This is a genomic window from Vagococcus hydrophili (assembly GCF_011304195.1).
Lineage (GTDB): Bacteria > Bacillota > Bacilli > Lactobacillales > Vagococcaceae > Vagococcus > Vagococcus hydrophili.
The window spans coordinates 1,439,333-1,554,675 of sequence record NZ_CP049887.1; the positions used below are offsets into that span (position 1 = coordinate 1,439,333).

A 115,343-nucleotide genomic window follows, 5' to 3' on the forward strand; every position below is an offset into this window, starting at 1 on the left:
CAGAATTAGCAACAGTTATTAAAGTCGACCAAACAAGGCTGATTGCACAAGTTATAAGTGGCATTGGTTTTTTAGGCGCAGGAACAATTATTGTAACTAAACGTTCTGTTGCTGGACTTACAACAGCCGCTTCTCTTTGGACAGTGGCATGTCTTGGGTTAGTGATTGGGATGGGTCATTATACCTTGAGTATTATCGGTTTTATCATTATTCAACTGACACTTTCTTTGTTGAATAAGATAATTGTTGTACCATCCGTGAAGAATTTAGAAGTAAGGTATCGTCATAAGGCAGAAACACAGGAGTTTATTGCTAACCACTTTCTAGAAAATAAAGTGGTTGTTAAAGGAACCAACGTTTATGTGGAAATAGAGAATAATCATCGAATTTATACGACTACTTATACGATTGAGATGCCAAAAGGTTACAATGTATATGAGCTAATTGAAGATTTAGCGACACATGAGAATATGTTGAAGATACGGTTGGTGGATTTGTAGTGGAAAATGAGATGAAACTAGTCATAGATATCGGCGGCACAAGTATCAAGTATGCGTTGTGTGAAAATGGTAAACTATCAAAGATAAAGCAAGTTAAATCACCATCTAAATGGGAAGAAATGACGCTAATCTTCAAAAATATGATAGACGAGTATGCATCAGAATTTCCAAAAATAAAGTCAGTTAATCTAAGTGTCCCAGGGGTTCCAAATGAAGAAACGGGACGGATTGACGGAGCGAGTTCTCTTCATTATCTTCATGAAGCAGACTTTATATCAGAGTTATCAACAATTTTTAAGCGTCCGATTTATTTTGAAAATGATGCTAATTGTGCGAGTCTTGCTGAGATGCATTTTGGTGCTGGTCAAACTTGCCAAGACATGCTCTTTTTAGTCATTGGCACGGGAATTGGTGGTACGGTGATTTATGATCGCACGATTCAAAAAGGTAAACATCATTTTGCAGGGGAATTTGGTATGATGTTAGTAGATGGTCGGCGTGAATGGGCAGAACTTGGCTCGGCAGTTCATATGGCAAGAAAAGTTTCCAAAGAACTAGGTTATGAAGTGTCAGGGGAAGAAGTTTTTGAACTAGCTAAAAATGGAAATCAAATTGCACAAAACAAGGTGGATGAGCTTTATTTTTATTTGGCACTAGGTATTTATAATTTACAATATATCTTAGATCCAGAAGTGATTATTATTGGTGGTGGCATTTCTGCTCAATCTGAGTTAGTGGCTAAAGTAGAGGAACAATTACAAAAAATCATGGATTTCGGGCAACGTGCGCCGTTATTTCCTAAATTAGCTGTTTGTCAATTTGGGAATGATGCTAATTTAATTGGGGCGTCTATGATAGAAAATAGTTAGAGGAGGAGTAATATGAGTCGCAAAATATATACTGGGGAAGGTGTATCAGTTTCAGGACCTTATTCTCACGCAGTGGATGCAGGCAATACCATCTTTTTTTCCGGACAAGTCGCTAAAAATGCCCCAGATTATCAAGAAGTCACAGGAAGTATTGAAGAGCAAACCAAACAATGTTTCAAAAATTTAGAGCAAGTGTTAAAATCAGCAAATGTTACTTTTGATGATGTGGTTAAAGTAAATGTTTATCTAACAACAATGAAAAATTTTCAAGGAATGAATGCTGTATATGAAACAATCTTTAGTGCGCCATATCCAGCTAGAACATGTGTCGCAGTTAAAGAATTACCATTAGAAGCGGATATCGAAATCGAAATGGTTGTTTATCAGAGTGGTGAAAAAGGCGTTTAGTTCTGAGTAACTGGAGCTGACTTAAAACAATCCGCTTTTTGGATTGATTTAAGTTAGTGAAGTTACCGAAGAACTGCCTTTTGAACCCGGACTATAAAGAGTGATGAAAAAGGCGTTTAGCTCTGAGTAACTGGAAAACATTAGAAAAAGAGCAACTGACAAAATTGGCAGTTGCTCTTTTTTAGATTTTCTTCTCAATACCTTCCATTGGTGCTAGCTGATTCTGATAATTAACATACTCATCAGGATCAGTTGTAAAATGCATCACTGAACGGAATGCTACTTTTAAATACTCTTGTGTCACTTTTGGAATTCGTAATTCGTCTAAATCAAGTGGACTAATTTGCGTTCTGATACTACCTTCATCCTGTGCCATTACCTTTTGTACCCATTTAGGTTCACGAAGAAATTCACGACCAATCGCCACTAAATCAGTACCGAGTTCTAAAACTTCATCTGCTTGCTCTGGACGTTCCACAGAACCGATGCCGATTAAGGGGATATCACCGTTGATAGTTTTAGTAAAATGTTCAATGATAGGTGTTTTATCATCAGGATTGTTAATCGAAGTTCGTTTGTAATCACCCATAGATAAGTGTAAATAATCAATTTTATCTTTGATTGTTTCAGCAAAATAAAGAGTATCTTCTAACCGAATACCTGGTGTTTCAACTTCTTCTGGAGAAACACGGTAACCAAGTAAGAATGGCTTTGTTGCGTAGGTATCGATTGCTTTTTGAACTTCTGCAATCACTCTTAAAGCAAAAGTCATCCGTTTATCACGAGAGCCACCCCATTCATCACTACGACGATTAGAATGCTCAGAATAAAATTGTTGAAGTAAATAAGTATTAGCACCGTGTAATTCAATACCATCAAAACCAGCAATAATCGCGCGTCGTGTAGCTTCACCAAAATCAGTTATGATTTCTTCAATCTCTTCATGAGTTAACTCACGAGGTGTTTCTGAATTTGTAGGAAATTCAGCAGCAATAGCGCTGGCACTAACTGGCGTTTCTCCTCGTAAAATTTTTGTGGTTGATTTACGTCCAGCATGGAAAATTTGTAGAACAGCTTTACTTCCGTTCTTTTTCAAAACTGATGCTAACTGTGTTAATCCATCCATCATCTCATCATGAGCCACAGATAATTCCCCTTCAAATCCTTTACCACTATCACTCACATTAGCAACAGCGGTAATAATCATGCCAGGACCGCCAGATCTTGTTTCATAATAATCTAGCTCATCCTGCGTTAACATGCCATTATGGAAGCTTGCCATAGTCGTCATAGGAGCCATCACGATTTTATTTTTAAGCGTCACCCCATTGTTGAAAGTATAAGAATTTAGAAATTGATAGTTTGTCATATTGATTTCTCCTTTTTTAGATAGTAAAAAATTGTCAGTGTTTCTTTATGTATGTTAGTATAATCCCGTTAAGATAAAAAAATAAGTACGCACAAAAGAGTGCTATAATTACTAAAAAGTACCTAATGAGTCAGGACGGGAAGAATATGGCAAAAAAAATTTATCAATTAGGAATAGAAGCAACGTTAGATGTGATTGGTGGTAAATGGAAACCTATTATTTTATGTCATTTAGGGCATGAAAATTTACGTACAGGTGAATTGAAAAGACGAATTCCTGATGTGACTCAAAAAATGTTAACGCAGCAACTTAGAGAATTAGAAGAGGACGGAATAGTGGCAAGAGAAGTATTTAATCAAGTTCCGCCAAAAGTTATCTATTCTTTGACTGAAGAGGGTAAGGGATTACGAGATATTTTAGTTGCCATGTCTATCTGGGACGAAGAAAAAGTCGCCAAAGCTAGAGAAAACGGTGAGGATATTCAAATAATACATAATAATCATAGTGGTTATTTAGAAATGGAGAATCAGTAATATGAAGAGAGTTATCTTTTTTATTTTAGGTTGTTTAACTTTTGTTTTAGGAACAATCGGTTTATTTTTACCAGTATTACCAACAGTTCCATTTTACCTAGCGACATCCTTTTTATGGGTTAATAGTTCTCAAAAATGGCATGACTACTTTACGCAGACAACTTGGTATAAAACCCATATGCAAGGAATTATTGAGAACAGAGAGATGAGTTCAAGCCAACTTAGAAAGATATTGGGAATTGTCTTTTTAACGCTAGGCATTCCATTTTTACTCGTTGATTCACTCATTATGAGAATTGTTTTAGCTACCGTATTTATTGCTCACTGTATCTTTTTACCCATGTATTTTAAGAAGAAGGAAAAAGTGGTTGAGGAAAAAGGGTAGTAACTAAGAAGGGAATGACAGAAGTTGCTTTTCAAACTTTTGTTATTTCCTTCTTGTTTGATTTTTTAAAATTAGACATAAACTCTGTTATATCAACCTTGTCAACTACCTTTGACATCCTAAAAAAGCTAAAATCAAGGGAATTTGACTGCAAATCAACTCACTCTGCGTTACTTTAAAATTACCGAAGGAGGAAAAAAGATGAACTTAAATAATCAAATAAAAAAGTATCGGGAACAAAAAGGTTATTCCCAAGAAGTGTTAGCAGAAAAAATATATGTCTCGAGACAAACCATTTCAAATTGGGAGACGGGAAAAAGTTATCCTGATATTCATAATATTTTGCTTTTAAGTACACTCTTTAATGTTTCTTTGGATGAATTAGTCAAAGGAGACGTAGAGATGATGAAGAGAAAAATTAGTAACAAGAAATTGGATCAGTTAGCGTGGGTTATGATTGTTTTTATAGGACTTGCGGCAATATCGGTTGGTGTGATTTTTAACTATTTGGATGACAGTATGTGGTTACTATTGATTCCGTTTTGTTTGTGGTTAGTTGGGATGATAACAGCTCTCAAATTAGAAAAGATTAAGAAAAAAGAAGATATCAAAACATACAGAGAAATTATAGCTTTTTATGAAGGCGGAGATTTAGCTAAAATAAGAGGGAAGAGAGATAAGAAAAAAGATTTTTGGGAAAAGAATTTGATTGTAATAGTATTTGTTTTGATTGTAGTTGTAATTATGTTACTCAGTATATGGCTATTTAGTTAACAAAATATAATCTAACAAAATTACCCAACACAGAAAAGTTTACTCTTTCTGTGTTGGGTATTTTTATTTCTTTTCAATCACCGTAAACATCCCTGTCATATTAGGTGAATAATCTTCAAAAGCATATTTTTGATAAAATGATTCGTTTCCTTCTGATGCAAACAAACCGACAAAAGCTTTATCAGGAGCATTTTCTTTTAAATAAGCCATAAGAGTCTCCATAATTAAATGACCAATACCTTGTTTTTGATACTTAGGATGAACCACGATATCTTGGATGTAGAAATAAATGGCGCCATCGCCAATAATCCGTCCCATCCCAACTGTCTTTTCATTTTCTTTAATCGTGATCCCAAAAAGAGAATGTTTAAGTGACGTTTCAGCCGCTTCAAAATTCATAACCTCAGCCCAACCAACAGCAGAACATAGCATTCGGTAGTCAGATAGCGTAGGGATTTCTTTTATTATTTCCATAAACAACAACCTTTCTAAATTATTTAGTGGTATAAATCAGCGGCTAGTTCTTCTAATTGAGGCAAATCAATCAATTCAAAACCATGTGCCGTTTTATTAATTACTTTTTTGTCGGCAAGAACTTTTAAAGACCGATGTAAATGACGGTAGCTAGTACCTAAAAGTTCAGCCAGTGACGTTAAATTCTCATTGAAAACAGGATAAGCTGATATCGCTAAATCTGGCTCTTCCTTTGTGGCAAATAAATAACTCGCCAAACGATTCTCTAATGGATAGAGTAAATTAATTGAACTGTTCTTAGTAGAGCGTTCTAATTCAGTGCTTAAAGAACGTAAAATAAATTGTAAAAAAACCACATCTCCAAATAAATATTTCTGAACAGCTCGCTGTTTAATGCCGATACAAAAGGAGTCCTCAATTACTTGAATACTAGCTGTTGACAGACGGTGATCCATCATTTCTAAACTGCCAATTAAATTAAAATCATCATAAAAACAAATTAAAAGTGATTTCCCATTTTTTAGTGTAGTGTAAACTTTCGCTTTGCCATCCACAAAGAAAAAAAGATAGTCATTGTTTTCTTCTTCACGACAAATATGCTCGCCTTTTTTCCAAAAATACAAATTTAAATGAGAACTCACATCTTGAGAGAAGTAGTCAGTTAGGTGGTATTTTTCCATGTATTGCTTCATCAATGTTGGCTGATTGATTTTTTTCATACTAAACTTCCTTTCGCTAGGACATTTGTCCTAATAGCCATGAGTAGCACCATGATAAAGTGAAGACAAGTTACTAATAATTTAGGAGGTCTTTTAAAAATGAAAATAATATCAATTTTTATCGGTGCGTTAATCACAATTATGATTGCCTTAAACGGTATTTTATCTCAATATTTAGGCAATTATGTTTCAAGTGTCATCATTCATTTATTAGGTTTAATCGGAATGATTTTTATTTTAATTGTAACAAAAACAAAAATTAAATACAGAAATAATTTACGCTGGTATTTTTATAGTGCAGGAATAATTGGCGTATTCACCGTGATTTTTAATAATATTAGTTTTGCTGCCTTAGGAGTCTCACTGACAGTATCTCTAGGATTGTTAGGTCAGTCGTTATCCTCGTTAGTGATTGATCATTTTGGTTTATTAGGGATGAATAAAGCTCTCTTTGAATCAAAAAAAATAATCGGTATTGTGTTTATTTTACTTGGAATTATTGTTATGAGTTTGGTTTAGGAGGAGAATTAGATGATTTTAATTTATTTTTTACTCGCATTTTTAGCAGGTGTTTCAATTGTCATAGCGAGAATTATTAATGCCCAATTAGCAGGGCGAATTGGTTTATTCGAAAGTACTTATTTTAATTATTTGACGGGCTTAGGAAGTTCTATCATTATTCTTTTGATTAGTGGAGAGCTCTTAGGTTTTTCCATAAGTAATGTGGAAAAAATACCATACTGGGCCTATTTAGGTGGAGTTTTAAGTATCTTAGTAGTTGTTTTATCTAGTTATATTACACCTAAAATCTCTGTTTTCTATCAAACTCTTTTTGTCTTTGTGGGACAATTATTTGTGGGGATGCTGATTGACTATGTTTTATTACAAGAGTTGTCAGTAAACAAAATTATTGGTGGTAGTTTGGTATTGTGCGGTTTAATTTTTAACTTAGTAGTAGATAAAAAGAGTATGGCCTAATGGTTAAAACTTTAAAAATGATCTCTTTTCTTGTATTATTATGAAGAGAAAAAAGGATATACGAAAAGAAATGAGTGAACCTATGGCGTTACAGATTAAAAAGAAACAACGCTTTTCACTGCGTGTGATTATTATTTTTATTGTTATTTTTTCAATATTGATTTCGTTAATTGCTTCAAATCTTTTGATTAAAAACTATGTGATTAACCAAGAAATGAAGAAAACCAAAGATAAAATTAGTTCGGTGGCTAGAGTAACAGTCAATCAGCCAGAAATTATTGAGGCGATAGAGAATCAGGAATCTAAGAATAACGTTCAAGAGATAGCTTTAAAAATTAGGCAGGCAACAAACGTGGATTTTGTGGTTGTTTTAGATAAAGACTTGATTCGACTATCCCACCCTGATGTCACAGTTATTGGACAACCGTTTTCTAATCTTCCCGATGCAAGAAGGGCACTTGAAGGAGAAAGTCATTTTTCTACTGAGGACGGGGTGTTAGGTAAAGGAACCCGCTATTTTGAGCCAATTAAAAATAAATCAGGAGAAATTATTGGTGTGGTCTGTGTTGGTTTGATTTCGAAAACAATTGACTCAGATATTGCAGAAGCCCAAAGTCAGTTGATATACGGGTTATTACTTGGTTTAGGTGTTGGTGTGATAGGTGCTATTTACGGTGCAAGTCGCATAAAAAAAATATTATTTAACTTAGAACCTTATGAAATTGCGAATTTACTTTATGATAAGGAAGTTGTGGAAAATGAAATCACTGAATGTATTTTAGCGATTAATTTAGAGCAAGAAGTTATTTTAATGAATAAAGAAGCTTCTTCCTTAATCAAAAAAACGGATGCTAATTTTGATGTGAAAATGAATCAAAAAATCCCAGCTGAAATCTACGAGGTGCTTTTTGCGGCAACTTTTACAGAAAAAACAAAGAGCAAAGATCAAAGGCTTCTTTTAGGAGATATTGAGATTGTGGCGAATATGTCACCGATTTTTTCAAAAGAAGTTTTTGCCGGTGGCGTGGTAACCTTTAGGGACCAATCTGAGTTGACTAATCTTGTTCAGCAGTTAAGTGGAACAGAGCAGTACATTGATTCACTCAGAGCTCAAACCCATGAATTTATGAATAAAATGCAAGTGATTATGGGAATGATTGAGTTAAAACAATACGATCAAGTAACCAATTATATGCAAGATTTACATCAAAATTACCAAAGTGATGTGGGTTATATTACAGATAAGATTAAATCACCAGCAATTGCAGGATATTTACTGGGTAAAGCTGGGGAAGCCGAAGAGAAGAAAATTAATTTTACCATGATTCCAGAATCTTTTCTGCCAGAACTAGTAACAGATAACGATATCCATGAATTATTACAAGTCTTAGGCAATATTTTAACGAATGCTTTTGACGCTGTTCAGTTGGCAGAAACAAAAGAAGTGTCTCTTTTAATAAAATATGAAGAAGAGGGACAAATTATTATGATGGACGTGATGGATAGCGGAACTGGTATACCAAAAGAGATTGAAGAGAAAATTTTTAATAATCGTTTTTCAACTAAAAATCATGACCGAGGTTACGGTTTATACTTAGTCAATAAAACAGTCACATCAAGAGAGGGAATCATTGAATTTTCAGCAAGAAAACAAGGTGGCACACACTTTTATGTTGAATTTCCAGTGATGGGGGAAGAGCATGACCATACTAATTATTGAAGATGATCCAATGGTGGCATCACTGAATCAACAGTTTGTTGAGAATATATTACCAAAGGCTCACATCGAAAACGTTCGTCAAACAAAGGACGGATTAAAAATTATTCAAAGAGAAAACGTTCGTTTGATTTTGTTAGATGTATTTTTACCAGAGCAAACAGGACTCGAATTTTTAAAAGAGTTACATCAATTAGAGATAAATATTCCAGTTATCTTAATTACCGCAGCAGATGATATGCACACGCTAGAAGAAGCGCTGAAATACAATGTGATTGATTATTTAATCAAGCCGTTTACCTTTGAGCGCTTTAAACTAGCTTTTCAAAAATTTGATATTTTAGATGAAATGACTGATAAGAAAACAACGACGAACCAACAAGCTTTGGATGCTTTTTTTAACCAAACGACTACAAAAAAAGAAGAAATCCATTGCGGAGAAGAGTTACCAAAAGGCTTGTCGAAATTAACGTTTAGTAAAGTAATCGAAGGTATTAAAACAATGGAACAACCTTTTTCAACGGAAAATCTATCGAAAGAAATAGCCTTATCTCGTATCTCAACTAAAAAATATATCACCTTTTTAACAGAAATAGCCGTCTTGGGAGAAACCATGCACTACCGAGAAATAGGACGACCGATTACGTTGTACAAATTGGTAGAAGATTATGAAGAGAAGGTTGGGGAGTATTTGTAGAGAGTGTATTAAGAGTATGAAACGTAATTAAAAATAAAGAACTTCCTATAAAAATCAGTCATTAGATTTTTATAGGAAGTTCTTATTTATTTCTCAAAGTTATAACCTCTTACGCTAAAACAACTTTGTTTGCTGTTTCGCCGACTGTTAGGACGTCGTTGAAGTTTTCGTAGCTTGTTTCGATCATGTTACATAGGGCTTCATCAGTGTTTGAACCAACGTGAGGTGTAACAAGAACACGTGGGTACATATCAACTAACATTTGAACCGTTGTATCTGGTAGTGGTTCCCAAGGTTTGAATTCTTTGAAGAACAATGATTGCTCATTAGCAAACACATCAGTCCCAAAACCTGCTAATTTATCTGCTTGTAAGGCTTTAAGAATGGCTTCATTATCTTGTAACTCTCCACGAGCAGTGTTGATTAAAATTGCGCCGTCTTTCATTTTACCGATAAATTCAGCGTCTACCATTTTGTCATTTTTTCCTGGGAAGTAAGGAACGTGTAAGCTGACGATATCAGATTCAGCTAATAATTCATCTAATTCTTTGTAAGTTAATGTCGCTTTAGCTTCTTCGTTTTCATAAATATCATAACCTAAAACTTCAGCGCCTAAACCTTTGAAAAGTTTCGCTTCAGTTAAGCCGATTTTACCAGTTCCGATAATTCCAACTTTACAGTTACGGATTTCTTTACTAAACATTTCGCCATCAACTTTGAAATTTTTGTTAGCTGTTCTCATAGTTGTGTGAGCCGTTGATCTAAGTAACATCATGGCAAGTGTTAATGATAATTCAGCAATCGCATTTGGAGAATAAGAAGGAACGCGAGCAACTGACATGTTGAATTCTTCAGCCGCTTTTAAATCAATATGGTTAAAACCAACTGTACGAGTGAAGACATATTTAATGCCTTCTTTCGCCATCTTTTCAATGTTGGTACGGTCCGCTGTACAGTTTCCACGTAATAATACTGCATCATGGTTTGCAAATGTTTCTGGGTTTTCAGAAGTTAATAAGTCTTCGATTAAAGTTAACTCAAAATCGTATTTGTTTAATTTATTAAAGAATGGTACTTCGTTTTCTCTTACGCCGTAGCAAGCTATTTTAAAAGTCATGGTAAATATCCCCTTTAGTTTTTAATTAAAATAATCCTGATTTACTAATAATTTCTAATACGACAATCCAAATTGGTGTCATGATAACTGCGGTAACTGTTGAAATCAGTGAACAGTTAGAGGCAAGTATTGCTTCTTTGTCAAAACTAATCGCATAGGCGGCAGCGACTGTGGCAGTAGGTGTTGCCATCATAATAACGATTGTAGCTAATGCTTCAAAACTTACAGGTAAGATACCAGTTAGTGTTAAAGCAGCAAGTAGGACAATGTTTAAAGCTGGAACTAAGATAACTTTAGCAAAACTGTAGTACCAAGATGTTTTGTCAGTTGCAGCGTCTTTAAAGCTTACTTCACCAAGAGTGGCACCGATAGCAAGCCAAGCAAGTGGAGAAGCTAAACCAGCTAAGAAAGTCATTGGTTTGAATAACCAGACAGCTGTTTGATCAATTCTTAAAAAAGCAACATCATGCATCGCACCGTCAACACCAGCGACTGACATTTGAGGCATATAACCTTGGAAAACCCAGATGAAAAGACCAGCAAATGTTGCTAAAACGATTGGATTTAAGAACATTGTTTTGATATTTTTTAATTCCATTTTTAAACCACTCATTTTGATGTAACCATATGAGTATAAGAAAATACGGTAACCAATGTTGAAGATTGAGCTGAACATAACACCAACTGGACCATAGATAGCACTAACAATCGGTGTACCAAAGAATGTAGTTGATCCAAAAATAGTTAACACACGTAAAGTATCTTGTTTGTCACCTTTGTATTTCATAAATAATGGCTTAGAAGCAAAGATTAAGATGACATAGATAATTAATCCCCAGATTAAAACGTTCATACCTTGTTTCAAGATGTCACCGTCAATGTCTTGCATGAATGCGTTGAATGCTAAGGCAGGTAAAGCAACTGTTAGAACTACTTTTGTTAATATTTTTCCGACTTGATCAGTGAAGATGCCTTTCTTACGACAAAAGAATCCGAGTAAGATGATAAAGATCGTTGATGTAATGGCACTAATAATATTCATATCTGTTAAAGTAGCTTTTATAATTTCTCCAAAGTTCATGGTTTTCCTCCGATTTGTGGTTTTATTCACAATAGTTAATATAAGAAACATGGCCGTGTTTTCTTGATATATGTATCTTAACCTGAGTATGTGACAAAGTGAACAATATGTAATTAAGTGAAACTAATGTAACTTATGTAAGTGAAAAAAATCACGAACAGTTAGAAAACGAGTTGCTTGACTCAAACAGGAATCTCTTTTATATTTACATAGATAAGTATCTATGTAAGGAGGAATCCCATGGATTATGAAAAGGTCTCAATCATGTTAAAGGCAGTGGCAGATCCTAAGCGGTTAAAAATAGTTCATCTTTTATCTGGAGGAACCATGTGTGCTTGCGAAGTGTTGGAGCACTTTGATTTCACGCAACCAACTTTGTCTCATCATATGAAAGTCTTAGAAAAAGCAGGCATTGTGGTCGTTAACAAAAAAGGACAATGGCATCATTATGAGTTAAAAGAGGATTTTTTAGATCAGACAATGGTGATTATCGAAACGTTATTACAATCAAAAAAGGAGTTTGAAGAATGAGCGAAGCATTAGAAATAAAAGGCTTGAAAAAGAAATATGCGACAGGTGTAGAAGCATTAAAAGGCATTGATTTAACTGTGACAGACGGTGATTTTTATGCGTTACTTGGACCAAATGGGGCAGGAAAATCAACAACAATCGGTATTATTACGTCATTAGTTAATAAAACAGCAGGACAAGTAAAAGTTTTTGGCTACGATATTGATACAGAACTAGTTCAAGCAAAACAACAAATTGGATTAGTACCACAAGAATTTAACTTCAATCCCTTTGAAACAGTCCAACAAATTGTGGTAAACCAAGCTGGTTATTACGGGGTTTCAAGAAAAGAAGCTTTGGAGCGAAGTGAAAAATACTTAAAACAATCTGATTTATGGGGAAAAAGAGATGTTCGTGCCCGCATGTTATCTGGTGGGATGAAGCGCCGTTTGATGATTGCTAGAGCCTTAATGCACGAACCAAAATTACTCATTTTAGATGAACCCACAGCAGGTGTGGATATTGAGTTAAGACGTGACATGTGGCAATTTTTACGTGAGTTAAATGAAGCAGGCACAACGATTATTTTAACCACTCACTACTTAGAGGAAGCAGAGATGCTTTGTCGAAATATCGGAATTATCCAATCAGGAGAATTGATTGAAAACACAAGTATGAAAGAATTGTTATCCAAACTACAATCAGAAACGTTCATTTTAGATTTAGAGGCAACAGGAAAACAACCAAAAATTAAAGGTTACGTGACAACTATGGATGATGAAGCGACTTTAGCTGTTGAGGTTAATAAAGATCAAGGAATGAATGATGTCTTTACGCAATTAACAGAGCAAGGCATCAAAGTTCTTTCTATGAGAAACAAATCAAATCGTTTAGAGGAATTATTCTTAAAAATTACAGAGGAGCAACACGTGGAGGCAAATCATGAATAAATTGTATATGACAGCATTAAAAAGTTTGGCGGTCAAAGAAACAAACCGTTACTTAAGAATTTGGGTTCAAACCTTGGTGCCACCAGTGATTACAACGTCATTATATTTCATTATTTTCGGTAAAATGATTGGCGGACGTATTGGCGAAATGGGCGGTTTCTCTTATATGGAATTTATCGTGCCAGGGCTTATCATGATGTCGGCCATTACGAGTTCATATTCCAATGTGTCTTCTTCATTTTTCTCACAGAAATTTCAAAAGAATATTGAAGAGTTACTAGTGGCGCCAGTCCCAACACACATTATTATTTGGGGCTTTGTGATTGGTGGGTTAGGACGAAGTTTACTAGTTGGAACTCTGGTAACCATTATTTCTCTATTATTCGTTCCATTAAATGTTTTCTCATGGTCAATTGTCATCGTGACTCTTTTAATGACAGCCATTCTATTTTCATTAGCAGGTCTAATCAACGGAATTTTTGCCCAATCATTTGATGATGTTTCAATTGTCCCAACCTTTGTTTTACAACCCTTAACTTATTTAGGTGGGGTGTTTTACTCGATTTCTATGTTGCCACCAATTTGGCAAGCAGTCTCAAAAATCAATCCAATCGTTTATATGATATCAGGCTTCAGATACGGATTCTTAGGAATGGAAGATGTACCATTAGCAATCTCAATGTCAATCCTAATCGTCTTCATCATCGTACTATACAGCGTTTGTTGGTATTTGATCGAAAAAGGAAGAGGATTAAGAAGTTAGATTAGAGTGGATTTAAAAGCGTCATGCTCTGAGTAACTGGAGGTAATTTAAAACAATCCGCTTTTTGGATTGATTTAAATTAGTGAAGTTACCGAAGGAGCAGCTTTTTAATCCCGGACTAGATAAGAAAGGTGAGAATGGCGTTTAGCTCCGAGCAACTGGAAGAAATGAAAAACAATTCGCGCTTTTTGAATTGATTTTCATTTCTGAAGTTGTTGAAGGAGCTGCCATTTGAACCTGGACTAATAAGAGTGATGAAAAAGGTGCTTAGCTCCAAGCAACTGGAGGAAATAAAAAATAATCGACGCACTTTTCGATTAATTTTTATTTTTGAAGTTGCCTCAGGAGCTGCCATTTGAATCCAGACTAGATAAGAGTGAATAAAAAAAGCGCTTAGCTCCAAGTAACCCAAAATCCAAAAGAGTAGTGGCTATTGTGGAATAGTCGCTATTCTTTTTTTGAATTAAGAAAGCGTGTACAAATAGTGGCTGATATCGTATGATGAAAAAAGAGGAGGGTGTTTAATGAAACGAAGAATAGGGAAAATTGGTTTAGTTATTGTAGCTATTATTTGGGGTACTGGATTTGTAGTAACAGCTTTAGCCCTGGAAAATTATACGCCATATCAAATTTTAGCTATTCGTTTTACCGTAGCATTTGTTGTCTTACTATTAGTTAATCTAAAAAAACTGCGCTTACTCTCCCTAAAAACACTAGGACGAGGCAGTTTACTAGGAACTGTTTTATTTTTAGCTTACGCCTTTCAAACGATTGGACTTCAATATACAACGGCGTCAAAAAATGCTTTTTTAACAGCAGTGAATGTCATCATCGTACCTTTTTTAAGCTATTTAATTTTGAAAAATAAATTGCCGCTGAAAAATTTTGTAGGAAGTTTTGTGACGCTTATTGGTATTGGTTTGTTGTCTTTAACCGGTACGATGGGAGGATTTAATTTAGGTGATGGACTAACTTTAATTTGTGCTGTTTTTTTCGCCTTGCAAATTTTTGTAACGGATCTTTTTGTGGCTGAGGAGGAAACATGGGCTTTGATGTTACTTCAAATGGGAGCTGCCGCCTTACTCTCTTGGCTAACCCTCTTTATTTCAGGTGAAACAAGCATTAATTATCAGCCGGTCAATTTATTACCAGTTTTTTATTTAGGGTTGGCAAGTACCTTACTCGCCTACTTCCTTCAAACAGTATCACAAAAATATACCACCAGTTCAGAAGCAGCCATTATTTTATCAACAGAAGCTTTCTTTGGCATGTTAGGTTCTGTCATATTACTTGGTGAAAAAGTATCGATGAATATGTTAATGGGCGGGTTATTCATATTTATCGGCGTATTAATTGTGGAATTAGATTTTGGGAGAAGTAAAAAAATATAAGGGAGATTGGTGTGATAGCCAATCTCTTTTTTTACCCTTTCATTCAAAAATAGATTTGAATGAGGGGTTGAGTTGTGCTATCATTCAAATATAAGTTTGAACGAGGAGAGATGGAAGTGGCAAAAAATACGTGTGATGTGGATTTAATCCATCAGGAAGATGTAGCCTTTTGTAAGGAAGAAATTGAGAAAGTTGCTTTAGAATCAGTATTAAAAAAATTTAAACTGATTGCAGATGAGAAGCGGTTTAAAATACTTTATAGCTTGTCTTTAGAAAAAGAATTGTGTGTCTGTGATATTGCCAATATTTTAGATTCAAGTATTGCGACAGCGTCTCACCATTTGCAACAGCTTAAAAAAATTGGGGCTGTGGATCATCGTCAAAAAGGAAAAATGTTGTATTACTCTATAAAAAATCAAGAACTCGTTCAATTAATTCAGCTAGGAATTAGTTTACAAGAAGGAGAATAGAGATGAAAACAAAAGAATACCGAATTGAAGGTCTTAGTTGCCCAAATTGTTCGAAAAAATTTGAAAAAAACGTGGCAAACATTGCTGGTATTAGTGAAGCAAGTGTTAATTTTGCAGTAGGAAAAATTACAGTTACAGGCAAAGCAAGTATTGAAGAAATCGAAGCAGCTGGCGCTTTTGAAAATCTAAAAATCATTGATGAGAGTCAAAGAGAAGTGAGTCATGAAAAGACAAGTAAAGTAAAAGAAAATTGGACGTTAACCCTTGCCTTAATGTTTATTGTCGGCGCATTAATTTCTCAAAGTATTAACGGAGAGCAAGCATATCTTACCATTGGTTTATTTTTAAGTGCCATTGTGATAGGCGGTTTTAGTTTATTTATTGAAGGTATCAAGGACTTATTCAAACTTAATTTTTCTATGCAATTATTAATGACCATTGCGATTATCGGAGCGTCAACAATTGGTCAATGGGCAGAAGGTTCTGTGGTTGTAATTCTCTTTGCGATTAGTGAAGCGTTGGAAAAATTCTCCATGGATAAAGCGAGACAATCTATCCGTTCTTTAATGGATATTGCCCCTAAAGAAGCGCTTGTTGTAAGAGATGGGAAAGAAGTTTCGATTCATGTGGAAGATATTTTAGTTGGAGATATCATGTTGATAAAACCGGGACAAAAAATTGCGATGGATGGTGTCATTGTTAAAGGTCATTCATCAGTGAATCAAGGGGCCATTACAGGTGAATCTGTTCCAGTTGAAAAGAATGTGGCAGATGATGTTTTTGCGGGAACCTTGAATGAAGAGGGAATGTTAGAAGTTAAAGTCACTAAGTTAGTCAAAGATTCGACGATTTCTAAAATTATTCATTTAGTGGAGGAGGCCCAAGGAGAAAGAGCGCCTGCTCAAGCTTTTGTGGATAAATTTGCTAAATATTACACACCAGCTATTATGTTAATTTCTTTCTTAGTGGTAGTCATTCCGCCAACTTTATTTAACGGGGATTGGAACACTTGGTTGTATCAGGGATTGTCATTACTCGTAGTTGGTTGTCCTTGTTCTTTAGTAATTTCAACACCCGTTTCTATTGTGTCAGCGATTAGTAATGCCGCAAAAAATGGTGTCTTAATTAAAGGTGGTATCTACTTAGAAGAAGTTGGTGGCCTTCAAGCAATTGCTTTTGATAAAACAGGTACCTTAACAAAAGGTGAACCTGTTGTAACAGATTATATCGTTGTAGAGGATGCTAAAAAAGATCACTATTTTGAAATGATTGCCGCTCTTGAAAGTTACTCAGGTCATCCACTAGCTTCTGCGATTATGAAAGAATTAAAGCAAAAAAAATTATCAGTAGATCATGTGAAAATTGAAGACTTTTCCTCTATTACAGGAAAAGGTATTAAAGGAAAAATTGAGGGCGTTACTTATTATGTAGGAAGTGCTAAATTATTTGAAGTAAGTTTAAATCAAGCAACTGATTTAAAAACTACTTATGAAAAACTTCAAGCACAAGGAAAAACTGTGATGATTTTTGGTGAAGAAAATCAAATTTTAGGTATGATTGCTGTCGCAGATGAAGTCAGAGTAACGAGTCAACAAGTTATCAAAGAACTTCATGAGGCGGGAATTAAGCACACGATTATGTTAACGGGAGACAATGAAACGACTGCCCAAGCTATTGGTCAAGAGGTTGGTGTGACAGAGATTAAAGGTGATTTAATGCCACAAGATAAATTGGATTATATTAAATCGTTGAAGAATTCTTATCAAAAAGTAGCAATGGTGGGAGACGGTGTGAATGATGCCCCGGCTCTTGCGGCAGCTAGTGTGGGGATTGCCATGGGTGGTGCTGGAACGGATACCGCTTTAGAAACGGCAGACGTAGCTCTAATGGGAGACGACTTAGAAAAATTACCTTTCTTAATTAGATTAAGTCGTAAAACATTAGGTGTCATTAAGCAAAATATTACTTTATCTTTAGCCATTAAACTAATCGCTTTATTACTGATTATTCCAGGGTGGTTAACATTATGGTTAGCTATTGTAGCTGACATGGGAGCCACTATTTTAGTGACCTTGAATGGGTTACGATTGATGAAGATAAAATAGAAATACTTGAAGAACTTCTTTTATGAGAGGTTCTTTTTTTATAAAAACCGTTGACATCTTAAAAATAGTCTGATAATATTCAATCTTGTAAAACGTAATCGTTACGATTTGAAAAAGATGTGGAGGATGGAAAATGAAGAAACGACTATTTTTAGGAATATTTTTAATAGGATTAATTGGTATGGCAAGTGCATGTGGTGCTGGAAATAAAAAAGAAGTTAGTAAGGATAAACTGCAAATTATGACAAGTTTTTATCCGATGTATGATTTTACAAAACATATTGTGGGAGATGAAGCTGAGGTGAGTTTATTAATTTCTGCTGGAACAGAAGCTCATGATTATGAACCATCAGCTAAAGACATGAAGAAAATTCAAGACTCAGATGCTTTTGTTTACAACAATGAAAACATGGAGACGTGGGTTCCAGCAATGGCAGAAACGTTGAAAGAAGGTAAAGTTAAAGTCATTAAGGCAACTGAAAAGATGGAGCTATTACCTGGGGATGAAGAAGACCATCATCATGAACACAAGGAAGGTGATGAACATGATCACGATCATGAGGGAGAAGAGGAACACCATCACAGTGAAGAAGAACATGGACATTCTCATGCCTTTGACCCACATGTTTGGTTAGCACCTAGCTTGGCTATTAAAGAAGTGAAGGAAATTAGTGAACAGTTGATTAAACAATTTCCAGACAAAAAGGAAGTCTTTACTAAAAATACAGAAGCCTATATTAAAGAATTAGAAGAGTTAGATAAAGCATACAAAGAAACTTTTTCAACAGCTAAACAGAAAAACTTCGTCACACAACATGCTGCTTTTGGCTACTTAGCTTCAGAGTATGGTTTAAAACAAGTTCCCATTGCTGGACTCTCACCAGATCAAGAACCTTCGGCAGCTAAATTAGCAGAACTTAAAAAATATGTGGATGAAAATAACATTCAGTACATTTACTTTGAATCAAATGCCTCAGATGCTGTGGCAAAAACTTTAGCTAAAGAAACTAAGGTTGAATTATTAGTATTGAATACTTTAGAAGGTGTATCTGATAAAGACATGAAAGCTGGCAAAAACTATGTGTCAATCATGACTGAAAATTTAGAAGCTCTAAGCAAAACAACAGAAATGAAATAGAGGAGAATTGTGATGCGTCAGAATATTATTTTAGAATGTGTGGAAACAGGAGAACGTTTATACCTAACAAGTAAAAATAAACGAAACACACCAGAACGTTTAGAATTAAAAAAATACTCGCCAAAATTAAAGCGAAAAGCTTTATTTAGAGAGACAAAGTAGAGGAGGATAAAAACATGGCAAAGAAATCTAAAATTGCTAAATTTGAAAAACAAAAAGCTTTAGTTGAAAAATATGCAGACATTCGTTATGAATTAAAGCAAAAAGGTGACTATGAAGCGTTAAGTAAATTACCAAAAGACTCACATCCTAATCGCTTGAGATTAAGGGATGAAACAGATGGTCGTCCGCGTGGTTACATGCGTAAATTTGGTATGTCACGAGTGAAATTCAGGCAAATGGCTCATGAAGGAAATTTACCAGGCGTGAAAAAGGCTAGTTGGTAGTTATAGCTGTAAAAATGTTAAAATAGAGTCAGAGAAAACGTTGAATCTATTAGGAGGAAATAAAATGAGTATTCCTGTAACCGTCATATCTGGCTTTTTGGGAGCTGGAAAAACGACTTTAATTAATCAAGTATTAAAAGGGTCTGATTTAAAACCCAATGAAGTCGTTATTATTGAAAATGAATTTGGTGAAAAAGGAATTGATCATGAGCTTTTGATTCATTCCAAAGAAAATATTTTTCAAATGAATGGTGGCTGTATTTGCTGTAGTTTACGAACTGATTTAATGAGTGCCTTAACTTCTGTTTTAGATGTCTTTGTGGAAACAGGTAACCCGATTAAGCAAGTCATTATTGAAGCGAGTGGTATTTCTGATCCACAGCCGATTATTCAAACATTAGTTAGTGCACCGAAAATTAGCAGTCATTTTTATTTGGATAGCGTTTTGGTTGTGGTTGATAATGAAAATTTTGAAAACAGTTTAGTTTATCCAGAAGTGATGAAACAAATTGCGATGGCGGATCGAATTTTTATTTCAGAAAAAAACGAAATAAAAGTTGACCATCAAATGATTGAAAAAATTGAAAGTATGAATCCATTGACTGATTTTTATCCATTTTCATTAGATGATTCAGCTGAGATGTTAGCTAGAAATGTCTTAAATAATGGACTGTTTCGTAAGGTAGCGGATTTCACAAAATCAGAAGATAGTCATCATCACCACCACCATCATGAGTTCCAGTCTCTCTATTTAGAGGGAGATAGACCAATTAAGAAAAGTTTGCTAGAAAATTGGTTATCTGGTTTAATGATGAATTATCAAGAAAATATTTACCGAATGAAAGGCTTCGTTTTAATTGAGGATCAGGATTTTCAAACTGAAATTCAAAGTGTGAATCAATTGCTTAATTTTAATATGACCACACGTATACCACAGGACAAAGTCAATGAATTAATTATCATAGGGAAGAATTTAGATAAAGCGTATTTAGAGCGCAGTTTTAAAGAGATTCAAGATAAAAGTAGAGAGTAGGAAAGTAAGTGGAAAAGATCGATATTTCAAGTGCGTACCGCAGGCTTAAAAGTCCAAATATCAAGACGAGAAAGCGGGCGTTAAAAATTATTAAAGAGATGAAACGCAGTAAAACAGATAAGATGTACGCTTAGTTGGCGAAAGATGAAGTTAGTAAGAAAATAATAATTGTGTTATAATGATAAAAGAAAAGAGACGTAGGTCAATACGCCTCTAGTGTAGAGCCATTTAAGATGGCTACAATATTAATTTACTTAGAAGTAAACCAAAACGTCGAAAGTTTAGTGGTTTACTTTTTTTTATCTTGATTGACAATATCGACAATCAACTTAATTAACGCAATGACAAACATGCCAAAAGCTAACATCAGTTGAATTGTTTCTAATGCTGACAAAAAAAGGCTCTCCTTTCCTAGACTTAGTGTTTATTTTCATAAAACACCACCTCCACTCAAGGATTGCAACCACCATAAACTTTTCTACTAAATTATTGTATCACGAATTATAAAAAAAGAGGGAATTAAAAATTGTTTTTCTCTAGCAGATTCTATCTTTTATTATTATTAGCTACTATAGCTATTTGTTATTTTTCTGTTTGTGAAACTGGCCTACTTTGCTGTTCTTGTTTTATGATTATTAACATTTTATTAAAGAAAGCACTTTACTTTTTAATCTCTTTGTAGTAAATTGTAGAAGTCAAGAGAAAAAGCGAAAAAATTATGGAAAGGAGCAAGACTCATGATGACTATTCAATTAATTAATCAAAACCAATTTAATAGAGCAGAAATGAATCCATGTACTCCTTATCCGGTGTCTGTTATTTTTTAGCGTCGTTTCTTTGTGTGCCTAAGTGTACTTAAAAATGAATCTAGATAAAAATAAACGTATCAACCGATAAACTGTGGAGCGATAGGATTCTACATTTTATGGGTTTTTTTGTGCGCTTTTTTAAGAGAAACAAAGCAGATTTTATTTTCTGTTAGAGAGAGTGAGGAAGAAAAGTTTATGTTAAAAACATTGTGGGTGTATATTAAGAAACATCCTTTTGCGTACGGGTTAGCAACGGTATTTGCTATTATTTCATCAGGACTAACACTAGTTCCTAATTTAATTATTCAACAATTGGTGGATGCGATTGTCGCAAGTTCACTATCAAAAGAAAGTTTATGGCAGTATTTAGGTATTTTCTTAGTTAGTATTCTTTGTATTTATATTGTGGATGTAATCTGGGTGGTGACTTTATTTAGTCAGTCTTTCAGATTCCAATCGGAGTTACGAAGAAAAAGCTATCAAAAATTACTTAGTTTAAGAACGCCTTTTTATGAGCGTTTTAGATCTGGGGATTTGATGACAAGAATGACCAGTGATGTGGACTATTTAGGAGATGCCATTGGTTATGGTTTCATGCTAATTGTCTCAAATATTACTTGGGCAGTGAGTATTTTAATTGCCATGATCGTGACGACTTCTTGGAAAGCGGCTTTAGTGAGTGTGTTACCATTGATTCTTTTTGGTTATATTGTTTTTCTATTGTGGCGAAAAGTTGACGTGTTATACGAAGATAATCGTGACAATGTGGCGAAGTTAAGCAATGAAGTACTAGAAATGGTCGACGGAGTTCGTGTGATGCGAGCTTACGGGAAAAAAGAGTTGGAGCAAGAAAGATTCCAAAAAAGAACCTCAGAAGTATTACAAAAAGCCAATAATTTAGTCGTTTATAACGGGGCAATTGGTCAAGTGGCAAAGTTCTTAATTGGTTTAAGTACAGCGGTTGGTTTAGCTTTCAGTGGTTACTTAATCAATCAAGGGCAAATGACGATTGGACAATTGATTACTTTCCAAATTTATTTGGGAATGCTAAGTGGTGCTGTTTGGGGATTATCTGATATTGTTTTGGTGTACCAACAAGGAACCGTATCTTTTAGAAAAATTGATGAGTTACTAACCGCAGATGATAGTTTAGAAAAAGTGGGTCAAGACGAGATCAATAAAATTGACCAAATTGAGTTTAAAGATTATGTGTTCCAATATCCTACAGGAGAAACAACAACCTTAAAGAAAATTGATTTTGAATTAAATCGTGGCGAAACTTTAGGAATAGTTGGTAAAACGGGTAGTGGTAAAACGACACTTGTGCGTCAATTACTCCGTCAGTATCCGATTAGTGAAACGGGAGCTATTCGAATTAATGGTCGTTTGATTCAAGACTACAGTATTCGAGACTTAGAAGGTTTAATCGGGTATGTTCCTCAAGAGCACATCTTGTTCTCTAAAACAGTGGGACACAATATTCGTTTTGGTAATCGACAAGCAGATGACACAGCTGTGAATGCAGCGATTGATTCAGCTGACTTTACAAAAGACGTGGCAAGAATGTCAGAAGGTTTGGAAACCTTAATTGGTGAAAAAGGGGTGTCGATTTCTGGTGGTCAAAAGCAACGGGTATCGATTGCCAGAGCCTTAATTAGAGAACCTGAATTACTAATTTTAGATGACAGTTTATCAGCAGTAGATGCGAAAACAGAAAGTGCAATTATCGAAAACATCCGTCAAGTCAGACAAGATAAGACGAATGTGATTGTCACACACCGTTTATCAGCAGTGGCTCAAGCAGACAAAGTATTAGTGATTGAAGATGGACAAATTATCGAAGCAGGTACCCCTCAAGAATTACTAGATTCTAAAGGCTGGTACTATGAACAATACATGACACAACAAATGGAGGTGGAAGAAAATGAAACTATTTAATCGAACCCTTAGTTATTATAAATACGAATGGAAATTCTATACATTAGGAATATTCCTCTCACTTTTATCAGCAGGGACTTCAATTTATGCGCCGATGATCGGTAAGCAAATGATTGATTATATCTCAGAGCAAGTGAGTAATCATCAAACAATTGAATTTGGTTGGATTATGCAAAAATTTGGCTTTTTCATGTTAGTGATTTTATTTAGTAGCTTATGTGGTTATGCTAGTTACTTATTGTTAGCCTATGCGTCTAACCGAGTAAGTAAAAAATTACGTGACGAAGCATTTAACCACATGCAGAAATTACCAGTTTCTTATTTTGATGATAAACCAGCAGGGAAAATCTCAGCTCGAATCGTTAATGATGTGGAGCTTTTAAGAACTAATTTTTACATGAACTTTAGTAATGCAGTCATTATTGATATTTTAACTGTGGGCTCAATTTATGTGGCATTATTTATTGTGACACCTAAAATTGGCACAGCCTTATTACTACTTTTCCCATTCTTTGCAATTTGGCAATGGATTTATGTGAAACTTGCGACACCGATCAATAAAAAATGGCGTGAATCAGTCAGTGATTTAAACAGTCATACAGCAGAAATCGTTCAAGGGGTTTCTATCGTTCAGCTCTATCATCAACAAGATAGCATGCTAGAAGAATTTGAAGAAACCAATCAAACCTGGTTAAACACAAGAATTAAATCGATTCGCTTAGACGGAACCTTATCTTGGGATTTCTCAGCCTTGATTAAAAACTTGGTAATGTTTGGTGTGCTGTTGTTTATCGGAACACAGTTCGTTGACGGGGTGCTAGGCTTTTCAATCGGAACGATTTATGTGATTATTAATTATATTTCTCGTTTATTTGATCCGATTTTGGAACTTGTTCGAATGATGTCAACCCTGCAACAAGCTCTTTCTGGTGGTCGCCGTGTGTTTGAATTATTGGACGAACCAATCGAAGCAGACAGCACAGAACCGCTTAACTTTACAGAAGGGCATGTGGTATTTGACCATGTGACTTTTGGATATGATCCTGAAAAAGCTGTCTTGAAAGAAATTAATTTTTCAGCAGATAAAGGGGAAACAATTGGTTTAGTTGGGCATACCGGTTCAGGAAAAAGCTCGATTATCAACTTACTGTTTCGTTTTTACGATCCGCAAAAGGGGGCAGTCTTAATTGACGGACAACCTTTAGTGGAGAAAAATCGCGAAAGTATTAGATCTCATATGGGCATTGTTTTACAGGAACCTTACTTGTTTAGCGGAACGATCGCAACTAATATTAGTATGAATGATCCAAAGATTACAGATGAGATGATTCTAGATGCCCTTGAAAAAGTGGGGGGAAAAGATATTATTGCAAAACTCCCACTAGGTATTCATGAACCAGTCGTTGAAAAAGGTCAGGCATTCTCATCAGGCGAGCGTCAATTGATTGCCTTTGCGAGAACACTAGCTAGTGATCCGAAGATTTTAATTTTAGATGAAGCAACGTCTCACATTGATACGGAAACTGAAGAAATTATTCAACATGCTATGGAAGTGGTGAAAGAAGGGCGAACAACATTTATCGTGGCCCACCGTTTATCAACGATTCAAAACGCGAATCAAATCCTAGTTTTAGATAATGGCGAAATCAAAGAACAAGGAACCCATGAAAGTTTACTTGCTTTGGATCGTTATTATGCAGAGATGTATCATTTACAGGCAAAAGGCGCTGCGAGTTAATAGAAAACCTTTTTTACTTACTCTTTAAATGGAGTAGTAAAAAAGTTTTTTTATTTAGAATTACCTAGTAACTAATTTTAGTTATGTATATAATGAAGATAATTCAGTAAATAAGGAGTGTTAAAGTATGTTTGATGAACTAAATAAAATATTATTGGAAGATAGTTCAGAAAACTCTTGGTATGATGAGGGATGTATTTATGCTGAGGAGTTATTGGGAAAATTTACAGATAATGATTGGAAAAAATTGATAACTACTCTAAAAAGTAAAAATAATAAATACAAAATTAGGTTGGCATATTGTATAGACGAAGACACAAGCATGAATGGATTTAATTTATTATTAGGATTACTTGATGAAGATGACGAAGTAGCTGAATGTGTGATAGATTCATTGCGATCATTCGATAAAGAACCTTATAAAAAATTGATTATTTCTGATACAACAATAACTGATAAAGCAGAAAGCTTATTAAAAAATGCGAGTTTACCAGTGAAAAGAGTCTTAGAAGTTTTTTTAAAACAAAATAAATAATAAAATCACTCTAACGATTGGCGTGAACCAAGAAGATAGAGACTTGATTGGTAAGTTGATGATTGTTGTAACAAAAGATTTAATATACATCAGGTGAAATATGCAGGGATTAAAAATGGTAAAATAGAATAAATGAAACTATCAGAACTATCTTCATATGAAGATTATGCTCCTGAATCTTGAGATTCTACATACAAATATTTTGTGTTTGTAAAAATATTGCTTGAGTTAAATTGGCAATAATTTACTTGATGACTAGCTTAGAAAGGAATATTTAAAAATGAAAAAAACTATTTCAATCATGACAGAAGAATTTGAAAATGAGCAAACTGGAGAAAAAGTTGAAGGTATTACGATTATGGTAGATGGTATGCTAAAAGAATTTGTGAATATTGTTAAGTCAAAAGATTCTAACTACCAAACAACTGTTGATGTTATACAAGATGCACTGATGAAAGGTTTAGAGGATATTAAGGAGAATATCAATAAATAGGTGATAGAAAAAGGGACTATAACTTTTAATTCTATCGAAATTTATGGCGTTTTTAGAGAAGATTTTGAAAACTCAGGTGTTCCTGATGTAGTCTGGGTTACGTTAAATGAACGAGAATTAGTGAATATTCCAACACATTTAGTTGTTTTATATAATACTGGAATGGGAGAAATGTATTGTTTAAATTATAAAGACTTAAATAACAATAATGAACCCAAAATAACATCATACTACCCAGGTTTTTCAGAGAATACTCAAACTAAATTATTTTAATCAACCCCATATAAATAAGCCTTTGAGGATACTATGAACAGTTCCTCAAAGGCTTATTTTTCTATGTTCTTGGTCTTGGATCAGTAAAGTAAAGCATCTCTTCTTTATATTTAATCAATGCCTTATCCCAAACCGCAGGGGAATTCATCACACAAGAAAGGCCATTTAAAACATTCCCTACTTTGTAATCAATCCCCTCATCTAAAATATCTAACACACGATCATAACGTTGTTCAAAGCCATTAAAATCATGGCGTAAGACATTCATTGTCAAGGTTTCCCCGTCTTCTTTAACAATCCTATAAGGATAATTTTCAGTAAATAAATACTCAGGTAATACTTTTTCTTCCACGCCGTGCATGCTGGTATTTCTAGCAAATGGTGCCCCTAACATGACAATCTTTCCGCCACGACGATAGACTTCACTTAAAGGTGAATTAACCCCAACAGGTGTGTGATCTTTGTAGTGATTTTCAGTAAATTTCTTCGCATCTTTTCCCCATGCAGCTAGGCTATGAGTTGGGTGTAAACTACGATAAACATTGTCAGATAAACGCATGGTTTCAGGAATAATCCCAATACAAACAGGTGTATTCACCACATCAAACGTCGGATTTTCAGGTAAGACATTTTTATAACTAAAGGTTGGAATAATTAGTGTTCCTTCTGAAACTGTTTCTTTCAGTGCTTCAATGACAGCTTTTGGTCCACCTTCAATTTGGTCGTCACCACGCAATGCATTGTAAGAAGAATGAACAACGATAATATCATCCTTTTCTACCCCTAAATTTCTTAAATCAGTGATAATTTGTTTTGGATCTAACATAAAATTCCTCCTATAATTAATTGATTTATTTTTGATAGAGAAAAACGAACTTATTTTCAGTTGAATACTCATTAGAATAAAGGTAATCAGGGTGATTAAACTGCTTAATACTGTCTAGTGTGGTAATGTTGTTTTCAGCTAAAAAGCGAACCATTTCACCACGAGCCATTTTAGCCAAGGTGGCTTTAACTTTTAATTTGTTATCGATGATTTGTGCAAAAACAATCTCAATCATTGGTTGGTTTTCATTAAGAAAAGGTGTGATTGTTTTGGAATATTCTTTTGAGGCTAAATTAATAATCGGTTCATTGTTATCAGATAGAACTCCATAAAGAGACGTTCCCCAAAATTGATAGAGATTTTTAAACCCATCAACAGCAAGTGGAGCTTGCATTTCTAAACGATAAGGAATAATCCCGTCAAAAGGTCGTAAAACACCATAAAAGCCAGATAATATGCGCAGGTTTTCTTGTAAATAATGAAGGGCTTCTTCTGTGAGTAAGTCAGGTGCCATGTATTGATACTGTAACCCTTTGTAACTCATGATGGCAGGCACGGTATGTTTAGCTAAATCAGCTTGTTCTATGCGCTCAAAGTTTTCCTGAGCTAGCTTATCGTTACATTTCCAAAGTGACTTAGCTTCTTCATAAGATAATTTTTTCAATTCAGTTAGTATTTTTTTTGTTTTATCTAAAAATTGAGGCTGACTTTCTGGAAAAAAGAAGTCTTGCTCGGAACTCATTTGTTTAGTTGGAGAAATAATGATTTTCATAATAAACCGCCTTTATTGTTATCATGCTTATTCTAACGTAATCAATGATGAAAAGAAAGAAAAGCTCATCTAGTCGTAATAATTATAAAAAAATAACATTAATTGTATTTTGATTGATTTTGTTCGGTTTTACATTGATATTTTAAATTATACTTGTTATGATAACCAAGTAAGAAAACCATATAGTTCTAGTAATACGGTCTAGAAGTCTCTACAAGTTACCCGTAAAGTAACTTACTATGGCAAAGGTCAAGTTATGTCCTTCTGCCGTGACAGGTGGTTTTTCACTTTTAAAAAGGGGAGAAGGACAAATGAAAGAAAGAATGGATCAATTTTTCGGAATTACCGAATCAGGGTCTACGTTTAAACGAGAAGTAACAGGAGGATTTACAGCATTTTTAGCCATGTCATACGTGATTTTTGTGAATCCAATTATTTTAGGACAAGCAGGAATGCCAAAAGATGCCGTCTTTATGTCAACGATTATCTCATCAGCCATTGCCATGTTAATTATGGGATTATGGGCGAGATTTCCACTAGGGTTAGCACCGTGTATGTCGATGAATGCTTTTTTTGCGTATTCAGTTGTTTTACAAATGGGAAAAACGTGGCAAGAAGCTTTAGCGAGTGTGTTAGTGGCTTCGGTATTATTCTTGATTCTAGCTTTTTCAGGCGCTAGATCAAAAATTATTAAAGCAATTCCTATGACAGTGAAACAAGCGGGGACAGTAGGATTAGGAATTTTTATCGCTTTTGTTAGTTTTAAAAATTCAGGAATTATCGTGCCGGACGAAGGAATGTTTATTAAATTTGGTGGTTTTGATAATCCTAATGTAATTATTGCCTTCTTTGGAATTATTACGGCAGCTTTTTTCTTAGTTCGTAAAAATCAATATGCGGTCTTTTTAGGAATGATTGGAGCAGCAGTTTGTGGGCTGTTTATCCGTTTAGGCGCTTCGATGAACTGGTTCCATTTAAGTGAGAGCGTGGTAGCGACTCTACCTCAATTACCAAAAGGTTCACCAATTGTGGTGCCAACAGTGCCAATGGAGTCGATGCTAAATGAGACATTTTTAGTAGCTATTAAAAATCTAGATAAGATGTTATCACTTGATTCTGTAGTTGTAATTCTAACATTTTTATTTTTAGATTTCTTTGGAACAGCAACAACTCTTTCAGCAGCGGCAACCCAAGTATCTGATATTAAACGAGAAAATTTTGAAGACAACAAACGTATTTATAGTGCCGATGCTTTAGGTACATTCTTTGGTTCATTATTTGGAACGTCTAGTTTATCGACTTACATTGAATCAGTATCAGGTATTATTGCCGGTGCTAGAACAGGCTTAATGAGTGTGGTAGTCGCAGGACTTTTCTTATTATCAGCCTTTTTCTATCCAGTCTTGTCCTTAGTGACACCAGCAGTGACAACACCAGCTATGGTGGTCATTGGAATTTTCATGATGCAAAATATTACAAGTATTAAATGGGATGGCGGCTTTGAAGAAATCATTCCAGCTTTCTTGACCATTGTGATGATGCCACTAACAGGTTCGATTGCTTTAGGATTAGTATTAGGTTTCTTAGCCTATGAAATCTGCATGATCTTTGCAGGTCGAGTAAAAGAAATCCCAACAGTCATGCACGTGATCACGATTATCTCAATAGCCTATTTATTTACAGTATAGGGTGTATAAAAAATCGTTTTGCTCAGAGTAACTGGAAGACATGAAAAATAATTCGTGCTTTTTGAATTGATTTTCGTGTCTGAAGTTGTCGTGAGAGCTGCCTTTTGAACCCTAACTGAACAAGCGTAAAACAGGAGGAGACTTTTTAAAGTCTACCTCCTGTTTTTTTTATAATGCTTGGATAATTTCCAAAAAATTCAGTAAATACAGAACAAAAATTGAGACGTTTCCTAAAGTTGATAGAACGATAATACCAAATCTTAATGTCCAGATTCGGTAACCGCCACCATCGTAACTACGCGTTGTTCGTTTGCCTTTATAAGAAAAAATCGCGATTAAAGTAATTAGTAGTAAAATACCTTGAACAATCATTGCAGGAAAAATAGAAACAGTTCCCTGATAAACTAAAGAGTAGAGGTACAACGAACTACTGCCTGTTAAAATAGCTAATACAATCATTTTTTTAGTGACTCCTTTTTTCTTTTTATTATCATAGCACATAAAAGAAACTAACGGTCTAACAGTTTTGCAAGGTATCTACATACGACAAATTTTTAAATTTACGCCAAATCTGGCGCAAATTTAAAAATTTGTCGTATATCAAAAGGAAACAAATCCAGAAATTCTTTTTCTTATAACACCCAATTTCGTAGAGATTTATTGTACAATTAAGTTAAAAGAAAATGAATTCATTGAAGAGGTAATGTATGAAAAAAAACGTCACTATTTCTGATGTTGCTAAACAAGCAGAAGTCTCAAAAACAACTATTTCAAGATATTTAAATGGTCGGTTTGGTAATATGTCTGCTGAAACGAAGGATCGAATAGAGCAAGTTATTTCTGATTTAAATTATCGCCCGAATCGCCAAGCACAGGCGCTAAAATCTAAAAGAAGCTATTTGATAGGTGTGATTGTATCAGATATTTCAAACATGTACTCATCACTCCTTTTAAAAGGAATCGGTGAAGTTTTAGGAGACGCGGGGTATCAAATGATTATTATGGATGCTGCTAACTCCATCGAAAAAGAGCAAGATTTATTGCATAAATTGATTGATCAAAGTGTAGAGGGCATAATTTTACAACCTTCATCAAGAGAAGCTAGTCATTATCAATTTATTAAAGATGAAAATATTCCATTGTTACTTGTAGATAGAGGTATTGAACCATTAATATTCCCGTTAGTAACAACCGATAATGAAGATGCAACAAAAAAAATGCTAACTCTTATTTTAGAAAAAAAATATGAACGAATTGTAGTTATTAGTGAACCCTTAGCTGATATCGTGACAAGAGAAATTAGGTACCAATCGATTAAAGAAACAGTGAAACGCAGAAAATGTTTACTTAATTTAGTGGAAGTGACCAAAGAAACTAATTTGAAGAATGAGATAAAAAAATCTTTAAGTTATAGTGAAAAAACTGTCATTTTTGCTTCTAACGGTAAAATGTTAATGGAGATTTTAACTATATTAATTACTGAGGGGATTGAGATACCTGAAAAAATTGGTGTGACAGGATTTGATGATTGGAATCTTTCGGCACTTGTTGGACCAGGCATCACAAGTATCGAACAACAAACACAGAAAATTGGAAATGTTTCAGGGAAGCAGATGTTGGCGTATTTAGAAGATGAAGAGAAAAAAGATGAAACAAGGATTGTAACAGCTGATATTATGAATCGCAACTCATTATAGAAATGTTATTTAATAAAAAACAAAAAGTAAGTTCTTATTTAGGAAATCGGTTTCCAAATAAGGGCTTATTTTTTTTGATGTTTTTTAAAAAGAAAACGCTTGCTTTATTTAGTTAACCGGTTTACTATTTGTTTATAGAAACCGGTTAACTAATTGAGAGGACAATGAAAAATGAAAAAAATCGTATTAAATTTGTTAGTGTTTAATCAACAATTTACTGAGGGCGAAATGCAAAAAGAACTCGTTATAAAGGGAATTGGATTAGGTTTTAATCAAATAGAAGTCAGAAGAGAGTACTTTAGAGATATTAAAAGTGAGTTGTTAGAAATTAATCAACTTGTTAAAAATCATAACCTTGAGTTATTTTATAGTGTTCCTGAAGAAGTTTTTGTAGAAGGTAACATTAATCCAAAATTGACAGAATATCTATTAGAGGCTAAAGAAATGGGTGCTCGTCATATCAAGTGGAATATCGGTGATTTTAAAAATTTTACAGGAGATTTGAATGAATTAGAAAAATTAACAGGCATGGGAATCAACGTAACTATCGAAAATGATCAGACTGAAATCTCAGGAAAAATTCAATCTATTCAAGAATTTATGAAAGCGGTAACGAATAAGAAGTTAGACATTGGTTATGTTTACGATCTAGGTAATTGGCGTTTTGTCGAGGAAGATGAGAGGAAAGCCGCTCAAAAATTAAAAGAGTATGTGACGTATATTCACGTTAAGGATGTCGATATGACAACGGGTAAACCAGTTGTAGCAGGGTTAGATCAGGGAGAAATCAATTGGCGAGATATTCTGGAAGTATTACCAACGAATGTGCCAGTGGCTATCGAATATCCGACAACAAAGGATGAAGAAATAAAAAGAGCGAAAAAACTACTAGAGGAAGTGTAACCATGGAAAATCAAACAAAAATCGACCCAGAAAAATTTGCTTATCATTTTGTAGATACGATTAAACGTCCGAATATGGGCACAGAAGAAATGGAAAAAGCAGCCAAAGAATCATTAGCTGCTTACTTAACAGCTTACTATATCGCCCAACGATTTAATAACTTAGAAAATACATTCTTTAAAGAAGAACAGCACCATGAAGTATCAACATATCAAAAAATATTAAGTGAACTCAATCAATATTAATTAGGGGAGGTTTTATTGTGGCAAGTGCAGTAACAGGAATACTACTAATTATCACATTTATCATCTTTATTATTTATGCCATGAAGGGTGGCAATTTAACTGTTGGATTTTTCGTCATGGCAGTTTTATGGACAATTATCGGTATGGTTCCTTTTAATCAAGCGATTAAAGAAATTTTTACTGAACCTGTTTTAAATTACGGAAAAACAGCGTCCTATATTATTTTTGGTTCATGGTTTGGTCGAGTGTTAGTGGATACAGGAATTGCAGGAAGCATTAGTCGTCGAACTGAAAAAGTGGGTAAGAAAAGTCCAGTTATTGCGACAATTCTTATTGCATTAGTGATTGCGCTAATTTTTACCAGTTCTTATGGTGTGGGATCTGCCATTGCAGTAGGTGTGATACTGCTTCCAATTATGTTTTCCATGGGAGTTCCTAAACATATTGCTGTAACCGTTTTTACGATGTCAATTGGTGCGGCGATGTATGTCAATAATGTGTTGTTTGTTCAATTTCAAGTGTTCTTTCCTAAAGTTGAATGGGGGAGCCACTACCAACGATTTGGCTTTGTAGCTATGGGAATTCAAATGGCTATCGTTATTCTATTTATTTTATTTAATGCTAAAAAAATTAAGAATGGTGAGCCGATTATTGTAACAGCTGAAGATGGAGAGGAACAAGTTGAGGTTTCTAAATGGACATATATCTTGCCTGTTTTGCCAGTTCTTTTAAGTATTTTTGCTAAGTGGGATGCGATACCAGCTTTATTGATTTCAATCATTATAGCATTTTTAACTACTGGAAACATGAAAAGCTATACAAGATTTGTGACGAAGATGAATGAAACCGCTAAACATGCGATTAGTGATATTGCGGGTCTGCTTATTATGTTATTTGTTTTAACCATGTTTCAATCAGCAGCCATTCATGCCATGTCAGGTTTTACAGATGTGTTTCAAGCGATTTTACCAAGTAGCAAATTGGTGTTAGTCATTATTGTGGCAATAGTAGCCCCGCTTTCTTATTTTAGAGGTCCGTTAATGCTTTACGGAGCAGGTGCTGCGACGGCTGCTATCTTTGTTGGAACCGGTATGTTTGATCAGTACTTCTTATATGGTTTGTTAGTCGTTCCTTCTATGATGGGAGTGTCAGCATGTATTACTCAATCGTGGAATTTATGGTCTGTTCAATATGCAGAACTTGATACGAAAACTTTTCTTTTAACAGGCTTACCTTGGGCATGGGTAGCGACTGTCTTGAATTTATTTGCCGCTTATTTTTTACTATAACAATTAATGGAGGAATGAATCATGAGTGAATTTTTAACAATCGGAGAACCAATCGCCCTTTTTGGGTCAGAGGAAGTTGACAAGAGCTTGAAGGACGCTAAATATTTTCAGAAATTTTTAGCAGGAGCGGAAGTTAATGTGGCTGTCGGTGTTTCAAGATATGGTCACAGTACGGAATATATTACAGCGTTAGGAAAAGATCCTTTTGGTGATTTTATTAAAGATCAATTAGTGGAAAATAATATCGGAACAAATTATATCTCTGAGTCAGACGAGTATTGGACGGCTTTTCAATTAAAAGATCGTGTGAGTCATGGAGACCCAAGTATTCATTATTTCAGAAAAGGTTCGGCTGCTGCTCATTTCAAGAAAGAAAATTTAGACCATATTGATTTTTCAGAAGTCAAAATGGCTCATTTATCAGGCATTTTTCCAGCTATATCAAGTGAAGCTTTAGAAAGCTTTAGATACTTTGTTGAACTATTAGAAAAAAATAACATTAAAACAACTTTCGACCCAAATTTACGTCCTCAGTTATGGGAAAGTAAGGAAGTGATGGTTGAAACAATTAATGAATTAGCTTCTCATGCTAACATTATTCTTCCAGGTATTAACGAAGGTGACATTTTAGTTGGCAGTAGAGATCCTGAAGTGATTGCTGATTTTTATCTGACAAATGGTAATCAAACAGAAGCGGTTATTGTTAAATTAGGAGCAGAAGGAGCGTTTGTTAAAGAAAGAAATGGAAATAGTTTTGTTGTTAAAGGGTTTAAAGTGTCAGAAGTAGTTGATACTGTTGGAGCAGGAGATGGTTTTGCGGCTGGGGTAATTAGCGCTTTAATGGAAGGTTTAAGTATAAAAGAAGCAGTTATCAGAGGAAATGCGACAGGAGCATTTGCAGTTCAAACACCGGGAGACAACGATGGTTATCCAACACCTAAGATGTTAGAAAAATTTTTGGCAGAAGAAAAGGTGTTTTAAAATGAAATTACAAGTAGCGATAGACCGAGTGAGTTTAGCAGAAGCAGTAACGTTAGCCAGTCAATTAAATGGAAAAGTCGATATCATTGAAATGGGAACTTCCTTGATCAAAGATTACGGCAATGAGGCGATTGTCAAACTAAGAGCTGCCTTACCAGATAGTCAGCTTTTATCAGATATTAAGACTATTGATGAAGGGGAATATGAATTTAATCAAGGATTCAAAAATGGCGCAGATATTCTAACCGTCATGGGAGCTTCATCTCTTGATACTATTAGATTATGCGAGAAAGTATCTAAAGAGTATCAAAAAACGATGATGATTGATTTATTAGAAGTGGGAGAAACTAAAATAGAAAAATTACAAGAATTTAAGTCGGCAATCTTTTGTTTACACCATTCAATTGACAAATCAGACTCTTGGAATGTGGTTGAAACGGTTTCTGAGTTTCATGCTAAATTTCCAGAAATTCAGCGTTTAGCTATTGCTGGTGGGATTGATTTGTCCCAAGCAGAAGCGCTAAAAAAACAAGGGTTGATGGAAATTATTATTGTGGGATCAAGTATCACAAAAGCAGTCGATTCAATAAGGGAAGCTAAAAAATTTATGGAGGTAATTGCCTAATGGACGCAATTAAATTAGTCATGGAAGAAATAAATACAGTAATGAATTTGGTAGATGAGAAAGAATTGGATGCAGCTCTACCATTTCTTACAAAGGAAAAGCGAATTTTTATTACAGGGGCAGGTCGAAGTGGTTTTCAAGCTAAAGGATTTGCTATGCGTTTAATGCATATTGGTTACACTGATTATGTGTTAGGTGAAACAATTACGCCTTCGATTAAAGAAGGAGACACTTGGGTGGCAATTTCAGGGTCAGGAACAACTAAAGGAATTTTAATGGAGACGGAAGTGGCTAAAGCTAAAGGATTAAACATCATCGTGTTAACGAGTGATAAAGAATCAAAATTAGCTCAATTAGCGGATCATACAATCATTGTCCCAGGTGCTACCAAAACAGGAGCAGGCGTTAAATCACAACAATTGCTTTCATCTTTGTTTGATCAAACAGTCCACATTACATTAGATGCTCTAACCTTAAAGCTAGCTGAAAGAGATAATACCTCTAATCAAGAAGCTTTAGCAGGTCATGTTAATGTTGAGTAAGAAGCGAGGTTAACGATGAAACGAGTGGAAATATTACTAAAACTTAAGCAGGCTGGTATTGTTGCAGTTGTTAGAAGGCGTACGCAACAAGAAGGTTTAGCAATAGCTGAAAATTTGATTCATCAAGGAATAAAAGCAATTGAAATGACGTTAACAACGCCAAATGCCTTAGAGATAATGAAGGAATTACAAGCAACATACAGTAAAGATGAAAAAGTGATTATCGGCGCTGGAACGGTAATTGATCAAAGTATGGCAGCTATCGCAATAAATTCAGGTGCAGAATTTATTGTGAGTCCAGTCTTTGATTTAGATGTTTGCAAGCTCTGTCATTTGTACCAAACACCTTATATCCCAGGTTGTATGACTGTAACAGAGATGAAACTAGCACTAAGTTCTGGCGTTGATGTAGTGAAATTATTTCCAAGTAATCACTATAAACCAGAAATTATTTCATCGATTAAATCCCCATTACCTCAAATAAATATCATGCCTAGTGGCGGTGTTAATTTAGACAATATGACTGACTGGCTAGAAGCAGGAGCCTTGATGATTAGTGCAGGTGGCGAGTTGACTAAATCAGTAGAGAGTGTAAAATCTCTAACTAATGAGTATTTAACTATCTTACAAAATCATCGGAATAAACGAAAGAAGAATTGGCAGATATAAAATCTGTCAATTCTTCTTTTGGTCGTTTTATAATATCGGCTGATCACTAATCCCTCGTCCTACCCAAGTTTTAAGAACATCAATGGATGGAAACATGACTTGGCTAGCAAAAGAATCTCGAAGTAACATTTCAATTGGACCTTGTTTGTTATAGGCATGCCCACCACCTACACGCATAGCCAGACGTGCCGCTTCTATGGCATTTTCTGAGGCGATAATACGGGCAGTCATGATTTTAATCAACCCATCCTCTTCTTCATTTGTTAACGCGTCAACAGCATTATCTAAACTAGATTTAGCACTTAACATGCTAGCGTAAATATTAGCCAAGTGGATTTGAACGGTTTCGATATTGGCTAAACTCTTATCTGGATAGTTGCGAGATAAGGCGTGATCGATAGTAGCTTCTAAAATCGTTTGGGTCATTCCAGAATACACACCAGCTAATCCAGTCATGAAGTAAATCACATCAATGTTAACAGGATATTTTTGCTTGGCTTTTTCACGGTCAATGTACACAGCAAATTGATTATCAAGTTTCATGTTTTCCATTACCATGGGACAAGAAATATTGCCACGCATCCCCAAACCATTCCAGTCATTCTCTTTAAAACTTAACCCTTCTGTTTCATAAGGAACTAACCAGTTTACGGCGCGATTTTGGTCATCATTAGGTACAGAAATTAAGTAATAATCCGCATAGTTGGCAGAAGTTATCATGCTTTTAGTTCCATTAATAATCGAGTAATCCTCAAAATTTTGGACACTGCTTTCTGATTTAAAAACGTGAACCCCAGTACCAAATTCACTTCTCGCAAGAGAAAGCATTTTATTATGTTGAACGACTTCTGTGGTGATAAATTCTATTAATTCAGGATTACCAAAAGTTAATACAAATTTAAGTGCCACATTATGCATGGTGTAACACAAACCAACAGTCGCAGAGCCTTCGCCGAATGCCTGGCTAACATAGGCTTGCGCGTCGATTCCAGCACCTTCACCACCCATGTCTTTAGGGATAATTAATTTTAAAAAGCCGTTTTCAGCGATTAAATCCATAATATCTCTTGGAAACATTCCTTCTACATCAATTTTTTGAGCGAAAGGGGCGATGTGCTGATCAGAAAACTCTTTTGCTTTGATATAGTATTGATTCATGAAAAAACTCCTTTTTTATTCCCGTTCTTTTGTTTAACTATCTTTATCCTAACATAGAAAAACAAGTTTGAGATTATTTTCACATGAATAAATAGTTAAGAGTTGGTAAGTAAAAAAACCACTGAAAACTAAATCTAGTTCTCAGTGGTTTCTTTATATCTATTATACCGCAAAAAAAGGTGATTCGGTAGACTGGTTTTTTAGTCTAAATGGTAGTAGTATATAATTTCAAGTTAAAATAGGAGCGTGTGTCGATGACAATTCAAGCATTAGAACAAGAACGATTAACTAAAACGTATGAAAAATTATTGCAGGCACAACAGGCAAGTGAGAAACTACTTCAAAAAGAATTAGAACAAGGACAAAAAGATCTTGATGTGAGTCAAGATGATATCAGAATGAGTAACGATAACTGGGGAGATCGGCTAGATTCTTTTGCGGTAATTGAGATGAAGAATCGAGAGATGGATCAACGTCGTTTTGCGATTGAAATGGCGGAGAAACGATTAGCTCAAATCAATCGCTTACTAGAATCACCTTATTTTGGAAAGATTGATGTCTTGTTTGATGAGGACGAAGAGATTGAGCCTTTTTACATTGGTATTAATGGATTTACAGATGAAAGCCATAATAATTTAATTTATGATTGGCGTTCACCGATTGCTGAGCTATTTTATAATAATGAACTTGGTGACTCTTCTTATGAAGTGAATGGGAATAACATTGATGTCAGTATTGAAAATAGACGTCAGTTGGTTATGGAAAGAGAACTTCTAAAATTTGTTTTTGATACAGCAGTGGCTATCGATGATGAAGTTCTGTTGTCAGTTTTAGAAAAAGATGCCACAAATGCCATGCAAGATATTACGGCATCCATTCAAAAAGAACAGAACTTAATTATCAGAGATGAAAAAAATTCCTTAATGCTCGTGAATGGTGTGGCGGGAAGTGGTAAAACGTCGGTCATCATGCAGCGAATTGCTTACTTACTTTACCGAAATCGTCAAGATATCAATGAAGATGATGTGTTGATTTTGTCACCTAATGAAGGCTTCATTAAATATATCTCAGAAGTTTTACCATCTTTAGGAGAAAAGAACCCACTGAACTTAACGTTTAGAGGCTTATTAGAACAGTTAACCCTAACGGAAACCGAAACTGAAGAAACGTATTTCAATCGAATTACTCAACTAGATGTCAGTGAACAAACCAAAGTTTTACGTAGTCAGGCATTTGTTCAGTTCTTAAAAGAGAAGGGGAATGATATTTTATCTTCATCAGAACTACCGGTAAGTGGCATTAATCTAAAGGATGAAGTTCTAATTAAAGCCGCAACGATTCTTGATTACTTTAAAAATGCACCTAAAACAGTGTCTTTCTTAGATCAAGTTCAAGGTGTGAAGTTGCACTTAGAAAGTCTTTGGGAAGAAATATTGAACAAAGAATCATTGGAATCAAAAAATCAAGACCAGTTACAATTACTATCGGAACAAGAACAACGCCAATTATTTGGGAAATTAATTCCAGATACGGAAGAGCAAATTATGCGTTTTACCAAAAAAATGCTGCGCAAAAAATATCGTTCAATTCCTGAAAAAATTAAAGAACTAGAATGGTTAGATACGCAAAAATTAATGGAAATTTTGTATGAATCATATACAGGAGTAGCCTATCAAGAAGGCGAAGAAACAGTGGATTCAGAAGTTATCTATTTATTAACGCAACACTTATTTGTTGAGAAATTGTATGCGCCAAGATTAAAATTTTTATTTATTGATGAGGTCCAAGACTATACATCTGCTCAAATCTGCTTTATTAAAGAGTTGTTTCCAAAAGCAAAAATGACCATGGTGGGAGATGAGGACCAAGGAATTTTTAATTCAGTGATTGATTTTACTCAAATTGAAGAAATTCTTGAAAGTTATCAAGGAGCACCTAAAACGTACAACTTACAAAAAAGTTACCGTTCAAGTGGTGCGATTACCCAAACTTTCAATAAACTCAGAGGAAAAAGACACGAGGATATTATTCCGATTCAACCAATAGGAGAAGTTCCAAGCTATGTTTCTCTCAATGACTTTGAAAATCTAAAGAATTTAATTGAGTCAAAAGATATCAAAAATACAAGAATCATCACAAAAACAATTGAAGAAACTCAGCAATTAACCGCTGAGTTAGACGAAGATTACTTAAGAGGTCGCAAGATAAAAGTGACACCTATTAGTTTAGCTAAGGGTCTCGAATTTGATTATGTCCTACTTTATGATGTATCTAGTCAAAATTATCAAACAGATCAGGATAAACGATTGCTTTATACAGCTGTTTCAAGGGCAATGAAGACAGTAATGATTACTTATCAAGATGAATTAGTTGAATGGTTGAATTAAAAAAAGGTTGAGGATAATTTAAATTATTCTCAACCTTTTTTTTGGATAGAAGACATTATTTAGTTAAATAACGATTGATTTTTAATAACCTTATTAATTTAAAATGAACTTAAAAGTGTTTTTATATCTAATAAATTGTCTGTTAATAGTTTTGTGTGTATAATAAAAGTGTAAGATGATAAAAAAGGAGAGATGAGTTGTATGAAGAAGTTAAAATTCTTTTTATTAATGATTATCGCCCCTATTTTTTGTTTTATTTCAACAGAAAATACTTTTGCGTTGGATGGCCCTTCTTTATTGAGATACCCCGATATTAATATAGTAGATGCTAATTTTAATACAAATAAAATTATCCCAGCTGATTATGCCACAGTAGTCCGCCCTAATAGTCGAATGACATACACTATAGTGGGGAATAGTTCTGGAGGAGCAGGTGGTTCTGCGTATTTTACGGCTGCAGTTTTAAAGCGACCAGGACCACATTATGTTCAGCTCAATAATGTGGCGATTTATCAAGGCAATCGAATTGATTTGCGTGTCAATATAGAGAGTACAACAGGTGGAACAGTTAGAGTGTATACGCCTAACTATCGAGCAAACACCAAAATGGAAGACTTTTTACGTATTAACACTGCTGGAGCCAATAAACAAACAGTCATTAAGTATGAATATTATAAAAGTGGAACGGAAGAAAAAGTCGATTACTCTGGAACTTGGAATTATCGATGGATTACTAACTATAAATCAATCTCTTTACCTAAAAATCAACTATATGATGTATATGCGTACTATAATTCTGCGCTGAAATATAATAATTATAATGACAGTAACTTACAAGTTTTCGGAACAAATACGAAACAGCAAAACGTTATTGAGAACGCTTACTCTGTACTATTTGATACGAATCGTGGGGAGTTATATCAAGTGATTGATCATTTAAAAACGCCCACCTACACAAAGTACAGTTTTGATCCCATTGCTCAAATGGAATTACCAACACCACAAATAGTTGGAGAAACAACCAATGCGCCTGACGTTCAATACGAAGCTGTTCAAGATATGCCACTACAAGTAAAAAAAACATTCTATCCTATATCTTACAGATTAGACATTAAATTCAAAGATGCAGACGTTATTGATTTTGATCAAACAACATGTAAAGTCTATGATTTATCAGGGCAATCAAGAGATAGCTATTTTAGAATTGTCCCAGATAAAATCAACAATCAATTAGTGGTTAATATAACTAATCCTATGCTTCTATCATCAGATAGCTTTGTAGACAATTCCTACATTTTTAAGATTGATGCTAAATTAAAAAGTAATAAGGACTTAACACAGTACTATCGAACAGATGGATATTATTATATTCCAGCCTACGTACAATATCAAACCAATACAAATTTAAGTCCAGAAACTATGGGTATAGCTAGAGTTAAAGCTTTTATTTCTGCAGAACCTAAACTACAAATGGTTTCTCAATTTGAGAATACTAATAATTGGATAAACCAACCTGTTGAAACATTTTTTGATAATGCTAAAGGGGCATTTTCATCGGATAAACTAATTATTAAGAGTGTGGAAAGAAAAAGTTTTGATCGTCTGGGGAATGACAATGTCAAAGTAACTCTTAAAGGATCTATCTCAGGCATTGAAAAAGAGTTTGTCGTGCCAGTAAAAGTATCTGCGGAGCGGACAGGAACGATTAATTATGTAGATAAGCAAGGAAAGAAAATAGCCGATTCGATTACAAAGAAGGGGGCAGCTGGGTCTAATTATGATTTTACCTCGGACCAAAAAGAAATTACTGGTTACAAATATGTTTCTTTAAAAGATGATAGTGATCCTATTAAAGGCAAGTATCCTGAAGAAACAAAAAATATAAATGTCACTTTCGTCTACGAAGTGATAGAACAAGATATTAAGATAAAATACGTTAACGAAAAAGAGGAAGAAATTTCTGAAGCAAAGAAGGAAAAAGCAAAACCAGGAGATGACTATAATGTGTTAGCTAAAAAAGTACCAGGATACCAAGTTCAAAACGTTCGTGTTGATAATATACCTGGAACACTTAAAGAAGATGGCTCAGTAACTGTGAAAGTGAAAGAAAAAGCAATGGAAATTGTGTTTAAGTATCAATCTAATCATTTTGAATTGAATTTTACAGTGGATAAAACTAGCAGTAGTCCTGGTGAAACTTTAAACTACACGTTAGATATTACAAGTGGTATGAAATATGAAGATGCGACTAAAGCTACCGATTACCAACAATTGACAATTTCAGTACCAATTGATGATAAACAATTAAAAGACTTTCAAGAGATAATCATTAAGGATAGTAAAGGAAACAATGTAGGGGAAGGTCGCTATGATCAAACAACAAAAAAAATCATAGGGACACTGACTAAAAAAGTTAAAAATACCGAAAATCTAGCATTCACTTTTAAAGCAAAAATTAGTGAAGATATCCCGAATCAATCTAAAATTAATCTAAAGGCGTTAGTAACAAGTATGTATCAGTCAAATGGTAATCGATTGATTAGCAAAGAATCAAATGAAGTGTCAACAGTAATTGATGTTGTGAAAATGCACTTTAGTCAAGTTTATCGCGGTACAGAGACACCTATCTTGAAAGATTTGACAGTGGATGAACCAGTGGATAATTCTAAGTATTTTTATGTAAAAATTAACGAGAGCCTTGAAAATATTGTAGATAAGTTAGTAACTTCAGGAGATAAAGAGCTAAATTATGTAGGCTATAATCAAGTGAAGATGAAGGATTTTAAAGTAAAGATTAATAATGTGATATCTAACACGGACAAAGTACCAAATAAAGAGTTTCAATTAATTTATGAATACGAGGGGCAAATGAAGTTCCAAAAGGCACCAAATCTTGATTTTGGTCAAGTAGAAATAAGTGATAGAAATAAACAAAGTAAACTGGCAACTAATTCCGAAGATAAGGTTCAAATTGTCAATACGTTACTTGGGTATAATTGGACACTAAAAGCATCGCTACCAAATGGAATTAAGAATACAAGTTCAGGGGAGTCATTCTTAGGTGAATTATTGTATATTGATAAAAATGGAACCAAGCGTTCAATTACAGAATCTAGTATTAAATTAACATCTCAAGAAGTTGAAGACAAATCAATAAGTAAGTTAGATATTAGGGGACAGGATAATACAGGGATGCGTTTAGAGCAACACCTCGGAAATGCTAGTAGCAAATATAGTGGTGAACTAGTTTGGAGTTTGGAAGATACCCCGAAATAAAAAAATAGAGGATGACTTTTGTGTCATTCTCTATTTTTTTTTATTCTTCAAATATTTTTCACGTAATGCTTTTAGTTCTTGTTTTTTATCTGCTTTTTCAGGTAGATTCTTTTCGTGATATTTCGTCACAGAAGCTTGTCCTTTTGTATCTAATTGATATTTTCCCATTGTGTTCACCTACTTATCTTTCCAATCTAATATACCTTATTTTGGCAAGATAAGACACTAAAAACCATAATCTTCTTCAATATCAGCCCAAACTTTTTGATAAGTTGTGGCTAAAGCAACCGTGTTTTCAATTAAATTATCCATTCTAAACAAGACATCATCATTCACAATTTCTTTCTGAATAATATCTGTGTCCTTCACAAAAACATAGTTTGGGACGATGTTAGCTTTCATATAGCCTAAGATTGGCTTTAATTGGATTTCAGCAATTAAGAAATGTTTATTCGAACCAGCTGTCATTACAATTCCAACGGTTTTCTTTTCTAAGGCTTTTTGCGGAAGTAAGTCAAAAATATTTTTTAAAGTTGCTGGGATAGAGGCTTGGAAAGTTGGCGAACCGATGAAAATAATATCTGCTGCCATTAGTTCTTTCGTCACATAACCAGTATCTCCCTCATAATCTAAGTAGTTCCTTCCGTCACTAAATTCAATATCTAATTCCTTTAAATCAATAAAAGTCGTATCATGATCAGGGTATTTTTCCTGATATTTGTTTTCGATTTCTCTTAAGCTGACTAACGTTTTACTACCAACTCTAGAGTCCTGTAAAAAGACAGTCTTCATCAGTTATTCTCCTTTGGTGTCGTATATTTTCTAATAGCAGGTAACACTTTTTCCCCAAGAATAGTGATATTCTCTTTGATTTTGTCAAAAGGAACGCCGCCAAAATCAAGTTGTGCCATATAACGTTGATTACCAAATTCTTCATGTTGATAAAGAATTTTTTCAATGACTTCATTAACTTCACCCACATTCATCACACTTTTAGGATCTTTAGCGTGAGCGAAGGCTTGTCTGGGGAACCATTGTCCGTTGGCTTTAAACATGCCGTGATTCACATTAGGGTAAAATTCCCTTAAGGCTGTTTCAGTGTCCTTAGCAATATAGAACAAACCACCCGTTGTAATCGGTAATTTTTTTTCATCAAATCCAGCCATTCGAGCAGATTCACGGTAAACATCAATGGTTCTCTTAAACGTACTAACGGGACCACCTAGCATGGCAAGATTCATTGGTACACCCGCATGCCCCGCTTTAACTGCGCTACTTTCCCCACCGCCAACTGCTCGCCAAATTGGTAGATGTCCGTTCACAGGTCGAGGTAGAATCAAAGCATTATCAAGTGGCGCTCTAAATTCACCTTGCCAAGTAATCCGTTCATCCCGATTTAGTTGTAGAAGTAAGTCGAATTTTTATTCAAAACGTTCTTCATAGTTATTCAAATCAAACCCTAGTAATTTAAACAAACCAACCCGAGAAGCACGTCCACCCACAATTTCAATCCGCCCATTTGATAACAAATCAAGAGTTGAAAAATTTTCGTAAATTTGAACAGGATCAGATGTACTGACAATTGTTGCGCCACTTGAAATTTTAATATTTTTTGTTGTTTCAACAATAACTCCTAAAATGACTGCATGAGCTTGAGAAACAAATCCTTCTTGATGACTTTCACCTAACATGAAGACATCAAGTCCTGCTTGTTCAGATAAAACAGCCATTTCTTTAATTTCATTAATTCGTTCCTGAGCCGTCAATATACTGTTCGTGTGAGGATTAATTAAATGCTCACCAAGGGAATAAACGCCAAATTCTAAGCCTTTTTTTTGATCAAAAACAGGCAATGTATTAGGAATTTCTTTGTAAGTATTAGTTGTCATAAAATAATCCTTCTTTCAAAATTTATTTAGTAAATGTATTATAATTGGATAACTTACAAAAAGTAAGTTGTTTGCTTAGAAAGAGAAAAACTGGATAGAAATGGTATAATAGTGGGAATAAAAAGCTTTTTAGAAGGAGATAAGACATGGAATTTATCGCATTATTACGAGGTGTGACACCTGTGGGAAAAAACAGAATCCCTAAAATGTCTTACTTAGCTGAAATTTTAGAAACAGCAGAAATGAAGCAAGTGAGAACTTATATTCAAAGTGGGAATGTTTTGCTAGTAACAGAGATGAGTAAACAAGAAACGAGTCAAAAAATACATGACATCATTAAAGAAAAAATTGGTGCTGATCTATCAGTAATTATGAAAACAAAAGCAGAATTAGAGATAGCGATTGCTGAAAATCCTTTTGCTGAAACGTATGATTATTCGAGAATTCATTTAGTGTTTACAAATGATGAAATAAATCAAGAGAAAGTTGATGTCATAAAGAATATGGACTTTCAACAAGAAGAGTTTTATCAAGGGAGTTAGTGTCTGTATATTTATTTACCCCGTGAAGCACCTAAAAAGAGATTGAATACTAACTTTTTGGAGAAAAAGTTAGGGATTGTTGCGACGATGAGGAAGATGAGTGTGGTGGATAAATTACATAAAAATGACGATTAAATTGCTAATATTTTGTTTTTTTTGAACTATTTTAAAATTAAAGGGTTGCTAATAATAAATGAATTAATCTATAATAATTTTTGAAGAATATAAAAAGGAGAACAGAATGAATGCTCAACAAAGGTTATTATTAATTTTTCTACAATTAATGAACGGGAAAAAAATAAGTAAACAAGAATTAATGGAAGAATTTGATAAAAAAGCATCAACGATCCAAAGAGATATTGTGGTGATAGAAGAGGTATTACAAACGTGTATTCATAATAGTTTTATTCCAGAATCAGTTAGGATTGATAGAGATGGCAAAGGTAATTATCAATTAAAACATTTTGAAGATATTAGTAACATCAGTCGATTAACAGATGCAGATATTTTTATTTTGTTAAAAATTTTGTATTCAACTAGAATTTTTAATAAAAAAGAAATATCTAAATTATCGAATAAATTACTTACTATTGCTGATGAAAAAAAATTTATACAACAGTTTTTAGCTAACGAGCAGTTGTATTATCAGGGAATTTCTGTGGACGATTTAATGGGGAGTTTAGAGATGATTATCTATGCTATTGTGAACCATCAAATGTTGGAGTTTTCTTATTCTAAAAATGGTATAACAGAAATTTTTCAACGTGTACCTAATGCTATTTATTATTCAGATTTATATTTTTTTATGCTGTCATCTTCTCAAACGGCTAAAGATGATGCTGAACTTACTACAGCAAATAAATTTAGAATTAATAGTATGAAAGAAATCAAAGTGATTTCATCAAGTAATAAAGTAGCTTATTCTGAAAAATTTGAAGGTGGTTTACTTAGAACCCAAACTGTTCTACCTTTTTTAGGAAAACCGATTACGATTATTCTTGATTTTTACTATGATTCAATCTATGTTCTAGATCGTTTTCCTCATTCAAAAATAACGCAAATTAATGAGGATGGTAGTTTTAGAATTGAAATAAAAGGAAATGATGGTTATGGAATGAAGATGTGGTTGTCGAGTCAAAGTCATATGGTTAAAGTGATTTCACCAAGACATTTGCGAGAGTACCTAATTCAAGATATGAAAGATACACTGAAACTCTACGGAGTTGATGTGGATTAAAGAATAATTATTTGGAGGAGACAAAGTATTTTGAAGCAAAGATTAGATTTAAAAATTCTTATTTTATGTGCCATATGCGTAGCCATTAATGTGATGTTGGGAACGTTTATTGCCTATTTGAAAATACCTTTTGTTTATTTAAGTGGTATAGGTACAATTTTTATAGCAGTTAATTTTAAAATGAGGTATGGTGTTTTAACAGGATTTTCCACACATTTGTTACTGGCCATTATTCATGGACCGTCATCTTTAGCTTTTGGTCTATCTAGTATGGTTAATGCAGTAGTTGCAAATTTGTGCTCTAAACGTAAATTTAATGTTTCTCAAGCCATTATCACAGGAATTTTAATTTCAATCATCGGTTCATTTGTGAGTGTTTGGATTCGTTTAGCTCTCTATGGTGGTTTTTCTAATTCAGTAACAGATGTGCTGATTTTAGCAGTGAGAAGTACAGGTGTTGCTATGTTCATCGCAGCTTACATAGGAGCGGTGACGGATAGTATATTGGATAAAATATTATCGTGTTTGCTTGTTATGCAGTTAAGTAAAATACCGCAACTTCAAAGATTTTTGATTCGGTCGAGGACATTAGATAAAATATAAATAGAAGGTTTTCAAAAATGGTTGTAACTATTTTTGAAAACTTTTTTTATGTATCCAAATGTTCATATTATGACTATCTTATTGTTTATAATTATAACTTGAGTTATATAAAATAATAAAAAATTTGAAAAGGAGAAATGTTAATGAAAAGAATTGGAAAAATAATTAATATTAATCAGGAACAAAATGACGTCACTATATTAATTAAAAGTAATAATCAAACTGTTCATTATCCGTTAAATTCAGTTAATTTTACACCAATGGTTGATGATGTGGTTGAGATTATTGAAGACGGAGAAAATGTAATTATTGGTAGCTACAAAGAAGATATCTTAGAGGTTCAACCTGGGAAAAAAAGGTGAATAAAGTAGTTTATATACTATTAGCTATTTTTTTAGGAGATCTTGGTGGTCACAAATTTTATTGTGGTAAAACGGGTTCAGGAATTGTCTATCTTCTGTTTTGTTGGACATTTATCCCAGATTTTGTTGGATTTATTGAAGGAATTGTAGCTATTGCCAAACCGGTGGATGCCAATGGAGATATGGTTATTTAAAAAATAGTAAATCTATGAATGAAATGAACTAACGAATGAATGAACTAATGAATGAAAAATGAATAAGAGAATGGCTGTAATTTGGGACATTCTCTTAGAGTTATTAAGACAATATCAAACTGTGGTGATAGGTGCAGTTATGATTTTAAATTATCTAAAAAATAGAACCTATTTGGTTATGAGAAAGAGGTATTGACTAAGAAAAAGAAAAGAGGATAATATAGTATATACTTTATTATTTTTAGGAATCAGAGTAATTTATTAGGATCTAAATGAAAAAAGAAAATATTTAGGAGGAGTATTTAAAATGAAGAACAGAGAGTTGAAATCGAGTATTACAAGAAAATTATTAGTTATTATGTCAGTATCACCTATTATGTTAGGAACTGTTTTGTATTCCCAAACAGCGGAAGCTTCAAGTGAAACACCGGTGATTAGTCAGTCAGTAGAACAGGAATCACAAAGTGCTGAATTGAAGGGCAGTTCATCAGTTGAGGATATGTGTTACGTGAACGTTGAAGGTTGGGATTTACAAGAAGGAATGCCTTTGTACACAGATTTATATACAGTGAAAAAAGGGGAAGAACTAGTTTATCATGCGAGAGAGGTAGAAGGTTATAGACTGTTAACACCAGAATCTACTAAAAAAATGATAGTAGATAAAAATGAAGCTTTCATTGCTTTTAACTATGAGAAAATTAAACCTGAAACTCCGCAAGGTGATTATATTGCTGATGGCAGATATGTCACAGTAACTAATTCGAACTATAATACATGGTCTAATTTTTCATGGAAATATCGACAATCGGGCAAAGATTTATATAATAAAACATTTCAAGCTAAGGGAAGATACGAACATGAAAACGGAGCAACGTATTATTCACTTTATGACGAAAAAGGAATTTGGTATGGCTATATCAATGAAAAAGGTGTAAAAGTTGGTAATGGGAAAGAGGGCGCGTATATTGGTTACAATAAATATGTAACGATTACTAGTAAGAGCTATAATACATGGTCAAACTTCTCATGGAAGTATAAACAATCAGCTGATTTGATTACTAATAAAACCTATTTAGCCAAGGGAAAGTATCATCATATTAATGGATCGACTTATCTTTCATTATACGATAATCAAGGAACTTGGTATGGCTATATTAATGAAAAAGCAGGTAAAGTTGCTAATGGTAAAGAAGGTGTATATATAGCTGATGGTAGAAAAGTTAAAGTAGTTAATAAAAACTATAATACGTGGTCAAACTTTTCTTGGAAATACCGTCAATCAACTAAAAATATGTATGGTAAGACTTACACAGCTCGTGGAAGATATGAACACGCTAATGGAACAACTTATTATTCGTTATTTGATAATAGTGGCAAATGGCAAGGCTATTTAAATTCTTCAGCGACAAAATAAATATAGCAGAATAAGAAAAGCTCCCATGATTTTTTCATAGGGAGCTTTTTACTAGTTAATTTTACCACCCACCAGGCTCCATTTCCCAACCATTAGGAGCATCAGTACCAATTGCACCATCATTTTTTGAAGGTGTTGATGGCTCTTTAGGTGGAGCAGGTGGTGTCACATTTGGTTGAGCGTTATTTCCTACATTACCACCAGCATTTTGATTATTGTTATTCGTAGCTGGCGAATTGTTAGTATTTCCACCAGTATTCTGATTTTGTATAGGTTCTTGGACAGTTTCTTGATGATTAACCTCACCTTGATCATTTTGAACAATTTGCTCAGTAGGTTGTTGTCCTTGTGTCGGATTAGAGTTAGCTGAATTATTGACTTGTTCTGAGGTTTTTTTCTCGTTCTCAACTTTCTTTTTATTCTCAGCCATTTGTTTTTTTAGAGTATCTAATTTCTTCTGAGCCTCTTCTTTATCTTTCTTCACGTAATCATCTGTTAATTTATCAATCAATTTTTGAGTAGACGTGATATCATCTTTATTTTTTGATTTGGTCGCTTTTTCTAAAGATGAGTTAACCTCTGATATTTGTTTCAAGAAAGCTTCTAGCTTAGTTAATTTGTCACTAAGCTTTTCTTTTTCTTTCTTCTGATTGTCGCTTAATTTAGAAATATCAGTTTTTGCTTTTTTGATATCATCATCTTTTCTGGTTTTATAAGCTTCATCTACAGAAGTATTTGCTTTTTCTAATGTTTGTTTCTCTTTTTTTAAAAGGGTCTCTTGTTTCTCATCAGCAATACGTTGCGCTTCAGCTTTTTGTTGGTAGATGATAGCAAATGAAATGCTAATTGCAAGAACGACTCCAATAATAGAGAGTAATATATTTTTCTTTTTCAATAACTTATCTCCTATATGTTATATTATTTATTAAAAACTCATAAGAATTGCCTTAAATACAAGAACTACTGGAATTGGAATAGAGGCAATTATTACAAGTAGGGCTGCACCTATGACGTGAAGGATACCTATATCAATTTTCTTTTTGAGAAACTGTTCTTTTATTGTGTTTCGGAATAAAAGTAAGAAGCTGACAACCATAATGATTGCATAAATAGGAAATAGCCAAGTTAAATAAGAATTAATAATATCTTGATTATCACTTTCAAATACTACTAAAATAAAAACAAGAAACCAAGCAGAATAAGCAAAGGATAGTTGATAGGCTAATTTTCTTCCTGTCTCACTTATACTTGGAAATCTCCGTTGTTTCATCAGAAAATGATTAACCGACAAAGGATTTATGATAGCGATTGGAAGAACTAAGGATATCACTCCTAGAAGAAGGACAAGTTTCATTGCACTATCAGAAATACTTCCTGAATTATTTGTAGAAGTATAATAATTTGAATGATTATTGTTTACGGATACAGATGCTTTACAATTTGGGCAAACGCCTGATCCACTAGGTAATCCATACCCACAACTTGGACACATAAAAAAACCTCTTTCCTCTAATGATTACTTTTCCTTTTTAGTAAACTTAACATTATTAATAAAAATCCCTGATAAGTCATCTGTTGCTTTGATAGTGAAGGATTTTTTATCTTTGGAAAGGACAGCATCTACCGTTATATCATCAGGATATTTCATTTTTAATTCATTATCGTTGATTTCGTAAGTGGCTTCTTTTTTTTCTTCACCACTATCGTTAATTTCAAAGACTTTGTCATCTTTAAATCTTAATGTGACGGTTTCTTCTGTTAAAAGAAGGTTTATTTTAGCAGTATAATCACCGCTTAATTTTTTTGAACCACAAGCAGATAATACAAGTAAACTGAATAATACTAAAGTCAGTCCGAATGTTAATTTCTTTTTCATTTTATTTACTCCTCCAAATAGGTTATTTTTCTCGGTAATAAGCTTCTGTTCCAACGCCAGATTGTCCAGCACCCATAATTAATCTGTCTTTACTTGAATCAGAATCATCCGCATCAGACATTTTAACGCCGCTGGGAATAATAGCGATAGGAGCAAAAGGGGACATCTTAATTTTAGGATTAAACGTTCCGATACTGCCAATCATATAGTCACCTTGAATGGTTCCAGGGGAAATAACAGTAGAATAGCCATTTTTCTCAGTTCCACTGACAACGGCTCCGCTAGAGATTGTAGTTTTACTGTCAGCAGGTTTATTTTCTATTTTATCTGTAATGACAAGCGTTTCTCCTTTAGTAGGATTTTTCCAAGTCCCTACTAAACTTGATAGATCATTACTAGCTAACTTAGCAAGATCTAACTTTAACTCACTAGATTTTTTTTCCTCTTTTTTATCACCTTTAATGAATACTGAAGTTGATTGGAGATTACTTGACCAAACAACAATGACATCTTGTGTATTTGTTTCATATTTTTCATCAGTGGTAAATTCTGTCGTAGTTCCTTTAGGATAGAACATAACCGACCAATTAATTGCGACCATTTGATCAACAAGGGAAGCTGCAAGCGTATTATCTTTTTCTTTAAATGTTATTTCATGCTCACCGTTATTGTCAGTTAATGTTTTCCCAGTGACTGTTAGACCGATACTAGTGATTTGATCTTTGGTAATAGAAAGTTGATTTGTGCCACCCATCTCATACTGCACGCCATCTTTTCCAGGTTTGTGATTATTACCATGAATAACTTCTTGCCAATCGCCTTGGATACTCGAAAAATCACCAGTCTTAATCTTAGAAATGTCCATCGCCAATTTTTCACTACTATTATCAGTCGATTTTTTAGTTTCTTTTTTAGAAGTTGTTTCAGATGTTGGTTTGTTTCCTTTTGTTTCTGTAGTTGTTACTTTAGTTTGAGTGTCTTTTTTATCCTTAGTCTCGCAAGCTGATAAACTTAACAAAGCAATCATAGCGAAACTTGCATAAAAGAATTTTTTATTATTTTTCATCTTTATTAAATGTCATCCCCCATAGTTTAAATGATTTTCTATCGTCTGTAATGGTTCCGTCGATAGATTCTTCTCCGTCTTTAGAAAAGAAAGAAATTTTATTCTTTTCAATTTTATATGTCCCTTTGTTATCTGCATTCTTAGTCTCTTCATATTTATCTCCATTAAATTTGATAGAAGTAGAGGATTCAACACCTAAAAATTTCGTTTTTTGGGTGTAAACACCACTTAAACCTTTAGGCATAAGCATAAAGATTGAGATAATTACTAAAACAACTGCTCCCAAACCACCAATTAGCCAGCTAGGCTTGATTTTTTTACCAGTTTTTTCACTAGCTGTATTAGCAAGGTTAGTTGTGCTTTCTATGGTAGATTGAGTTACTTTTTGAAAAGCTTCTTTCCCTTTAGAAAAATTAAGCTTAGTGGATAATTTATTTCCACAACCAACACAGTAATCTTGTTCTTCAGTGACCGTTTCGCCACAATGGCTACAGTGTTTTTTTATTTTTCCTTTACTAACCCCACAAGAAACACAAAAAGCCGCATTAGGGTCCATTTCTGAACCACAGTTTGTACAAAAATATTTTTGAGTGATTTGTTCTTCTTGGTTTTTTTGTTCTTCTTTTTTTTCATTTTCGTTTTCCATAAGTAATCTCCTTTTTTTATGTCACCATATTAAGTCTACCATAAAAATAACACTTGTATTTCCAATTTTTAACTTTATGTACGTAAAAATTGATAAACTCTAACATATATTACTATTTTGTAAATCCTATAGTTATTTAACTTGTGTGAAGCAGAAAAGATTGACATTGATTCAACTTGACTGTGGATTCGATAATAAGTAAGAAATAATTAGAGAAAATTATGATATTTCACAAGAAAATAGTTAACGCCGATAAAATTTTTTTCGCACAAAAAATAAAAAAGTTATCTATGCAATGGAATTTAAAGGAAAAAGACCTCCTCCAGCCATTCCAAAATGGAATAACAGAGAAAGTCTTTTTTTTATGCCATCCTATATGATGAAAAAACTTAATATTTGTTAATAGTGAACAGATAGTTAATAAAAATAAAAGCCAGTCGATATTTCAAATGAACGCTAAAGGTTATAAAACCAAGCTCTAGATATTCAAATATTCGAATACTTATTTTTTTTGTCATTAAATAACTAATATACGTTAAAAACATAACAAATTTTTAAAATGTTTATCGCAAAAAAACATGTTAATTAGTAAACGATTATGGTAAAATGAGAAAAATCTAATTTTTGAAAGGCGAGTGAAGTGTATGGTCGAAGCAATAAAAAAAATGTCATTAATTCAAAAAATCATGATAGGGATTGTGATTGGAACAACCTTAGGAATCTTGGTACCTGAATGGTCCTTTATCAGCAGTCTAGGCGAGTTGTTTATTGGTGCCCTAAAAGGAATCGCTCCTTTGCTAGTCTTTGTCTTAATTATTGCTTCCTTAGCAGGACAAAAAGCAGGAGCCAAAACATACGTTGGTCCTGTGGTGGTTGTGTATTTACTGGCAACTTTTTTAGCAGCACTCGTGGCAGTCATTATCAGCTACGCCTTTCCGATTGAAATTGTTTTAGATGTATCAGAAGAAATTTCCGCTGCGCCAAGTCAATTGGGTGACGTCTTAGGAAATATCTTAACAAGTGTTGTTCAAAATCCGATTCAAGGAATGATGGAAGGAAATTATTTAGCCGTGCTATTTTGGGCATCATTAATTGGAATTAGTTTACGTCAAAGCTCAGAGAACACAAAAGATTTTCTGGAAAACATTTCAACAGGTATTACAAAAGTTGTACAGATGATTATTAATTTAGCGCCTATTGGGGTGACAGGTTTAGTTTTCACTTCTGTCGCAACAACAGGTCTTAGTGGCTTAGCGAAGTATGGTCAGCTGTTACTTCTTTTAGTTGGTACAATGACTTTTATGGCTCTGATCGTTTACCCAGCGATTGTCTTTTGGCAAATTCGTCAGAACCCATATCCATTAGTCTTTTTCGTCTTAAAAGAAAGTGCCATGCCAGCCTTCTTTACACGAAGCTCAGCAGCGAATATCCCGGTTAACATCAGATTAGCTAAGGCGCTAAATTTAAGTGAAGAGTCGTACTCAGTTTCGATTCCTTTAGGTGCAACCATCAATATGGGGGGAGCTGCCATAACAATTACCATTATGACTCTAGCAACAGTTAACACATTAGGAATGGATGTTCCTATTCACTTAGCTTTTTTACTAAGTCTTATTGCTGCTATATCAGCCTGTGGGGCTTCAGGAATTGCTGGAGGTTCTCTATTATTAATTCCTCTAGCATGTAGTTTGTTTGGAATACCTGATGACATCGCTATGCAAGTAGTTGGTGTTGGTTTCATTATTGGTGTCATCCAAGATTCTGTGGAAACAGCCTTAAATTCATCAAGTGACTTATTATTTACAGCCTCTGTGGAATTTGCAGATCGCCGTAAAAATGGCGAAGTGGTGGAGTTAAACGGGAATTTTGGTGCGGATAATCGAGTGTATTAAAAAAAGGATCAAGTAACGTAAATCAATTGATTTCGTTACTTGATTCTTTTTTTTAGCTAGTTAATTAATTTTTAATGGTTTTAATTCTTCTAAATGATTGCTCGGCTTTTCCAGTATGTAATTGCCATGTATGCCAAAATACGAATGGTAATGCAATAATTGCATTGGCAATTCCCCAGTACTTCATTACATCTGGGTTAAACCAAGTACTTGAATTCATAATTTTAGGGAACAACTCTGGTACAATTGCACGAATTAAAAGGTGTGTTGCTAGTGTGTAAACTCGTGCAATCACATATAATTCCGGACGTCCTTTGATAATTGGATACACTTCTGCAGCTAGTAAAATACAGATTGAACTCGCGAAGAAGGTTGCTCCTTCTGCATAAACAAAAGCCATATTCCATGTTGTATACAAGAAGTTCCACATAATTGTTGTATAAACTAAAAGGTCACCATTATTTTTATTTTCAATATTCCAATATTTTGGTGCATATGGAATAGTAATACATAAGATAACTCCCGCCAAAGCATTGTAAAAGTTTCCCATTTGTAAGTCTTTGATGGTTGCTTCAGTAATATTTAGGAATAAAATGCCATATAAAAACCACAACATCCAATTCTTTCTTAAGAAACTCCAAACGCCACCTATCTTATTATCAGCATTTGCAACTCTGGCAAAACCAAGGACAATGGTTGGCAAAATAACGCTCAATATTTTTACCCATCTAAACCACCCCGATACGCCACTAGTCATAATCCATAGTGGAAAAGTTAACAACGTCGCTGCCCAAAACCAACTAGAAAAGCGATACTTCTTTCTCATGATTTCTACAATTAACATTAAAATACTGATGTAAACAATCATTGATACCCCATACTTAAAAACTAATCCCATTTTACCTCTCCTTAATAACCAATAGTGAAAAAAATGTAATTTAATACATCACTGATTATAGCAGAAGTTTTCAAATATTAAATGAGACCCTCATCAAAAATTATGATAGTTATATTAGATTAAAACTCTTATTTCTCATATTATAGTAAGGCCTACAGTACTTGGGTTTTGGAATTATGAAATTGTTTCAAATAAAATTGCCTATCAGATTATTTTAGAATAAAAGAAAACTGTCATCATTTAGTGTTTTAGCCTATAATATCTTTTAAATGACTAATAAAAGGAGCATTGATTTGATGAATTCACAACAACGAATGCTAACAATTTTTCTTCGCTTAATGACTGGTAAAAAATTAACAAAACGTGATTTGATGGAGGAATTTGATAAAAAAGGCACAACTATTCAACGTGATATTGGTTATATAGAAGAAGTGCTACTTAATAAAGTTTATAACAGTACACTTCCTGACACAGTTAATATTGAACGTGATGGAAGAGGAAATTACCAATTAAAGCATATAGAAAATTTTAATGAATTCGAAAGACTAACCGATACGGATATTCTAATTTTAATAAAAATATTACAATCCACAAGAATTTTTAATAAAGATGAATTTTTTTCTTTATCTAATAAGCTGCTTGCAATAGCTAATAATAGAGAATTAATAAAGCAATTTATAGGAAATGAACAATTGTATTATCAAGGTGTAGCATCTGAAAATATCATTGGAAGTATAGAAATGGTAATGAATGCTATTGTTGATCATCAAATGTTATAGTTTTCTTATGGGAAGAATGGTGTAACTGAAACTTTCCAGCGTATTCCAAACGCTATTTATTTTTCAGACCTATATTTTTATATGCTGTCATCTTCCCACACTGCACAAGATGATACAGAGTTATCAGCAATGAATAAATTTAGAATACATAGTATGGTAGATACTAAAGTAATATCTTCTCGAAATAAAATAGATTACAAAAATAAATTTGAAGGTGGAATTTTTAGAACTCAAACAATACTACCTTTTCTTGGAAATCCGATAACAATTGTTTTAGATTTTTATTATGACCCAATGTATGTATTAGATCGTTTTCCAAATTCAAAGATTATTCAAGCAAATGAAGATGGTAGTGTTCGAATTGAAATACAAGGCAATGATGGTTATGGTATGAAAATGTGGTTATCTGGTCAAAGTCATATGGTCAAAGTGATTTCTCCAAAACATTTGAGAGATTATTTAATTCAAGATATGAAAGATGCATTGAAATTGTATGGTGTAGAAATGAAAAGTGATTAATTTTGTAGTTGTCATTCTAAAAAAGGTTAGGTAGTATTTAATAGATATTGAAAAACATACGTACTATATACTGAAAATGGAGTGAAGTTAGTGGAGGAGCAAAAAATAGATATTAAAGTACTTATACTATGTGCTGTCGCAGTAGCTATTAATGTTTTGTTAGGTACAATTGTCGCGTTTATTAATATTCCTTTTGTTTATTTAAGTGGGATGGGGACTATTTTTATTGCAGTAAATTTTAAAATGAGATATGGAGTTATTACTGGTTTAACAACACATTTATTACTTGGACTTATTCATGGACCAACAACCGTCTTTTTTGGTTTATCAAGTATGGTAAATGCTATTGTAGCCAATCTGTGTTCTAGAAAAAAATTTGACGTTCCTCAAGCAATTTTTACTGGAACTCTAGTTTCATTAATCGGTTCTATGGTGAGTGTTTGTATTCGGTTAATTCTTTTTGGAGGACTGTCTAATTCGGTCACAGATGTCTTAATTTTTGCCGTTAGAAGTACAGGAGTAGGAATGTTTATTGCGGCTTATGTTGGAGCCGTTACAGACAGTATTATAGATAAAATTTTGTCTTGTTTACTTGTAATGAAATTAAGTAAGTTACCACCATTACAAAAAGTCTTTAATTCTTTAAGTGGTTCTGTTAAGGAAAGGTTATTATCATAAAAATATTCCGAGTAGGTTGTTTAATCAATTTACTCGGATTTTTTTGTATACTATCGAGATGTTCATAATATGAATAGACTCTATTTTATAATCATTTTGTAAGCATTTAAAAAGCATACAAAAAAATAAAGTGAGGAGATTTACGAATGAGAGGTAGCAAGAAATTTAGTTATGTATCTAATGAAATTAAAGAAGACTATAAACCACAATTAGTTAAAGGTCGTACAGGTTGGGTTGTTAAAGGGTTAGTTTATGCTAGTTTAGTTGGGGTCGGATTGATGGGGGTTAATGTAGCAGAAACTCAAGCAGCAGAATGGACACCTAACACTGCTGAAACTATTCGAGCTAAAATTAAAGAAGGAGACACTTCTTATACTTTTGTAGAAGGAGATACTTTTTATGAAATTGGGCGAGCAATTAATGTGAAGTATACTGTTTTAATGGAATTGAATGGTTTTGCAGAAGGTACACAGTATACGGTACCAGTTGGAACAACCATTACTTTTGATGGTCGAAAAGTAACTTTAACAGATAAAGATGGTAAGGTAGTGAATGAAAAAATCCTATCTGATGATGCTAAAATTGATAAATCACAACCATTCATAAACCAAAAATCTGATACGATTAAAGGTACATCTGTATCAACTAATAATCAGTCAACTTCAACTAATAACGGTGGCAACAGTAGTAAACCTAATCCAGTTCAGCCAGTAACACCTGTTAAGCCAATTAAACCGACTGACCCAACAACGCCTATTAAACCAGTTGATCCTAAACCAGAGGAAAATCGTTTAGCAGAACTAAAAAAACAATTAGCTGAATTAGAGGCCCAATTAGCAAACAAACAGACTGAATTAGAAGATGCGATTGCAAAATTAAACGAAGCAAATGCACAAAATAGAGAAAACTCAATTATATTAGCTAATGCTCAAATAACTGTCAATAATCTTAATGAGGAATTGATAGCGGCTGAATCAGCAGTTGTATCAGCACAAAACACTGTTACTGAAGCTCAGGCAGCTATTGATGCATGGCAACCAACAGATAAAGAAACTGAAATACCTAAGTCACTAGTAGAAGCTTTAAATGCAGCTCAAGCTGAATTAGCAGCAGCACAAGCAAATAAAGAAGCTATTAAAAATCAAAGAATAGCTGCTGAACAAGCTTTAGAAGAAGCTAAACAATTACCAATGATTAATACAGCAACAATTTTAGAAGGAATTGATGTAATCAATAATGAAATTAACAGTTTACAACAAAAGATAGATGAAGTAAAAGCAGAAATTGCTAAATTGGAAGGTAATACAAAACCTACAGAAGATGTTAAGTTGGAAGAAGCTAGACAAAAAGCGTTAAATACTTTAGGAACATTGAATTTATTACCAGAAGAGTTAGCTGATTTTACAGCAGTGATTCAATCTGCTAAATCTATTGAAGAAATCAATGATTATTTAGCTCAAGCCCAACTAGCTCATGATAAAAATGAAGCAATTGAGAATGAAAGTAAAGAGTTGAAAGCAGCAAAAGCTAAGGCTATAAAGCAGTTAGCAGAATTGAATTTAGGTAGTGAAGATAAAGAAGTACTTTCATATCAAATCAATAATGCAGTTAGTGTAGAGGAAATCAACGATATATTAATTAATGCAAAATCAATCAGTGATGAAAATGATAAAAAATTAGAAGCGGAAAAATTAAAATTAGAAGCTGCCAAATCAGATGCTAAAAAAGAAATCGCTACACTCAATTTAAGCGGTGAAGAACAAGCAACATTTATTTCTTTAGTAGACAATGCTAAAACAGTAGCTGAAGTATCTGATGCTCTAGAAAATGCACGTCAAGTCAGTGATAAAAATAATCAAAATGAGCAAAGTCAGTTAGAAAAAACTAAAAAAGAAGCAATCAATTCATTAGATGGGTTAAATTTAAAAGCTTCTGAAAAAGCAGAGTTTACAAATCAAATTGAAAAGGCTCAAACAATAGTTGAAATCAACGCAATTCTTAAAGAAGCTCAAGCAACATCTAATAAAAATGATGAATCTTCAAGTGAAAAAGAATTATCAGAAGCTAAGAATCAGGCAAAATATGAATTAGCTAAAATGAATTTAACTCAATCTCAGAACATTGAATTTGAGAAACAAATTGATGAAGCGACAACGGTTAGCTCAATTAATTTAATTATTGCGAATGCTCAAAAAGTATCAGATAAAAATGATGCTGATACTGAGCAATCTAAAAAATTAGAAGAAGCTAAAGCATCTGCTAAAACTTCAGTAAATGGAATGAACTTAACTTCAAACCAAAAGGTTGACTTTGAAAAACAAATCAATGAAGTTAAATCAATCGATGGCGTTAACTTGGTAGTTGCAAACGCAAAAAAAGCTTCAGACATCAATGATGCAAATGAAGCTAACGCTGAAAAATTAGCAAAAGCTAAAACTCAAGCTGAGAAAGATGTTCAATCATTAGAATATTTACCTCAAAGTGAGAAAGACAAATTCTTAGCTGAAATTAAATCAGCTCAAACGATTTCTGAAGTGAATACCACTTTGGAAAATGCTAAAAAATCTGATACTCAATTCAAAGATGATGCTGAAAATGCTAAAAAATTAGAAGCATCTCGTAAATCAGCACTTGATGAGTTAAAAGGTTTGAACTTAAAAGGCAACACTTCTTATGAAACTCAAATCAAAAACGCTAAAACAGAAGCTGAAATCAAATCTGCACTAGATGCAGCTAAAGCTGAAAGCACTAAGAACGATAAAGATGATGCAACTTCGAAAGAATTAGAACAAGCTAAAAAAGATGCAATCACTGAAATTAACAAATTAAACTTATCTGATACTGAAAAAGCCGATTTTACGAATCAAGTAAATGCAGCTAAAACAGCTTCAGAAATCAGCACTATTATGAAAAAAGCTAAAGATAAATCTGAAGCAAATGATAGCAAAAAAACTGCAACTGTAACGTTCTTAATCAAAGATCAATTTGGTAATGACTTAGGAAAAGTTGTTAAAGAAGTTGAAGCAGGCGGAAAATACAGCTTTACACTACAAGATTTAGGTCTTGATGATAGCTACTCATTAGCAAGAGGACCTCTGAAAGGCGACTCTCCGAAAAATGAAGGGCAAAACAAAAACGTTATGATCGTAGTTAAAGGTCCTGTTGTAAAAGATAATGACGAACACGCTGCTAAATTCCAAGAAGATTTCGAAAAACACATGAACGAGTTAAGAGCTGAAAATGGCACTGACCCTCTTCAACACAGTTCAGTATTACAGGAAGCTGCTGATATTAGAGCTAAAGAATTAGCTGATAAGTTTGGACATGACAGACCTAATGGTGAAGGAAGCTATACAGTTTTATACGATGTTGATGGAGGTCAATCTTATAATGGTTTAGCTGAAAATATCGCTTCTGGAGGGTATGGCGACATGACAGGTGAATCTGCTGCTGAAGCTTTATTCAATGATTGGCATAATAGTGAAGACCACAACGCTAACATGATTTCCGGTCACACAACTGAATATGGCTTAGCATTCTTCTATGACGAAAACACAGGTCGTACATATGCGGTATTACTTACTTCAACACCGCGTAAATAGTATTTTACGAAAGACTATTCTTAATTGAATAGTCTTTTTAAATGCAATAAAGAAGTAGGGCATTGCAAAAAAAAGCCAGCCGATTTATCGACTGACTTTACTGGTCACAAAACGGGTTACATTTTGTGAGCATTTATCTATTTTCATAAAAAAATGCAATAAACAATTGATTTTAAAGCCTATTGTATCAACATCTTAAAATAGAATTAAGCAACTATTATTCCCACTCAACAGTTGCAGGTGGTTTACTCGTAATATCATACACGATTCTATTAACGTGATCCACTTCATTCACAATACGAACTGATATTTTTTGTAATAAGTCCCAATCAATACGAGCGAAGTCAGCAGTCATTCCATCAATTGATGTAATGGCACGAAGACCAATTGTGTAGTCGTATGTACGGCTATCTCCCATAACGCCAACAGAACGCATGCCAGGAAGAACAGTGAAGTATTGCCAGATGTCACGGTCAAGACCAGCGTTAGCGATCTCTTCACGTAAGATAGCATCACTTTCACGGACGATTTCTAATTTTTCTTCAGTGATTTCACCAAGGACACGGATACCTAATCCAGGACCTGGGAATGGTTGGCGCCAAACGATTGAATCAGGCATGCCTAATTCAGTTCCTAAAGCACGAACTTCATCTTTGAATAAAGTGTTTAATGGTTCGATTAATTCGAAAGCCATATCATCAGGAAGTCCACCAACGTTATGATGTGATTTAATCACTTCAGCAGTATCAGTACCACTTTCAATCACGTCAGTATAAAGCGTTCCTTGAGCTAAGAATTTAATACCATCTAATTTAGCTGCTTCATCATCGAATAAGTAGATAAATTCGTTACCAATGATTTTACGTTTTTGTTCTGGATCAGAAACACCAGCTAATTTATCTAAGAAACGGTCTTTAGCGTTCACACGGATGATGTTTAAGCCGAATTTTCCGCCTAAACTCTCCATTACTTGATCGCCTTCGCCTTTTCTAAGTAAACCATGGTCAACAAAGACACACGTTAATTGGTCGCCGATTGCTTTTTGTAAAAGAACCCCAACCACACTTGAATCCACACCACCAGAAAGAGCGAGTAAGACTTTTTTATCGCCAACTTTTTCACGGATTTTTTTGATTTCTACTTCGATAAAGCTTTCCATTGACCAATCAGCCGCACAACCACAGATATCAAAAGCAAAGTGACGTAATAAGTCATTTCCACATTCTGAATGGCGTACTTCTGGATGGAATTGAACAGCGTATAATTGTTTAGCATGGTTTTCCATAGCTGAAATAGGGCAGTTAGCACTTGTTGCGACAACTTCAAAGCCTTCAGGAATTTGAGTTACTAAGTCTCCGTGGCTCATCCAAGCTTGATGATGCTCTGGAAGTCCTTTGAATAATTCGGTCGTTGCGCTAGTAACATCTAACATCGCTTTTCCGTATTCACTACTATCAGCACTCTCAACAACACCACCTAATTTGTGAGTCATTAATTGCATACCGTAGCAAATACCTAAAATAGGAATACCTAAGTCAAAAATAGCAGGGTCGATTGAAAAACTACTTTCATCATAAACGCTATTTGGTCCACCAGAGAAGATGATTCCTTTTGGTGCGATTTCCTTAATTTCCTCAACAGTGATCTTGTGGCTTAAAAGTTCAGAGAAAACTCCAAACTCTCTAATGCGGCGTGTAATTAACTGATTGTATTGACTACCAAAGTCTAAAACGATGATTTTTTCCATGTCTTTAAATTCGGACGTGTTTGTCACTTGCTTCACCCTATCTTTCTTTTTATTTGTTTTACTAACTTAGAATTTCCGTAAAGAGATTTTATCAATCGTATGATTGTCTGATTTATGTAGGACAACATCCGCCCGACTTCGTGTAGGTAAGATAAAGTTCTCCAAGTTTTTTTGGTTCACATCTTGCCACACTTGTTTGGCGAAATTGATAGCCTCATCTCTAGGACCATTCGCATATTCATAATAATAATTAGTTTTGTCATTTTTTGCAAGGTTTAATAATGCTTCAAAGCGTTCTAAGTACCAAGATTCGATTAATTTACTGTCAGCATCCACATAAATAGAGAAATCAAAGAAGTCACTAATATAAATTTGTTGATTGGCAGGAAGCTGCAGGACATTGATTCCTTCAACAATTAAGATATCTGGCTGTGTAATCGTCTCAAATTCATCAGGAATAATATCATAAACCTCATGAGAGTACATAGGAATATTCAAATTATCTTCCCCATTTTTAACGGCATTTAAAAAGGTAAGTAAGCGTTCCATATCATAACTTTCAGGAAAACCTTTTTTATCTAAAATCCCTCGTTTTTTTAATTCGTCAGTGGGATATAAAAAACCGTCTGTGGTAATAAGTTGAACGTTACGTCTTTTAAATGTTCTTGAGAGCATCATTTGAAGGAGACGTGCGGTCGTGCTTTTACCAACAGCCACACTACCAGCAACCCCAATAATAAAGGGCGTTGGCGGGACAAATTCTTGCATGAATAGTCCCTTACTCAAATGAAGTGATTCATATTCCTTCATATAAATATGAATTAAATGGGTTAAGGGAATATAGATATCTTGCACATCTTGTAAAGATATCTGATCATTAAAACTTTTAATTTGTTGTAGCTCGGCATCCGTTAATGGGGCAATCCCGTTCCGGTAAAAACCTTGCCACTCTTGTCTGGTTAAGTGATAATAATTAGTTCGTTCATCCATGAGGTTACTCTCCTAAATAATCAGAACTATCCATCCAAGGCAGTGTCAAAGAAATATGGTTAGCTAAATCTTTATTGTGTTCTAACTCTTTCATGCGCATTTCACGACGTTTAGAGTATCCTTGATGAATCATCTTTTCTTCGTTGGTTTCAGGAATGACAGTTGGAACGCCTTTGAAGTTTTCTTCTGCTTCTACGATGACAAAAGTCATAAAACAAGTAGCAGCTAAGTAACGCTCACCAGTTGCTAAATCTTCCCCTAAAACTTTAGTGAAGATTTCCATTGATTTTTTGCCGGTTCCTGTAACGTAAGCTTCCACACACACTGAGTGATTTTCATAAATTGGATGTAGAAAGTCTAATTTGTCTGTTGAAGCCGTCATTGTCGGTCTTCTACAATGTCTAGAGGCTGCAATAGAGGTAGTGTCATCAATGAACGACATTAATTTTCCACCATACAAAGCGCCGAAAGAATTTAAATCATTTGGAAACACGCGATGTGTTTGAATAATTCGAGATTCACGACATTTTTTTGTTTCTGGTAATTCAATAAACATGTTTACAACTCCTTAATTCATGCTATGATGTTAAAGTCTTAATGATTATATCACAAATGCTTCCATAGATAGAAACGGTGAGGGTTGAAACATGAAAAAAATCATTTTATTAGGAGATAGTATTACAGCTGGCTACGAAGAAGGTGTCACTGACTTTCGCCTGAACGAACAAATAGAAGTTGAATTTAAAGAGTTAGAAGTAATTAATGCAGGTATTCCAGGAGACACGACACGTGGGGCGTTGCAGCGATTAGAGGCGCATGTCTTACGTTATCAACCAGATGTGGTGACCGTCTTTTTTGGAGCCAACGATGTCTCGACAATAATGGGTATATCTATAGAAGAATACATAGCAAATTTAATTTTAATCGTGAAACAGATCGGTGAAGAAAGAGTTATTTTGCTAGGAGTTCCATATTGTAACCAAAATCTCTATCAAGAAGAAAGAGGGATGGAACGATTAGAACTATACAACCGAGCTGCCAAAGAAATTGCGGCTAATTATCAACTGCCATTTATTGAACTACTATATATAATGCAAGAAAAATCAAATTTATACTTACAAAAAGATGGACTTCATTTTTCAAGAGCAGGGTATGAATTATTGGGTCAATTGATTAATCAAGAATTAAAGAAGAGAAAGGGTGTTGAGAATGGGTAACCATTATTATACAAATCAGCCAGAAGTCGAACACAATAGAAAACAGTGGGAATTTCCTTTAAAAAACAAAACATTTTCCTTCATAACAGATAGTAATGTTTTTTCAAAGGCAACCGTCGATTTTGGTTCACGTGTCTTAATTGAAACATTTACAGCAACTAACTTACCAGAAGGTGGGATTTTAGATGTTGGCTGTGGTTATGGTCCAATCGGGTTATCGCTTGCCTTTGATACTAATCGCATGGTTGAGATGGTTGATATCAACGAGCGAGCAGTTGAACTTGCGAAAGAGAATGCAGTACTTAATAAAATCGACAACGTGAAGATTTATCCTTCCTATATTTATGAATCCGTTGAAAACAATCAATTTGCGGCAGTTGTCAGCAATCCACCTATCAGAGCGGGTAAAGAAGTGGTCCATACGATTATTTCAGGAGCCTTTGATAAATTAGTTAAAGGCGGTACCTTAACAATCGTGATTCAGAAAAAACAGGGTGCTCCTAGTGCTCAAGCAAAAATGGACGAAGTTTTCGGAAATGCTGAAATAGTAAAAAAAGAAAAAGGCTACTTTATAATAGTTAGTGAAAAAGAATAAAGAAAACAAGATATCTATTGTGAATATTTAATTTACAATAGATATTTTTTACGGATTTGAATAGAATATAGGCAAAAACAGCAAGAAATAAGCTACTTTGCAGATAATAAATAATCTATTAAAAAGTGATAAGCAAAAATTAAATGTGAAAAAAATAACAAAAAGGTTTTTTATTAAGAAAAAAATTCACAAAAATGTTCTTTTTTGTTGATATAAACTTAAAATTAATGAAAACGCTAATAATTTAAAACAGTTTAATTAGGTTTTAATGTGAATAAAACAATAATATTTCGAAAGAAAGAAAGAATTTAAATTGTGAATAATGTTATTTAATTTTTGTGAAAAACGCATAAGTGAAAAAAGGTAGTCAAAAATTGCTCATAGATAAGTAAAATGTGGTAACAATTTAGGAGTCTATACTATATAATAATAAGTGCAGTTCCAAATTAGTGTTTTACGTTGTTGAAATTAGTTGTCTTTTAGACTATTTTTAAAAGATTTTTCTTTCAAAATGTGTTATTTGTAAAAATATTTTTTTAAAGAGTTTGAAATTATCGATATGGGGATGTTTAGACATATAAGGGACGATGATGAAAACTGTAATCTTTAATTATTTTTTGAATATCATTTTCTTAGAAATTTCCTGTGTTAAGAATGATTTCTTAACAACATCAGGAGATATTTATAACTTCGATGTAAAACTAGGAACTATAGTCCTATCATTTAAAGAGTCGGGCTCTTTAAATGGATGTCACGTTGAAATGAGAGTTGATACGAAGGCAAGGATTAATGGGGAGGAAGCCAGATGGGGATCTGGCTTTTTTTTTGTTGACAAAAGTCTGTTGAGGCGTTAAAATGATTAGTTGCAGAAGGTTTTATGTTTACAAATAAAAAGGGATATGAAATATTGTCCATAACCCTTTATTTATAGGAAAACAAAGATAGGACGACCATATAACAATATGCTCAAGCTCTATTTTTGGTTTTTTTTTACTTAAAAACACTTTATTACATTCTATGTAATGAATTTTTAATATTTGTAACATAAGATTATTTTTGAAGCAAACTCAGAAGGGGTGACTTAATTTGGTTGGACACGTAGTCAAATACGGAAAACACCGAGAAAGACGCAGTTATTCAAGAATTAGTGAAGTATTGGAACTGCCAAACTTAATTGAAATTCAAACAGATTCTTACAAATGGTTCTTAGATGAAGGTTTAAGAGAAATGTTTGAAGATATTATGCCAATTGCAGATTTTAGCGATAAATTATCATTAGAATTTGTAGATTATGAAATGAAAACACCAAAATACACAGTTGAGGAAGCTCGTGCACATGATGCCAACTTCTCAGCACCAATCCACGTTACCCTAAGATTAGATAATCAAGTAACTGGTGAAATTAAATCTCAAGAAGTCTTCTTTGGTGATTTTCCATTAATGACTGAAATGGGAACATTTATCATTAATGGAGCAGAAAGAGTTGTCGTATCTCAGTTAGTTCGTTCTCCTGGAGTTTACTTTAATGGAAAAACAGAAAAGAATGGCCAACAAGGATTTGGTACAACAGTTATCCCTAACCGTGGAGCTTGGTTAGAGTTAGAAACAGATGCTAAAAACTTATCATACGCTCGTATTGACCGTACAAGAAAAATTCCATTTACAGTGGTTGTTCGTGCCTTAGGTTTTGGTTCAGATTCAACCATCATGGAAATTTTTGGTGAGAGTGAAAGTTTACAAGCTACTATAGAAAAAGACATTCATAAAAACTCAGGAGATTCTCGTACAGAGGAAGCTCTTAAAGATGTTTATGAAAGACTACGTCCAGGTGAGCCTAAGACAGCCGAAAGTTCAAGAAACTTATTAAATGCTCGTTTCTTCGATCCAAAACGTTATGACTTAGCAGCTGTTGGTCGTTACAAAGTCAACAAAAAATTAAACTTGAAAACACGTTTATTAAACCAAACATTAGGTGAAACATTAGTTGATCCTGAAACAGGTGAAATTATCGTTGAAAAAGGCACAGTTATCTCACGTCAAGTGATGGACACATTAGAAGAGCATTTAGATGCTGGAATCAATAGTGTGACTTATTACCCAAGTGAAGATGGTGTTGTGACTGAACCAATGACAATCCAAGTCATTAAAGTTCTTTCACCAAAAGATCCAGAGCGTATTGTTAACGTGATTGGTAATACTAACTTAGGCGATAAAGTGAAAACAGTTCGCCCAGCAGATATCATCTCAACAATGAGCTACTTCTTGAACTTACAAGAAGGCATTGGACAAGTTGACGATATTGACCATTTAGGTAATCGTCGTATCCGTTCAGTTGGTGAATTATTACAAAACCAATTCCGTATTGGTTTATCACGTATGGAACGTGTGGTTCGTGAAAGAATGTCAATCCAAGACACTGAAACATTAACACCACAACAATTGATTAATATCAGACCTGTTGTTGCGTCAATGAAAGAATTCTTTGGTTCTTCTCAGTTATCACAATTCATGGATCAAACCAATCCACTAAGTGAGTTAACTCATAAACGTCGTCTATCAGCCTTAGGACCTGGTGGTTTAACACGTGACCGTGCCGGATATGAAGTACGTGACGTGCATTATTCCCATTATGGTCGTATGTGTCCGATTGAAACGCCTGAGGGACCAAATATCGGGTTAATCAACAGTTTATCAAGTTACGCTAAAGTAAATAAATATGGTTTCATTGAAACACCATATCGTCGTGTGAACCGTGCTACAGGAGTGGTATCAACACAAATTGATTACTTAACTGCTGACGAGGAAGATCATTATATGGTAGCCCAAGCAAACTCTCCGTTAAATGAAGATGGTTCATTTGCAGAAGAATTAGTTATGGCTCGTATTCAAAGTGAAAACTTAGAAGTTAATGTAGACAAAGTTGACTACATGGACGTTTCTCCAAAACAAGTAGTTGCTGTTGCCACATCATGTATTCCTTTCTTGGAAAACGATGATTCCAACCGTGCACTTATGGGAGCGAACATGCAACGTCAGGCTGTTCCATTAATCCAACCACGTTCTCCAATCGTTGGTACTGGTATGGAATACAAAGCCGCTCATGACTCTGGTGCTGCTCTTTTATGTAAACATGATGGTGTCGTTGAATATGTAGACGCAAGAGAAATCCGCGTTCGTCGTAGCAATGGTGCTTTAGATAAATATACAGTCATTAAATTCCACCGTTCAAATGCTGGAACGAGTTATAATCAACGTTCAATCGTTAAATTAGGTGAAATCGTTGAAGCTGGTGACACATTAGCAGATGGTTCTTCTATGGAAGAAGGAGAAATGGCTTTAGGACAAAACGTTTTAGTAGCATTCATGACGTGGGAAGGTTACAACTACGAGGATGCGATTATCATGAGTCGTCGTTTGGTTAAAGATGATGTTTATACTTCTATCCATATTGAAGAATATGAATCAGAAGCACGTGATACTAAATTAGGACCTGAAGAAATTACTCGTGAATTACCAAACGTCGGGGACGACGCACTAAAAGATTTAGATGAAATGGGTATTATCCGTATTGGGGCTGAAGTTCAAGACGGTGACTTATTAGTTGGTAAAGTAACGCCTAAAGGGGTAACTGAGTTATCTGCTGAGGAACGTTTACTACACGCTATCTTTGGTGAAAAAGCTCGTGAAGTTCGTGATACATCACTACGTGTTCCTCACGGTGGTGGCGGTATTGTTCATGATGTGAAGATCTTTACTCGTGAAGCAGGAGACGAATTATCTCCTGGTGTTAATATGTTAGTTCGTGTTTATATCGTTCAAAAACGTAAAATTCATGAAGGTGACAAGATGGCCGGTCGTCATGGTAATAAAGGGGTAGTATCTCGTATTATGCCAGAAGAAGATATGCCGTTCTTACCTGATGGAACACCAGTTGATATCATGTTAAACCCTCTTGGGGTACCTTCTCGTATGAACATTGGGCAAGTACTTGAGTTACACTTAGGTATGGCTGCTCGTTCATTAGGTATTCATGTTGCAACACCAGTATTTGATGGGGCAGATGAGGAAGATGTATGGTCAACTGTTGCTGAAGCGAACTTAGCGCGTGATGCAAAAACAGTTCTTTATGACGGTCGTACAGGTGAGCCATTTGATAACCGTATCTCAGTTGGTGTGATGTACATGCTTAAATTAGCCCACATGGTTGACGATAAATTACATGCTAGATCAATTGGACCATACTCATTAGTAACGCAACAACCACTTGGAGGTAAAGCTCAATTTGGTGGACAACGTTTTGGAGAGATGGAAGTATGGGCACTTGAAGCTTATGGTGCTGCTTATACATTACAAGAAATCTTAACTTACAAATCAGATGATGTTGTCGGTCGTGTGAAAACTTACGAATCAATCGTTAAGGGTGAACCAATTCAAAAACCAGGTGTACCTGAATCATTCCGCGTACTTGTTAAAGAATTACAAGCTCTTGGTTTAGACATGCGCGTACTTGACGCTGAAGACGAAGAAATTGAATTACGTGACATGGATGATGAAGACGATGACTTAATTACAGTAGATGCTTTAGCTAAATACGCTAAAGAGCAAGCTGAAAAACAAGCAGCAGAGCAATCATTAAAAGATGCACAAGAAGGCAAGGAATAGTTAATAACTAGACCAATAGTTATTTCTGATAGATAAAGAAATGGAGGGACATCTTTTGATCGATGTAAATAAATTCGAAAGTATGCAAATCGGCTTAGCTTCTTCTGAAAAAATAAGAAGCTGGTCATACGGTGAAGTAAAAAAACCAGAAACAATCAATTACCGTACTTTAAAACCAGAACGTGACGGTCTTTTCTGTGAACGCATTTTCGGTCCTACAAAGGACTGGGAGTGTGCTTGTGGAAAATACAAACGTATCCGTTATAAGGGTATTGTCTGTGACCGCTGTGGGGTTGAGGTAACTCGCTCTAAAGTTCGTCGTGAGCGTATGGCTCATATCGAACTTGCAGCGCCAGTTACACATATCTGGTACTTCAAAGGTATTCCAAGTCGTATGGGTCTTGTATTAGATATGAGCCCACGTGCTTTAGAAGAAATTATCTACTTTGCGTCTTACGTAGTAACAGATGCAGGAGATACGTCATTAGAAGTAAAACAATTATTAACAGAGCGTGAATACCGTGAAAAACGTCAACAATATGGACAAGGTTTCCAAGCAGGAATGGGTGCTGAAGCCATTAAACGCTTGTTAGAAAATGTTGATCCAGAAAAAGAAGTTGTTGAGTTAAAAGAAGAGTTGAAAACAGCTCAAGGTCAAAAAAGAACACGTGCGATTCGTCGTCTAGATATTTTAGAAGCTTTCAGAACTTCTGGAAATGATCCTAGTTGGATGGTTATGGACGTTGTGCCAATCATCCCGCCAGATATCCGTCCAATGGTTCAATTAGAAGGTGGCCGTTTTGCAACAAGTGATTTGAACGATTTATATCGTCGTGTGATTAACCGTAATAACCGTTTGAAACGTTTATTAGACTTAAACGCACCAGGAATTATCGTTCAAAATGAGAAACGTATGTTACAAGAAGCTGTGGATGCTTTGATTGATAATGGTCGTCGTGGCCGTCCAGTAACTGGACCAGGTAACCGCCCACTTAAATCTTTATCACACATGCTTAAAGGTAAACAAGGTCGTTTCCGTCAAAACTTACTTGGAAAACGTGTTGACTATTCTGGTCGTTCGGTAATCGTTGTTGGGCCATTCCTAAAAATGTACCAATGTGGTTTACCAAAAGAAATGGCGATTGAATTATTTAAACCATTCGTTATGCACGAATTAGTTAAACGTGAAATCGCAAGTAACATTAAAAATGCTAAACGCCAAATTGAGCGTCAAGAAGATGCTGTTTGGGATGTATTGGAAGATGTTATTCGTGAACATCCAGTTTTACTTAACCGAGCACCTACGTTACATAGACTTGGTATCCAAGCGTTTGAGCCTGTTTTAGTTGAAGGTCGCGCGATTCGTCTTCACCCATTAGTATGTGAGGCTTACAATGCCGATTTCGATGGGGATCAAATGGCGGTTCACGTTCCTTTAAGTGAAGAAGCACAAGCAGAAGCTCGTTTACTTATGTTAGCGGCTCAAAATATCCTTAACCCTAAAGATGGAAAACCAGTTGTTACACCATCTCAAGATATGGTTCTTGGTAACTACTATTTAACAATGGAAGAGCCAGGACATATTGGTGAAGGAATGATCTTTAGAAACTTAGATGAAGTTGTTATCGCATGGAGAAATGGCTACGTCCACTTACATTCTCGTATTGGTTTACAAACAAGCTCAATGCCTGAAAAACCATTCACTGAATGGCAACGTGATCGTATCTTAATTACAACTGCTGGTAAAGTTATCTTTAATGAAATTATGCCACCAGAATTCCCATACTTAAATGAACCAACTGATTATAACTTAACAGTTCAAACTCCTGATAAATACTTTGTAGAAGCTGGAACAAATATTCCAGAACACATCAAAGCTCAAGAGAAAATTGGACCATTTAAGAAGAAAAACTTAGGTAATATCATTGCTGAAGTCTTTAAACGCTTCAAGATTACTGAAACTTCTAAAATGTTAGATAGAATGAAAGATTTAGGTTACAAGCACTCAACATATGCTGGTATGACTGTAGGGATTGCAGATATTGTAGTCTTACATGAAAAACAAGGTATGATTGAAGAAGCCCACAAACAAGTGGATGCTGTAACAAAACAATTCCGTCGTGGTTTAATCACTGATGATGAACGTTACGAAAGAGTCATTGCTATTTGGAACGCAACGAAAGATGCTATCCAAGTTAAGTTAATGGAAAGTTTAGACGATCGTAACCCAATCTTCATGATGAGTGACTCTGGTGCCCGTGGTAATATTTCCAACTTTACTCAGCTTGCTGGTATGCGTGGACTTATGGCTGCACCGAATGGTCGAATCATGGAATTACCTATCGTATCTAACTTCCGTGAAGGATTAACGGTCTTAGAAATGTTTATCTCTACCCATGGTGCTCGTAAAGGTATGACGGATACGGCCCTTAAAACAGCCGATTCAGGTTACTTAACTCGTCGTTTAGTTGACGTGGCCCAAGATGTTATTATTCGTGAAACAGATTGTGGAACTGACCGTGGTTTAGATATTAAAGCAGTTAAAGAAGGTAATGAAGTTATTGAGACACTAGAAGAGCGTATGTTAGGACGTTACACTCGTAAATCAGTGAAACATCCAGAAACAGGCGCAACTATTATTGGTGCAGGTGACATTATTACTGAAGATATCAGTAAAGAAATTATTGAAGCGGGTATTGAAGAAATTTCAATCCGTTCAGTCTTTACATGTAATACAAAACATGGTGTATGTAAACACTGTTATGGCCGTAACTTGGCAACAGGTTCTGAAGTTGAAGTTGGGGAAGCAGTTGGTACAATTGCCGCTCAATCAATCGGTGAGCCTGGTACTCAGTTAACAATGCGTACTTTCCATACGGGTGGGGTTGCCGGAGATGATATTACTCAAGGTTTACCTCGTATCCAAGAGATCTTTGAAGCACGTAATCCTAAAGGGGTTGCCATTGTTTCTGAAGTTGCTGGAGAAGTTATTGAAATTTCTGAAGACGCAACGGATCGTACGAAAGAAGTTATTGTTAAAGGTATAACAGATACAAGAACATACAGCGTTCCTTATACATCTCGTATGAAAGTTGCTGAAGGTGACATTATCGAGCGTGGAACACCATTAACAGAAGGTTCAATTGAACCAAAACACTTATTAACAATTACTGATGTGTTAACTGTGGAAAACTACCTACTTAAAGAAGTACAAAAAGTGTACCGTATGCAAGGGGTAGAAATCGGCGATAAACATATCGAGGTAATGGTTCGTCAAATGTTACGTAAAGTTCGTATCATGGATCCAGGTGATTCTGATATCTTACCAGGTACATTGATTGATATTAATGAGTTTAAAGAACGTAACTACAATACTTTAGTAGCCGGTGGCACACCAGCAACTGGTCGTCCAGTGTTATTAGGTATTACAAAAGCGTCTCTTGAAACAAACAGTTTCTTATCAGCGGCTTCATTCCAGGAAACAACACGTGTGTTAACGGATGCAGCAATTCGCGGTAAGAAAGACCACTTACTTGGACTTAAAGAAAATGTTATCATCGGTAAGATTATTCCTGCCGGTACTGGTATGCCAAAATACCGTAACATGGAACCAAAAGAAGTGGGCGTTGCTAGCGAAAATGTTTACAGTATCAGTGACATTGAAGCACAAATGGCAGCAGCAGATGCATTAAAATCACAAGACTAATCAGAGTGGATAAAAAATCGTTTTGCTCTGAGTAACTGGAAGAGACCTCAAACAATCCGCTTTTTGGATTGCTTGAGGTCTTTGAAGTTACCGAAAGAGCAGATTGTAAAAGTCATTTCTCCCTAGGAAACTAGGTGAGAAATGGCTTTTTTATTATTTTAAAAAAAGAGTGATGATAATTAAACCAAATGTCAAAAAAGGAACAAATGGCAATCTTTGAATCTTTTTATTAAAGAGTATTTGGTAAAGTAATATAAAAATAATACCTGATAAAGAAGCGATTAAAATTATTTTTAAACAGACGACAAGTGGGAAGAATATTCCCCAAATAACTAAGAGTTTAATATCACCGCCACCAATGCTGTTAGGCAACAATAGAGTAAGTAAATAAAAGAAACTTAAAATTATTAAAGGTGTGGATAAACTGTGGACAGAAAAAGCGTGATTGAAATAAAAGAATAAAAGAGCAGTTAATGAGCCCGAATATAGAATGTTTGGTTCAACCAGTAGATAAAGGTAGTCAGTTAAGCTAAGTGTTAGTCCTGTTATCCACAGTATTAAGAGATATAAAGTATCTATGTGAATCCCGATAGTTAATTCAAACAGTATAACTGAACTCCCTGTTAATAACTCGAATAAACTGTGATAGAGGGGAATCTTCTGTTTGCAATGCCGACAGTTGTTCTTGTGGAAAACAAGTCGATAAAAGGGAACTAAATCTATGGGGCTCAGTGTTGCTTGGCAATGATCACATTCTGAGCGAGTAGAGACAAAGTTTTTATGAATGGGAATTCTTTTTGCTAATACACCTAAAAATGAACCAAGAATAATGCCGTAAAAAAAATAAAATATCATATGTTTTTCCTCCTTTAAAATATAATTTACGTAAAAAAGCACTTTTTCTTTTAAAAATCATAATATATTCAAGAAATTGTGCTATATTGTGTTTAATGGGATATTAGGAGAGAAAAAGAATGAAAAAGAAATGGTTATTGTTAATTCCTTTTTTGATTACTTTATTAGGTATGACAGGTTGTGGGAAAAAAGGAATCGATGGAGAAGAAGCCTCCAAATTATTTATTGAAAATTTTATTTATGAAAAAGAAGCAGATAAATTTACAGAAAATTTTGTTCAAGGTGATATTTTAAGTAAGCAATTGAGTATTATGACAGATGGTTTTCAAGAGAGTTTTTCAGAAGTGTTTGACCCTATTGCAGGAGCATTATCGACAAAAGAAAAAGAAGAAATTTCTTCTGGGTTGATGAAGGAAGTAAGGGAAAAAAGTAAATATGAATACACCGTTAAAGAAGAATCAAAGAATAGTATCAAAGTTACTTATAAAATTAAGGGATTTGATTATTCTGATTTAGTTGAAACAACGCTAAATGGTGTCTCTAAAGAAATTAAAAGAAGTAGCAGCCAAGAAGCCAATGAAATTAAGCGTATGATTCTAGTCTCTTTTTCGGAAGCCTTAAATAAGGGAAAAGCAATGGAGAAAGAAGCCAAAGTCTCAGTCAAATTTGAAAAAGAAAAGGGCAAATGGAAACTAGCTGATAAGCAGGATGAAACGTTAGAAGTGTTACTGTTAGCGTTTATTTCTGGCTATAATGATAAAGATGATTACAACAAAGAGATGACTAAAACCGTTAAACGTTCCGTCTCTCAAGCTGAAAGTACCCTTTAAATCATTTCATTGTCCACTACCTTTAAAAAGTGGTAGACTGAATATATTAAATCATGTAAGGAGAGTTTTAATTATGAGTAATGTAAAAACAAAAGAAGTACTGAACCAAACTGTTGCAGATTTGAGTCAATTTTCGGCTGTTATCCACCAAGCACATTGGTACATGCGTGGGACATCATTTTTAGCACTACATCCTAAAATGGACGAATTTATGGATGAAGTCAATGACTATCTTGATGTTGTGGCAGAAAGATTAATCACAATTGGTGGTAGCCCATTTTCGACCTTAAAAGAATTTTCTGAACAAACTAAAATCAAAGATGAAATTGGTTCTTATGATAAAACAATGACTGAGCGTTTATCAATTGTTTTAGAAGGGTTCCATTACTTAAGAAACCTTTGTACAGAGGGAATTGAAGTAACAGAAGCTGAAGGTGATCATGTGTCTCAAGATATCTTTATTGATATGAAAGGCAATATTGAGAAAACAATTTGGATGCTTCATGCTGAATTAGGAACTGCCCCTGAATTATAAAAATGATTAAAAGACTAGCTGATTGTCGCTAGTCTTTTTTGGTATTAAAAACTGTTATTAAGAGTACGTTAAACCTGTTTGTTTTCATTAATTATTTTAAGAAACTACCGATATAAGTAGTGAAGTTAATAATTAAGGGTGGGGGACTCGAGATGTCAAGATTAAAGAAAGTTGTTTCTGTGATGTTAGTTATTATTGGAATCACAGGTTTTGTGGTAGAAGCAAAAATGATGACGATTGGGAAAAAAAAGAAAGATGTCATAACGATTGCTAAGCAGTATGAGGTTCAATCAACAACTAAAGAAAAAGTCGTTCTTAGTTCAGAAACAGAGGATAAAAAAGAAAGCAGTTCTTCGACCGAGGAAACAAAAGAACCAGAGAAGAAAGAAGAAGTCAAAGAACCTGAAAAACCGGTAGAAGAAGTTAAGTCAGTGGTTGAAATTGTCGAGCCTGTGAAAGAAGAAGTCATAGAGGAAGTTGTTGAAGAAAGACGAATGGTGGAAAAAACACCACAATACATGCCAAATAGTTTAGGGATTAACGGAATTTATCGTAACTACTTACCAATTGGTCGGGGAAATCATGTGGAAGTGGTGGAACAATATATTAATGGTGGTAACTTAATTGCTGCTGTGGGTTCTTATAATCCTTATGAAAATCAAACTACTTATTTTGGTGGGCACAACCCGGGAATCATGGATTATATGGAACAGAATCTAAGTATCGGATCTATCGTAACGGTAACGGATGGCAACGGACGACCTTTTGAATACCGAGCTGTAGATTACACGATTGTGGATATTTACGGTGAGGGTGTTCTTAGTTCAATCGGCATGAGCGCGATTGATTTGTATGAATTTGGTAGTGGTCAAAGGTCTCTAGCGATTCAGTACTGTTTATCTAGTAATGATTTAATGGTGATGTGGTATTTACTACCTTTATTTTAAATAAAAGAGACTGTGACATATGTCACAGTCTCTTTTACAAACTAAACGGTGTTACAGAAGTAGCTTCTTATTTCTTGAAGCTGAACACTTCTGTCACAACCTCTTATTTTTTTCGTTTCGTAAGAAAGATATAGTAACCACTAAATGAAGCTATCCCAAATACAAATAGTAGACTTCCTGGAATAATTCCTGGTGGTAAGAAAGATAATGCAATCGTATGTTTTCCTTTTGGCACATCAAAAGTTAGGAAAGCATCTTTAAAGTCTTTTGTTTTAACTTTTTGGCCATCGATTTTAGCTGTCCAGCCTTTGTCGTAAGGAATGGTTGTCATTAAAACTTGGTCTTCTGGGTTTTCCACAGTAGCGGTTGCTTTTCTGCCAGAAACCTTGAAATCAAGTCCGTGATTGTTAATTTCCTTCATGGCACTTTGATATTTGTTGGTATCCATTAAAACAACAGGTGGATCGATTAAATCCACATCTTTTGTTCCATATAGTTCTAACGTAAAACGAAGGGTGGAATCTTTTTCAAAGTAACCTAGATTATAATATTGACCAGTAATATTGATTTGGCTCTTATAGTTGGTTCCTTGAGAGCGAATCGTGGCACTAGAGCTTTCGATTTGTGAGAAATCACTTGGGAATAAGCTCAAGTATGCTTGGTTACCAGCTGGTACGAAAATATCGTAATCTATGGTTTTAGCAATATTAGGTTTAATCTCTTTAAAAGAAACTCGGTTATTTTCTTTGTAAACAATCGTCGTGTTTTTACTATCCACAAGTGTTGGTTTAGTAAAACTAAAGTACGTATCATTGTAGTTAGACAGCTGATTAATTAAGGCTGTTTGAGCTCCTAAATTATCATTTTTAGGGAACTTGGTTTTGTAAAGATTCTCGTTTGTTAGAACACCTAAAGGCATAGCATATTCATTTTCATAGAGTTGATATTTTCCTGCTTTACCAGTGGATTCAAAGCCAAACTTATTTACTGGTTGGTCACTGATATTGTGTTTAATACCAACTAAACTATCCATGAATAGCGTATTATTTTGATATCTTGTATTCAGGCTTGTCCCTCTTGATCTATAACCAAGATCATTTAAGAAAGTAGATGAATGGCGATTTCTAATAGATGAAAACATACTAACACCACTGAATCCGTAATTAAAGCTATCATTTGAAGAGATAGGAGCAAGCGATTCTAAGCGGTAAAACGTGTCCTTATTCGCATCATCTGCTTTATCAACTAATTTTTTATAGTTAGGATAAGGTTCAGAATACAAACTTCTGGAAGCATAATTCCAATCTTTTAAAATGCCGTTCAGCATATAAGATGTGTTTAGGAAAGCTTCACCTGAAACCATCAATAATAAAATAATCGTTAATTTCTTCCCAGATAATTTTTTTAATTGGAAAAAGATGATTGCTGTTAAATAAAGTAAAACAAAGAGAATAGTTACCAGTAATTGAGTGAGTGTCGCAAATTCATAACTGTCTTTTGGTGCCGTCAATTTAGCAAGGACAAAAAGAATCGGTAGAATTAAGGCGATACTGACTAAAGCACCGTTGTCGTCTTTAGTGAATTTTTCCCAGCCGTAGCCAGCTAACATCACAACTAAGAAAGAGAATAAAAAGCTAAATCTAAAAAGGAACATGTTCGGTGCATGCATGCCATGCCAAAATAGATTCAGTGGCTCTAAATAAAAACTAGCAATTAGTAAGACAAAAATCGAGCCATAAGCTAATTTTTGAGTTAATTTTACTTTTTTAGTTACAAAGTAAAAAATACAGAAAATCAGTGGCAAGAGTCCAACATAGATAAAGGGAATCGAACCGTATTTGGTTGTATCAAAGACCCCAACCATGTTTTTAATCACAATATCCCAAAAGGCAGTGGCTTCTGTTTTAAATTTTGTCATTTCTGATAATGTTTCACCGTTCGTTTTTAAATCAAGAAAGGCAGGTAAAATCATAATCATTGAACTGAGACCAGCTAAGATGGAAGTAATGAAATAAGGAACGATGGCTTTTTTATATTCCTTTGGTTTGGTTGCTAATCGAGCAAAGAAGTAGCAAACCGAAAAGATTCCAATCATAAAGCCAAAATAAAAGTTAGAGATAAATAATAACAAGTAGCTGACAAACAGTAACTTAGATTTACCATTGTCCATCACGCGATTTATCCCTAAAATAACTAAAGGTAAGTACATAAAAATGTCTAGCCACATAATCAACTCAGAATGAGCGGTGATAAATGACATCAGTGCATAAGAAACACTTAACGTCACATGAGACCACTGTGGTATTTTGTAAGTATTTTTAGCATAATACCAAAAGGCGAAACCCGCGCTCCCAATTTTAATTAGGGTTAATAGATAAAGTGCGTCTGGGATGTTTTCATTGTTAAAGAAGAAAACAATTGGCGTAAAGATACCACCCAAGTAATAAGAAATCAAGGACCAATAATTAAGCCCAAGTGACGCATTCCACGTGTAAAAGATACTTTGGTCCCCGTGAAGTACGTTGTTGAAGCTAGCATGGAAATTTGAAAATTGGGAAAAGGCATCACTGGCTAGAACACTGCGATCACTGCCCCAATATATTCCAAGACTAAGGTAGACAAACATCATGATGAAAAAGGGGATGGCAAAGGCTGCAAGGCCATATTTTCCTTCACGTTTAAAATAATTTTTTAGTTGATTAAAATTCAATTGAGTATTCCTCCGTTTTTGGTGAATTAACTTCTTTATTTTATCATAGGCAAGGAAAAAAAGACAAAGAGACAAAAGCCTCTTTATCTTTTTAGTTTCTAATTTGACCATTGCCGTAAATAATGTATTTTGTACTGGTTAATTCATTTAATCCCATGGGACCTCTGGCATGTAGTTTCTGAGTACTAATCCCAATCTCTCCACCAAAACCAAAGACACTGCCATCTGTAAAACGAGATGAAGCATTCACATAAACGGCTGCCGCATCAATTTGTTTTAAGAACGTTTGAGAGGTCGTATAGTTTTCAGTGACAATCACTTCTGAATGATGAGTGGTGTATGTATCAATGTGATCAATAGCTTCTTCCAGTGACTGAACCACTTTAACAGCTAAGATGAAATCATTAAATTCTGTCGCAAAATCTTCTTCTGTAGCGAGAGTACTTACTTTAATAAATTTTCTAGCCGTTTCATCGGCTCTGATTTCGACTTTGAAGACTTCTAACGCTTTTTCTAATTGTGGGAGAAAGACATCAGCGATATCTTCGTGAACAACCACTGTTTCTGTTGAGTTACACACAGAAGGACGTTGGCATTTACCATTAATCACAATTTCAAGTGCCATCTTTAAATCTGCGTCTTTATCCACATACACATGACAATTACCTGTGCCAGTTTCAATCACAGGAACGGTTGCTGTTTGAACCACTGTTTGAATTAATTTAGCCCCGCCTCGTGGAATTAAAACATCTAAGTAACCATTTAACTGCATAAACTCTTTAGCCGTTTCGCGAGAGGTATCCTCAATTAATTGGATACATTCTTTTGGTAGTTCAACCATTTCAAGTGCTGTTTGCATAGAAGTAACGAGGGCTTGATTAGAATGGAAGGCTTCTTTTCCACCTCTAAGAATAATGGCGTTGCCTGCTTTGAAACAAAGACTTGCCGCATCAGTTGTCACATTTGGGCGTGCTTCATAAATGATCCCAATGACACCTAGAGGAACGCGTTGTTTACCAATCATCAAATCATCTTCGTTTTTCCACATCTTATCCACAGTTCCGATTGGGTCACTTAAACCGATGATGGTTTCAATATCAGAACACATGGTATCAATTCGTTCTGAGGTTAGTAATAAGCGGTCAATCATCGCCTCAGGTAAATTTGTTTCCTTAGCGTTTAAAATATCTTGTTGATTGGCGGCTAAAAGAGTAGGTTTATCCATTTTTAGTTGTTGAATGATTTCTTTAAGTGCCTGATTTTTTACAGTTGTTGAAGCCGTTCCTAAAAAACGGGCCGCTTGTTTCGCTTTTTTTCCTAAAGTTATTAAATAATTGTTCATCTTAATCCTCCTTTGAAGAATGAGTGTCACTGGCAAAGAGTGTACCGATTTTTTTACCTTCTAAAATATCAAAAATAATACTTGGGTTTTTACCATTAGCCAGAACCATTTGGCTATCACGGTGAAACACATGTTCAGCAGCTTTTAGTTTACTAGACATACCACCTGTTCCAAAACGGCTTCCTGCGCCATCTGCGGAGTTTTCTAAGGATTGATTAATCTCAGTGATACGGTTATAAAGAACCGCGTCTGGGTTGGTTTGTGGGTTATCAGAAAAGAAACCATCGATATCAGAAAGCATGATTAACAAATCGGCATCTGAAAGGGAAGCCACAATGGCTGAAAGTTGGTCGTTGTCCCCAAATTTAGTTAAGTGGTCCAATTCATCCACAGCCACACTGTCATTTTCATTCACAATAGGAATGACTTTCATGGAGACTAACTCATATAAGGTATTGATGACGTTAGCACGGCTTTCAGGATAATCCACCACATCACGGGTGAGTAGAACTTGAGCTGAGATTTGGTGATAATGTTGGAAACGTTGATTATATATTTTGATTAATTCAGATTGTCCAATCGCGGCAGCTGCTTGTTGTTTAGCAATAGATGAAGGTCGTTTATTCAGTCCTAACAGGTTAAGACCAGCACCAATTGCCCCAGATGAGACTAAAATAACTTCGTAACCTTGGTTATTAAGAGAGGTTAAAGTGAAGGCGATTTGATCAATAGCTCGAAGATTAATTTTTCCATTGGGTAAAATTAATGAACTAGTGCCTACTTTTACTACAATACGTTTGACTGATTCAATAGATGTTCGACTCATATTATCTTCCTTTTTTACTGCGATTTTTTAAAGACGGATTCTTTGTGAAATTTAGTCGTCTTTAGTCTCATAATTTTACCCCATTTCCTTTGTGGATACCACTTATTAAGTAGGGCAATCAAATAAGTTTAATAAACGTATCATTTTTGTTATGATAGATAGGAAGATCGCAACAATAAATCACCCTATTTTTTGATAGATAAACCAAGGTTTTATGGGTAAAAAATCATATCTAAAAAAAGTGATTGACTTTTAAAAGAAAGAGCATATAATTCATCTTGTTTGTATTTTTGAAAAAGTGAAAATGTTTTGTTGAAAGCGAGGAATAAAAGAAGTGAGTCAGAAGTTGACCAAAGAGAATATTGATACGTTTAAAGTTGGTGGGGCGCTCATCGCTATGGGTGTTGTTTATGGAGATATTGGGACAAGTCCACTGTATGTAATGAAAGCTATTATTGAAGGTAATGGCGGTTTAGCCAATGTATCTACAGATTTTATTTTAGGCTCAGTTTCCTTAATATTTTGGACACTAACCTTATTAACATCTGTCAAATATGTCATGATTGCTTTAAATGCGGATAATCATGGTGAAGGTGGTATTTTTTCTCTTTATACATTAGTAAAAAAATCAGGGAAATATTTGTTATTTCCAGCAATGATTGGTGGGGCGACGCTTTTAGCTGATGGGGTATTAACACCAGCGGTTACAGTGACAACTGCTATTGAAGGTTTGCGGGGGATTCCGATATTTTATGATGCTTTTGGGGATAATCAGCATGTGATTGTTGTAATCACGATGGTTATCATTTTTGGTTTATTTATGATTCAACGTTTAGGAACACAAAAAGTGGGAACCGCCTTTGGTCCAATTATGTTGGGCTGGTTCACCTTTTTAGCGGTGATGGGATTAGTCAATTTTGCAGGTAATTTAAGTGTTTTACGTGCTCTTAACCCATATTACGCGTTCCATTTGTTATTTTCAGACGAGAATAAAGCCGGTATCTTTATTTTAGGAAGTGTGTTCTTAGCGACTACTGGGGCAGAGGCGTTGTATTCTGACTTGGGACATGCCGGTCGTAAAAATATTCGAATGAGCTGGCCATACATCAAAGTCTGTTTAACATTAAACTACTTTGGGCAAGCAGCTTGGTTAATTAGTGTGAAAGACAATCCAGTCTACCAAGACATGAAATTATTAAACCCATTCTTTAGAATGATGCCACAATCAATGGCTGTTATTGGTGTGCTATTTGCCACATTAGCAGCAATCATCGCCTCTCAATCATTGATTTCAGGATCATACACCTTGGTTTCAGAAGCGATTAAATTACGCTTATTACCAAGAATGAAAATTATTTATCCAACCGATCAAAAAGGTCAATTGTATATTCCGGCTGTTAATACATTATTAATGTTAGGCTGTTTAACGATTGTTGTGACGTTTAGAACGTCCGCACATATGGAATCAGCTTATGGTTTAGCCATTACGATTACTATGTTAATGACAACCTTCTTATTACTGTTCTATCTATTGCAACGTGGCGTACCTAAAGTACTTGCTTATTTAACCTTTATCTTCTTTGGTTTAATTGAGAGTATTTTCTTTATTTCAAGTGCGACTAAGTTTTTACATGGTGGGTATGTGGCTGTTTTAATGGCGGTGGTTATTTTAGCAATCATGTTAATTTGGCACCGTGGAAATGTCATCACAGAACGTGAGTCAGATCGGGTTTCTGTTTGTGATTACAAAGAACAATTGAAAGCACTAAGTCAAGATCCAAGCTTGCCACAATATCAAACCAACATTGTTTTCTTAACAACGAAAATCAAAGGGCATCAAGTTGGACGAGAAATCATGTATTCGATTTTAGATAAACGACCTAAAAAGGCTAAAGTTTATTGGTTTGTAAATGTGTTTGTTACAGATGAGCCATATACAAATGAATATTACGTAGATATGATGGGAACTGATTATATTGTGAACGTTCAATTACGACTTGGTTTTAGAATGAATCAAGAAGTGAATGTTTACTTGCGCCAAATAGTGAATGATTTAATGGCAGAAGGTAAGTTACCAAAACAACCACAAAAATATTCAATTATTAAAGACCGTGAAGTCGGCGATTTTGCCTTTGTTTTAATTAGAGAAGAATTAACGCGTGTTACGTCATTAAGTACAATTGATACTATTGTAATGCAACTTAAACTAGGTATTAAAAAAATGGCCTTTGACCCAGCGAGATGGTTTGGTCTAGAATACAGCGACGTAATTGTGGAGCATGTTCCATTAATCATCGGAGACAAAAAAGAAGTCACAGGACTAAAACAAGTCCAAGTGGATGACTTTGATGAAGAAGACGATTAATCAGAGTGAATAAAAATAGAGTGGTGAAAATGGCGTTTAGCTCTGAGCAACTGGAGGAAATTAAAAATAATTCGCGCTTTTTGAATTAATTTTAATTTTTGAAGTTGCCGAAGGAGCTGCCATTTGAACCCGAACTACAACAGAGTGATGAAAATGGCGTTTTGCTCCAAGCAACTGGAGGAAACCAGAAACAGTAAGAACCAATCAAAAAATGATTGGTTCTTACTGTTTTATTGTTATTAGAGCAGACAACCTCATAAAATATTAAGAATTTTTCCTCCCTAAGTCCCTTTATATTTTCACTCGTATCATGTAGGATAGAACAGATAAAGAAAGTAAAGGATGAGTGTTAGTGTCAAAAATTAGAGGTTTTGAGAAAGTATCAACATTTAAGGATATTAATTTACCAGTGCGTGCCACAAAGCAAGCAGCAGGTTATGATTTTGAAGCAGCAGAAGAGATTGTGGTTCCATCAATTTGGAAATCAGGCATCGCAACCGCTCTAAAAGCAGCGTTTAATAAAGAAGACATCTTAATGGATGAAAAAACATTAAAACAAGTTAAACCCGTTTTAGTACCAACAGGGATTAAGGCTTATATGGGAGAAGAAGAATTTTTACAATTATGTAATCGTTCAAGCAATCCTTTGAAGAATTTCTTATTATTAGGTAACGGTGTGGGTGTCATTGATAGTGATTACTATAATAACGATGCCAATGAAGGTCACATTATGTTCCAATTTTTAAATTTTGGATTAAAAGATTTAACGATTAAAAAAGGGGAACGTATTGGACAAGGCATTTTCTTACCATTCTTAAAAGCGGACAATGACCATTCAGAGACTGACCGAACAGGCGGTTTTGGTTCATCTGGTAAATAAAGTAAAAGTTCTTAAAAAAGTCATCCTTTTTCTTAAAGGATGACTTAATTGTATGCTAAAATGTGAGTAGACTTGTTAATAAACGAGTCTAATTTATAAAGATAAATAACAAAAGTGAGGGATATTGTAGTGGCGAAGAAAAAGAAAAATGAATTTGTCTGCCAAGAATGTGGTTATGTTTCGCCAAAATATTTAGGGCGTTGTCCTAACTGTGGCAATTGGAACTCATTAGTAGAGGAAATAATTCAAGAAAAACCAACGCGTCATAGTCGAGTGAGTTTATCTGGAACAACAACTAAACCTGAGCGATTGGATGAGGTTGTTTTTCAAAAAGAGCAACGAGTAAAGACTGAATTAGAAGAATTAAACCGTGTTTTAGGTGGCGGTGTTGTCCCTGGTTCAATGGTTTTAATCGGTGGTGATCCTGGAATTGGTAAATCAACACTATTACTACAAGTTTCTCAACAACTTAGTAAATTAGATGATAATGTTCTGTATGTGTCAGGTGAAGAAAGTGCCCAACAGATTAAAATGCGCGGGGAACGTTTAAGTGCCACAGACAATCACTTTTATGTGTACGGGGAAACGGATATGGGATTGATTAGACAAACAATTGAGCATCTGAAACCGAATTATGTGGTGATTGACTCGATTCAAACCATGATTCACCCAGAAATTACCAGTGCGGCAGGTAGTGTGAGCCAAGTTAGAGAAACAACGGCTGAGTTGATGCAAATTGCGAAAACCAATCAAATTACGATTTTTATTGTCGGGCATGTGACTAAAGAAGGTTCTTTAGCTGGTCCAAGAATGTTGGAGCACATGGTAGACACAGTTCTTTATTTTGAAGGAGAGAGACATCACACCTTTAGAATTTTAAGAGCGGTTAAAAATCGTTTTGGCTCAACGAATGAAATCGGTATCTTTGAGATGAAACAAGAAGGATTAGTTGAAGTTAGAAACCCTTCCGAAGCTTTTTTAGAAGAGCGACTAGCTGATGCGACAGGTTCTGCCATTGTTTGTTCTATGGAAGGGACGCGCCCGATTTTAGCAGAAGTTCAAGCGCTGATTACACCGTCCGTTTTTGGAAATGCCCAACGAACAGCAGCTGGTTTAGATCGCCATCGTGTTTCCTTAATCATGGCAGTCTTAGAAAAAAGAGCAGGCTTAATGTTACAAAATCAAGATGCTTATTTGAAAGCTGCAGGTGGCGTGAAATTAGATGAGCCGGCCATTGATTTAGCGATTGCGGTTAGTATTGCTTCAAGTTACAAAGATAAAGGAACTTCACCTTATGAATGCTTTATTGGTGAGATTGGTTTGACAGGTGAAGTCAGACGAGTGAATCGAATTGATCAGCGTGTATCAGAAGCTAAAAAACTTGGCTTTAAAAAAATATATGTTCCTAAGAATAATTTGCAAGGTTGGAAAGCACCAAAAGGAATCGAAATTATTGGTGTATCCACTGTTTCAGAAACGTTAAGGCAAGTGTTCAAGTAGGAAAGGAGGAAAAGAAAGATGCAAAAAAAGATATTTTATGTAGTTATGGCAGTTATTGGCTTTAGTCTAGGAATGACCATTGTCCCTTCTGTCTGGGCATTATTTGATTTAGATTTTAATCAATGGTTAAACAACGGTGTAACGAATGGATTGATTGGTGCAATTATTTTTATTATTATTTCTACGTTTACCTTTCGTTATGTGGGTCGTGCCCTTAAAAAAGCTGAAAAATTTATTAGTGAACAAAGCTTACAAGATTTAGTCTTTGGAAGCTTAGGGGTGATTATTGGGTTATTATTAGGGGCCTTAGTTTCAATTCCCTTGTACTCATTAAAAATTGCTTTTCTTCATATTTTACTTCCAACTTTAATCATGTTAACACTTGGTTATTTTGGGTTTAGAGTAGGAACGACTAAAACAGATGAGTGGCGTAAGTTATTTGCGCCAAAACCTAAAAAAGGTACCGAGGATATTTTAGAGCGTAAAGTGACAGATAATTTTAACAAATACAAAATTTTAGATACCAGCGTTATTATTGATGGCAGAATTTATGATGTCGCAAAAACTGGTTTCATCGAAGGAACCTTACTTATTCCAAACTTTGTCTTGTATGAATTACAGTATATTGCTGACTCAGGCGATAGTTTAAAACGTGTTCGTGGTCGTCGTGGGTTAGATATTTTAAATGCGCTTCAAAAAGAAGATGGTATTTCTGTAGAGATGTATGAAGGTGATTTTGATGATGTCCAAGAAGTGGATAGCAAGTTAATTAAACTAGCCAAATTATTAGATGGTATCGTGGTAACCAACGACTATAACTTAAATAAAGTTAGTGAGTTTCAAAATGTGCCAGTCTTTAATATTAATGCCCTAGCGAATGCGATTAAGCCAGTGGTCATCCCTGGTGAGACAATGGATGTTTTAGTGATGAAAGACGGAACGGAAAGACAACAAGGTGTGGCTTATCTAGATGATGGAACCATGGTTGTTGTTGAGGACGGCAAACACTTTATGAACCAACGAATTAACGTCATTGTGACAAGTGCTCTTCAAACAGCTGCCGGTCGAATGATCTTTGCAAAGCCTTCTCATTCACAAACAACGATAAATAATGAAACAAAAGCTAATAACTAGTGGATTGTACCTTTACTATTTAGACAAATGAGGGTAAAATTTAAGCATAACAGCTAAGAACTGAAATAGACATATGAAGGATGGTAATTTTCATGACAAAAAAAGTACGTGTAAGATACGCACCAAGCCCAACAGGACATCTACACATCGGTAATGCCAGAACAGCATTATTCAACTATTTATATGCAAGACACCACGATGGTGATTTTGTAATTCGTATCGAGGATACAGACCAAAAACGTAACATCGAAGACGGAGAAAAAAGCCAATTAGAAAACTTAGCATGGTTGAACATGGATTGGGATGAGTCACCTGAAAAACCAGGTAAATACGGACCATACCGCCAATCAGAAAGATCAGACATTTACTTACCATTAGTCGATCAATTATTAGCAAGTAATTTAGCTTATAAATGTTACTGTACAGAAGAAGAATTAGAAGCAGAACGTGAATCTCAAAAAGCACGTGGCGAAATTCCTCGTTACAACGGTAAATGTGCCAGCCTTTCAGTTGAAGAGCAAGTAGCTAAAGAAGCAGAAGGTATTACACCAGTTATTCGTTTCCGCGTTCCTAAAAATCGTTCATATAGTTTTGATGACATGGTTAAAGGACATATTACCTTTGAATCAGACAGCGTAGGTGGAGATTTCGTTATTCTAAAACGTGACGGTATGCCAACTTATAACTTCGCTGTTGCTGTGGATGATTATATGATGAAAATTACGCATGTTTTACGTGGGGATGATCACATTGCTAACACACCAAAACAATTAATGGTTTATGAAGCCTTTGGATGGGAAGCACCTGAATTTGGTCACATGACATTAATTATTAACAGCGAAACAGGTAAAAAACTAAGTAAACGTGATGAAACGATTTTACAATTTATCGAACAATACCGTGACTTAGGTTACTTACCAGAAGCAATGTTTAACTTTATCAGTTTATTAGGTTGGTCACCAGTTGGAGAAGAAGAAATCTTCTCTGAAGAAGAATTCATCAAGATGTTTGACTCAGCTCGTTTAGGTAAATCACCAGCGGCCTTTGATAACAAAAAACTTGAGTGGATTAGTAACCAATACATGAAAAAATTAGACCGTGCTGACATGGCTCAAAAAGCTTTACCATATTTAGTGGATGCTAAATTAGTTGAAGAAAATCCATCAGCAGAAAAATTAGCATGGGTAGAAGAATTAGTTTCTCTTTACCAACCACAAATGAGTTATGCAGGTGAAATTGTTGAATTATCAACACTTTTCTTCAATGATACATTAACATTAAATGATGAAGCAAAAGAAGTTTTAGCTGGCGAAACAGTCTCACAAGTACTAGAAGCATTTGCTAAACAAATTGCTGAATTAGAAGAATTTGATGCGGCAAATATCAAAGCAAGTATTAAAGCTGTTCAAAAAGAAACAGGTGTAAAAGGTAAAAACTTATTTATGCCAATCCGTGTAGCTGTCAGTGGACAAATGCATGGTCCTGAATTAGCAGAAACAATTATGCTTTTAGGAAAAGAAAAAGTGTTAGATCATATTAAACAATCAAGTAAATAAATACGTTGAAAAGAAGAGTAGCTTAGCTTGTTGATTTAGAGAGCTCATGGGTGGTGAAAGTGAGAGAATAAGCTAAGTGAAGTGCCTCTTTGAGTAGTTTTAGTGAAATATAGTAGCTAAAAACGAGTGATAATCGTTAACTTATCAAAAGGTAAAAGGAAGAGTCTTTCTTTTTACGAATAAAAGTGGAACCACGTGAAAACGTCTTTTAGTTGAGTAGACTAAAGGGCGTTTTTTTATTGTAAAAAAAGTGAAGGAGCTAATCATTATGAAAATTTACAATACCTTAACTCGTTCTAAAGAAGAATTTAAAACCATTGAGCCAGGAAAAGTTCGTATGTACTTGTGTGGCCCAACAGTCTATAACTATATTCATGTAGGAAATGCCAGAAGTACAGTGGCGTTTGATACAGTCCGTCGTTATTTAGAATACAAGGGCTATGAAGTCAATTATGTTTCTAATTTTACAGATGTTGATGATAAAATTATTAACCGTGCCAAAGAAGAGGGCGTCACAGCTAAAAATATTGCGGATAAATACATTGATGCTTTTACAGAAGATACCACTAAGTTAAATGTGAAACCAGCATGTGTTCATCCGCGTGTCATTGATCATATTGATGAAATTATCGAATTTGTTGCAGCCTTAATTGAAAAAGGGTATGCTTATGAATCTCAAGGGGATGTTTACTACCGTGCCCGTAAATTTAAAAATTATGGTCAACTAAGTAATAAAAGTATAGATGAATTAGAAGTGGGTGCTAGTCAACGTACGGGAGACGAGCAAGCAAAAAAAGAAGATCCGTTAGATTTTGCTTTATGGAAATCAGCAAAAGAAGGAGAAGTTTCTTGGACATCACCATGGGGAGCGGGACGCCCAGGCTGGCACATCGAGTGTTCAGTGATGGCATCTAAGCACTTAGGTGAAACGATTGACATTCATGCAGGGGGGCAAGATTTAGAGTTTCCTCATCATGAAAATGAAATCGCCCAAAGTGAAGCCAAAACAGGCCAAACATTTGCTAATTATTGGATGCACAATGCGTATTTAACAGTTGGTGAAACTGGGGAAAAAATGAGTAAATCATTGAAAAATTTTGTGACAGCTCACGAATTAATGGAAGAAGTTGATCCAGAAGTGGTCCGTTTTGCTTTAGCCACAACTCATTACAGACGCCCAATGCCTTTTAATGACATTATCTTAAAAGAAGCAGAAACAAATCTTTCTAAGATTAAAGGAAGCTACAACAATGGCTCTTTCCGACTAGAATCAGCTAAAGACTCAACTGAAGATGATGAAGACTACTTAAAAGAGTTAACGTTAATTAAGAGTCAATTTGAAGAAGGTATGGATGACGATTTCAATACAGCTAATGGAATTACAGCTGTCTACAACTTAGTTAAATGGTTGAATGCTTATTTTGAAAAAAATAGCGTGTCAAAAGTCGTGATAGAACAAGCTCAAAGTTTATTAGTTGAATTAATGGCTGTCTTTGGAATTGAGTTAGGTCAAAAAGAAGTTTTAGATAGTGAAATTGAAGCGTTAATCGAAGAGCGAAATGAAGCTAGAGCTAATAAAGATTTTAAACGCAGTGATGAAATTCGTGACACGTTGAAAGAACAAGGGATTATTTTAGAAGATACCGCACAAGGTGTGAGATGGAGTAGAATTTAATGAGTGAAAAGAAAGATTATTCTCTTTTAAGTGGTTTGACGTTAGCTTATGTAGGGGATGCGATTTATGAAATTTATATTCGCGATTTTTTAATTAGATCCGGTCAAACCAAACCTAATCAAATGCACCGCATGGCAACGCATTATGTGTCAGCTAAAGCCCAACATTATTTGATTGAAGAAATGATTAAAGAGGAAATTTTAACAGAGCAAGAAACGTTGATTTATAAAAGAGGTCGAAATGCTAAGAGTCATACGAGCGCTAAAAATACATCAGTTTTTGTGTATAGAGCGTCTACAGGCTTTGAAGCACTAATGGGGTATTTACACCTAACAGATCAAAAAGAACGCCTAGAAGAGCTAATTACATGGTCTATTAAAAGGATAGGGGAAAAGAATGAAAAATAAACGTGAGAGACAAGAAAAAATAGCGGAGCCAGTATCATTAGAAGATGTGGTATTTGGTATTCATGCGACAATTGAAGCTTTGCAAGCAAGACGAGGCAATAAATTGTTTATCCAAGAAGATTTGAAGAGTCACCGAATCGAAGAGCTAAAAAGCTTAGCACAAGAATTTTCAGTTCCAGTTATTTGGGCACCTAAATCAAAATTAGATGAGATGACAAATAAAGAAAATCATCAAGGCATTGTGATGAAAATAACGCCTTATGAGTATTTATCTTTAGATGAGTTATTGTCAAAAAGTAAAGATAAGGAAAGTCGTTTCTTTTTAATATTAGATAGTATTGTGGACCCTCATAACTTAGGTTCAATTATGAGAACGGCTGACGCAGTAAATGTAGACGGGATTATAATTCCTAAACACCGTGCTGTAGGAATTACACCAGTTGTTGTTAAGACGTCAACTGGCGCGGTAGAGCATGTTCCAGTAGCTCGTGTAACAAATCTAAGCCAAACCATCAAAAAACTAAAAGAAGATAATATTTGGATTTTTGGGACTGATATGGAAGGAACGGATTATACAGATTGGAACGTTTCTGGTGATATCGCCCTTGTGATTGGTAACGAAGGTAAAGGCATGGGAGCGGCTCTTAAAAAAGAGATGGATGAGATGATTACGATTCCAATCGAAGGTCATGTTCAAAGTCTTAATGCCGGTGTAGCTGCGGGACTTTTAATGTATGAAGTTTTTAGAAAGCGTAGAAATTAGGATATGGAGACAGTAAAGTGAAACGTCAGGTGCTGTTTGTAGATGGTTACAATATGATTGGAGCTTGGCCTTTTCTTGATAAATTAAAAAAACAAGAAAAATTAGCCGATGCGAGAGATCAACTTTTATTTATGCTATCAAACTACGCAAAGTACGAAGGTATTGAAGTGATTGTGGTCTTTGATGCCCAATTTGTACCAGGTATTCAACAAGTGTATGATGAATACGGCGTCACAGTTATTTTTACAAAAGAAGAAGAAACAGCAGATACCTATATAGAGCGTGAGGCAGGGGGAAAAATAAACCCACTGACTCATGTTCGGGTGGCGACAAGTGATATGGCGGAGCAGTGGATTATTTTCTCAAGAGGTGCGTTAAGAGTCTCAGCAAGAGAGCTATACAAGGCGATTAAGACATCGGAGAAAAAAATTCAAGCAGATACAGAAGAGTATAAATTTCAGAGTTATCGACGCAATAGTCCTTGGTCTGGCTCACAGCTTGAACATCTTCAACAAATTTACGATGAATTAGATAACTAATGAATACGAAAGAGAACCTTAGTTCTCTTTCGTATTTTGTTATTTAATGGTACGATTTTTATACAGAAGAGGGAAGCATTTCTTTTTGAAGGAGACGTGTAAAAATGAATGAAAGTGAAGTTATACTAAAGAGAGCAAAATTAGGTTGTAATGATTCTTTTGAAGTGCTGTTTAATCAATATGTTCCAATTGTTTTGAAACAACGCAATAATTATTATCTAAGAGAATTTGATTTAGACGACTGGCTTCAAGAAGGGCGCTTAGTTTGTTATCAGTCACTCCGGAAATTTGATGATAGTAAGAATGTCACATTTGGTTTATTCTTTAAAATGAATTTTAACCGACATGTCATTAGCTTACTAAGGCACCAAGAGGCACAAAAAAGACAGATTTACCGCTACACAGATTCTCTAGATTCACAAATGAATACCTTTGGAGAATGTATTAGCCGGGGTATGGAAGATTTTCGAGCAGATACAAGTATTAAGTACATATTTGTTAGAGAGCAGCTAGAAGATTTACCGGATCAGCTGTCAAATTTTGAGAAAAAAATTTATTACGATACTTTATTAGGACTGGATATTGAGGAAATATCAAAAAACACAGATATTTCACAGAGAAAAATTTTATTTGGCTATAACCGCGTAAAAGTAAAATTGAAAAAACAAATCGTATAATAAAGGACATTTCTCTCTTCTTTAATCAAAAAATAAAGATTAAAAATGTAAGTTAATAATTAAAATTAGATGAATCTATTGCCAAAGTATGTGTATTATGATAAAATTTGAAGTTTTTTGTAAAATATGTTACAATGGTAATCGAGGTGAGTTGGATGGCAGCGAGTATTTTAACAATCAAAGAAGAGCTAGAGAACAAAATAGGTAGTCGAATTACTTTAGTCGCACAGACAGGTAGAAAACGACAAACTGAACGTAGTGGTATATTATCAGAAACATATCCTTCTGTATTTATTGTCGATTTAGATCAGGATGAGAACGCATTTGAAAGAGTATCATATAGCTATACTGATATTTTAACTCGTGCTGTAGAGGTCCAATTTTCAGATAACATGCAAGAAGAAATTATAGGATAATTATAACCAATCGAAGAATCATTACTTAGTTGTAATGATTCATCACATATAAAATAAAAAAGATTGCTACTTTATTTAAAGAGTCAGTCTTTTTTTGTTTTTAGAAAGGGGAATTGGATGATAAACGTATTATTTGTTTGTTTAGGTAATATTTGCAGATCAACCATGGCTGAAGCTGTTTTTCGTGATAAAGTCGTAAAAGCGGGGTTAGAGAATGAGATTCATATCTCATCAGCTGCAACAGGTAGTTGGAATCTAGGGGATGCGCCGTACAAAGGAACCAAAGAGGTGCTTGATAGAGAAAAGATTAGTTATGAGGGGATTTACTCAACTAAAATAACGGATGAAGAGTTTAACACCTATGATTATATTATTGGGATGGATGAAAGTAACATAGACAACCTATTGAAATTAAATCCTTCGCTTAAAAATAATGAAAAAATCCATTTGTTTTTATCAGAAAGTATAGATGAAAAAAAGCAAGCAGTACCAGATCCTTATTATACAGGAGATTTTGAGTTGACCTATGAACTAGTTAATCTAGGAACAGATAAATGGTTAGAGAAAATTAAACAAAAAATAAACGGTTAGGACGAAAGCCCTAACCGTTTTTCTTTAACTATTTAGTTGATTCTGTTGTTTCTTCTTTTTTGTCAGATTTTTTGTCGTCTTTTTTATCTGATTTCTTGTCATCTTTTTTGTCAGATTTTTCTTCTTTTTTAGGTAAGTATGGATCTAAGATTTTCTTGAATTGATCGTCTTCGATCTTAACGTTAGCTTTTTCTAATTCTTTACCAAGAACTTCTTGTGAGAAGGCAGGGTCAGCCATTTTTGTTTCTTCAGTGATTTTTTTCAATTCTTTTTCATATTTCTTATAGTCGTTACCTTTTTTCTCATTTTTAACCATCTTAACGATGTAGAATGAGTCAGTACCAGTTTGCATGTTTTGTGATTCAACGATACCAGAAACTTTACCGTCTTCTAATTTGTAAGCTTCTTGTTTCACTTGCTCAGGAAGTAAAACTCCTTCAGGTTTAGTAGCCATTGTAGAATCAAATGTTACTTTACCGCCATCTTTTTTAGAAACTTCGTCTTTAGAAACTTCTTTTGCTACAGTTGTGAAATCTTTTCCATCATTCACATCTTTTAATGCTTTTTCAGCGTCTTCTTTTTTGTCAAAGACCATGATTTGAGCATCAACGCTTGGGTGGTAAGTAGCCCAAGTTTCTTTTAAGTCAGCATCTGTAATTTTTAAGTGAGCTTTTAACATTTCTTTGAATGCTAAGTTACTCTTGATGTTTTCTTTGTAAGTTTTAACATCTAAGTTATTTTGTTTTAATAAATCTTCAAATGGTTTTTTACCACCGTTTTGATCTTGAACTTTTTCAAATTCTTTATCCACTTCTTTTTGATCTACTTTATCACCGTAAGCAGCGTCAGTGATTTTGTTAACGATCATACCTGTTAATAATTGGCTTGATTCTGGGGCTTTTTTAAGTTCAGTATATAACTCATCCTCAGTAATTTTGCCACCTTTCATTGTAGCAACGCTTTTTCCGCCTGAACATCCAGCAAGTGTAATTACTCCTAAAAGAGCAACAACTGCTAATTTAAATGATTGTTTCTTCATAAATATTTGCACATCCTATTCTTCATTTTTTTAATTTGAATAACTATAATTGCATCACGTTTATTACTATAGCATATAATTCTTTTAAAAAATACGGAATTCAAAAAAATTTCATATAATAAACACAACTTCATAAATATAGCACATTTTAATTCATAATGTTTTATTCTTTTAGACTATTACTAAAATCAGTTATTTCTGTCTCGATTTTTGCAATTTGCTTTTTCATGTCTTCTAGTCTGAATTTTGTTTTAAAATCAAAGCGGTCTAAACTCTTTTGCGTGCCCTCAATGAACTCAGGAATCATTGTTTCTGTTAATTCTTGAAGATGAGCAGCCCCTGATTGGATATCATCTGAGCTTGTTTTGATTTCTTTTAATAATTGTAAGGTATCATCAATCTCATCTTGGAGTTTTTTTCTCGTTTCTTTACCTGATCTTGGCGCAAGTAAAAGAGCGGCAGAGCCACCGATTAAACCACCAATTAATAAGCCTTTAGCAAATTTTTTACCTGAAAAATTTTTCTTAGTCATTGATAATCGTCTCCTTAATTGATTTAGCAATAGAAGTCATCTCTTCTACAGAATACTTGTCCATGTTATTTGAGAAAGTAATCGCAAATTCGTCTTCTTCACTGTAACGAGGAATTAAATGAATATGAGAATGGAACACTGATTGATAAGCTAATTCCTTGTTGTTGTTGATTAGGTTTAACCCTTTCATCTCAGGAAATGTTTTTTCCAAGCCACGAGCAATTTTGGGTACTTTAGCAAACAAGGTTTCTGCTGTTTTTTCATCGTATTCAAAAATATCTGTCACGTGTTTCTTTGGAATAACAAGCGTATGACCTTTCGTTGTTTGAGTGATATCTAAAAAAGCATAAACCTCATCGTCTTCGTATACGGGATAGCTTGGTATTTCACGATTGATAATTTTACAAAAAATACAGTCTGTCATCGAAAAGACCTCCTTTAATTATAAAATAACCTTACCATAAATAGATTTAAAAATGAATGGCATAATAGACAAAAAAGGAAATGACTAATAAAAAGATATGCTATAATTTATAATAGAATATTATGGAGGCTAACATATGAGTTTAAAAATTGAACATGTAACAGGTGGCTACGGTCATATTCCTGTTTTAAAAGATATTAGTTTTGAAGTGAATTCCGGTGAAATCGTTGGTTTGATTGGTTTAAACGGAGCGGGTAAAAGTACGACGATTAAACATGTTATTGGTTTACTAACCGAACAAAAAGGGAAAATCACAGTAGATGATAAAACATTGAAAGAATCCCCAGAAGATTACCGTAAGACAATTGGTTATATACCAGAGACACCTATCTTATATGATGAATTAACCTTAAGAGAGCATATCGAAATTACGGCGATGGCCTATGATATACCAATGGATGAAGCTATGGAAAGAGCTGATTCTTTATTAAAACTATTTAGATTAGAAAATAAATTAGATTGGTTCCCAGCTCATTTTTCAAAAGGAATGAAACAAAAGGTTATGGTGATGTGTGCCTTTTTAACTAAACCAAGTTTGTTTATTATTGATGAACCTTTCTTAGGGTTAGATCCATTAGCTATTAAGGCTTTACTTGATTTAATGAAACAAATGCGAGACGAGGGTGCGGCTATTTTAATGTCGACGCATATTTTAGCAACAGCGGAAATTTACTGTGATCGTTTTGTCGTCCTTCATGAAGGTGAAGTGCGCGCCATAGGTTCAATGACTGAGCTTAGAAAAGAGTTTAATTTACCAGATTCTTCATTAGATGATATTTATATCTCTCTAACGAAGGAAGGGGAGGTTTAAGATGAACCTCTTTTATAAAAAACGACAAGGAACGCACATGAAACACATGATGCGCTATCTGAAATATGTCTTTAATGATCATTTTTTACTAGTGATGCTGATTGCTATGGGGGCATAGGATTATACTATTCAGAGTTCGTTAAAAGTTTAACCCCAGACTTTTTCATTGCACGACCTTTTGTGCTGATTATTTGGTCATTATGCTTACTAGTAGGGAAACTAGCAACTCTGCTTAAAGAACCAGATATGATTTTCCTACTACCTAAAGAGCGACAAATGACAACTTATTTAAAAACAGCCTTTAAAAGCTCAATCTTGATACCATTTAGTGTCCTACTTTTAGTGGTTGGTATTACGATGCCTTTATTAGTAGCGACAAGCAACATTGGATTTAGTGACTTTTATCTCTTATTACTGAATGTATGGTTACTAAAATTAGCTCATTTACTCATTCAACTACAAAATATCTACTTAAACACAGAGAAAAAAACTAAGATAGAAGGCATGTTACTAAGCCTTGGAACGCTAGGAAGTATTGCCGTGAATCTATACATAGCACCTTGGATGGGATTAATTATCTCAATCCTGGTTTTAGCTGTGGTGTACCTAGAAACTGGGAAAGTCATCAAAGTGAATCCTTTAAATTGGGAGAAAGCTATTACTTTAGAGCGTAAGCGACTTAAAAAGATTTATTCTTTCATTAATCTATTCACTGACGTTCCAGGTCTTCAATCGGATATTAAGAGACGTGCCTACTTAGATGGTGTGTTAAATAAAATCAAAAAAGAACAAGGTCAAACGTATAACTATTTGTATGCTAGAGTTTTTCTAAGAGGAACAGAGTACAGTGGATTAGTTCTTAGATTAACTATTATCGGGGGCTTAGCTTTATTTTTTAGTGATCAAATGATTTTGGATGGGATAATTAGCGCTCTTTTTGTTTACTTGATAGGTTTCCAGTTATTACCAATTTATAGTGAATTTGATTATATGCTAATGACACAACTATATCCGGTGAAAAATGAAGAAAAAATGAAAGCTGTTGAAAAACTTTTAATAAAAATTTTAATGAGTGTGATTACTATATTTAGTGTCATCGTCATGATTAGGTTACAAGATAAAGTGGGTGGAGCGATAATTGTGGGAATATTACTCTTAGAAGGCATCGTTTTCACAAAATTATATGCACCTAAACGATTAAAAAAATTAGATAAATCATTGATTTAAAAGGAAACTCGTGGCAGAATGTGATATACTATTCTTCGTCTTTATAAAAAGGTAAGATGTGTTTGAAAGTAACTCAAGTAAGTTGGTTAAAGGAGAAACTATAAATGTTTAAATTTGATAATTCATGGAATCTCCAACCGATTAAGGGAGATACCGGAAAAGCATATAGAGGAATAAAAGATAGTGAGTCGGTTTTCATTAAACGAAACTCGACCCCATTTTTAGCAGCACTGTCTCGTGAAGGGTTGACGCCAAAATTACTTTGGACCAAAAGAACCAGTGACGGAGATGTCTTAACGGCTCAAGAATGGCTAGAAGGCAGACAGTTAATGCCAAAAGAGATGAGTAAAAGTGGCGATGTTATCCGCATATTGAAGCATCTACATCAATCAGAGTCTCTAAAATCCATGCTTCAGAGAATGGACGGACGAGAAAAATCAGCGTTTGACTTTTTAAGTGATTATGCCGTTGATTTACCTGATGATTTAAAAAATAATTTGTATTTAATGCGTGTTTTCAGATATTTAGAAGATCATTTACCAGCCTTTCATTCTGTTTACTACACAGCGTGTCACGGGGACCCGATGCACAACAATTGGTTACTATCAACAGAAGAAACTGTCTTTTTAGTTGATTGGGACTATTCAGTCTTAGCCGATCCAGCTTTAGATATTGGTACAATATTAGGTCAATATATCGATATTAAATATTGGGATTACTGGGTAGCAGAATACGGCGCAGCAGGTGACGAAAACATCATGGACCGGGTGTATTGGTATGCTGGAATTAATTTATTACTACAAATTAAACGAAGTTACCTAAATTACGAACGAGAACAAATGAACGCGTATATCGCCCAATTGAAAAAAATATATGAGTACTAACCAGAGTGGTGAAAAAATCGTTTTGCTCCGAGTAACTGGAAGGAATATCAAACAATCCATGGGTTTAGGATTGATTGATATTCCTGAAGTTACCGAAGGAGCAGATTTTTAAACCCGGACTAACCAGAGTGGTGAAAATGGCGTTTAGCTCTGAGCAACTGGAGGTGAATAGAAACAATCCGCGTTTTGGATTGATTCTATTCAGTGAAGATGCCGAAGGAGCTGCCGTTTGAATCCAGACTACAATAGTGGTAAAAACAATATAAATTCAAGTAGAGGCAGACAAAAGAGTCCGCCTCTTTTTTAAAGAAAAGGAGATTATTATGAGATTACGTAACAAACCAGGCGCAAAAGAAACTATTTTAGCTCATCCGCACTATATTTTAGATGATGGTAGTCAGTGGAAAGGAAAGTGGCAAGAGCGTTTTGAAAAAGCACAACCGATTCATATTGAAGTTGGAAGTGGTAAGGGTCAATTTATCGTTGAAATGGCGAAGGCACATCCTGAGATTAACTACATCGGGATTGAACTTCAAACAAACGCTATTATTGCTATTTTAGAGAAACAAATGGAAGAAAAATTGCCTAATTTACAGCTTTTACTTGTTAACGGAGCTGATTTAACTGATTATTTTGCAGACGGGGAAGTTGATTTAGTTTATTTAAACTTCTCAGATCCGTGGCCAAAAACAAAACATGAAAAACGTCGTTTAACCTTCCATACATTTTTAAAAACTTACGAAACAATCGCTAAGCCAAAAGCAGAGTTACATTTTAAAACAGACAATCAAGGGTTGTTTGAATATTCTCTAGCGAGTGTGACTTGGTACGGGATGACGATTAAGCAAGTTTGGCTTGATTTACATACAAGTGATTATGAAGGAAATATCATGACAGAGTATGAAGAGAAATTTTCTGGACGTGGTGAAAGAATTTACAGATTAGAGGCAATCTTTAATGGGAAAGATGTAGAATAAACCCAAAAAATTTAAGAAGATAACTGAATTAAACAAAAAAGTAAGTCAACTGATTTTGGTGACTTACTTTTTTGTTTAATTTTTTTTAAATAAAATTGTATATAAAATGTTTTTTTTAGGTGGTTTTATGTAAAAAAGCGAATAAAAACGACTATTGCATAAAAAATGTGTTATATTATTTACATGGAAGATGTTAATTATATCTATAAGGTTTAAAAGTTGTTTAAATGTTTATTTTTAAAGTTAAAATCACTTATGTTATCTTGTTTATAATTTTAAAGTGTTAATAAGATTAAAAGTGATCAAAATAAAAAAAAGTGTTTTTATAGAAAATATTTTTTTTATTTAAGAAAAACATGAGTACTTGTGAGCTTAGTGAGAAATATATTGAAACTTTATCACAATGTTATTGTAAGTCAATCGATGACTTGCAAGCTTTTTAAAAGAATACAAAAATTTTGGAGGAAGTACAGGATGATGAAGAAAAAGATAGTCTATCTAATGCTAGTCTTTTGTTTCATAGGGACTTCAATCAGTGTTTATGGAGAAGGAGTAAATGTTTTGGATGGGGATGCAGGGATACGCTTTATTGATGATGACACTCAAACATCAACAACTGAGACTAGCAGTACTAGTAGCTCATCAACTACGATAACCAGTACAAGCAAAACAACTGAGAAAAGTTCTGAAGAGGGGATAAAGAAATTATTACCTCGTACAGGAGAAGAACAAGCAAATCGTCTATTATTATTAGGTTTACTTGTTGTTTTTTCTAGTATTTTCATCATAAGGATGAAAAAGAAAATTAAAGAGATATGAGAAGGAAGTAACCTTTTTATATAAATATTAATGTTAAGGAGAGAATTGAAAATGAAAAAAGTATTTTTATACGGAGCACTTTTAGGAACAACAGTCGGCGTTTTTGGAGGGATCACAACAGCTTTTGCTGAAGCACCAGCAGTGGACTATGAAACACCAACTAAAGCAAACTCAGATGCTAAAATTAAATTTATTGATGGTGGAGATCCTGAGATTGTAGATCCAATTGACCCTACAAAAGTCGTTGACCCAGTTGATCCAGTTAATCCAAATCGTGGAGATTTAATGATTCAATATGTTTCAAATTTTGATTTTGGTGTTCGTAAAAGAGTAACAAGTAAAGAGCTTACAGCTAATGCTAAAGCAGTTAAAGTAGTTCCTAAAGGAGAAAAAAAAGAGGATGTATCTAAACAATATGAAGTAATGCCTTTTGTTTCTACTTTAGATATGCGTCCAGAACGTGAAGGTGGTTGGAATTTACAAGTCAACCAAGGAGAATTTACGTTCAAAAAAGATGGAAAGAATATTCCTATCAAGGGTGCAGAAATGATCTTTACTAATACTAACTACGCTGATTATATCAATGGTGGTGGGGCACAACCAAATGCACCTCAGATTGTTGATAAAGCAACTAGTAAACTTGATTATGACTTAAAAGGAACAAATTATACTCAATATTTAGATGGACTTGGAAATGGTCTGAAAATTACAGGAACAAATACTCCTGTTGCTTTTGCAGATGCTTCTAAAACTGATCAAGGTGTGGGGTCTTATTCTCTAGCTTTAGGAAATAAATTGGTTGATGATGCAAAAGATCAAACAAGCAAACAAATTGCTGATAAAGAGCCAGCTGAAGTATACAAATCTACAAATGGTGTAACATTTAGAATGCCTAAACAAACTGCTGTGGGGACTGATTCAGAATACCATGCAACAGTAACTTGGACATTAGCACCAGGAATTAAATAATAATTTGATCAAAAGAGCTTAGTGGATGAAAGAGCGATTTCTTTTATCCACTAGCTTTGATATTGAAGAGGCGATGAGATGATAAAGAAAAAAGGGTTTTTAAGTTTCCTAGTAATAGTCATCGGAGTTTTATTCTTGTCAAACACTAGCACAGCAGCTGATACCACCGTAAAAAATAGTGGAAAAGGTGCTGATTTTGGAGTTTCTGTGATATATCCTGATAATCAATTTAAGGAAACAGGACAAAGTGGCTATTTTGATTTAAGAGTTAAACCGGGAGATAAGCAAACCATAAAGATAAAGGTTAATAATATTTCTAAAAAGGAAATCAATGTTCAAGCAAAGCTAAATCGTGGTATGACTAATGATAACGGTTTACTAGATTATAGTTTAGATAAGAAAAAAGATACTCAAAAATTAGAAGACAATATCAACTTTTATAAAATAGCATCAATTAAAGAAGAAAAAATCAAAGTACCTGCCAATGCTTCAAAAGAAGTTAGTATTGACTTAGAAATTCCTAAAGATGAATTTAGAGGAACTGTTTTAGGCGGTGTGTATTTTACTCAAACGGATGAATTATCAAAAGAAGATCAGAAAAGACAGGTAGTTAATGCATTTGCTTATGCTGTGCCGATTGTTTTGAAAGAATCTGATGAGACTATAAAGAATAAAATGTCATTAGGAAAAGTAGAACCTAATCTACGTAATTATCATCCCTATATTGAAGCTGAATTAATTAATGAATCTTCAGCGCTTATTAAAAGTTTAAAAGTAGAAGGTCGAATTACTGATAAAAAAGCAAAAGAAGATATTTATGTAAAAAAAGAAGAAAAACTACAAATGGCACCCAATAGTAATTTTAAATTCGGTTTTGATATGAAGGACACAGCAACGGTTCCTGGTGATTATCATTTAAAAATGAAGATAGAAGCAGATGGGCAACCATACGAATTTGAAAAAGATTTTAAAATTACTAAAGACCAAGCTAAAAAAATAAATGAGGATTCTGTTTACCTGACTAAAGAAGATAATAACAAATGGCTAATAATTGCTTTAGTTGTGGGTGGTGTGGTTCTCTTAATTATCATTGTTGTCGTAATTCTTTTAGTTAGAAAAAATAAAAAAGCTAAAAAGAAAACATCTAAGAAAAAATCAAGTAGTCAGAAAAAAAGTAACAACAAAAAAGAACATTCTAAAAAAGGTTCTTCTTCAAGTAAAAAAGGAAAAAGCAGTAGCGAAGGTAAGCGTAAGAAACATAAATAAGTGATTAATAAAACAGAAGTGGTGTCGCATGAGAAAAAAAGTGAAATATTTCAATATGGTTTTAATGAATAGTCTGTTTTTCATATTCTTCTTTCAAGGAACCTTGGTAGAAGCAGGGAATAATCTGATTACAGTTTATCCGGTACTACCGACGAATCAAATAGATAAAAAATTATCTTATTTTGATTTGAAAGTTAAACCCGGAGATGAACAAAAATTAGATCTTATCTTACAAAATAACGATACAAAAGATAAGAATTTAGAGTTAGAAATTAATCCTGCAACAACGGGTGCTTCTGGCAATATTGTTTATACTGCTACTAATGAATCAAAAGAGAAAGATACGAAAGTAATGACCTTACCAGATATTGCAAAAGTGAAACCAAAACTTAAAGTAAAAGCTGGCGAGGAAAAAAAAGTAACGATCGAAATGAAAGTACCTAACACATCTTTTGAAGGAATTATACTGGGCGGCATAAACATAAAAGAAGAAGCAGAGAAAAATGAAGAGGTCACGACTAACGCAGGACTAAGTCCTAAGTTTAGTCATTCCATAGCGATTCAATTAAGAGAAGGAGATAAATTACCAGACCCTAATATCGAGCTAAAAGATGTGAGTGCGATATCTGAATATGGTAAAAATCGAGTGACTCTTCAGTTGGAAAATACCACACCTGTTTTGATTGATCATTTAACGTATCAGGCTTTCGTTCGTAAAGTCGGCAGTAAAGAAGTGTTGATTCATGAAGAGCAAAAAGACTACCGATTAGCGCCTAATTCGATGTTTGATTTTAAAATGGATTGGAATCAAGATGAAATCAAAGCAGGGCATTATTTGTTAAATCTAGTAGTCACTGAGAATAAAATTAAGAAAGACTGGTCTTTTGAAAAAGAATTTATTGTTTCAGAAGAAGATGCTAATAAGTTTAATGCTGAGTCGGTCAATGCTATACGAAAAAAGAAAAAAACAAAAATAATTGTTGTGATACTTGTGTTAGTCATTAGTGCACTTGTTGCTGTAACTATTTATTTGTTTTTAAAATCATCAAAGAAAAAGAGTGGAAGGAGTTGAAACGATGAAAAAGTTAAATCTACTACTGACATTTTTAATAGGAATGAGTTGTTTGCTTTTTGTTAATTCAACAACCGTCTCAGCTCAATCTGTACATGATGAACTGAATGATGTCCGAAAAAATGGAAACCATAAGACTGACAAGATAATGGACGAGTTTAAAGTGTCGGAAGTAAAAAAAGATGGTTCACTAAAAGAATTTAAATCGCGAGAAACCGTGATGAATGATACAAAGATCCAAGTGAAGTGGGGCTTTAACACAGATAATAAATATGAAAAAAATGATGTGTTGACCTACAAAATCCCAGAAGGTATTTCTTTAGAAAGAGATTATTCTGGTGATTTAAGAGATACTAGTGATACAAGTACTGAGGCAAAAGAACCAACTAGAGAAACCAATGCTAGTTTTTTTATGAGTAAAGAATCTCGAACGATTAGTATTATTTTCAATAAAAAAACACCAGCAGTTAATCAAGATTACAATGTAACCTTTGAAACTCGTCTTTATTATCCAGATCCTGATGCAGCGATGTTAAAAGAGTTAGAGTGGAATACAAAAAATGGTGATAAGATTTTTTATTTGAATGTTCCTTTTAGTGGGACGATAAAAAAATCAGAAGAAGATAGTCTTATCTTAGTTGATAATACGGGGCAAGAAACAGATTACATGCCAAAAAAGGCAAAAATGAAAAAGAAGGTAAATAATTATCAAGTAGTTTCCACGTATCAAGGACAGTATGACTATGGATTTGGGTTTGATCGAACTATGGTCACAGGTAATAAAACGATAGGTGTGGAAATTAATAAATCATCCATTAAACTTGAAGCACAGTCTATTACAGCCAGTGGGAAACCCATAGGAGAAAAAGAAACCTTAAAAGAAGGAATCGATTATAAGTTTGAAAAAGATGATCGCGTTATTTTTTTACACGATTTTAATAAAGTAATCTATGTTACATATGAAGCAGATTTTGATTACAGTAAATTTGAAGCAGCCGATTATAATCGGGATCGATTCACTACAGGGTTCAGAAGTAATGCAATAGGAAATGATAAGAATTTACCTGAAGAGATTCAAACATTTACTGATCGATATGAAAACTATTATTGGTGGATAGACTTTAATTTAAAAAAAGCAGATCAACGTAAATTTTTAAAGTTTGAGGAAGAATATCAAAAATTGAGTGATCCACGAAGTAATCTAACATTTCGAAAAAGTGATGAACCAATACACGAATTTAAATTATTTGTTAATCTAAATAAAGATTTGTTGAGAAAAAATACTAAAATTTTAATCGAATTGGATAATCAACCTAAGGATGTTAATGAAGAACAAGTTTTTATGAATGAAGTTAAAGGGGCTCCTATCTATAGTTACGATGTGGCGGTGACAGAAGAAGGAGAAGTGACTCTTAACGATTATAATAAACGAAAAGAAAGTAAAGATTGGAAAATTGAAGGTGATTCTTCAGGGCATAAATTATATTTAACTTATGTTGGAGAGGATACTGATCAAAGTATTGGACTAAGTGTTCCAGTAGGACGTTCAAGTCGTTTCGGAAGATGGAATTTTGATCAGCCAGGAAAAGCAAGTGTGGTTGACTCTAAAGGAAAAACTTGGATAGATAAATTCCGACTTGATAATGTTCCGGATGGAGAAAATGGTGTTGCATTATGGTCTAATTTGTTTGCTGTTGGACTCGATCAAATATCAATAAGCTCTACAGTTAATAAAATCTATATGCCTTTAGATAAAGTTGAATATACTTTTAGAGAAAAAGCTGAATTAAAGGATGTTCGCTCGATTAGTATTAAAAATACAGGTTATGGAAAAAAAGAAAATGAGGCTGAAACTTTAGAACAAGGTAAGGATTTTAAGGTTAATATAGATAAAAATGTCGTAACTATCACTTTCCTAACTGAAGTTAAAGGACGCATTTCTATTGGCTATAATTTGGAATATAAGATGGAGAAAGAAGATATATCTATCTCTTACACGATTGCTATGATACCAAAAGATGGTTCGCCTAAAAGACAACTATGGTCAGGTGGCGGGGTCCCAGGTGTTTGGTTATCAGATAGTGCTGTATTCTTTAGTAAGCATAATGCTGTTTATAAAGGAGCTGATGACGAAAAGATTATGTTCGATGGTAATAAGCCAATTAATGAAGGAATGTATGTTATTAATCCAAGAGCGAGAGAATATACATTGAAAAATTATAAAATTGGTGATGCATCAAACACGAAATTGAAATTTGGAAATCAGTTAAAAATTTATCGCTTGAATCGTCCATTAAAAAATGGAGAGACCTTTAATTCAGTTATAAATGAGGACACGAGTACAGAAATATTACCTACAGATAAAGATTATCCTAAAATAGAAACACCTTCTAATTCAACGGGTTATGAAATAATGTTTACGTTTAATCAGGAGATAAAAACACCAATAGCTATTAGATTTGGTGCTGAAAAAGAAAACTACTATGACCAAACAACCGCATCTGTGAGTGATGCTACCGAATACGAAGGAAACTATCATACAGATAGTACCAAAGGTAGAATTGATTTTACAACAAAACTCAAGGCTCATTTTATTGCTGAAAAAAGCACAAAATATACTGAGATGATTAATGTCTCACTAAAAGTACCTGCAATGGAAAATGCTTTTATTAAGAAAGATACTAATTTTGTTATAAACGCCAATCTAAATAATGCGGATATCTATAATGCTAAGATTATTCTAAAAGATGCAGATGGTAATATTATTCCTTCATCAGATGTAGACGTTATGGGCGATGTCTCTATAATCAATAATCATCGAATCATCATCAAAGTGAATAAAGATCTCCATAAGGGACTTGATATGGTGATTCCTGTAGTGTATCGGACCTCAGGAGATAAGATATTTACAGCAGATAAAATTTATGAAGAACTTACTCGTGATGAGAAACCTAGCGAAGCATACCGAGAACCCGCAAAACTCACTGGTCAAAACACGGTCAATATCGATGTATCAGAAGCAACGGGTACAGGATCGATTACCATTAGAAAAGTAGTTATTAAAGTAATCGATAGTGTTACTAAAAAACCAATATCTGGTGCTGGCTTTGAAATCAGTGATGGCACAGATAAAATGACAACTAAATTAAGTGGTGAGAATGGATTAATTGATGCTGGTGGTCTTCTTTTAAGAGAGTATAATTTGGAGAATACAGTGACACCTGATTACTACTTAAAAGGAAAAGATCAGAAGTTTACAGTGAAAAAACAAGATGTGAATGAGGTTCTAGTCGAACTAGATCCCTACTCCATTGTTAATGTTCACTTTACTTATCCTGATAAAACTATTTTAGATGAGGTTAATCCTAAAATAATTGAACTCAAACAAGCACCAAATAAGGTGGTCGATTTAACAAAAATTGATCTTGTCAAAAATGAGTTAAATCATTTAAAAGAGAATTACCCAATGTATCGCTACATCAGTTTTGATAAAGGGATTGGTGAAGGGGATGAAACGAAGTATAAAGTGGCAAGCGGTAAGCAAGACGTGTACTTCTACTATCAAGGTGTGATGTCGATTGATGCGACCAAAGAAATGGTGTTTGAAGATGGGATTAACCGCAAAAAAAAACAAACACTCAAGTATCTTGATGACAATCCTTTTGAATTAGTTGTACAAGACTTCAGACAGTCTAAGTCAGCTTCTTTAGAGCCTAGTATGCTACGTGGTAATTTCAAAATTAATGCGTCACTAACTAAACCATTTAGGTTGAATGATGACCCAAACAAAGAATTAACAGATGCTGAATTATTTTACAATAATGGAGATAAAAGATTGCCTTTAAATGGTAAAGGTAGTGAAATATTATCCATGAAGCAATCAGCAGAGGATCCAGCTAAAAAAGAATTTAAATTTATCTTAGATAAAAAAGATGATAATAAGTCATTTGAAGTAGATGTTACTCCAGATAGAGTGAGTAAAAATCAATACTATCAAGGTGAAGTTTCATTTGAATTAGTGCAAGGTCCGTAAAGATAAAAAATGAGGTTGACTAGAAAAAAGTCAGCCTCGTTTTTTTATGCTTGTGTAGAAGAGTTAAGCGCCTTTTTCATCACGCTATGTAGTCTGGATTCAAAAGGCAACTCCTGCGGCAACTTCACAAAATAAAATTAATTCAAAAAGCACGAATTATTTTTATTTTCCTCCAGCTGCTTGGAGTAAAGCGCCTTTTTCATCACTCTATTTTCTATACTGTCTAATCACTGGTGGTTCATAATTTTCGATGAAATGCTTAATTTCATCTAGTGAATCAGAGAATAAAATTTTATCTCGGTCGGTTTGGGTTAAAAATTGGTTTTCAATCATTGTGTCAAAAAATGCGGCTAGTAAATTATAATAACCATTCACATTATAAAAAATACAAGGGTTTTGATGTTCGCCAATGCGTCCCCAAGAAATGACTTCTGAAATTTCTTCTAAAGTACCTGGTCCACCAGGTAGAGCGATGTAAGCATCTGAAAGGTCAATCATTTTTTTCTTTCTCTCATGCATGTCTTCTACAATAATCAGCTCATCAAGACCATTATGTGATAATTCACGATCAGCTAAAAAAGTTGGCATCACCCCAATTGTTTTCCCTTTACCTTCAATGATCGTGTCAGCAATAATACCCATTAGACCAACAGCACCACCGCCGTAAACTAAATCATAATGATTAGCTAGCATCCACTGACCAATCTTTTTAGTATGTTCTTCATAAATTGAATCCTTACCTGTGCTTGCACCACAATATATAGCTATTTTTTTCATTTTTTACCTCCTTAGACTCAATATATGATACCATAGGATAAATCATTAAAGGAGATGGAAAAGAGATGACACTAAAAAAATACCAAAAATGGGTCAGTTTTTTTTATAAGAAAAGAGGCTGGTACGAGCTGAATCCTTTTATTCGAGCTAACTTTTTAGCGGAAGAAACAGGAGAAGTAGCCAGAGCGATTCGTGCTATTGAGATTGGTCGTGATCGACCCGATGAGCGTAAAAAAAGTGAGTCGGAGCTAATTGATGATTTAAAAGAAGAGCTGGGGGACGTGTTAGATAACGTCTTTATTTTAGCAGATAAATATGATATTCAAATTGAAGACATCCTTCAAAGTCATCAAGAAAAATTAGAAGCAAGGTTTAGTGAGAAATAGTTATAAATACTTTTATCATAGCCTATTCATAGAAAATTCATAATTAGTCGTTATAATATAAATATACAAACGAAACAAACCTAATAAATTTTTTTTCATTTTATTTACTCCTCCAAAGTAAATAAAATAACTCCTTTTTTGAGACTAGCTGATGAGCTAGTCTCTTTTTTTACCTTTTAAGTAATCGTTGATCTCTTTTTGATTTTTTAAAACAATCACTTGTTTGTGTCGATATGCTCCGTTGACTTGTTTTATCAAATCAACGCGTTGTTTATGTTTGAAGTTCCACGTCCATTTTAAAAAGTCCAAATCAATTTTTTCAGGACATCCTTCATTCATATCGGGGCGGGAGGTGTTTTTGTATTGCTTGTTTCGTTTCAATACGTGGTACATACAGCGCCATCTCGGTGTATCAATGAAAAAAATCGTATCACAAGCCTCAATGCGCATCTCAAGTGTTCCACCATAATTTCCATCGATAATCCACTGTTTCTTTTTAAATAAATCTTTTTGAATCGCAATTTGTTCTTCTCGCTCAGATAAAACCCAACCAGGTTTCCAAAACAATTTATCTAAGTGATACAAAGGGAGTCCTGTTTTTTCTTGTAGTTTGAATGAAAATGTTGATTTTCCAGCACCAGGTGAACCAATAATAATAATTTTTTCCATGAATCAAGCTCCTCCTAAAAAGTATTTTAAAAGCTAAAAAAGAGACTTATCAAAAATGACAGCCTCTTAGTCTTATGAACAATGTGTATCACAGACGGTAAATATCGATGATACTACCAGTGTAAGCATCAGCAACAAATTCGTATTGGGCTAATTCGCCGTCTTCGATTCGTGAAATGCCACCAGTGTAAATTTTTGATTTAACAGCAAATTTTTGTAAAGGTTCTTTTTTGAAGTGAATCCATGATCCTTCAATCGGGCCTTCTTGTAAGAAATCGGCTTTAACTTTTTCTAAAATATCATCGGCAGATAAAGTTTGATTTTTTTTGTACCAATAAGAAATGGCAGCGCCTGCGATTGTACCAACGGTTAAGCCGATACCAATACCAGTTGATAAACCATGTTGATAAAATTCTTTATTGTTTTTTTTATTTTTAAGCATTATTCTACCTCCTATAGTGAGTTTGTTGTCCCTATTGTAGCATAAATGAAAGAAAAGAAAAAAGTAAAATAATCTAAAAGAAGGTTTTTATGGTTTTCTCGAATTATGTTATAATTAGGCGTAGATAGAAAGAGAGGTGTTTCTACTAATTTAGTAGATAGCTTATGGATGATAAATTATTTAATCGAATCAAACAATTAACAGAAATTCAAAGCACAAGTGGTTTTGAAGGGAATATGCGAGATGTCATGACTAAAGAAATGACACCCCTTGTTGATAAAATCGAATACGACGGATTAGGTGGCGTATTTGGGATTAAAAAAAGTAAAGTAGAAAATGCCCCTCGCATTATGCTAGCTTCACACATGGACGAAGTTGGGTTTATGTTAGCCCAAATTTTAGATAGCGGCTTGTTCCGTGTGGTTCCTTTAGGTGGTTGGAATCCATACGTGGTTTCAGCACAACGTTTTACCCTACAAACTAAAAAAGGAAATTATCCTGTGATTTCTTCATCAGTACCACCCCATTTATTACGTGGAACAGATGGTCAAAAAGCAGTAGACGTTTCAGATATTTTATTTGATGCAGGTTTTTCTTCAAAAGAAGAAGCTGAAAAATTTGGCGTAAGACCAGGAGATGCGATTGTTCCAGATTCTGAAACAATTAAAACAGCTAATGGTGAACGTATTATTGCTAAAGCTTGGGATAACCGTTACGGCTGTACCTTAGTTTTAGATGTGTTAGAAGAATTAAAAGGTAAAGACTTACCAAATACATTAATAGCAGGGGCAAACGTTCAAGAAGAAGTCGGTTTACGTGGCGCGAAAGTTTCAACAAACAAATTCAAACCAGATTTATTCTTTGCGGTAGATTGCTCACCTGCCAATGATTTAGACGGTAAAAAAGATGCTAACGGTCGTTTAGACGGTGGTTTCTTATTACGTATCTTTGATCCAGGCATGATTATGTTACCTCGCTTAAGAGAATATATTGTGGAAACTGCCGATGCTAAAGAGATTCCATATCAAAACTTTGTTTCAAAAGGTGGAACAGATGCTGGTGCGGCTCATTTAGCTAACGATGGTGTTCCTAGTGCGGTAATTGGTGTTCCAGGACGCTACATCCATACACATCAAACAATGTTTAGTATTAAAGATTATGAAGCAGCTAAAGCCATGGTAATGGAGTTATTAACTTCATTAGACCGTGAAACAGTAGACACTATTATTTACGGAAAGTAGGTTTTAATGATGATTATACCAACGTCCTTAGAAGAAATTGCCAATGACATTGAAACAAAAAAAACAATTTTATTCTTTACCGCAGACTGGTGTGGGGATTGCGTCTTCATCAAACCGCACATGCCAGAAATCGAAGCAGCGTTCCCTGAACTTAATTTTGTTCAGATTGATCGTGATGATTATATTGAACTTTGTCAAAAGTGGGATGTTTTTGGTATTCCAAGTTTTATCGCTGTAGATAATGGCAAAGAAATTGGTCGCTTTGTAAGTAAAGACCGCAAAACCAAAGAAGAGATTATTAATTTCTTAAAAACATTATAGAAAGAGGATGAGGATATGATTGAATCACAAGAGTACGATTCTATACTAGTCGGAACTGATGGTAGTGACCAAGCAAAATTAGCCTTTGAAAAAGCAATTGCAGTAGCTAAAAGAAACAACGCTAAAGTTGTTGTGGCTCATATTATTGAGAACAAATTATATGGTGGGACAATGTCATTTTCAACATTTACGCCAGATTTAGTTCAAGCTGAATCAGACGAATCAAGAAGTTTACTTGATAGCTATGTGGAAGAAGCTAAAAAATTAGGCTATGATAACGTTGAAACTGTCTTAGAATTTGGTTCACCAAAAATCATGATGTCTAAAGAATTACCAGAAAAATATGGTACAGATTTAATCATGGTCGGTCAGTCAGGACTTAACGCTGTGGAAAGATTAGTCATGGGTAGTGTGAGTGATCATATCATCCGAACTGCTCCCTGTGATGTTTTAATTGTAAGACCAGAATAAAAACAAAAGAAAGTAAGTATTTTTACGTGCTTACTTTCTTTTGTTCAAAGAAAGGGAATCGTGAATGATAACTAGTTATAATGTAAAAGGTGTTGGCGATACGCTGATCATCATTTTAAGTAATTCAGAAGGTAAAGAAGTCGAAGCAATCAGAAAAGGTGACGTGGCGTGTGTCACACTGAAAGAAACTGGAGATATTGTAGGTTGGAATATTTTTTCAGCTTCTCACAAAATCACCAATTTAGTTGGAGATGGACAAGTTCAATTGTCACCTTCACAAATCACTGAATTGAATTTAGCTGTGAAAGAAGCAGGATTTGATGCTGAATTTACGGCAGATAACTCACCAAAATTTGTCGTAGGTTTTGTTAAAGAGTGTGAGAAACATCAAGATTCAGATCATTTAAACATTACTAAAATTATTGTGGATAATGAGGAAGAATTACAAATCGTTTGTGGCGCTCCTAATATTGCTCAAGGTATGAAAGTCGTTGTAGCAAAAGTTGGGGCAATGATGCCTGATGGGATGCTCATTTGGCCGGGTGAATTACGTGGTGTTAAGAGTGATGGTATGGTTTGTTCTGCTCGTGAGTTAGGTTTAGAAAATGCGCCTGCTAAAAAAGGCATTTTAGAATTACCAGAAACAGCCAAAGTTGGAAAGGCATTTAACTTTAATATCACAATCAATGAATAAATAAACTAAAATGATTGTAGTTTACAGGACTTTCTTGTAAACTAAGTCTAAAGATGAAATTAATGGGGGGTAAAAATATGAGCTTTTCAGATGAAACAATGAGCTTTGATTTTAATGATAATAATAAAAAAGAAGTAAGTGAAACACTAGCGATTGTGTACCAAGCATTAGAAGAAAAAGGGTACAATCCAATCAATCAAATCGTGGGTTATTTATTATCTGGTGACCCTGCGTACATTCCACGTTATCAAGATGCACGTAACTTAATCAGACGTCATGAACGTGACGAAATTATGGAAGAATTAGTGAAAGATTACCTATCTCACTATGGAATTGACGCTAGATGAGAACAATGGGACTAGATGTTGGATCAAAAACAGTCGGAGTGGCAGTTAGTGATCCATTAGGTTGGACAGCACAAGGAATTGAAATTATTCGAATTGATGAAGCAAATGGCGTATTTGGTATTGAACGTGTGGCTGAATTAGTGAAAGAGTACAGTGTGACCCAATTTGTGGTAGGACTTCCTAAAAATATGAACAATACAATAGGACCAAGAGCTGAAGCGTCAATGGCTTATGGTGAATTATTAACAGCAGAATTTAATTTACCAATTATTTATCAAGACGAGCGTTTAACAACAGTTCAAGCTGAACGAATGTTAGTCGAGCAGGCAAATGCTTCTCGAGCAAAACGTAAAAAAGTTATTGATAAAGTGGCTGCAGTAATGATTTTACAAAATTATTTAGATGCAAAAATGTAAATTTAAGTAGATCAAAAATTGTCTGATACTTTCGTAAGGAAGTATTAGCAATTTTTGATCTTTTTTTAGCTGACTAATTTTTCGTAAAAAGGTGTAAAAAAATGAACTAAAGATAAAATAAACTACTAGTCTAGTCAATCACTATTAGATCAGAGTATTCTTTATTTTTTTAAAATTTAAAGTGGAGATAATGAGGAGCATCAAAATTAGGTTCACAAGAACAAGATGTAAGTAAGCAATCCCCCTCGCTTACCATGTGCATAGGCAACCAAGCTACTTCCTGTGAAAACGGTGAAGATAGCTTGTCAACATATTTTATTGGTCATAATCTAGGTGTTTTTTGTTTCTCTTTACTGTGAAGGCAGGAGAAAAAAGTATCACAGGGGCTAATAACGGAGAAGTAATAACATTACAGACGTGCATTGATGATGGCATTAATTTAATTTTATATGCTGTGAAGTGATGCGCTTTTAGAAATAACGACAAAAAAAGTAAGAGGATGGTTTTTGTTATTCTCTTACTTTTTTGTGTTG

The 115,343-nt window shown here is 34.4% G+C and carries 111 protein-coding genes, 4 pseudogenes, 1 riboswitch and 1 other annotated feature (1 of these 117 cut by a window edge); of the genes and pseudogenes, 83 read left to right on the top strand and 32 right to left on the bottom strand.

Annotation, left to right across the window (positions count from 1 at the left end; translation table 11 throughout):
• The 3 genes in view from G7082_RS07260 to G7082_RS07270 are tightly spaced (at most 12 nt apart) and all read left to right on the top strand, a layout consistent with a single transcriptional unit that may run on beyond the window.
• On the top strand, positions 1–500 hold the 3' portion of the coding sequence (locus G7082_RS07260) for an MgtC/SapB family protein (protein WP_166034449.1). It extends 148 nt beyond the left edge of the window; 500 of the gene's 648 nt are visible here — the last part of the coding sequence; the start codon falls outside the window, past its left edge; it ends in the stop codon at positions 498–500.
• Positions 500–1,369, top strand: coding sequence for an ROK family protein (locus tag G7082_RS07265; protein WP_166034450.1), 870 nt, complete (start codon positions 500–502; stop codon positions 1,367–1,369). The genes G7082_RS07260 and G7082_RS07265 overlap by 1 nt, the downstream gene beginning before the upstream one ends.
• A 12-nt stretch (positions 1,370–1,381) precedes the next feature.
• Positions 1,382–1,777, top strand: coding sequence for a RidA family protein (locus G7082_RS07270; protein WP_166034451.1), 396 nt, complete (start codon positions 1,382–1,384; stop codon positions 1,775–1,777).
• Between the two features lie 181 nt (positions 1,778–1,958).
• Here the strand turns inward: G7082_RS07270 and G7082_RS07275 are convergent, their stop codons facing one another.
• On the bottom strand, positions 1,959–3,146 hold the full coding sequence (locus tag G7082_RS07275; protein WP_166034452.1) for an NADH-dependent flavin oxidoreductase: 1,188 nt from the start codon (positions 3,144–3,146) through the stop codon (positions 1,959–1,961).
• Positions 3,147–3,292: 146 nt separating this feature from the next.
• Here G7082_RS07275 and G7082_RS07280 point away from each other — a divergent pair, with 146 nt between their 5' ends.
• From G7082_RS07280 to G7082_RS07290, 3 genes are all read left to right on the top strand, one after another.
• Entirely contained in the window at positions 3,293–3,679 is a 387-nt protein-coding gene (locus G7082_RS07280) for a winged helix-turn-helix transcriptional regulator (protein ID WP_166034453.1), read from the top strand.
• Position 3,680: 1 nt separating this feature from the next.
• Complete coding sequence (locus tag G7082_RS07285; RefSeq protein WP_166034454.1) at positions 3,681–4,064, top strand: YbaN family protein; 384 nt, start codon at positions 3,681–3,683, stop codon at positions 4,062–4,064.
• A 201-nt stretch (positions 4,065–4,265) separates the two neighbouring features.
• Complete coding sequence (locus tag G7082_RS07290; protein ID WP_166034455.1) at positions 4,266–4,838, top strand: helix-turn-helix transcriptional regulator; 573 nt, start codon at positions 4,266–4,268, stop codon at positions 4,836–4,838.
• A gap of 63 nt (positions 4,839–4,901) precedes the next feature.
• Here the strand turns inward: G7082_RS07290 and G7082_RS07295 are convergent, their stop codons facing one another.
• Together G7082_RS07295 and G7082_RS07300 are read right to left on the bottom strand one after the other, a co-directional pair.
• The gene (locus tag G7082_RS07295; protein ID WP_166034456.1) at positions 4,902–5,312 is read right to left on the bottom strand and encodes a GNAT family N-acetyltransferase; all 411 of its coding nucleotides are present in this window, start codon (positions 5,310–5,312) and stop codon (positions 4,902–4,904) included.
• 23 nt (positions 5,313–5,335) lie between these two features.
• Positions 5,336–6,031, bottom strand: coding sequence for a cyclic nucleotide-binding domain-containing protein (locus G7082_RS07300; RefSeq protein ID WP_166034457.1), 696 nt, complete (start codon positions 6,029–6,031; stop codon positions 5,336–5,338).
• Positions 6,032–6,130: 99 nt separating this feature from the next.
• Between G7082_RS07300 and G7082_RS07305 the strand changes: the two genes are divergently transcribed.
• The 4 genes from G7082_RS07305 to G7082_RS07320 all read left to right on the top strand — a co-directional run bounded on the left by G7082_RS07305 (position 6,131) and on the right by G7082_RS07320 (position 9,423).
• Positions 6,131–6,550, top strand: a complete 420-nt coding sequence (locus tag G7082_RS07305) for a DMT family transporter (RefSeq protein WP_166034458.1) — start codon at positions 6,131–6,133, stop codon at positions 6,548–6,550.
• Between the two features lie 12 nt (positions 6,551–6,562).
• Positions 6,563–7,009, top strand: coding sequence for a DMT family transporter (locus G7082_RS07310; RefSeq protein ID WP_166034459.1), 447 nt, complete (start codon positions 6,563–6,565; stop codon positions 7,007–7,009).
• Between the two features lie 82 nt (positions 7,010–7,091).
• Complete coding sequence (locus tag G7082_RS07315) at positions 7,092–8,729, top strand: ATP-binding protein (protein ID WP_238842703.1); 1,638 nt, start codon at positions 7,092–7,094, stop codon at positions 8,727–8,729.
• Positions 8,710–9,423: a response regulator gene (locus G7082_RS07320; RefSeq protein WP_166034461.1), complete on the top strand. Its 714-nt coding sequence runs from the start codon at positions 8,710–8,712 to the stop codon at positions 9,421–9,423. Before G7082_RS07315 ends, G7082_RS07320 begins: the two co-directional genes overlap by 20 nt.
• Before the next feature lie 109 nt (positions 9,424–9,532).
• Here G7082_RS07320 and G7082_RS07325 read toward each other — a convergent pair whose 3' ends face one another.
• Both G7082_RS07325 and G7082_RS07330 read right to left on the bottom strand, forming a co-directional pair.
• Positions 9,533–10,540, bottom strand: coding sequence for a 2-hydroxyacid dehydrogenase (locus G7082_RS07325; RefSeq protein WP_166034462.1), 1,008 nt, complete (start codon positions 10,538–10,540; stop codon positions 9,533–9,535).
• A 25-nt stretch (positions 10,541–10,565) separates the two neighbouring features.
• Positions 10,566–11,621, bottom strand: coding sequence for an AEC family transporter (locus G7082_RS07330; protein ID WP_166034463.1), 1,056 nt, complete (start codon positions 11,619–11,621; stop codon positions 10,566–10,568).
• Positions 11,622–11,861: 240 nt separating this feature from the next.
• On the opposite strand from G7082_RS07330, the gene G7082_RS07335 reads away from it, so the two are divergent.
• The 11 genes and pseudogenes from G7082_RS07335 (at position 11,862) to G7082_RS07385 (ending at position 20,561) form a co-directional block, all read left to right on the top strand.
• A complete protein-coding gene (locus G7082_RS07335; protein WP_166034464.1) occupies positions 11,862–12,152 on the top strand; it encodes an ArsR/SmtB family transcription factor in 291 nt (96 codons plus the stop codon).
• Positions 12,149–13,081, top strand: a complete 933-nt coding sequence (locus tag G7082_RS07340; protein WP_166034465.1) for an ABC transporter ATP-binding protein — start codon at positions 12,149–12,151, stop codon at positions 13,079–13,081. The genes G7082_RS07335 and G7082_RS07340 overlap by 4 nt, the downstream gene beginning before the upstream one ends.
• Positions 13,074–13,844 (top strand): ABC transporter permease, encoded by a 771-nt coding sequence (locus tag G7082_RS07345; protein ID WP_166034466.1) that lies wholly within the window; start codon positions 13,074–13,076, stop codon positions 13,842–13,844. The genes G7082_RS07340 and G7082_RS07345 overlap by 8 nt, the downstream gene beginning before the upstream one ends.
• Before the next feature lie 524 nt (positions 13,845–14,368).
• A complete protein-coding gene (locus G7082_RS07350; protein WP_166034467.1) occupies positions 14,369–15,235 on the top strand; it encodes a DMT family transporter in 867 nt (288 codons plus the stop codon).
• A gap of 116 nt (positions 15,236–15,351) precedes the next feature.
• Complete coding sequence (locus G7082_RS07355) at positions 15,352–15,705, top strand: ArsR/SmtB family transcription factor (protein ID WP_166034468.1); 354 nt, start codon at positions 15,352–15,354, stop codon at positions 15,703–15,705.
• Between the two features lie 2 nt (positions 15,706–15,707).
• Positions 15,708–17,810 (top strand): heavy metal translocating P-type ATPase, encoded by a 2,103-nt coding sequence (locus G7082_RS07360; RefSeq protein WP_166034469.1) that lies wholly within the window; start codon positions 15,708–15,710, stop codon positions 17,808–17,810.
• A 133-nt stretch (positions 17,811–17,943) separates the two neighbouring features.
• Positions 17,944–18,939 (top strand): annotated as a pseudogene (locus G7082_RS07365) (metal ABC transporter substrate-binding protein); the annotation flags it as partial.
• 21 nt (positions 18,940–18,960) lie between these two features.
• The gene (rpmG, locus tag G7082_RS07370; RefSeq protein ID WP_166034471.1) at positions 18,961–19,110 is read left to right on the top strand and encodes a 50S ribosomal protein L33; all 150 of its coding nucleotides are present in this window, start codon (positions 18,961–18,963) and stop codon (positions 19,108–19,110) included.
• A gap of 14 nt (positions 19,111–19,124) precedes the next feature.
• Complete coding sequence (gene rpsN / locus G7082_RS07375) at positions 19,125–19,394, top strand: 30S ribosomal protein S14 (protein WP_166034472.1); 270 nt, start codon at positions 19,125–19,127, stop codon at positions 19,392–19,394.
• A gap of 64 nt (positions 19,395–19,458) precedes the next feature.
• Entirely contained in the window at positions 19,459–20,427 is a 969-nt protein-coding gene (locus G7082_RS07380) for a CobW family GTP-binding protein (RefSeq protein WP_166034473.1), read from the top strand.
• An 8-nt stretch (positions 20,428–20,435) separates the two neighbouring features.
• On the top strand, positions 20,436–20,561 hold the full coding sequence (locus G7082_RS07385; protein WP_166034474.1) for a putative metal homeostasis protein: 126 nt from the start codon (positions 20,436–20,438) through the stop codon (positions 20,559–20,561).
• Between the two features lie 155 nt (positions 20,562–20,716).
• On the opposite strand, the gene G7082_RS07390 is transcribed toward G7082_RS07385, so the two are convergent.
• On the bottom strand, positions 20,717–20,821 hold the full coding sequence (locus G7082_RS07390) for a putative holin-like toxin (protein ID WP_166034475.1): 105 nt from the start codon (positions 20,819–20,821) through the stop codon (positions 20,717–20,719).
• 610 nt (positions 20,822–21,431) lie between these two features.
• Between G7082_RS07390 and G7082_RS07395 the strand changes: the two genes are divergently transcribed.
• The 5 genes from G7082_RS07395 to G7082_RS07415 all read left to right on the top strand — a co-directional run bounded on the left by G7082_RS07395 (position 21,432) and on the right by G7082_RS07415 (position 26,213).
• Complete coding sequence (locus tag G7082_RS07395; RefSeq protein WP_166034476.1) at positions 21,432–23,174, top strand: ABC transporter ATP-binding protein; 1,743 nt, start codon at positions 21,432–21,434, stop codon at positions 23,172–23,174.
• Positions 23,161–24,912 carry an ABC transporter ATP-binding protein gene (locus G7082_RS07400; protein WP_166034477.1) on the top strand — a complete coding sequence of 584 codons (1,752 nt, stop codon included), beginning with the start codon at positions 23,161–23,163 and terminating at the stop codon, positions 24,910–24,912. Before G7082_RS07395 ends, G7082_RS07400 begins: the two co-directional genes overlap by 14 nt.
• A 127-nt stretch (positions 24,913–25,039) precedes the next feature.
• The gene (locus tag G7082_RS07405) at positions 25,040–25,447 is read left to right on the top strand and encodes a hypothetical protein (RefSeq protein ID WP_166034478.1); all 408 of its coding nucleotides are present in this window, start codon (positions 25,040–25,042) and stop codon (positions 25,445–25,447) included.
• A gap of 280 nt (positions 25,448–25,727) precedes the next feature.
• Positions 25,728–25,940: a hypothetical protein gene (locus G7082_RS15020; RefSeq protein ID WP_166034479.1), complete on the top strand. Its 213-nt coding sequence runs from the start codon at positions 25,728–25,730 to the stop codon at positions 25,938–25,940.
• Complete coding sequence (locus G7082_RS07415; protein WP_166034480.1) at positions 25,941–26,213, top strand: SMI1/KNR4 family protein; 273 nt, start codon at positions 25,941–25,943, stop codon at positions 26,211–26,213.
• Between the two features lie 61 nt (positions 26,214–26,274).
• On the opposite strand, the gene G7082_RS07420 is transcribed toward G7082_RS07415, so the two are convergent.
• Complete coding sequence (locus G7082_RS07420; protein ID WP_166034481.1) at positions 26,275–27,039, bottom strand: AAC(3) family N-acetyltransferase; 765 nt, start codon at positions 27,037–27,039, stop codon at positions 26,275–26,277.
• 25 nt (positions 27,040–27,064) lie between these two features.
• Complete coding sequence (gene yaaA, locus G7082_RS07425; RefSeq protein WP_166034482.1) at positions 27,065–27,811, bottom strand: peroxide stress protein YaaA; 747 nt, start codon at positions 27,809–27,811, stop codon at positions 27,065–27,067.
• Between the two features lie 158 nt (positions 27,812–27,969).
• Positions 27,970–28,071, top strand: a riboswitch (purine riboswitch).
• A 51-nt stretch (positions 28,072–28,122) separates the two neighbouring features.
• Between yaaA and G7082_RS07430 the strand changes: the two genes are divergently transcribed.
• Positions 28,123–29,499 (top strand): NCS2 family permease, encoded by a 1,377-nt coding sequence (locus tag G7082_RS07430; RefSeq protein WP_166034483.1) that lies wholly within the window; start codon positions 28,123–28,125, stop codon positions 29,497–29,499.
• A 168-nt stretch (positions 29,500–29,667) separates the two neighbouring features.
• On the opposite strand, the gene G7082_RS07435 is transcribed toward G7082_RS07430, so the two are convergent.
• Positions 29,668–29,958: a hypothetical protein gene (locus G7082_RS07435; RefSeq protein ID WP_166034484.1), complete on the bottom strand. Its 291-nt coding sequence runs from the start codon at positions 29,956–29,958 to the stop codon at positions 29,668–29,670.
• Positions 29,959–30,206: 248 nt separating this feature from the next.
• Between G7082_RS07435 and G7082_RS07440 the strand changes: the two genes are divergently transcribed.
• From G7082_RS07440 to G7082_RS07475, 8 genes are all read left to right on the top strand, one after another.
• Positions 30,207–31,196: a LacI family DNA-binding transcriptional regulator gene (locus tag G7082_RS07440; protein WP_166034485.1), complete on the top strand. Its 990-nt coding sequence runs from the start codon at positions 30,207–30,209 to the stop codon at positions 31,194–31,196.
• A 171-nt stretch (positions 31,197–31,367) separates the two neighbouring features.
• Positions 31,368–32,099, top strand: coding sequence for a sugar phosphate isomerase/epimerase family protein (locus tag G7082_RS07445; RefSeq protein WP_166034486.1), 732 nt, complete (start codon positions 31,368–31,370; stop codon positions 32,097–32,099).
• Between the two features lie 2 nt (positions 32,100–32,101).
• A complete protein-coding gene (locus tag G7082_RS07450) occupies positions 32,102–32,344 on the top strand; it encodes a hypothetical protein (RefSeq protein WP_166034487.1) in 243 nt (80 codons plus the stop codon).
• Between the two features lie 17 nt (positions 32,345–32,361).
• A complete protein-coding gene (locus G7082_RS07455; protein WP_166034488.1) occupies positions 32,362–33,633 on the top strand; it encodes a gluconate:proton symporter in 1,272 nt (423 codons plus the stop codon).
• 21 nt (positions 33,634–33,654) lie between these two features.
• Positions 33,655–34,614, top strand: coding sequence for a sugar kinase (locus G7082_RS07460; RefSeq protein ID WP_166034489.1), 960 nt, complete (start codon positions 33,655–33,657; stop codon positions 34,612–34,614).
• A gap of 1 nt (position 34,615) precedes the next feature.
• The gene (locus tag G7082_RS07465; RefSeq protein WP_166034490.1) at positions 34,616–35,239 is read left to right on the top strand and encodes an orotidine 5'-phosphate decarboxylase / HUMPS family protein; all 624 of its coding nucleotides are present in this window, start codon (positions 34,616–34,618) and stop codon (positions 35,237–35,239) included.
• The gene (gene hxlB / locus G7082_RS07470) at positions 35,239–35,781 is read left to right on the top strand and encodes a 6-phospho-3-hexuloisomerase (RefSeq protein ID WP_166034491.1); all 543 of its coding nucleotides are present in this window, start codon (positions 35,239–35,241) and stop codon (positions 35,779–35,781) included. The genes G7082_RS07465 and hxlB overlap by 1 nt, the downstream gene beginning before the upstream one ends.
• Positions 35,782–35,796: 15 nt before the next feature.
• On the top strand, positions 35,797–36,450 hold the full coding sequence (locus G7082_RS07475) for a bifunctional 2-keto-4-hydroxyglutarate aldolase/2-keto-3-deoxy-6-phosphogluconate aldolase (protein ID WP_166034492.1): 654 nt from the start codon (positions 35,797–35,799) through the stop codon (positions 36,448–36,450).
• 27 nt (positions 36,451–36,477) lie between these two features.
• Here G7082_RS07475 and G7082_RS07480 read toward each other — a convergent pair whose 3' ends face one another.
• Entirely contained in the window at positions 36,478–37,608 is a 1,131-nt protein-coding gene (locus G7082_RS07480) for an acyl-CoA dehydrogenase family protein (RefSeq protein WP_166034493.1), read from the bottom strand.
• Positions 37,609–37,862: 254 nt separating this feature from the next.
• Between G7082_RS07480 and G7082_RS07485 the strand changes: the two genes are divergently transcribed.
• Positions 37,863–39,995 carry a HelD family protein gene (locus G7082_RS07485; RefSeq protein ID WP_166034494.1) on the top strand — a complete coding sequence of 711 codons (2,133 nt, stop codon included), beginning with the start codon at positions 37,863–37,865 and terminating at the stop codon, positions 39,993–39,995.
• Between the two features lie 201 nt (positions 39,996–40,196).
• A complete protein-coding gene (locus G7082_RS07490; protein WP_166034495.1) occupies positions 40,197–43,271 on the top strand; it encodes a MucBP domain-containing protein in 3,075 nt (1,024 codons plus the stop codon).
• Positions 43,272–43,301: 30 nt separating this feature from the next.
• Here G7082_RS07490 and G7082_RS07495 read toward each other — a convergent pair whose 3' ends face one another.
• The 3 genes and pseudogenes from G7082_RS07495 to G7082_RS07505 form a co-directional block, all read right to left on the bottom strand.
• Positions 43,302–43,439: a hypothetical protein gene (locus G7082_RS07495; protein WP_166034496.1), complete on the bottom strand. Its 138-nt coding sequence runs from the start codon at positions 43,437–43,439 to the stop codon at positions 43,302–43,304.
• Between the two features lie 57 nt (positions 43,440–43,496).
• Positions 43,497–44,063, bottom strand: coding sequence for an NADPH-dependent FMN reductase (locus tag G7082_RS07500; protein WP_166034497.1), 567 nt, complete (start codon positions 44,061–44,063; stop codon positions 43,497–43,499).
• Positions 44,063–45,160, bottom strand: a pseudogene (locus G7082_RS07505) (LLM class flavin-dependent oxidoreductase). The gene G7082_RS07500 and the pseudogene G7082_RS07505 overlap by 1 nt, the downstream one beginning before the upstream one ends.
• A gap of 146 nt (positions 45,161–45,306) precedes the next feature.
• Between G7082_RS07505 and G7082_RS07510 the strand changes: the two are divergent.
• The 6 genes and pseudogenes from G7082_RS07510 (at position 45,307) to G7082_RS07535 (ending at position 49,512) form a co-directional block, all read left to right on the top strand.
• Positions 45,307–45,837, top strand: a pseudogene (locus tag G7082_RS07510) (DUF1697 domain-containing protein).
• A gap of 106 nt (positions 45,838–45,943) precedes the next feature.
• Positions 45,944–46,939, top strand: a complete 996-nt coding sequence (locus tag G7082_RS07515; protein WP_166034498.1) for a helix-turn-helix transcriptional regulator — start codon at positions 45,944–45,946, stop codon at positions 46,937–46,939.
• A 30-nt stretch (positions 46,940–46,969) separates the two neighbouring features.
• On the top strand, positions 46,970–47,542 hold the full coding sequence (locus tag G7082_RS07520; protein ID WP_166034499.1) for an ECF transporter S component: 573 nt from the start codon (positions 46,970–46,972) through the stop codon (positions 47,540–47,542).
• A gap of 143 nt (positions 47,543–47,685) precedes the next feature.
• On the top strand, positions 47,686–47,904 hold the full coding sequence (locus tag G7082_RS07525; RefSeq protein WP_166034500.1) for a hypothetical protein: 219 nt from the start codon (positions 47,686–47,688) through the stop codon (positions 47,902–47,904).
• Positions 47,901–48,098, top strand: coding sequence for a TM2 domain-containing protein (locus tag G7082_RS07530; protein ID WP_166034501.1), 198 nt, complete (start codon positions 47,901–47,903; stop codon positions 48,096–48,098). The genes G7082_RS07525 and G7082_RS07530 overlap by 4 nt, the downstream gene beginning before the upstream one ends.
• Positions 48,099–48,405: 307 nt before the next feature.
• Positions 48,406–49,512 carry a hypothetical protein gene (locus tag G7082_RS07535; protein ID WP_166034502.1) on the top strand — a complete coding sequence of 369 codons (1,107 nt, stop codon included), beginning with the start codon at positions 48,406–48,408 and terminating at the stop codon, positions 49,510–49,512.
• Positions 49,513–49,573: 61 nt separating this feature from the next.
• Here the strand turns inward: G7082_RS07535 and G7082_RS07540 are convergent, their stop codons facing one another.
• The 5 genes from G7082_RS07540 to G7082_RS07560 are packed head-to-tail and all read right to left on the bottom strand — an operon-like array spanning position 49,574 to position 53,100.
• Positions 49,574–50,407, bottom strand: coding sequence for a hypothetical protein (locus G7082_RS07540; protein WP_166034503.1), 834 nt, complete (start codon positions 50,405–50,407; stop codon positions 49,574–49,576).
• A 30-nt stretch (positions 50,408–50,437) separates the two neighbouring features.
• Positions 50,438–51,004, bottom strand: a complete 567-nt coding sequence (locus G7082_RS07545; protein ID WP_166034504.1) for a hypothetical protein — start codon at positions 51,002–51,004, stop codon at positions 50,438–50,440.
• Positions 51,005–51,028: 24 nt separating this feature from the next.
• Positions 51,029–51,388: a hypothetical protein gene (locus G7082_RS07550; protein WP_166034505.1), complete on the bottom strand. Its 360-nt coding sequence runs from the start codon at positions 51,386–51,388 to the stop codon at positions 51,029–51,031.
• 22 nt (positions 51,389–51,410) lie between these two features.
• A complete protein-coding gene (locus G7082_RS07555) occupies positions 51,411–52,454 on the bottom strand; it encodes a DUF6287 domain-containing protein (protein ID WP_166034506.1) in 1,044 nt (347 codons plus the stop codon).
• Positions 52,444–53,100, bottom strand: a complete 657-nt coding sequence (locus tag G7082_RS07560; RefSeq protein WP_166034507.1) for a zinc ribbon domain-containing protein — start codon at positions 53,098–53,100, stop codon at positions 52,444–52,446. Before G7082_RS07560 ends, G7082_RS07555 begins: the two co-directional genes overlap by 11 nt.
• Positions 53,101–53,744: 644 nt before the next feature.
• Here G7082_RS07560 and sstT point away from each other — a divergent pair.
• A complete protein-coding gene (gene sstT / locus G7082_RS07565; protein ID WP_166034508.1) occupies positions 53,745–54,992 on the top strand; it encodes a serine/threonine transporter SstT in 1,248 nt (415 codons plus the stop codon).
• Positions 54,993–55,056: 64 nt separating this feature from the next.
• On the opposite strand, the gene G7082_RS07570 is transcribed toward sstT, so the two are convergent.
• Positions 55,057–55,890 carry a hypothetical protein gene (locus G7082_RS07570; RefSeq protein WP_166034509.1) on the bottom strand — a complete coding sequence of 278 codons (834 nt, stop codon included), beginning with the start codon at positions 55,888–55,890 and terminating at the stop codon, positions 55,057–55,059.
• 296 nt (positions 55,891–56,186) lie between these two features.
• Here G7082_RS07570 and G7082_RS07575 point away from each other — a divergent pair, with 296 nt between their 5' ends.
• The 4 genes from G7082_RS07575 (at position 56,187) to G7082_RS07590 (ending at position 61,468) form a co-directional block, all read left to right on the top strand.
• Complete coding sequence (locus tag G7082_RS07575; protein WP_166034510.1) at positions 56,187–56,669, top strand: hypothetical protein; 483 nt, start codon at positions 56,187–56,189, stop codon at positions 56,667–56,669.
• A gap of 153 nt (positions 56,670–56,822) precedes the next feature.
• Positions 56,823–57,188, top strand: coding sequence for a WYL domain-containing protein (locus G7082_RS07580; RefSeq protein WP_455345750.1), 366 nt, complete (start codon positions 56,823–56,825; stop codon positions 57,186–57,188).
• A gap of 90 nt (positions 57,189–57,278) precedes the next feature.
• The gene (locus G7082_RS07585) at positions 57,279–57,866 is read left to right on the top strand and encodes a hypothetical protein (protein ID WP_166034511.1); all 588 of its coding nucleotides are present in this window, start codon (positions 57,279–57,281) and stop codon (positions 57,864–57,866) included.
• 146 nt (positions 57,867–58,012) lie between these two features.
• Positions 58,013–61,468: a CAP domain-containing protein gene (locus G7082_RS07590; protein WP_166034512.1), complete on the top strand. Its 3,456-nt coding sequence runs from the start codon at positions 58,013–58,015 to the stop codon at positions 61,466–61,468.
• 217 nt (positions 61,469–61,685) lie between these two features.
• On the opposite strand, the gene guaA is transcribed toward G7082_RS07590, so the two are convergent.
• The 3 genes from guaA to G7082_RS07605 form a co-directional block, all read right to left on the bottom strand.
• Positions 61,686–63,215, bottom strand: a complete 1,530-nt coding sequence (guaA, locus tag G7082_RS07595) for a glutamine-hydrolyzing GMP synthase (protein ID WP_166036042.1) — start codon at positions 63,213–63,215, stop codon at positions 61,686–61,688.
• A gap of 66 nt (positions 63,216–63,281) precedes the next feature.
• Positions 63,282–64,205, bottom strand: a complete 924-nt coding sequence (gene coaA, locus G7082_RS07600) for a type I pantothenate kinase (protein WP_166034513.1) — start codon at positions 64,203–64,205, stop codon at positions 63,282–63,284.
• Positions 64,206–64,209: 4 nt separating this feature from the next.
• Positions 64,210–64,761, bottom strand: coding sequence for an acyl-CoA thioesterase (locus tag G7082_RS07605; RefSeq protein ID WP_166034514.1), 552 nt, complete (start codon positions 64,759–64,761; stop codon positions 64,210–64,212).
• 91 nt (positions 64,762–64,852) lie between these two features.
• On the opposite strand from G7082_RS07605, the gene G7082_RS07610 reads away from it, so the two are divergent.
• The 4 genes from G7082_RS07610 to rpoC all read left to right on the top strand — a co-directional run bounded on the left by G7082_RS07610 (position 64,853) and on the right by rpoC (position 74,385).
• Positions 64,853–65,422: an SGNH/GDSL hydrolase family protein gene (locus G7082_RS07610; protein WP_166034515.1), complete on the top strand. Its 570-nt coding sequence runs from the start codon at positions 64,853–64,855 to the stop codon at positions 65,420–65,422.
• Complete coding sequence (locus tag G7082_RS07615) at positions 65,415–66,017, top strand: class I SAM-dependent methyltransferase (protein ID WP_166034516.1); 603 nt, start codon at positions 65,415–65,417, stop codon at positions 66,015–66,017. Before G7082_RS07610 ends, G7082_RS07615 begins: the two co-directional genes overlap by 8 nt.
• A gap of 1,086 nt (positions 66,018–67,103) precedes the next feature.
• The gene (rpoB, locus tag G7082_RS07620) at positions 67,104–70,679 is read left to right on the top strand and encodes a DNA-directed RNA polymerase subunit beta (protein ID WP_166034517.1); all 3,576 of its coding nucleotides are present in this window, start codon (positions 67,104–67,106) and stop codon (positions 70,677–70,679) included.
• Between the two features lie 55 nt (positions 70,680–70,734).
• Positions 70,735–74,385: a DNA-directed RNA polymerase subunit beta' gene (gene rpoC, locus G7082_RS07625; protein ID WP_166034518.1), complete on the top strand. Its 3,651-nt coding sequence runs from the start codon at positions 70,735–70,737 to the stop codon at positions 74,383–74,385.
• Between the two features lie 153 nt (positions 74,386–74,538).
• Here the strand turns inward: rpoC and G7082_RS07630 are convergent, their stop codons facing one another.
• Positions 74,539–75,240 (bottom strand): prepilin peptidase, encoded by a 702-nt coding sequence (locus G7082_RS07630; protein ID WP_166034519.1) that lies wholly within the window; start codon positions 75,238–75,240, stop codon positions 74,539–74,541.
• 119 nt (positions 75,241–75,359) lie between these two features.
• Between G7082_RS07630 and G7082_RS07635 the strand changes: the two genes are divergently transcribed.
• From G7082_RS07635 to G7082_RS07645, 3 genes are all read left to right on the top strand, one after another.
• Positions 75,360–76,070 carry a DUF5105 domain-containing protein gene (locus G7082_RS07635; RefSeq protein ID WP_166034520.1) on the top strand — a complete coding sequence of 237 codons (711 nt, stop codon included), beginning with the start codon at positions 75,360–75,362 and terminating at the stop codon, positions 76,068–76,070.
• Positions 76,071–76,143: 73 nt separating this feature from the next.
• The gene (locus G7082_RS07640; protein ID WP_166034521.1) at positions 76,144–76,605 is read left to right on the top strand and encodes a Dps family protein; all 462 of its coding nucleotides are present in this window, start codon (positions 76,144–76,146) and stop codon (positions 76,603–76,605) included.
• Between the two features lie 152 nt (positions 76,606–76,757).
• Positions 76,758–77,552 carry a hypothetical protein gene (locus G7082_RS07645; RefSeq protein ID WP_166034522.1) on the top strand — a complete coding sequence of 265 codons (795 nt, stop codon included), beginning with the start codon at positions 76,758–76,760 and terminating at the stop codon, positions 77,550–77,552.
• 103 nt (positions 77,553–77,655) lie between these two features.
• Here the strand turns inward: G7082_RS07645 and G7082_RS07650 are convergent, their stop codons facing one another.
• The 3 genes from G7082_RS07650 to proB all read right to left on the bottom strand — a co-directional run bounded on the left by G7082_RS07650 (position 77,656) and on the right by proB (position 82,430).
• A complete protein-coding gene (locus G7082_RS07650; RefSeq protein ID WP_338064239.1) occupies positions 77,656–80,262 on the bottom strand; it encodes a YfhO family protein in 2,607 nt (868 codons plus the stop codon).
• A 91-nt stretch (positions 80,263–80,353) separates the two neighbouring features.
• The gene (locus G7082_RS07655) at positions 80,354–81,604 is read right to left on the bottom strand and encodes a glutamate-5-semialdehyde dehydrogenase (RefSeq protein WP_166034524.1); all 1,251 of its coding nucleotides are present in this window, start codon (positions 81,602–81,604) and stop codon (positions 80,354–80,356) included.
• 1 nt (position 81,605) lies between these two features.
• Positions 81,606–82,430 (bottom strand): glutamate 5-kinase, encoded by an 825-nt coding sequence (proB, locus tag G7082_RS07660; protein ID WP_166034525.1) that lies wholly within the window; start codon positions 82,428–82,430, stop codon positions 81,606–81,608.
• Between the two features lie 397 nt (positions 82,431–82,827).
• On the opposite strand from proB, the gene G7082_RS07665 reads away from it, so the two are divergent.
• The 12 genes from G7082_RS07665 to G7082_RS07720 all read left to right on the top strand — a co-directional run bounded on the left by G7082_RS07665 (position 82,828) and on the right by G7082_RS07720 (position 94,933).
• On the top strand, positions 82,828–84,795 hold the full coding sequence (locus tag G7082_RS07665; RefSeq protein WP_166036043.1) for a KUP/HAK/KT family potassium transporter: 1,968 nt from the start codon (positions 82,828–82,830) through the stop codon (positions 84,793–84,795).
• A 352-nt stretch (positions 84,796–85,147) separates the two neighbouring features.
• Complete coding sequence (locus tag G7082_RS07670; protein ID WP_166034526.1) at positions 85,148–85,675, top strand: dCTP deaminase/dUTPase family protein; 528 nt, start codon at positions 85,148–85,150, stop codon at positions 85,673–85,675.
• 129 nt (positions 85,676–85,804) lie between these two features.
• Positions 85,805–87,175: a DNA repair protein RadA gene (gene radA / locus G7082_RS07675; protein WP_166034527.1), complete on the top strand. Its 1,371-nt coding sequence runs from the start codon at positions 85,805–85,807 to the stop codon at positions 87,173–87,175.
• 18 nt (positions 87,176–87,193) lie between these two features.
• Entirely contained in the window at positions 87,194–88,309 is a 1,116-nt protein-coding gene (locus G7082_RS07680; protein ID WP_166034528.1) for a PIN/TRAM domain-containing protein, read from the top strand.
• Between the two features lie 92 nt (positions 88,310–88,401).
• Complete coding sequence (gene gltX / locus G7082_RS07685) at positions 88,402–89,865, top strand: glutamate--tRNA ligase (protein WP_166034529.1); 1,464 nt, start codon at positions 88,402–88,404, stop codon at positions 89,863–89,865.
• Positions 89,862–90,077 (top strand) — a binding site (T-box leader). Its footprint overlaps the gene before it by 4 nt.
• A 53-nt stretch (positions 90,078–90,130) precedes the next feature.
• Positions 90,131–91,540: a cysteine--tRNA ligase gene (gene cysS / locus G7082_RS07690; RefSeq protein WP_166036044.1), complete on the top strand. Its 1,410-nt coding sequence runs from the start codon at positions 90,131–90,133 to the stop codon at positions 91,538–91,540.
• Positions 91,540–91,947 (top strand): Mini-ribonuclease 3, encoded by a 408-nt coding sequence (locus G7082_RS07695; RefSeq protein ID WP_166034530.1) that lies wholly within the window; start codon positions 91,540–91,542, stop codon positions 91,945–91,947. The genes cysS and G7082_RS07695 overlap by 1 nt, the downstream gene beginning before the upstream one ends.
• On the top strand, positions 91,937–92,710 hold the full coding sequence (rlmB, locus tag G7082_RS07700; protein WP_166034531.1) for a 23S rRNA (guanosine(2251)-2'-O)-methyltransferase RlmB: 774 nt from the start codon (positions 91,937–91,939) through the stop codon (positions 92,708–92,710). The genes G7082_RS07695 and rlmB overlap by 11 nt, the downstream gene beginning before the upstream one ends.
• A gap of 17 nt (positions 92,711–92,727) precedes the next feature.
• Positions 92,728–93,249: an NYN domain-containing protein gene (locus G7082_RS07705; RefSeq protein WP_166034532.1), complete on the top strand. Its 522-nt coding sequence runs from the start codon at positions 92,728–92,730 to the stop codon at positions 93,247–93,249.
• Positions 93,250–93,353: 104 nt separating this feature from the next.
• Positions 93,354–93,926, top strand: coding sequence for a sigma-70 family RNA polymerase sigma factor (locus G7082_RS07710; RefSeq protein ID WP_166034533.1), 573 nt, complete (start codon positions 93,354–93,356; stop codon positions 93,924–93,926).
• A 155-nt stretch (positions 93,927–94,081) separates the two neighbouring features.
• Positions 94,082–94,342: a Veg family protein gene (locus G7082_RS07715; RefSeq protein ID WP_166034534.1), complete on the top strand. Its 261-nt coding sequence runs from the start codon at positions 94,082–94,084 to the stop codon at positions 94,340–94,342.
• A gap of 117 nt (positions 94,343–94,459) precedes the next feature.
• Positions 94,460–94,933, top strand: coding sequence for a low molecular weight protein-tyrosine-phosphatase (locus tag G7082_RS07720; RefSeq protein ID WP_166034535.1), 474 nt, complete (start codon positions 94,460–94,462; stop codon positions 94,931–94,933).
• 28 nt (positions 94,934–94,961) lie between these two features.
• On the opposite strand, the gene G7082_RS07725 is transcribed toward G7082_RS07720, so the two are convergent.
• From G7082_RS07725 to G7082_RS07735, 3 genes are all read right to left on the bottom strand, one after another.
• A complete protein-coding gene (locus G7082_RS07725) occupies positions 94,962–95,972 on the bottom strand; it encodes a peptidylprolyl isomerase (protein ID WP_166034536.1) in 1,011 nt (336 codons plus the stop codon).
• Between the two features lie 163 nt (positions 95,973–96,135).
• Positions 96,136–96,504 (bottom strand): YtxH domain-containing protein, encoded by a 369-nt coding sequence (locus G7082_RS07730; protein WP_166034537.1) that lies wholly within the window; start codon positions 96,502–96,504, stop codon positions 96,136–96,138.
• A complete protein-coding gene (locus G7082_RS07735; RefSeq protein ID WP_166034538.1) occupies positions 96,497–96,928 on the bottom strand; it encodes an HIT family protein in 432 nt (143 codons plus the stop codon). Before G7082_RS07735 ends, G7082_RS07730 begins: the two co-directional genes overlap by 8 nt.
• Before the next feature lie 136 nt (positions 96,929–97,064).
• Here G7082_RS07735 and G7082_RS07740 point away from each other — a divergent pair, with 136 nt between their 5' ends.
• From G7082_RS07740 to G7082_RS07785, 9 genes and pseudogenes are all read left to right on the top strand, one after another.
• Positions 97,065–97,799 carry an ABC transporter ATP-binding protein gene (locus tag G7082_RS07740; RefSeq protein WP_166034539.1) on the top strand — a complete coding sequence of 245 codons (735 nt, stop codon included), beginning with the start codon at positions 97,065–97,067 and terminating at the stop codon, positions 97,797–97,799.
• 49 nt (positions 97,800–97,848) lie between these two features.
• Positions 97,849–99,026: pseudogene (locus G7082_RS07750) on the top strand (ABC transporter permease).
• A 104-nt stretch (positions 99,027–99,130) separates the two neighbouring features.
• On the top strand, positions 99,131–99,910 hold the full coding sequence (locus tag G7082_RS07755) for a phosphotransferase family protein (protein WP_166034541.1): 780 nt from the start codon (positions 99,131–99,133) through the stop codon (positions 99,908–99,910).
• 323 nt (positions 99,911–100,233) lie between these two features.
• The gene (gene trmB / locus G7082_RS07760) at positions 100,234–100,887 is read left to right on the top strand and encodes a tRNA (guanosine(46)-N7)-methyltransferase TrmB (protein WP_166034542.1); all 654 of its coding nucleotides are present in this window, start codon (positions 100,234–100,236) and stop codon (positions 100,885–100,887) included.
• 477 nt (positions 100,888–101,364) lie between these two features.
• The gene (locus G7082_RS07765) at positions 101,365–101,706 is read left to right on the top strand and encodes an LPXTG cell wall anchor domain-containing protein (protein WP_166034543.1); all 342 of its coding nucleotides are present in this window, start codon (positions 101,365–101,367) and stop codon (positions 101,704–101,706) included.
• A gap of 51 nt (positions 101,707–101,757) precedes the next feature.
• Positions 101,758–102,675, top strand: a complete 918-nt coding sequence (locus G7082_RS07770) for a WxL domain-containing protein (protein WP_166034544.1) — start codon at positions 101,758–101,760, stop codon at positions 102,673–102,675.
• A 78-nt stretch (positions 102,676–102,753) separates the two neighbouring features.
• Entirely contained in the window at positions 102,754–103,941 is a 1,188-nt protein-coding gene (locus G7082_RS07775; RefSeq protein ID WP_166034545.1) for a WxLIP family cell surface protein, read from the top strand.
• Between the two features lie 28 nt (positions 103,942–103,969).
• The gene (locus G7082_RS07780) at positions 103,970–105,013 is read left to right on the top strand and encodes a WxLIP family cell surface protein (RefSeq protein ID WP_166034546.1); all 1,044 of its coding nucleotides are present in this window, start codon (positions 103,970–103,972) and stop codon (positions 105,011–105,013) included.
• Between the two features lie 4 nt (positions 105,014–105,017).
• Complete coding sequence (locus G7082_RS07785) at positions 105,018–109,046, top strand: prealbumin-like fold domain-containing protein (RefSeq protein WP_166034547.1); 4,029 nt, start codon at positions 105,018–105,020, stop codon at positions 109,044–109,046.
• 207 nt (positions 109,047–109,253) lie between these two features.
• Here the strand turns inward: G7082_RS07785 and G7082_RS07790 are convergent, their stop codons facing one another.
• Positions 109,254–109,823, bottom strand: a complete 570-nt coding sequence (locus G7082_RS07790) for an LOG family protein (protein WP_166034548.1) — start codon at positions 109,821–109,823, stop codon at positions 109,254–109,256.
• A 65-nt stretch (positions 109,824–109,888) separates the two neighbouring features.
• On the opposite strand from G7082_RS07790, the gene G7082_RS07795 reads away from it, so the two are divergent.
• Positions 109,889–110,209, top strand: coding sequence for a MazG nucleotide pyrophosphohydrolase domain-containing protein (locus tag G7082_RS07795; protein WP_166034549.1), 321 nt, complete (start codon positions 109,889–109,891; stop codon positions 110,207–110,209).
• Positions 110,210–110,365: 156 nt separating this feature from the next.
• On the opposite strand, the gene G7082_RS07800 is transcribed toward G7082_RS07795, so the two are convergent.
• Both G7082_RS07800 and G7082_RS07805 read right to left on the bottom strand, forming a co-directional pair.
• Positions 110,366–110,878, bottom strand: a complete 513-nt coding sequence (locus tag G7082_RS07800) for a DNA topology modulation protein (protein ID WP_166034550.1) — start codon at positions 110,876–110,878, stop codon at positions 110,366–110,368.
• Positions 110,879–110,966: 88 nt separating this feature from the next.
• A complete protein-coding gene (locus G7082_RS07805; protein WP_166034551.1) occupies positions 110,967–111,320 on the bottom strand; it encodes a PepSY domain-containing protein in 354 nt (117 codons plus the stop codon).
• Between the two features lie 164 nt (positions 111,321–111,484).
• Here G7082_RS07805 and pepA point away from each other — a divergent pair, with 164 nt between their 5' ends.
• The 6 genes from pepA (at position 111,485) to ruvX (ending at position 114,810) form a co-directional block, all read left to right on the top strand.
• Complete coding sequence (gene pepA, locus G7082_RS07810; protein ID WP_166034552.1) at positions 111,485–112,561, top strand: glutamyl aminopeptidase; 1,077 nt, start codon at positions 111,485–111,487, stop codon at positions 112,559–112,561.
• A gap of 9 nt (positions 112,562–112,570) precedes the next feature.
• Positions 112,571–112,882, top strand: coding sequence for a thioredoxin family protein (locus G7082_RS07815; protein ID WP_166034553.1), 312 nt, complete (start codon positions 112,571–112,573; stop codon positions 112,880–112,882).
• An 18-nt stretch (positions 112,883–112,900) separates the two neighbouring features.
• Positions 112,901–113,353 (top strand): universal stress protein, encoded by a 453-nt coding sequence (locus G7082_RS07820; RefSeq protein WP_202983152.1) that lies wholly within the window; start codon positions 112,901–112,903, stop codon positions 113,351–113,353.
• A 64-nt stretch (positions 113,354–113,417) separates the two neighbouring features.
• Positions 113,418–114,047, top strand: coding sequence for a YtpR family tRNA-binding protein (gene ytpR, locus G7082_RS07825; protein WP_166034555.1), 630 nt, complete (start codon positions 113,418–113,420; stop codon positions 114,045–114,047).
• A gap of 77 nt (positions 114,048–114,124) precedes the next feature.
• Positions 114,125–114,394: an IreB family regulatory phosphoprotein gene (locus tag G7082_RS07830; protein ID WP_166034556.1), complete on the top strand. Its 270-nt coding sequence runs from the start codon at positions 114,125–114,127 to the stop codon at positions 114,392–114,394.
• Positions 114,391–114,810, top strand: a complete 420-nt coding sequence (gene ruvX / locus G7082_RS07835) for a Holliday junction resolvase RuvX (RefSeq protein WP_166034557.1) — start codon at positions 114,391–114,393, stop codon at positions 114,808–114,810. Before G7082_RS07830 ends, ruvX begins: the two co-directional genes overlap by 4 nt.
• Positions 114,811–115,343 lie beyond the last annotated feature (533 nt).

Coding starts and splice junctions, on each gene's coding strand:
- G7082_RS07270 (WP_166034451.1), top strand. CDS start 1,382: ATGAGTCGCAAAATATATACTGGGGAAGGTGTATCAGTTTCAGGACCT.
- G7082_RS07275 (WP_166034452.1), bottom strand. CDS start 3,146: ATGACAAACTATCAATTTCTAAATTCTTATACTTTCAACAATGGGGTG.
- G7082_RS07280 (WP_166034453.1), top strand. CDS start 3,293: ATGGCAAAAAAAATTTATCAATTAGGAATAGAAGCAACGTTAGATGTG.
- G7082_RS07285 (WP_166034454.1), top strand. CDS start 3,681: ATGAAGAGAGTTATCTTTTTTATTTTAGGTTGTTTAACTTTTGTTTTA.
- G7082_RS07290 (WP_166034455.1), top strand. CDS start 4,266: ATGAACTTAAATAATCAAATAAAAAAGTATCGGGAACAAAAAGGTTAT.
- G7082_RS07295 (WP_166034456.1), bottom strand. CDS start 5,312: ATGGAAATAATAAAAGAAATCCCTACGCTATCTGACTACCGAATGCTA.
- G7082_RS07300 (WP_166034457.1), bottom strand. CDS start 6,031: ATGAAAAAAATCAATCAGCCAACATTGATGAAGCAATACATGGAAAAA.
- G7082_RS07305 (WP_166034458.1), top strand. CDS start 6,131: ATGAAAATAATATCAATTTTTATCGGTGCGTTAATCACAATTATGATT.
- G7082_RS07310 (WP_166034459.1), top strand. CDS start 6,563: ATGATTTTAATTTATTTTTTACTCGCATTTTTAGCAGGTGTTTCAATT.
- G7082_RS07315 (WP_238842703.1), top strand. CDS start 7,092: ATGGCGTTACAGATTAAAAAGAAACAACGCTTTTCACTGCGTGTGATT.
- G7082_RS07320 (WP_166034461.1), top strand. CDS start 8,710: ATGACCATACTAATTATTGAAGATGATCCAATGGTGGCATCACTGAAT.
- G7082_RS07325 (WP_166034462.1), bottom strand. CDS start 10,540: ATGACTTTTAAAATAGCTTGCTACGGCGTAAGAGAAAACGAAGTACCA.
- G7082_RS07330 (WP_166034463.1), bottom strand. CDS start 11,621: ATGAACTTTGGAGAAATTATAAAAGCTACTTTAACAGATATGAATATT.
- G7082_RS07335 (WP_166034464.1), top strand. CDS start 11,862: ATGGATTATGAAAAGGTCTCAATCATGTTAAAGGCAGTGGCAGATCCT.
- G7082_RS07340 (WP_166034465.1), top strand. CDS start 12,149: ATGAGCGAAGCATTAGAAATAAAAGGCTTGAAAAAGAAATATGCGACA.
- G7082_RS07345 (WP_166034466.1), top strand. CDS start 13,074: ATGAATAAATTGTATATGACAGCATTAAAAAGTTTGGCGGTCAAAGAA.
- G7082_RS07350 (WP_166034467.1), top strand. CDS start 14,369: ATGAAACGAAGAATAGGGAAAATTGGTTTAGTTATTGTAGCTATTATT.
- G7082_RS07360 (WP_166034469.1), top strand. CDS start 15,708: ATGAAAACAAAAGAATACCGAATTGAAGGTCTTAGTTGCCCAAATTGT.
- rpmG (WP_166034471.1), top strand. CDS start 18,961: ATGCGTCAGAATATTATTTTAGAATGTGTGGAAACAGGAGAACGTTTA.
- rpsN (WP_166034472.1), top strand. CDS start 19,125: ATGGCAAAGAAATCTAAAATTGCTAAATTTGAAAAACAAAAAGCTTTA.
- G7082_RS07380 (WP_166034473.1), top strand. CDS start 19,459: ATGAGTATTCCTGTAACCGTCATATCTGGCTTTTTGGGAGCTGGAAAA.
- G7082_RS07395 (WP_166034476.1), top strand. CDS start 21,432: ATGTTAAAAACATTGTGGGTGTATATTAAGAAACATCCTTTTGCGTAC.
- G7082_RS07400 (WP_166034477.1), top strand. CDS start 23,161: ATGAAACTATTTAATCGAACCCTTAGTTATTATAAATACGAATGGAAA.
- G7082_RS07405 (WP_166034478.1), top strand. CDS start 25,040: ATGTTTGATGAACTAAATAAAATATTATTGGAAGATAGTTCAGAAAAC.
- G7082_RS15020 (WP_166034479.1), top strand. CDS start 25,728: ATGAAAAAAACTATTTCAATCATGACAGAAGAATTTGAAAATGAGCAA.
- G7082_RS07420 (WP_166034481.1), bottom strand. CDS start 27,039: ATGTTAGATCCAAAACAAATTATCACTGATTTAAGAAATTTAGGGGTA.
- yaaA (WP_166034482.1), bottom strand. CDS start 27,811: ATGAAAATCATTATTTCTCCAACTAAACAAATGAGTTCCGAGCAAGAC.
- G7082_RS07430 (WP_166034483.1), top strand. CDS start 28,123: ATGAAAGAAAGAATGGATCAATTTTTCGGAATTACCGAATCAGGGTCT.
- G7082_RS07435 (WP_166034484.1), bottom strand. CDS start 29,958: ATGATTGTATTAGCTATTTTAACAGGCAGTAGTTCGTTGTACCTCTAC.
- G7082_RS07440 (WP_166034485.1), top strand. CDS start 30,207: ATGAAAAAAAACGTCACTATTTCTGATGTTGCTAAACAAGCAGAAGTC.
- G7082_RS07445 (WP_166034486.1), top strand. CDS start 31,368: ATGAAAAAAATCGTATTAAATTTGTTAGTGTTTAATCAACAATTTACT.
- G7082_RS07450 (WP_166034487.1), top strand. CDS start 32,102: ATGGAAAATCAAACAAAAATCGACCCAGAAAAATTTGCTTATCATTTT.
- G7082_RS07460 (WP_166034489.1), top strand. CDS start 33,655: ATGAGTGAATTTTTAACAATCGGAGAACCAATCGCCCTTTTTGGGTCA.
- G7082_RS07465 (WP_166034490.1), top strand. CDS start 34,616: ATGAAATTACAAGTAGCGATAGACCGAGTGAGTTTAGCAGAAGCAGTA.
- hxlB (WP_166034491.1), top strand. CDS start 35,239: ATGGACGCAATTAAATTAGTCATGGAAGAAATAAATACAGTAATGAAT.
- G7082_RS07475 (WP_166034492.1), top strand. CDS start 35,797: ATGAAACGAGTGGAAATATTACTAAAACTTAAGCAGGCTGGTATTGTT.
- G7082_RS07480 (WP_166034493.1), bottom strand. CDS start 37,608: ATGAATCAATACTATATCAAAGCAAAAGAGTTTTCTGATCAGCACATC.
- G7082_RS07485 (WP_166034494.1), top strand. CDS start 37,863: ATGACAATTCAAGCATTAGAACAAGAACGATTAACTAAAACGTATGAA.
- G7082_RS07490 (WP_166034495.1), top strand. CDS start 40,197: ATGAAGAAGTTAAAATTCTTTTTATTAATGATTATCGCCCCTATTTTT.
- G7082_RS07495 (WP_166034496.1), bottom strand. CDS start 43,439: ATGGGAAAATATCAATTAGATACAAAAGGACAAGCTTCTGTGACGAAA.
- G7082_RS07500 (WP_166034497.1), bottom strand. CDS start 44,063: ATGAAGACTGTCTTTTTACAGGACTCTAGAGTTGGTAGTAAAACGTTA.
- G7082_RS07515 (WP_166034498.1), top strand. CDS start 45,944: ATGAATGCTCAACAAAGGTTATTATTAATTTTTCTACAATTAATGAAC.
- G7082_RS07525 (WP_166034500.1), top strand. CDS start 47,686: ATGAAAAGAATTGGAAAAATAATTAATATTAATCAGGAACAAAATGAC.
- G7082_RS07535 (WP_166034502.1), top strand. CDS start 48,406: ATGAAGAACAGAGAGTTGAAATCGAGTATTACAAGAAAATTATTAGTT.
- G7082_RS07545 (WP_166034504.1), bottom strand. CDS start 51,004: ATGTGTCCAAGTTGTGGGTATGGATTACCTAGTGGATCAGGCGTTTGC.
- G7082_RS07550 (WP_166034505.1), bottom strand. CDS start 51,388: ATGAAAAAGAAATTAACATTCGGACTGACTTTAGTATTATTCAGTTTA.
- G7082_RS07555 (WP_166034506.1), bottom strand. CDS start 52,454: ATGAAAAATAATAAAAAATTCTTTTATGCAAGTTTCGCTATGATTGCT.
- G7082_RS07560 (WP_166034507.1), bottom strand. CDS start 53,100: ATGGAAAACGAAAATGAAAAAAAAGAAGAACAAAAAAACCAAGAAGAA.
- sstT (WP_166034508.1), top strand. CDS start 53,745: ATGGTCGAAGCAATAAAAAAAATGTCATTAATTCAAAAAATCATGATA.
- G7082_RS07570 (WP_166034509.1), bottom strand. CDS start 55,890: ATGGGATTAGTTTTTAAGTATGGGGTATCAATGATTGTTTACATCAGT.
- G7082_RS07575 (WP_166034510.1), top strand. CDS start 56,187: ATGAATTCACAACAACGAATGCTAACAATTTTTCTTCGCTTAATGACT.
- G7082_RS07580 (WP_455345750.1), top strand. CDS start 56,823: ATGGTAGATACTAAAGTAATATCTTCTCGAAATAAAATAGATTACAAA.
- G7082_RS07590 (WP_166034512.1), top strand. CDS start 58,013: ATGAGAGGTAGCAAGAAATTTAGTTATGTATCTAATGAAATTAAAGAA.
- guaA (WP_166036042.1), bottom strand. CDS start 63,215: ATGGAAAAAATCATCGTTTTAGACTTTGGTAGTCAATACAATCAGTTA.
- coaA (WP_166034513.1), bottom strand. CDS start 64,205: ATGGATGAACGAACTAATTATTATCACTTAACCAGACAAGAGTGGCAA.
- G7082_RS07605 (WP_166034514.1), bottom strand. CDS start 64,761: ATGTTTATTGAATTACCAGAAACAAAAAAATGTCGTGAATCTCGAATT.
- G7082_RS07610 (WP_166034515.1), top strand. CDS start 64,853: ATGAAAAAAATCATTTTATTAGGAGATAGTATTACAGCTGGCTACGAA.
- G7082_RS07615 (WP_166034516.1), top strand. CDS start 65,415: ATGGGTAACCATTATTATACAAATCAGCCAGAAGTCGAACACAATAGA.
- G7082_RS07630 (WP_166034519.1), bottom strand. CDS start 75,240: ATGATATTTTATTTTTTTTACGGCATTATTCTTGGTTCATTTTTAGGT.
- G7082_RS07635 (WP_166034520.1), top strand. CDS start 75,360: ATGAAAAAGAAATGGTTATTGTTAATTCCTTTTTTGATTACTTTATTA.
- G7082_RS07640 (WP_166034521.1), top strand. CDS start 76,144: ATGAGTAATGTAAAAACAAAAGAAGTACTGAACCAAACTGTTGCAGAT.
- G7082_RS07645 (WP_166034522.1), top strand. CDS start 76,758: ATGTCAAGATTAAAGAAAGTTGTTTCTGTGATGTTAGTTATTATTGGA.
- G7082_RS07655 (WP_166034524.1), bottom strand. CDS start 81,604: ATGAACAATTATTTAATAACTTTAGGAAAAAAAGCGAAACAAGCGGCC.
- proB (WP_166034525.1), bottom strand. CDS start 82,430: ATGAGTCGAACATCTATTGAATCAGTCAAACGTATTGTAGTAAAAGTA.
- G7082_RS07665 (WP_166036043.1), top strand. CDS start 82,828: ATGGGTGTTGTTTATGGAGATATTGGGACAAGTCCACTGTATGTAATG.
- G7082_RS07680 (WP_166034528.1), top strand. CDS start 87,194: ATGCAAAAAAAGATATTTTATGTAGTTATGGCAGTTATTGGCTTTAGT.
- gltX (WP_166034529.1), top strand. CDS start 88,402: ATGACAAAAAAAGTACGTGTAAGATACGCACCAAGCCCAACAGGACAT.
- G7082_RS07695 (WP_166034530.1), top strand. CDS start 91,540: ATGAGTGAAAAGAAAGATTATTCTCTTTTAAGTGGTTTGACGTTAGCT.
- rlmB (WP_166034531.1), top strand. CDS start 91,937: ATGAAAAATAAACGTGAGAGACAAGAAAAAATAGCGGAGCCAGTATCA.
- G7082_RS07710 (WP_166034533.1), top strand. CDS start 93,354: ATGAATGAAAGTGAAGTTATACTAAAGAGAGCAAAATTAGGTTGTAAT.
- G7082_RS07715 (WP_166034534.1), top strand. CDS start 94,082: ATGGCAGCGAGTATTTTAACAATCAAAGAAGAGCTAGAGAACAAAATA.
- G7082_RS07720 (WP_166034535.1), top strand. CDS start 94,460: ATGATAAACGTATTATTTGTTTGTTTAGGTAATATTTGCAGATCAACC.
- G7082_RS07725 (WP_166034536.1), bottom strand. CDS start 95,972: ATGAAGAAACAATCATTTAAATTAGCAGTTGTTGCTCTTTTAGGAGTA.
- G7082_RS07730 (WP_166034537.1), bottom strand. CDS start 96,504: ATGACTAAGAAAAATTTTTCAGGTAAAAAATTTGCTAAAGGCTTATTA.
- G7082_RS07735 (WP_166034538.1), bottom strand. CDS start 96,928: ATGACAGACTGTATTTTTTGTAAAATTATCAATCGTGAAATACCAAGC.
- G7082_RS07740 (WP_166034539.1), top strand. CDS start 97,065: ATGAGTTTAAAAATTGAACATGTAACAGGTGGCTACGGTCATATTCCT.
- G7082_RS07755 (WP_166034541.1), top strand. CDS start 99,131: ATGTTTAAATTTGATAATTCATGGAATCTCCAACCGATTAAGGGAGAT.
- trmB (WP_166034542.1), top strand. CDS start 100,234: ATGAGATTACGTAACAAACCAGGCGCAAAAGAAACTATTTTAGCTCAT.
- G7082_RS07765 (WP_166034543.1), top strand. CDS start 101,365: ATGAAGAAAAAGATAGTCTATCTAATGCTAGTCTTTTGTTTCATAGGG.
- G7082_RS07770 (WP_166034544.1), top strand. CDS start 101,758: ATGAAAAAAGTATTTTTATACGGAGCACTTTTAGGAACAACAGTCGGC.
- G7082_RS07775 (WP_166034545.1), top strand. CDS start 102,754: ATGATAAAGAAAAAAGGGTTTTTAAGTTTCCTAGTAATAGTCATCGGA.
- G7082_RS07780 (WP_166034546.1), top strand. CDS start 103,970: ATGAGAAAAAAAGTGAAATATTTCAATATGGTTTTAATGAATAGTCTG.
- G7082_RS07785 (WP_166034547.1), top strand. CDS start 105,018: ATGAAAAAGTTAAATCTACTACTGACATTTTTAATAGGAATGAGTTGT.
- G7082_RS07790 (WP_166034548.1), bottom strand. CDS start 109,823: ATGAAAAAAATAGCTATATATTGTGGTGCAAGCACAGGTAAGGATTCA.
- G7082_RS07795 (WP_166034549.1), top strand. CDS start 109,889: ATGACACTAAAAAAATACCAAAAATGGGTCAGTTTTTTTTATAAGAAA.
- G7082_RS07800 (WP_166034550.1), bottom strand. CDS start 110,878: ATGGAAAAAATTATTATTATTGGTTCACCTGGTGCTGGAAAATCAACA.
- G7082_RS07805 (WP_166034551.1), bottom strand. CDS start 111,320: ATGCTTAAAAATAAAAAAAACAATAAAGAATTTTATCAACATGGTTTA.
- pepA (WP_166034552.1), top strand. CDS start 111,485: ATGGATGATAAATTATTTAATCGAATCAAACAATTAACAGAAATTCAA.
- G7082_RS07815 (WP_166034553.1), top strand. CDS start 112,571: ATGATTATACCAACGTCCTTAGAAGAAATTGCCAATGACATTGAAACA.
- ytpR (WP_166034555.1), top strand. CDS start 113,418: ATGATAACTAGTTATAATGTAAAAGGTGTTGGCGATACGCTGATCATC.
- G7082_RS07830 (WP_166034556.1), top strand. CDS start 114,125: ATGAGCTTTTCAGATGAAACAATGAGCTTTGATTTTAATGATAATAAT.
- ruvX (WP_166034557.1), top strand. CDS start 114,391: ATGAGAACAATGGGACTAGATGTTGGATCAAAAACAGTCGGAGTGGCA.